The sequence below is a fragment of the Oribacterium sp. WCC10 genome (assembly GCF_900113415.1).
In the GTDB taxonomy this organism is placed as follows: Bacteria; Bacillota; Clostridia; order Lachnospirales; family Lachnospiraceae; genus Oribacterium.
This window is the reverse complement of the sequence record NZ_FOPH01000006.1, coordinates 57,672-173,014: the sequence shown is the minus strand read 5'-3', so window position 1 is coordinate 173,014 and position 115,343 is coordinate 57,672. Positions and strand designations below refer to the sequence as shown.

General features: G+C 40.2%; 111 protein-coding genes and 1 pseudogene (1 of these 112 only partly in view). 10 read left to right on the top strand and 102 right to left on the bottom strand.

Annotated features, from left to right (window positions below):
• The 6 genes from BM294_RS06600 to BM294_RS06575 all read right to left on the bottom strand — a co-directional run.
• Positions 1 to 11 carry the start of an ABC transporter permease gene (locus tag BM294_RS06600; RefSeq protein WP_242944449.1) on the bottom strand. 778 nt of this gene lie to the left of the window's left edge, so 11 of the gene's 789 nt are visible here — the first part of the coding sequence; its start codon is at positions 9 to 11; its stop codon lies off the left edge, out of view.
• A 182-nt stretch (positions 12 to 193) separates the two neighbouring features.
• On the bottom strand, positions 194 to 1,321 hold the full coding sequence (locus BM294_RS06595; RefSeq protein ID WP_091205921.1) for an ABC transporter substrate-binding protein: 1,128 nt from the start codon (positions 1,319 to 1,321) through the stop codon (positions 194 to 196).
• A gap of 385 nt (positions 1,322 to 1,706) precedes the next feature.
• Complete coding sequence (locus BM294_RS06590; protein WP_175494570.1) at positions 1,707 to 3,362, bottom strand: ATP-binding protein; 1,656 nt, start codon at positions 3,360 to 3,362, stop codon at positions 1,707 to 1,709.
• Between the two features lie 514 nt (positions 3,363 to 3,876).
• Positions 3,877 to 4,506: a formate/nitrite transporter family protein gene (locus BM294_RS06585; RefSeq protein ID WP_091205915.1), complete on the bottom strand. Its 630-nt coding sequence runs from the start codon at positions 4,504 to 4,506 to the stop codon at positions 3,877 to 3,879.
• 870 nt (positions 4,507 to 5,376) lie between these two features.
• Entirely contained in the window at positions 5,377 to 7,272 is a 1,896-nt protein-coding gene (locus BM294_RS06580) for a beta-glucoside-specific PTS transporter subunit IIABC (RefSeq protein ID WP_091205913.1), read from the bottom strand.
• A gap of 243 nt (positions 7,273 to 7,515) precedes the next feature.
• Positions 7,516 to 8,961 carry a 6-phospho-beta-glucosidase gene (locus BM294_RS06575; protein ID WP_091205911.1) on the bottom strand — a complete coding sequence of 482 codons (1,446 nt, stop codon included), beginning with the start codon at positions 8,959 to 8,961 and terminating at the stop codon, positions 7,516 to 7,518.
• Between the two features lie 428 nt (positions 8,962 to 9,389).
• On the opposite strand from BM294_RS06575, the gene BM294_RS06570 reads away from it, so the two are divergent.
• Positions 9,390 to 10,412, top strand: coding sequence for a LacI family DNA-binding transcriptional regulator (locus tag BM294_RS06570; RefSeq protein ID WP_091205909.1), 1,023 nt, complete (start codon positions 9,390 to 9,392; stop codon positions 10,410 to 10,412).
• Between the two features lie 176 nt (positions 10,413 to 10,588).
• Here the strand turns inward: BM294_RS06570 and BM294_RS06565 are convergent, their stop codons facing one another.
• The 10 genes from BM294_RS06565 to BM294_RS06520 form a co-directional block, all read right to left on the bottom strand.
• Positions 10,589 to 10,918: an alpha-L-rhamnosidase-related protein gene (locus BM294_RS06565; protein WP_330389824.1), complete on the bottom strand. Its 330-nt coding sequence runs from the start codon at positions 10,916 to 10,918 to the stop codon at positions 10,589 to 10,591.
• A 19-nt stretch (positions 10,919 to 10,937) separates the two neighbouring features.
• A complete protein-coding gene (locus tag BM294_RS06560) occupies positions 10,938 to 11,369 on the bottom strand; it encodes an MFS transporter (protein ID WP_091205906.1) in 432 nt (143 codons plus the stop codon).
• Positions 11,370 to 11,527: 158 nt separating this feature from the next.
• A complete protein-coding gene (locus BM294_RS06555) occupies positions 11,528 to 12,526 on the bottom strand; it encodes a helix-turn-helix transcriptional regulator (RefSeq protein WP_091205905.1) in 999 nt (332 codons plus the stop codon).
• Positions 12,527 to 12,656: 130 nt separating this feature from the next.
• Positions 12,657 to 13,403: a hypothetical protein gene (locus BM294_RS06550; RefSeq protein ID WP_091205903.1), complete on the bottom strand. Its 747-nt coding sequence runs from the start codon at positions 13,401 to 13,403 to the stop codon at positions 12,657 to 12,659.
• An 84-nt stretch (positions 13,404 to 13,487) separates the two neighbouring features.
• A complete protein-coding gene (locus tag BM294_RS06545; protein ID WP_091205901.1) occupies positions 13,488 to 14,960 on the bottom strand; it encodes a sensor histidine kinase in 1,473 nt (490 codons plus the stop codon).
• Positions 14,953 to 15,675, bottom strand: a complete 723-nt coding sequence (locus BM294_RS06540; protein ID WP_091205898.1) for a LytR/AlgR family response regulator transcription factor — start codon at positions 15,673 to 15,675, stop codon at positions 14,953 to 14,955. Before BM294_RS06540 ends, BM294_RS06545 begins: the two co-directional genes overlap by 8 nt.
• Positions 15,676 to 15,849: 174 nt before the next feature.
• Positions 15,850 to 16,503, bottom strand: a complete 654-nt coding sequence (locus BM294_RS06535; protein ID WP_139225858.1) for a hypothetical protein — start codon at positions 16,501 to 16,503, stop codon at positions 15,850 to 15,852.
• Positions 16,504 to 16,792: 289 nt separating this feature from the next.
• Positions 16,793 to 17,026, bottom strand: coding sequence for a hypothetical protein (locus tag BM294_RS06530; RefSeq protein WP_044996485.1), 234 nt, complete (start codon positions 17,024 to 17,026; stop codon positions 16,793 to 16,795).
• Positions 17,027 to 17,134: 108 nt separating this feature from the next.
• Positions 17,135 to 18,112, bottom strand: a complete 978-nt coding sequence (locus BM294_RS06525; protein WP_091205892.1) for an AAA family ATPase — start codon at positions 18,110 to 18,112, stop codon at positions 17,135 to 17,137.
• A gap of 135 nt (positions 18,113 to 18,247) precedes the next feature.
• Complete coding sequence (locus BM294_RS06520; RefSeq protein ID WP_091205890.1) at positions 18,248 to 18,484, bottom strand: hypothetical protein; 237 nt, start codon at positions 18,482 to 18,484, stop codon at positions 18,248 to 18,250.
• 156 nt (positions 18,485 to 18,640) lie between these two features.
• Here BM294_RS06520 and BM294_RS06515 point away from each other — a divergent pair, with 156 nt between their 5' ends.
• A complete protein-coding gene (locus BM294_RS06515) occupies positions 18,641 to 19,171 on the top strand; it encodes a helix-turn-helix domain-containing protein (RefSeq protein ID WP_049932680.1) in 531 nt (176 codons plus the stop codon).
• Between the two features lie 220 nt (positions 19,172 to 19,391).
• Positions 19,392 to 20,276, top strand: a complete 885-nt coding sequence (locus BM294_RS06510; RefSeq protein ID WP_242944447.1) for a tyrosine-type recombinase/integrase — start codon at positions 19,392 to 19,394, stop codon at positions 20,274 to 20,276.
• A gap of 157 nt (positions 20,277 to 20,433) precedes the next feature.
• On the opposite strand, the gene rpsI is transcribed toward BM294_RS06510, so the two are convergent.
• The 61 genes from rpsI to BM294_RS06205 form a co-directional block, all read right to left on the bottom strand.
• The gene (gene rpsI / locus BM294_RS06505) at positions 20,434 to 20,826 is read right to left on the bottom strand and encodes a 30S ribosomal protein S9 (protein ID WP_091205887.1); all 393 of its coding nucleotides are present in this window, start codon (positions 20,824 to 20,826) and stop codon (positions 20,434 to 20,436) included.
• Between the two features lie 14 nt (positions 20,827 to 20,840).
• Positions 20,841 to 21,269 (bottom strand): 50S ribosomal protein L13, encoded by a 429-nt coding sequence (gene rplM / locus BM294_RS06500; protein ID WP_091205885.1) that lies wholly within the window; start codon positions 21,267 to 21,269, stop codon positions 20,841 to 20,843.
• A 364-nt stretch (positions 21,270 to 21,633) separates the two neighbouring features.
• Positions 21,634 to 22,290: an HAD family hydrolase gene (locus BM294_RS06495; protein ID WP_091205882.1), complete on the bottom strand. Its 657-nt coding sequence runs from the start codon at positions 22,288 to 22,290 to the stop codon at positions 21,634 to 21,636.
• Positions 22,291 to 22,328: 38 nt separating this feature from the next.
• Positions 22,329 to 23,198, bottom strand: coding sequence for a tRNA pseudouridine(38-40) synthase TruA (truA, locus tag BM294_RS06490; protein WP_091205879.1), 870 nt, complete (start codon positions 23,196 to 23,198; stop codon positions 22,329 to 22,331).
• Positions 23,199 to 23,489: 291 nt separating this feature from the next.
• Positions 23,490 to 24,296 (bottom strand): energy-coupling factor transporter transmembrane component T family protein, encoded by an 807-nt coding sequence (locus tag BM294_RS06485; protein WP_091205877.1) that lies wholly within the window; start codon positions 24,294 to 24,296, stop codon positions 23,490 to 23,492.
• Positions 24,296 to 26,320: an energy-coupling factor transporter ATPase gene (locus BM294_RS06480; protein ID WP_091205875.1), complete on the bottom strand. Its 2,025-nt coding sequence runs from the start codon at positions 26,318 to 26,320 to the stop codon at positions 24,296 to 24,298. The genes BM294_RS06485 and BM294_RS06480 overlap by 1 nt, the downstream gene beginning before the upstream one ends.
• A 219-nt stretch (positions 26,321 to 26,539) precedes the next feature.
• A complete protein-coding gene (locus BM294_RS06475) occupies positions 26,540 to 27,913 on the bottom strand; it encodes a PspC-like choline-binding domain-containing protein (RefSeq protein ID WP_175494568.1) in 1,374 nt (457 codons plus the stop codon).
• A 295-nt stretch (positions 27,914 to 28,208) separates the two neighbouring features.
• Positions 28,209 to 28,745 carry a bL17 family ribosomal protein gene (locus BM294_RS06470; protein WP_091205871.1) on the bottom strand — a complete coding sequence of 179 codons (537 nt, stop codon included), beginning with the start codon at positions 28,743 to 28,745 and terminating at the stop codon, positions 28,209 to 28,211.
• 90 nt (positions 28,746 to 28,835) lie between these two features.
• Positions 28,836 to 29,789 carry a DNA-directed RNA polymerase subunit alpha gene (locus BM294_RS06465; protein ID WP_091205870.1) on the bottom strand — a complete coding sequence of 318 codons (954 nt, stop codon included), beginning with the start codon at positions 29,787 to 29,789 and terminating at the stop codon, positions 28,836 to 28,838.
• Positions 29,790 to 29,815: 26 nt separating this feature from the next.
• A complete protein-coding gene (gene rpsD / locus BM294_RS06460) occupies positions 29,816 to 30,409 on the bottom strand; it encodes a 30S ribosomal protein S4 (RefSeq protein WP_091205868.1) in 594 nt (197 codons plus the stop codon).
• A 144-nt stretch (positions 30,410 to 30,553) separates the two neighbouring features.
• Positions 30,554 to 30,943, bottom strand: coding sequence for a 30S ribosomal protein S11 (gene rpsK / locus BM294_RS06455; protein ID WP_036607960.1), 390 nt, complete (start codon positions 30,941 to 30,943; stop codon positions 30,554 to 30,556).
• 132 nt (positions 30,944 to 31,075) lie between these two features.
• Positions 31,076 to 31,444, bottom strand: a complete 369-nt coding sequence (gene rpsM / locus BM294_RS06450; RefSeq protein WP_091205866.1) for a 30S ribosomal protein S13 — start codon at positions 31,442 to 31,444, stop codon at positions 31,076 to 31,078.
• Positions 31,445 to 31,465: 21 nt separating this feature from the next.
• Positions 31,466 to 31,579, bottom strand: a complete 114-nt coding sequence (gene rpmJ, locus BM294_RS06445) for a 50S ribosomal protein L36 (protein ID WP_003022746.1) — start codon at positions 31,577 to 31,579, stop codon at positions 31,466 to 31,468.
• A 110-nt stretch (positions 31,580 to 31,689) separates the two neighbouring features.
• Positions 31,690 to 31,908 (bottom strand): translation initiation factor IF-1, encoded by a 219-nt coding sequence (infA, locus tag BM294_RS06440; RefSeq protein WP_007157657.1) that lies wholly within the window; start codon positions 31,906 to 31,908, stop codon positions 31,690 to 31,692.
• Between the two features lie 39 nt (positions 31,909 to 31,947).
• Complete coding sequence (map, locus tag BM294_RS06435; protein ID WP_091205865.1) at positions 31,948 to 32,700, bottom strand: type I methionyl aminopeptidase; 753 nt, start codon at positions 32,698 to 32,700, stop codon at positions 31,948 to 31,950.
• 98 nt (positions 32,701 to 32,798) lie between these two features.
• Positions 32,799 to 33,446: an adenylate kinase gene (locus BM294_RS06430; protein WP_091205863.1), complete on the bottom strand. Its 648-nt coding sequence runs from the start codon at positions 33,444 to 33,446 to the stop codon at positions 32,799 to 32,801.
• A gap of 80 nt (positions 33,447 to 33,526) precedes the next feature.
• Positions 33,527 to 34,867 carry a preprotein translocase subunit SecY gene (gene secY / locus BM294_RS06425; protein WP_091205862.1) on the bottom strand — a complete coding sequence of 447 codons (1,341 nt, stop codon included), beginning with the start codon at positions 34,865 to 34,867 and terminating at the stop codon, positions 33,527 to 33,529.
• On the bottom strand, positions 34,867 to 35,310 hold the full coding sequence (gene rplO, locus BM294_RS06420; protein ID WP_091205860.1) for a 50S ribosomal protein L15: 444 nt from the start codon (positions 35,308 to 35,310) through the stop codon (positions 34,867 to 34,869). Before rplO ends, secY begins: the two co-directional genes overlap by 1 nt.
• An 11-nt stretch (positions 35,311 to 35,321) precedes the next feature.
• Positions 35,322 to 35,504, bottom strand: coding sequence for a 50S ribosomal protein L30 (gene rpmD / locus BM294_RS06415; RefSeq protein WP_091205858.1), 183 nt, complete (start codon positions 35,502 to 35,504; stop codon positions 35,322 to 35,324).
• Between the two features lie 17 nt (positions 35,505 to 35,521).
• On the bottom strand, positions 35,522 to 36,031 hold the full coding sequence (rpsE, locus tag BM294_RS06410) for a 30S ribosomal protein S5 (RefSeq protein WP_091205857.1): 510 nt from the start codon (positions 36,029 to 36,031) through the stop codon (positions 35,522 to 35,524).
• Between the two features lie 21 nt (positions 36,032 to 36,052).
• Entirely contained in the window at positions 36,053 to 36,415 is a 363-nt protein-coding gene (rplR, locus tag BM294_RS06405; protein WP_091205855.1) for a 50S ribosomal protein L18, read from the bottom strand.
• A gap of 16 nt (positions 36,416 to 36,431) precedes the next feature.
• Entirely contained in the window at positions 36,432 to 36,974 is a 543-nt protein-coding gene (gene rplF / locus BM294_RS06400; RefSeq protein ID WP_091205854.1) for a 50S ribosomal protein L6, read from the bottom strand.
• A gap of 97 nt (positions 36,975 to 37,071) precedes the next feature.
• A complete protein-coding gene (gene rpsH, locus BM294_RS06395) occupies positions 37,072 to 37,473 on the bottom strand; it encodes a 30S ribosomal protein S8 (protein ID WP_036607934.1) in 402 nt (133 codons plus the stop codon).
• A gap of 344 nt (positions 37,474 to 37,817) precedes the next feature.
• Entirely contained in the window at positions 37,818 to 38,003 is a 186-nt protein-coding gene (locus BM294_RS06390; RefSeq protein ID WP_029199691.1) for a type Z 30S ribosomal protein S14, read from the bottom strand.
• A 12-nt stretch (positions 38,004 to 38,015) separates the two neighbouring features.
• Positions 38,016 to 38,555, bottom strand: coding sequence for a 50S ribosomal protein L5 (rplE, locus tag BM294_RS06385; protein WP_036607932.1), 540 nt, complete (start codon positions 38,553 to 38,555; stop codon positions 38,016 to 38,018).
• A gap of 20 nt (positions 38,556 to 38,575) precedes the next feature.
• The gene (gene rplX, locus BM294_RS06380) at positions 38,576 to 38,881 is read right to left on the bottom strand and encodes a 50S ribosomal protein L24 (protein WP_091205852.1); all 306 of its coding nucleotides are present in this window, start codon (positions 38,879 to 38,881) and stop codon (positions 38,576 to 38,578) included.
• 12 nt (positions 38,882 to 38,893) lie between these two features.
• Positions 38,894 to 39,262, bottom strand: coding sequence for a 50S ribosomal protein L14 (rplN, locus tag BM294_RS06375; RefSeq protein ID WP_044996662.1), 369 nt, complete (start codon positions 39,260 to 39,262; stop codon positions 38,894 to 38,896).
• Positions 39,263 to 39,287: 25 nt separating this feature from the next.
• Positions 39,288 to 39,542, bottom strand: a complete 255-nt coding sequence (gene rpsQ / locus BM294_RS06370; RefSeq protein ID WP_029199695.1) for a 30S ribosomal protein S17 — start codon at positions 39,540 to 39,542, stop codon at positions 39,288 to 39,290.
• 17 nt (positions 39,543 to 39,559) lie between these two features.
• Entirely contained in the window at positions 39,560 to 39,763 is a 204-nt protein-coding gene (gene rpmC, locus BM294_RS06365; protein ID WP_029199696.1) for a 50S ribosomal protein L29, read from the bottom strand.
• Entirely contained in the window at positions 39,763 to 40,191 is a 429-nt protein-coding gene (gene rplP, locus BM294_RS06360; RefSeq protein WP_036607922.1) for a 50S ribosomal protein L16, read from the bottom strand. Before rplP ends, rpmC begins: the two co-directional genes overlap by 1 nt.
• A gap of 2 nt (positions 40,192 to 40,193) precedes the next feature.
• Positions 40,194 to 40,856, bottom strand: a complete 663-nt coding sequence (rpsC, locus tag BM294_RS06355; RefSeq protein WP_091205851.1) for a 30S ribosomal protein S3 — start codon at positions 40,854 to 40,856, stop codon at positions 40,194 to 40,196.
• A gap of 14 nt (positions 40,857 to 40,870) precedes the next feature.
• A complete protein-coding gene (gene rplV, locus BM294_RS06350; RefSeq protein ID WP_036607917.1) occupies positions 40,871 to 41,260 on the bottom strand; it encodes a 50S ribosomal protein L22 in 390 nt (129 codons plus the stop codon).
• Between the two features lie 35 nt (positions 41,261 to 41,295).
• A complete protein-coding gene (rpsS, locus tag BM294_RS06345) occupies positions 41,296 to 41,568 on the bottom strand; it encodes a 30S ribosomal protein S19 (protein WP_091205849.1) in 273 nt (90 codons plus the stop codon).
• 19 nt (positions 41,569 to 41,587) lie between these two features.
• Positions 41,588 to 42,433: a 50S ribosomal protein L2 gene (gene rplB / locus BM294_RS06340; RefSeq protein WP_091205847.1), complete on the bottom strand. Its 846-nt coding sequence runs from the start codon at positions 42,431 to 42,433 to the stop codon at positions 41,588 to 41,590.
• Between the two features lie 80 nt (positions 42,434 to 42,513).
• Positions 42,514 to 42,813 (bottom strand): 50S ribosomal protein L23, encoded by a 300-nt coding sequence (gene rplW / locus BM294_RS06335; RefSeq protein WP_091205846.1) that lies wholly within the window; start codon positions 42,811 to 42,813, stop codon positions 42,514 to 42,516.
• On the bottom strand, positions 42,813 to 43,433 hold the full coding sequence (gene rplD, locus BM294_RS06330) for a 50S ribosomal protein L4 (RefSeq protein WP_091205844.1): 621 nt from the start codon (positions 43,431 to 43,433) through the stop codon (positions 42,813 to 42,815). Before rplD ends, rplW begins: the two co-directional genes overlap by 1 nt.
• A gap of 25 nt (positions 43,434 to 43,458) precedes the next feature.
• A complete protein-coding gene (gene rplC / locus BM294_RS06325) occupies positions 43,459 to 44,088 on the bottom strand; it encodes a 50S ribosomal protein L3 (RefSeq protein WP_036607906.1) in 630 nt (209 codons plus the stop codon).
• 52 nt (positions 44,089 to 44,140) lie between these two features.
• Positions 44,141 to 44,458 carry a 30S ribosomal protein S10 gene (gene rpsJ / locus BM294_RS06320; protein WP_029199705.1) on the bottom strand — a complete coding sequence of 106 codons (318 nt, stop codon included), beginning with the start codon at positions 44,456 to 44,458 and terminating at the stop codon, positions 44,141 to 44,143.
• Positions 44,459 to 45,126: 668 nt separating this feature from the next.
• Positions 45,127 to 46,380 (bottom strand): PspC-like choline-binding domain-containing protein, encoded by a 1,254-nt coding sequence (locus BM294_RS06315; RefSeq protein WP_091205842.1) that lies wholly within the window; start codon positions 46,378 to 46,380, stop codon positions 45,127 to 45,129.
• A gap of 197 nt (positions 46,381 to 46,577) precedes the next feature.
• Complete coding sequence (locus tag BM294_RS06310) at positions 46,578 to 47,579, bottom strand: class I SAM-dependent methyltransferase (RefSeq protein ID WP_091205840.1); 1,002 nt, start codon at positions 47,577 to 47,579, stop codon at positions 46,578 to 46,580.
• A 3-nt stretch (positions 47,580 to 47,582) separates the two neighbouring features.
• A complete protein-coding gene (locus BM294_RS06305; RefSeq protein ID WP_175494566.1) occupies positions 47,583 to 48,776 on the bottom strand; it encodes an acyltransferase family protein in 1,194 nt (397 codons plus the stop codon).
• 113 nt (positions 48,777 to 48,889) lie between these two features.
• Positions 48,890 to 50,107, bottom strand: a complete 1,218-nt coding sequence (locus BM294_RS06300) for a ribose-phosphate pyrophosphokinase (protein WP_091205837.1) — start codon at positions 50,105 to 50,107, stop codon at positions 48,890 to 48,892.
• Positions 50,108 to 50,265: 158 nt separating this feature from the next.
• The gene (locus BM294_RS06295) at positions 50,266 to 51,234 is read right to left on the bottom strand and encodes an ATP-binding protein (protein ID WP_091205835.1); all 969 of its coding nucleotides are present in this window, start codon (positions 51,232 to 51,234) and stop codon (positions 50,266 to 50,268) included.
• Positions 51,221 to 51,991 (bottom strand): DnaD domain-containing protein, encoded by a 771-nt coding sequence (locus BM294_RS06290; RefSeq protein ID WP_175494564.1) that lies wholly within the window; start codon positions 51,989 to 51,991, stop codon positions 51,221 to 51,223. Before BM294_RS06290 ends, BM294_RS06295 begins: the two co-directional genes overlap by 14 nt.
• Positions 51,992 to 52,647: 656 nt before the next feature.
• Positions 52,648 to 54,048, bottom strand: a complete 1,401-nt coding sequence (murC, locus tag BM294_RS06285; protein WP_091205831.1) for a UDP-N-acetylmuramate--L-alanine ligase — start codon at positions 54,046 to 54,048, stop codon at positions 52,648 to 52,650.
• 206 nt (positions 54,049 to 54,254) lie between these two features.
• Positions 54,255 to 55,394, bottom strand: coding sequence for a TRAP transporter substrate-binding protein (locus BM294_RS06280; protein ID WP_091205830.1), 1,140 nt, complete (start codon positions 55,392 to 55,394; stop codon positions 54,255 to 54,257).
• Positions 55,395 to 55,595: 201 nt separating this feature from the next.
• A complete protein-coding gene (locus BM294_RS06275) occupies positions 55,596 to 58,289 on the bottom strand; it encodes a translation factor GTPase family protein (RefSeq protein ID WP_175494562.1) in 2,694 nt (897 codons plus the stop codon).
• Positions 58,290 to 58,405: 116 nt separating this feature from the next.
• On the bottom strand, positions 58,406 to 58,912 hold the full coding sequence (locus tag BM294_RS06270; protein WP_091205827.1) for a shikimate kinase: 507 nt from the start codon (positions 58,910 to 58,912) through the stop codon (positions 58,406 to 58,408).
• Positions 58,913 to 58,944: 32 nt separating this feature from the next.
• Entirely contained in the window at positions 58,945 to 60,657 is a 1,713-nt protein-coding gene (locus BM294_RS06265; protein ID WP_091205825.1) for a putative manganese-dependent inorganic diphosphatase, read from the bottom strand.
• 518 nt (positions 60,658 to 61,175) lie between these two features.
• Positions 61,176 to 62,726, bottom strand: coding sequence for a ribonuclease Y (gene rny, locus BM294_RS06260; protein ID WP_175494560.1), 1,551 nt, complete (start codon positions 62,724 to 62,726; stop codon positions 61,176 to 61,178).
• A gap of 251 nt (positions 62,727 to 62,977) precedes the next feature.
• Complete coding sequence (locus BM294_RS06255) at positions 62,978 to 63,430, bottom strand: MarR family winged helix-turn-helix transcriptional regulator (protein WP_091205824.1); 453 nt, start codon at positions 63,428 to 63,430, stop codon at positions 62,978 to 62,980.
• A gap of 121 nt (positions 63,431 to 63,551) precedes the next feature.
• On the bottom strand, positions 63,552 to 64,106 hold the full coding sequence (locus BM294_RS06250) for a glutathione peroxidase (RefSeq protein ID WP_091205822.1): 555 nt from the start codon (positions 64,104 to 64,106) through the stop codon (positions 63,552 to 63,554).
• 15 nt (positions 64,107 to 64,121) lie between these two features.
• On the bottom strand, positions 64,122 to 65,033 hold the full coding sequence (locus BM294_RS06245; protein WP_091205821.1) for an NAD(P)/FAD-dependent oxidoreductase: 912 nt from the start codon (positions 65,031 to 65,033) through the stop codon (positions 64,122 to 64,124).
• A gap of 203 nt (positions 65,034 to 65,236) precedes the next feature.
• Complete coding sequence (locus tag BM294_RS06240; RefSeq protein WP_175494557.1) at positions 65,237 to 65,911, bottom strand: TMEM164 family acyltransferase; 675 nt, start codon at positions 65,909 to 65,911, stop codon at positions 65,237 to 65,239.
• Positions 65,912 to 65,930: 19 nt separating this feature from the next.
• Positions 65,931 to 66,491, bottom strand: coding sequence for a regulatory protein RecX (locus tag BM294_RS06235; protein WP_175494555.1), 561 nt, complete (start codon positions 66,489 to 66,491; stop codon positions 65,931 to 65,933).
• Between the two features lie 135 nt (positions 66,492 to 66,626).
• Complete coding sequence (gene recA / locus BM294_RS06230) at positions 66,627 to 67,709, bottom strand: recombinase RecA (RefSeq protein ID WP_091205816.1); 1,083 nt, start codon at positions 67,707 to 67,709, stop codon at positions 66,627 to 66,629.
• Between the two features lie 252 nt (positions 67,710 to 67,961).
• Positions 67,962 to 69,287, bottom strand: a complete 1,326-nt coding sequence (locus tag BM294_RS06225) for a TolC family protein (protein WP_091205814.1) — start codon at positions 69,285 to 69,287, stop codon at positions 67,962 to 67,964.
• 113 nt (positions 69,288 to 69,400) lie between these two features.
• Entirely contained in the window at positions 69,401 to 70,585 is a 1,185-nt protein-coding gene (locus tag BM294_RS06220) for a TolC family protein (protein ID WP_091205813.1), read from the bottom strand.
• A gap of 202 nt (positions 70,586 to 70,787) precedes the next feature.
• Positions 70,788 to 73,994: an efflux RND transporter permease subunit gene (locus BM294_RS06215; RefSeq protein ID WP_091205811.1), complete on the bottom strand. Its 3,207-nt coding sequence runs from the start codon at positions 73,992 to 73,994 to the stop codon at positions 70,788 to 70,790.
• A gap of 20 nt (positions 73,995 to 74,014) precedes the next feature.
• Positions 74,015 to 75,136 (bottom strand): efflux RND transporter periplasmic adaptor subunit, encoded by a 1,122-nt coding sequence (locus BM294_RS06210; RefSeq protein ID WP_091205809.1) that lies wholly within the window; start codon positions 75,134 to 75,136, stop codon positions 74,015 to 74,017.
• A 154-nt stretch (positions 75,137 to 75,290) separates the two neighbouring features.
• Complete coding sequence (locus tag BM294_RS06205; RefSeq protein ID WP_091205808.1) at positions 75,291 to 75,959, bottom strand: TetR/AcrR family transcriptional regulator; 669 nt, start codon at positions 75,957 to 75,959, stop codon at positions 75,291 to 75,293.
• A gap of 454 nt (positions 75,960 to 76,413) precedes the next feature.
• Between BM294_RS06205 and ispE the strand changes: the two genes are divergently transcribed.
• Together ispE and BM294_RS06195 are read left to right on the top strand one after the other, a co-directional pair.
• Positions 76,414 to 77,292: a 4-(cytidine 5'-diphospho)-2-C-methyl-D-erythritol kinase gene (gene ispE / locus BM294_RS06200; protein ID WP_091205806.1), complete on the top strand. Its 879-nt coding sequence runs from the start codon at positions 76,414 to 76,416 to the stop codon at positions 77,290 to 77,292.
• Between the two features lie 125 nt (positions 77,293 to 77,417).
• Positions 77,418 to 78,131 (top strand): GntR family transcriptional regulator, encoded by a 714-nt coding sequence (locus BM294_RS06195; protein ID WP_091205804.1) that lies wholly within the window; start codon positions 77,418 to 77,420, stop codon positions 78,129 to 78,131.
• Between the two features lie 165 nt (positions 78,132 to 78,296).
• On the opposite strand, the gene BM294_RS06190 is transcribed toward BM294_RS06195, so the two are convergent.
• From BM294_RS06190 to BM294_RS06175, 4 genes are all read right to left on the bottom strand, one after another.
• Positions 78,297 to 80,438, bottom strand: a complete 2,142-nt coding sequence (locus BM294_RS06190) for an ATP-binding protein (RefSeq protein WP_091205803.1) — start codon at positions 80,436 to 80,438, stop codon at positions 78,297 to 78,299.
• Positions 80,439 to 80,457: 19 nt separating this feature from the next.
• Positions 80,458 to 81,660 (bottom strand): metallophosphoesterase family protein, encoded by a 1,203-nt coding sequence (locus BM294_RS06185; protein WP_091205801.1) that lies wholly within the window; start codon positions 81,658 to 81,660, stop codon positions 80,458 to 80,460.
• 189 nt (positions 81,661 to 81,849) lie between these two features.
• Positions 81,850 to 83,328 carry a low temperature requirement protein A gene (locus BM294_RS06180; protein ID WP_091205799.1) on the bottom strand — a complete coding sequence of 493 codons (1,479 nt, stop codon included), beginning with the start codon at positions 83,326 to 83,328 and terminating at the stop codon, positions 81,850 to 81,852.
• Between the two features lie 253 nt (positions 83,329 to 83,581).
• Positions 83,582 to 84,451, bottom strand: coding sequence for a phosphoribosylaminoimidazolesuccinocarboxamide synthase (locus BM294_RS06175; protein WP_091205797.1), 870 nt, complete (start codon positions 84,449 to 84,451; stop codon positions 83,582 to 83,584).
• 325 nt (positions 84,452 to 84,776) lie between these two features.
• On the opposite strand from BM294_RS06175, the gene BM294_RS06170 reads away from it, so the two are divergent.
• A complete protein-coding gene (locus BM294_RS06170) occupies positions 84,777 to 85,160 on the top strand; it encodes a CidA/LrgA family protein (protein WP_091205795.1) in 384 nt (127 codons plus the stop codon).
• Complete coding sequence (locus tag BM294_RS06165) at positions 85,157 to 85,855, top strand: LrgB family protein (RefSeq protein WP_091205794.1); 699 nt, start codon at positions 85,157 to 85,159, stop codon at positions 85,853 to 85,855. The genes BM294_RS06170 and BM294_RS06165 overlap by 4 nt, the downstream gene beginning before the upstream one ends.
• A gap of 167 nt (positions 85,856 to 86,022) precedes the next feature.
• Here BM294_RS06165 and BM294_RS06160 read toward each other — a convergent pair whose 3' ends face one another.
• The 3 genes from BM294_RS06160 to BM294_RS06150 form a co-directional block, all read right to left on the bottom strand.
• The gene (locus tag BM294_RS06160; protein WP_091205792.1) at positions 86,023 to 87,120 is read right to left on the bottom strand and encodes a sugar kinase; all 1,098 of its coding nucleotides are present in this window, start codon (positions 87,118 to 87,120) and stop codon (positions 86,023 to 86,025) included.
• A 197-nt stretch (positions 87,121 to 87,317) separates the two neighbouring features.
• A complete protein-coding gene (locus BM294_RS06155; protein ID WP_091205791.1) occupies positions 87,318 to 89,114 on the bottom strand; it encodes a methyl-accepting chemotaxis protein in 1,797 nt (598 codons plus the stop codon).
• A gap of 3 nt (positions 89,115 to 89,117) precedes the next feature.
• Positions 89,118 to 90,485, bottom strand: a complete 1,368-nt coding sequence (locus BM294_RS06150; protein ID WP_091205789.1) for an ABC transporter substrate-binding protein — start codon at positions 90,483 to 90,485, stop codon at positions 89,118 to 89,120.
• Positions 90,486 to 91,035: 550 nt separating this feature from the next.
• Between BM294_RS06150 and BM294_RS16815 the strand changes: the two are divergent.
• Both BM294_RS16815 and BM294_RS06145 read left to right on the top strand, forming a co-directional pair.
• Positions 91,036 to 91,239, top strand: a pseudogene (locus BM294_RS16815) (AraC family ligand binding domain-containing protein); the annotation flags it as partial.
• 78 nt (positions 91,240 to 91,317) lie between these two features.
• Positions 91,318 to 91,899: a helix-turn-helix transcriptional regulator gene (locus tag BM294_RS06145; protein WP_242944444.1), complete on the top strand. Its 582-nt coding sequence runs from the start codon at positions 91,318 to 91,320 to the stop codon at positions 91,897 to 91,899.
• A gap of 308 nt (positions 91,900 to 92,207) precedes the next feature.
• On the opposite strand, the gene BM294_RS06140 is transcribed toward BM294_RS06145, so the two are convergent.
• Both BM294_RS06140 and BM294_RS06135 read right to left on the bottom strand, forming a co-directional pair.
• Positions 92,208 to 92,975, bottom strand: coding sequence for a YesL family protein (locus tag BM294_RS06140; protein WP_091205786.1), 768 nt, complete (start codon positions 92,973 to 92,975; stop codon positions 92,208 to 92,210).
• 151 nt (positions 92,976 to 93,126) lie between these two features.
• Positions 93,127 to 94,764 carry a BCCT family transporter gene (locus BM294_RS06135; protein WP_175494553.1) on the bottom strand — a complete coding sequence of 546 codons (1,638 nt, stop codon included), beginning with the start codon at positions 94,762 to 94,764 and terminating at the stop codon, positions 93,127 to 93,129.
• A 202-nt stretch (positions 94,765 to 94,966) separates the two neighbouring features.
• Here BM294_RS06135 and BM294_RS06130 point away from each other — a divergent pair, with 202 nt between their 5' ends.
• Positions 94,967 to 95,584, top strand: a complete 618-nt coding sequence (locus BM294_RS06130; RefSeq protein ID WP_091205784.1) for a DUF6553 family protein — start codon at positions 94,967 to 94,969, stop codon at positions 95,582 to 95,584.
• On the opposite strand, the gene BM294_RS06125 is transcribed toward BM294_RS06130, so the two are convergent.
• The 16 genes from BM294_RS06125 to BM294_RS06050 form a co-directional block, all read right to left on the bottom strand.
• Positions 95,571 to 96,548, bottom strand: coding sequence for a sugar ABC transporter substrate-binding protein (locus BM294_RS06125; protein ID WP_091205782.1), 978 nt, complete (start codon positions 96,546 to 96,548; stop codon positions 95,571 to 95,573). The genes BM294_RS06130 and BM294_RS06125 overlap by 14 nt on opposite strands.
• Before the next feature lie 18 nt (positions 96,549 to 96,566).
• Positions 96,567 to 98,576 carry a cache domain-containing sensor histidine kinase gene (locus BM294_RS06120; protein ID WP_242944442.1) on the bottom strand — a complete coding sequence of 670 codons (2,010 nt, stop codon included), beginning with the start codon at positions 98,574 to 98,576 and terminating at the stop codon, positions 96,567 to 96,569.
• Positions 98,577 to 98,595: 19 nt separating this feature from the next.
• Positions 98,596 to 100,191, bottom strand: coding sequence for a response regulator (locus BM294_RS06115; RefSeq protein WP_091205992.1), 1,596 nt, complete (start codon positions 100,189 to 100,191; stop codon positions 98,596 to 98,598).
• Positions 100,192 to 100,240: 49 nt separating this feature from the next.
• Positions 100,241 to 100,624, bottom strand: a complete 384-nt coding sequence (locus BM294_RS06110; protein WP_091205780.1) for a hypothetical protein — start codon at positions 100,622 to 100,624, stop codon at positions 100,241 to 100,243.
• Between the two features lie 92 nt (positions 100,625 to 100,716).
• Positions 100,717 to 101,721 (bottom strand): ABC transporter permease subunit, encoded by a 1,005-nt coding sequence (locus BM294_RS06105; RefSeq protein ID WP_091205778.1) that lies wholly within the window; start codon positions 101,719 to 101,721, stop codon positions 100,717 to 100,719.
• Positions 101,722 to 101,752: 31 nt separating this feature from the next.
• Entirely contained in the window at positions 101,753 to 103,261 is a 1,509-nt protein-coding gene (locus BM294_RS06100) for a sugar ABC transporter ATP-binding protein (protein ID WP_091205777.1), read from the bottom strand.
• 106 nt (positions 103,262 to 103,367) lie between these two features.
• Positions 103,368 to 104,501 carry a galactose ABC transporter substrate-binding protein gene (locus BM294_RS06095; RefSeq protein ID WP_091205775.1) on the bottom strand — a complete coding sequence of 378 codons (1,134 nt, stop codon included), beginning with the start codon at positions 104,499 to 104,501 and terminating at the stop codon, positions 103,368 to 103,370.
• 333 nt (positions 104,502 to 104,834) lie between these two features.
• Positions 104,835 to 105,791, bottom strand: a complete 957-nt coding sequence (locus BM294_RS06090) for a glycosyltransferase family 2 protein (protein WP_091205773.1) — start codon at positions 105,789 to 105,791, stop codon at positions 104,835 to 104,837.
• Positions 105,792 to 105,913: 122 nt separating this feature from the next.
• On the bottom strand, positions 105,914 to 106,795 hold the full coding sequence (locus BM294_RS06085) for a LicD family protein (protein WP_091205771.1): 882 nt from the start codon (positions 106,793 to 106,795) through the stop codon (positions 105,914 to 105,916).
• Positions 106,796 to 106,799: 4 nt separating this feature from the next.
• Positions 106,800 to 108,143, bottom strand: a complete 1,344-nt coding sequence (gene rfbH / locus BM294_RS06080; RefSeq protein ID WP_442950775.1) for a lipopolysaccharide biosynthesis protein RfbH — start codon at positions 108,141 to 108,143, stop codon at positions 106,800 to 106,802.
• 24 nt (positions 108,144 to 108,167) lie between these two features.
• Positions 108,168 to 109,235, bottom strand: coding sequence for an acyltransferase family protein (locus BM294_RS06075; protein WP_091205768.1), 1,068 nt, complete (start codon positions 109,233 to 109,235; stop codon positions 108,168 to 108,170).
• 116 nt (positions 109,236 to 109,351) lie between these two features.
• Entirely contained in the window at positions 109,352 to 110,446 is a 1,095-nt protein-coding gene (gene rfbG / locus BM294_RS06070; RefSeq protein ID WP_091205766.1) for a CDP-glucose 4,6-dehydratase, read from the bottom strand.
• Between the two features lie 107 nt (positions 110,447 to 110,553).
• Entirely contained in the window at positions 110,554 to 111,327 is a 774-nt protein-coding gene (gene rfbF, locus BM294_RS06065) for a glucose-1-phosphate cytidylyltransferase (RefSeq protein ID WP_091205988.1), read from the bottom strand.
• 83 nt (positions 111,328 to 111,410) lie between these two features.
• Positions 111,411 to 112,892 (bottom strand): hypothetical protein, encoded by a 1,482-nt coding sequence (locus tag BM294_RS06060; protein WP_091205764.1) that lies wholly within the window; start codon positions 112,890 to 112,892, stop codon positions 111,411 to 111,413.
• Entirely contained in the window at positions 112,867 to 114,489 is a 1,623-nt protein-coding gene (locus tag BM294_RS06055) for a hypothetical protein (protein WP_091205763.1), read from the bottom strand. Before BM294_RS06055 ends, BM294_RS06060 begins: the two co-directional genes overlap by 26 nt.
• On the bottom strand, positions 114,467 to 115,276 hold the full coding sequence (locus BM294_RS06050) for a glycosyltransferase family protein (protein WP_139225857.1): 810 nt from the start codon (positions 115,274 to 115,276) through the stop codon (positions 114,467 to 114,469). Before BM294_RS06050 ends, BM294_RS06055 begins: the two co-directional genes overlap by 23 nt.
• Positions 115,277 to 115,343 lie beyond the last annotated feature (67 nt).

Sequence of the window (115,343 nt, the reverse complement as noted above, 5' to 3'; positions counted from 1 at the left end):
TTTTTCAACATACATTTTTATATTTCCTGCACCATTCTATCAAAAAAGTGCTCAAGTAAGAACCTTTAGTTCTTACTCGAGCACTTTTATGTGCTTTATTTCAAAGCACGTAAACATCTATAAGTTTCCTTTACTTGAAATTTGCAATCTCAAAGCTAAGGCAGTATAAAATCGACTATCTTAAAATACATCTTCATTTAGCAAAATAGAAGTCATCTCCCGGAAGTGTTCCGCCTACTGACTTCGGGTTCTGATCAAAGAGAACCTTGAGATAACCGGAAAGGCTGCTCTTCATATCTTCTCCGGTTACAGCAACGATATTGCACTGTGGGATAGCCTTTACAGCCACCGGAGCCTTTGGAAGGATACCATACTTTGCAACAAGTTCAGCTGTTGCCTCAACATCTGATACAGCCTTTTCTGTACTTGCCTTGTGATCCTCAATAAATGCCTCAACCTTGTCCTTATTGGCTTCAAGATAATCATTTCTTACTACAGTAACACCTGTAAGAAGCTTCGAATCACTTGTCACAGCTTCCCACTCATCAGTAAGAGAGAATGCCACCTTAAGCTCCTGATTCTGTGCCATAGCAACAGTCACGAAAGGCTGAGGCAGAACTGCGATCTGTGAAGGGTCATTCTGAAGTATTGCAGCTATCTCAGTTGCCTCTGACTTGAACTCTACGTTACAGTCTGTAACTTCATTCTTCTCAAGAAGATAGTTGAGGGCATACTCAGGCGTTGCCCCCTGTCCTGTCGAAAGAACAGTCCTTCCGGAGAGATCCTTTACGCTCTTAACACTGTCATCTGCTGTCACGCAGTAAAGAACTCCTAACGTATTGATATCCACAACACTAACACCCTGATTTGTTTTGTTATATGCGATAGCTGCAAGGTTAGCCGGAATCAGCGCCACATCAATGTCACCTGAAACCAGCTTTCCAAGTATCACGTCAGGCTGTGTCTGCATCTCAAAAAGATAACCGCTCTTGTCACCACTCTCTACTTCATTCATGAGATTAACGAGACCCATAGTTGTAGGTCCCTTGAGAGAGCCGATCTTCATAGCATTCTCAGAATCATCACCGATCACCTCTGTTTCTGCCTGTGTCTCAGCCTCTGAGGATTCAGCCGCAGCACTTGTCTCCTCCTGCGCTGCTGTTGTCTCTTCAGCCACTATTGTTTCAGGAGCAGTGGTTTCAGCTTCTGTAGCAGCTTCTGTTGTTGCTGTAGCCGGCCCCTCCTTACTTCCGCATCCGACAAGTACGCTTCCGGCAAGTACTGCTGCAAGAACAGCACTCATCAACTTATTCTTTTTCATAAAGTCCTCCTAATCCATGCAACATCATGTTTTCATAAACTGTTGGTGCCACATGTAGATATTATTAAGATCCATATAGAATCTTATTCATGCTTTCATTAATGATTCCTAATACGAAATACAAGTACAATGATCGCATGTTTTCATTTAAACTTCATTATATTCAGTGTAACTTCCATTCGCAAGGCAAATAAACACAGGATCCGGATATGTTCGTACAAACATTCCAAAATCCTGTGTTTACTTTTGTAATGACCCTATATAAGTATCCCCTTCTTTATTGAACCTGATATCTGTCTATAAGAACCCCTTCTTCAATAGAGACATCCCCATCAGGTATAAATCATGCATTTTAGCAAAGCCTCAATGCATGCCCCATTTAAAATCAGAACTCCCTTTCCTCCTTGAGCGCTTCTATCGCATTGAGGTGCAGAATTCCGGTATGTTCCTGCTGCTTAGAATCAAGCGTAAGCATATACTTCGGATAGTTATCGCGAATACTGTCAAGTGCTGCATACTCAACCTGTTCTCTATACGGATCCGCGGTAGACAGCGCAAACTTTATATATCTGAAGTTTGTAAGTACTGTTTCACGTTCCTGAGAAGCCTCAACCTCAACGTTCTCTTCTATCGCATTATCAAAGATTTCATCTGCTACTTCTATAGTATCAACCGTAACTGTCGTTTCAACAGCAGTCCGGCTTTCAAGTCCTTCTGCCGCTTCAGTATTCTCAACCTCTTCGCGGGATTCAGTTTCGTCCTTTTTCTTCATTCTGGCATTGAGGTATTTTGCAAGCATATCAGACATAGCCTTTGATTTCTCCGCCGCCCTATCTGTCTTTTCCTCTTTCTTTGGAGGAATATTGATAGAGTTATGGGCAACAGCCTGTGCAACCACTTTATTGTCCTTTGCACTCTTTGTACTCCTCGACTTCTTTTCAGCAGTTCTTACGTCTGAATCCGGTTTTTCTTCGAGATCAACGCCAAGCTGATCGGCATCTATAATATCCGAAAGAACAAAATCACATTCACGCTTACCCACACGTCCTACAGCAACATTATACTCACGACTCTTCAGATACATATAGATGATATTCTTCATGATGAGACTGTAGTCTATCTTAGAATCTGTTTTCTTTGCAAAATAGAATCCCAGATCAGTAAGATAATATCTCTGCTCACCCTGAAGTTCCTTCTCGGTCTTGATATCGAAACGGTTACAACGATATACAAGTTTTGCCTTCTCAAGAAGTTCAAGATATCTCTCCAGCGTCTCTCGTTTCACAGGAATCCTTACATAATTTCTAAAGTAATCCGTAAGGCGTGTCATACTAATGCTTTCGCCGAAGGTATCTATGATATACTCCTGAACCTGTTTGAAATACACAACATGACGGATCTTTTCCATCTTTGCGATATCCTTCTTGAAGATCTCATCCAGTACAGACAGTACATACTTCTGCTTTTCTTGAGCGTTGTCGCACTGCAGTACCTTTGGAAGTCCGCCGTCATAAACATAACGAACAAACTCCAGCAAAGGATTCTCCTCCTTCTTCATGCTCATGAAATCCTTCATACCTTCATATTCCGCATATGACAATGGGAATATCTCAAAAACCTTGTAATGATCTTCAAATTTATCCTTGAAGGTATCACTCATGAGATATGAACTGGAGGCTGAAAGGAAAATAGAATACCTTCCTTCATTGTAAAGTGTCTCAATAAGTGTTTCAAAATCATCTATCATCTGTATCTCATCGATAAACAGATAAATAGTGCCTTCCTTTGACGGAACCATCTTTTCCTTGATGGCTATACGGAGTTTTTCAGCATTCTTGATGTTCTTGAACTCTTTTGTATCGAGATCAATATGGATCAGATTCACTGCAGCATTGCCCCTCCAGCGGAGCTCATTCATTATCATATCCATCATGCATGATTTGCCGCAGCCTCTGATACCGGTGAGAATCTTTATAAGCTCTTTATTCTGATAAAACTCACGTATTTTTTTCAGGTAATACTGTCTCTTGTAAAGTTTCATAGCTGTACTCCTCATCCTCCCTTGATTCATCAGCTGCTTTATGGGGTAATATTTTGCTGTTAATTTGAATTATAAACCTTCAAAGGTTACCCGTCTATATTTAGATTGCAACTTTTTAGTCTATTTTCATATATTTTTTATTTAACACGTTTTATTACTGTTAACTATTGCCTATATAGCAAAAGCCTAGGAATTTCGCGGAAAATTATGCCATATTTTTCCACCGTTTATATTGTATTTATTATCTATTTTAATCAACATCTAGTGGTCGCTATATGTATTAATATTCCCCTTTGTATTGCTATACGGTAAATCTTTTTAAAAACAGAGGATTTTTAAGTAAATTTAAAGAGGGTAAAAAGCAAATACTTTTTGCTTTTTCCCTCTTACTTTTTCATTTCTTTTTCTTTACTTTTTGTTTTCTTTGCTGTTTTTGTCAAATACTAATAACGTCAAAGGCGTAGTATACCAAAGTTCTTCTATATTAATATAGATCTGCTTCAGCATCCCTTCCCTATTCCTTCTTTTCGCTGATCCGGTCTCTCACAAACGGAACAAACACGCCGCCAACAGCATTTCCGAAAGTGATCACCAAAAGTCTCAACAATGCCTCAGTGCTCCACATTTCTGCAGCAGAGAAATAAAACATGTCTGCAACACAGTGTTCAAAGCCGCAAAGGATAAACACTATAACTCCGAAGAAAAGAGAAAGATACTTTCCAAGCTCATATGGAATATTCTTGTATCCGTCAACCGCAATGAATATAAGTATATTGCAAAAGATCCCCAATACAAAAAGACTGATATAACTATCATCAAGTTTGATTCCACACAGTGCCTGAGCCTTCCCGGAAATATTGCCTCCCGCTCTGGTCATAAGCATAAGTTTAGCTACAGCAAAGGTTCCGACCAGATTTCCGCCCCAGATAACAGGAATACTCAGATTATAGGTCTTATCATTCTGAAAAACATAGCAAACCTTACCTGTAAAAAGATGAAATCCCATTGAGCAGATAACAAACAGCCCCAAAGTAAAGAAAAACGAACCTGTCAGTTTGTCATCCACCGATAAAAAAACAACACCGCCTATTCCGATGCACAGTCCGGCAAGTATTGCCGATACAAAAGTTTTTAGATATTTCATAATACACTCCAATAGAAATAGTCAGACTGATATAACCCGGGCAGATAAAAATCAGCCAATAAAATAAACAGCTTCATACATAACCGCAATCATCAGACAATAAAAATCTCATTTACCGGATTAAGTCTTTAGCGCGCCTAGAGTAGCATATGACATTAATTCATGCCATATATTTAACAAAGTGTTTCTAAAAATGTTCATTATAGAAGTTTTTATCTCAACAGTATTCTTTTCGATAGTCATAACTTTTAGTCCGGTTACATCTCACCACATCTATGATGGCCACTCCCATAACCGCCCCTATGAACACATTTGCTGATTAACAGATATATTTTAGGTTTTATAGATTTTTTATAAACGGTGTTTAATAAGTTACAGTTTATTCACATTATGTTTATAATTATTTTATACTTTATTTCCGACTACAGCTATATGTATTTCCAAATTTATATTCTACTCTACATCCCTTTTTCCTTTATATTTCCTATGTATTTTAACATCTCTTTTTCATGTTATCTATTCATGCATTATTTAGTTTTTATTTCTTCACTTATACCCTTTTCATTTATTTCTTGCTTTAACAGGCATAATTTGTGATCAGAATAGTGTATTAATTCTTTCTTTATATAAAGCAATGACTTTCATCACGAATTTTAATTCCTTTATTCCAGTCCGGAGAACGCACTTAACACAATTCATTTTCATCTTTACTAATCTTTAAACATAAAAAACGGCAACCGTATGTTATTTTTCAATACGATCGCCGTTATGTCTTGATTTGTGAAGGATACTCTATACCAATTTATACCCGTTCATTTAAATGTTCTTTATTCGCCCGACGTTAATAATCTCTAAATTAACCCTCGAAAATCAGGCGCCAATCTTTTGACCCTTTGTTACATCTCCTGATGCTTCGAACGTTATTTCGTCTCCGTCTTCTGTCTCAGTAATTACTGTAAATGTCTGCATTGAGTAGCCGGCCTTCTTAACAGCTTCATCATCAACTTCTACTATTGGCTCTCCTGCTTTTACAGTCTCTCCCTGCTTCTTCAGAGTCTTAAATCCCTGACCCTTGAGTTCCACTGTATTGATTCCGATATGAACAAGGATTCCTCTTCCGTTATTGGTTCTGACAGCGAAGGCGTGTCCTGTCTCATATACCATCTCGAGTGTACCGTTTGCAGGGCTTACAATAATTCCGTTTACAGGATCCACTCCAATGGTCTTTCCCATTGTTTCCTCCTTGAACATATCGTCAAGTATTTCATCCTTTGAGAGAATCTTGCCATCTGCCACGGAAACGATATCTTTATCTCCGCACTTTGCAGTTATTACCTCTGTATTTGTTTCAGTTGTAACCCCAGCGCCGGTCTCTTCAGCATCGAGTTTACCCTGTTTAGCATATATTCCAAAAAGGACAAATGTCGCAATAAATGATACAACTATCGCAACTCCGGTTCCGATACATGCATTAACAAAGTTTGTCATGCCTTCACCACCGATATAACCCGGAAGCACCAGAAGTCCCGGTGAGCCTGCAGCATAACGACCTGTTTTCATGATACCCATGTAAAGTCCGCCTGTAAAACCACCGATCATCGCACCGATCAAAGGATAAACAAACTTAAGATTTATACCGTAAAGCACAGGCTCTGTGATACCGAGCACACCTGTCAGACCTGCAGAAGCCGCAAGTTCCTTTGTCTGCTTGTTCTTAGAGCGAACCGCAACCGCAAAGCCTGCTGCACCCTGTGCTACATTTGATGCAAGCATTCCCGGACCTACGACTGTATCAAAACCTGCTGTTGCAAGATTATTAACTCCAATAGGAATAAGTCCATAGTGTGTACCTGTCATTACAAGAAGTGGTGAAAGTGTTCCTACAAGTGTAGGTACAGCCCAGCTTGCAGTTGAATCAAGCCACTTGAAGAATGCTGCAAGGATATTTCCAACCCATGTTCCTATAGGTCCGAGAACAGCAAGAGTCACGATACCGGATACAACCAGCGAAACCATAGGAACCGAGAAGAACTTGATAGCCTTGGGTGATACCTTGTTCATGTATTTCTCAACATAAGACATGAACCAGACTCCAAGAATGATAGGAATAACAGATGAGCTGTAGCTTGCCAATGTAATAGGAATTCCAAACATCGCAATACCTGTTCCGGCAGCCTTTGCCTCAGTCACCATGGTGATAAAAGACGGATAGATAAGGATGCCGCCCAAAGCCATGGCGATAAACTGGTTACACTTAAATCTCTTGGCCGCACTGGATGCAAGAAGCACCGGAAGAAAATAGAATGGTGCATCTGCAAAAGCGCTAAGCAGTGAATATGTCTGTGTTGTCTTATCTAGTAAATTCAATGTAACAAGAAGTGCCATAACAGCCTTGATAAGACCGCCTGCAGTAATTGGCGGGATAATAGGCTGGAATATACTTGCTATAAATTCAAGAAGTGCGCTCAACTTATTCTGCTCTTTCTTTGGCTCATCATCCGGAACCTGTGCCATAGCCTCAAAACCGCCAAGGTCAACAACCTCCTGATATACCTGTGCAACATCAGGTCCGATAACAACCTGATACTGTCCCCCGGCATTGATAACAGAAAGAACACCAGATGTCTTCTTAAGTACATCTGTCTTTGCCTTCGCCTCATCCTTTAAGCGAAAGCGGAGCCTTGTTGCACAGTGTACAACCTGATTAACATTTTCCTTGCCGCCGATATTCTCAATGATCGTAGCGGCGAGATCTCTGTAGTTCATATATATCTCCCCTTTTGTATTATTGTCCGTATTGATAACGGCTTGATTTTTATATATCTTTTATTTCATTGTATGCCGATAATCTCGAGGTCTCTATCGGTTTCAATTTTTACCGGCTTTATGTCTGATTATTTCTTTAACCGTCAAATCTCTCTACCCCATCAACCAGCCCAAAGATCCTTAGATCCTGATCGATCATTTCCTTCCGTTAGAATCTATTAAGCTTTTAAAGGAGTTCATTTTTCACGAAAGATCGGTTCCGTTTGACTCGATTACTTTTTTATACCAGTAAAAGCTGTCTTTACGGTATCTCTTGAGCGTTCCGTTTCCATCATTATCCTTATCAACATAAATCATTCCGTAACGCTTCTTCATCTCTCCCGTAGATGCCGACACAATGTCTATACACCCCCATGAAGTATAACCAAGAACCGGAATTCCGTCTTCATTGACAGCATCTCTCATTGCCTCAATATGCTGACGCATATAGTCGATTCTGTATGGATCGTGTACAGTCCCGTCATCTTCAAGCTTATCTGTTGCTCCAAGTCCGTTTTCAACAATGAACAGTGGCTTCTGATAACGGTCATAAAGTGTATTTATGGTCACTCTGAGGCCCAAAGGATCGATCTGCCAGCCCCACTCGGTACTTTTAAGGTATGGATTGACTACAGCTTTGAATACCGCATTTCCGGGTCTTTGATGTTTCTCGAACACCTCAGGATCAGCTGTTGTACATCTGGATGCATAATAGCTAAAGGATATATAGTCTACTGTTCCCTCACGAAGAACTTCCCGGTCCTCCTCATGCCAGTCAATTTTTACCCCGGCTTTTTCCATTCTTTTCCATGCCCATACAGGATATGCGCCTCTTGCCTGGACATCGATAAAGAAATAATTATCTCTGTCCTTTTCAAGGCCATCCCAAATATCCTCAGGATTCGGCGAATAGGGGTAAAACTGTCCTGCAGCAAGCATACATCCTATCCTGGAATCGGGTATTATTTCATGTGCAAGCTTCACTGCTCTGGCACTAGCCAGGAGTTCATGATGTGCAGCATTGTACATTACATTCTGTCTGTCTTCTCCCTCGTTAAATACGATTCCGGCACCCATGAAGGACATATGGAGAAGCATATTTATCTCATTAAATGTAATCCAGTATTTAACAAGGTCTTTGTATCTTCTGAAGATAGCATCACAGTATTTGACGTAGGCATCTATCATTCTTCTGTCGCGCCATCCGCCGTACTTTTCTATAAGAGCTATCGGAGTGTCGAAATGGTCAATAGTTACCAAAGGTTCTATACTGTATTTTTTGCAGAGTTTAAATATTTCCTCATAAAATGCGAGTCCCGCCTCGTTTGGCGTATCATCATCTCCATTCGGAAGTATCCTGGTCCAGGCAATGGACATCCTATAACACTTGAAACCCATCTCCGCAAAAAGTCGGATATCCTCCTCATAATGATGATACATATCAATGGCCTCATGTGCAGGATAACTAAATCCTTCCTCACAGGAAAGCATCTTACGTTCTCCCCTTGCCACCTTCATTCTTTCCGGTCCGAAAGGAACCACATCCACGCTGGACAGGCCTCTCCCGTCAAGATCAAAACCGCCTTCACACTGATTGGCTGCGGTCGCGCCTCCCCAGAGAAATCCCTCAGGGAACCCTTTAACTGTCATACTTATTTCTTCCCTTCATTCTGTTGTTTCACACAATACCCCATTACCCCCGACAGAACACCCGTAATATCTCGTATATTTCATTTCTGTTTTCACCAACAGGGTAATGTTCACTCTTGCTTTTTCAAAAATTCAGCATTTTCAAAGCAAAGCTCTTATGTGATAATGCCGTTCCGATCAAATGATATGTAACGTTACATATCGTATTTGTTTTGTTACATTGGAATTCTAATGTTTCATTTGTATATTATCAATAATTAATTTGCATATATTATCGATTTCGTTATTTATTACAATTTAATATTTACATTTTATGCAGTATAACTATGTAACGTTACATATTATATGTTATGATATAAACGAATCAGTCAGGTTTATTTGAAACACAAATATTCATCTTTAAATCAATTTATTTCGGGATTATATAAATGAGTAAAAAGAAATCTATATCCGTAAAATACATATCAGAAAAGTGCGGCGTATCAACAGCAACTATTTCGAGAGTTCTGAACGGAGATTCCAGAGTATCCTCAGTAACAAGAGAGAAAGTTTTGGAGGCCTTCAGAAAATACAACTACAAACTGCCCGAGAAAAACTCATCCTCTGCCAGAAAAAAAATCGGCGTCATAACAACCGTAAGCAATCAGGACTACTTCGCAAGCCTTCTGCATGAAATAATCGATCATATGGCCGATTTTGACTATAGTGTCATTTCTTACAGTATGGGAAGAGGCCGTTTCAGTCTAAGAGACGCCCTTATGACACTTTATGATTCCAATGTTTCCGGCATCATAATCATTAGCGGCGATTACATTTCCGTGAAAGATATGCTGAAGCCATCCATTCCTCATGTATGGATAGACTGTAATGATGCTCCGCCGGCAACAAATGACATATGCACAGTTCAAAGTGATCAGTATGTTTCAGGTTGTCTCGCGGCAAGAGCTCTTATAAGTCAAAACTGCAAGCACCCCATCATGATCATGGGTACCAGAAACAGTATAAGGAAAGAAGAACGAAAAAAAGGCTTCTTTGATGAGTTTTTAAAGGCCGGTATAGTACTTACCGATAAGAACATTATTGAAATAGAAACAAGTAAGGACGGTTTCACCGATAGCAGAGAGGCAATCAGGTATCATATTGCGAAGGGCACTGAGTTTGACAGTGTATTTGCCATAAGTGATTGGCGCGCGCTTGGTGCCTACACCGGTGCCATAAGTATGGGAAAGCGCATTCCAGAAGATATATGTATCATAGGCTTTGATGGTATTTCACTTGCCTGCAAGAGCGTTAATATCACAAGCGTCCAGCAAAATACCCGGAGGCTCGCACAGTGTTCCTGTGAACAGCTCATGCATCTTATAAATGGCGAGGAAGTTCCGGAAAAACACATTATGATTCCAACAGATATCCTTCCGGGGCAGACTTTGCTCCAGTCTAATCAGTTATAACCTAAACTCAAATATCTATTCAGAGAAACGCTGATTAAAGCTTTTTTCCGGCCGAATCTTCGATGTGTAGCATCTATTTCCTTTGAAAAGCCGTGCCCCCGGCTCCAGAGGCTCCAAGTATGCACCGGTTAATCAGTGTTTCATTGGTTCAATAGCTGCTTTGCGTATATTGTTTTTCAGGTTAGTACTATATTTTTTGCATAATGATTCAGGCTGTTCATTCCTGATTCATCAAAACTTCCATCCGGTTTTACAGAATTCCATCTCTCCCATATTGTGGTTGCCCCTAATTTTACAGAATATAGCCAGGAAGGAAAATCATCATTTAACAGAAGAACGCCGGCAAGATCATGGAATCCGTTATCGGATAAAGCATGACATATATACGGAGTACCTACAAAACCCGTGGTCAGATGATCCCCGTGCCTTTTAATGTTTTCTTTCAGCAAACGTGCGATCTTCTCTCTGTGCTCTTCCTTTGCAAGATCAAAATGTAGGGCAAGCACCAGTCCAGTCTGTGTTTCGCTAACCAGTCTTCCATGAATTGTACGCAGTGTTTACAACCGTACCGAAAACAGCATTAGCAAGATTGTACATAACAAAGATGTAAATGTACTTAACCATGTCGCTTGCACCCGAGGGTACAAAAAATATCCCTATAACCGAAAGAATATATGGCACAGCGCCTCTCAAAAGCCACACCCTTGCCTTACCTTCTTTAGAATGTGTGCGGTCAACAACACACCCCATAAATATATCGGTTACACCATCAAATACTCTTGAAATCAGCATAATTGTTGCAATCATGCCCGCATTTATATGGAGTATATCTTTATAGTAGTACATCATGTACATACTGATGATAGCCAAGACGATACAGTTACCGATATTTCCACATGTATAGCTTAGTCTTTCGGGAACGCTGATTTTCGCATCAACAGACAAATCCCTTTTCATTAAACTCTTCTCCTCCAAGTAATAGTACAAAACAATCCACCTTTCTCCCTTAACTACAGGTCTGTTTTATTGTCCCGGAACTTGATAGGACTAATATAAAAGATTATCAAAGGAGAAAAAATGTATTATATTGCGCTATTGGTACACAATGTTGCAGCTTAAGGATTAACGATGTTCCTTTCTGTACTCTTTGGGGGTCTTTTCGAACCTTTTTTGAAAAGGTGGTAAAAGTAATTTGAGTTTTCTATACCTACTATACAGCCAATTTTGTTAACAGGTATATCTGTAGTTTCAAGAATCTCTTTTGCCTTTTTGATACGATAAGTCTTCGTTGAGACCTGATTGGCAACTATAACTCCTCCGCCGGTATCAGTAGCAAGGGCAGTTCCTGATTCGTCACCTGTAACTATAGCCGTCACATCGGAAGGATGCTCCTCAAAGACGCCCTCCATCTTATCATCGTCATTTCGCTGCATCGTAGCGATATCTCCGGGTCTCTCCGTGGCCACAAGAGTATCAAGGTCAACATTGATGACACCTTCATCACTTACGATGTTTGTTCCGTCAGTATTGATATAAATCTGACCTCCACAGGAAGCATACGGTCCATGACCGCCTGAGCAACAGGAGAAAATGTTTCCGCCATTTATATCGATAACTCCGTTAGCCGCAGCGTAAATGGAGTTAACTCTGCCAAGTATCTCGGGCTGATTCAGGATCAGTCTCGCGGCACCAAAAAGATACCTGTTAGTTGTCGCAGTCTTATTGTCGCCTCCATCTACGTGTATAGATGATCCAAGTCCAAAGAAATTGCCGGCTTCGCTTGGTCCCTTGCTTGAAGTATTATCCACAGACACAAAGTTATCGAGCGTAACATCTCCACCATCCTGAACAAATATGGAAGCTGTGTTAATACTTTCGTTTTCTACTATACTTTCCTTTACTTCAGAAATATTGATTTCCTTATACAAATAGGTACAATACAGTGTAACTAGGCCCTGAGCAGGACCGGAATCCACATTTTCACAATAGTTATACACCCTTATGTAATCATAGTCCTCACCATAAACGAGGCCCTTTGATTTATAAACACCATTGATAACTTCTGCCTTTGAATAGTATTCAGGCTCGTCAGTTTTCTGCGATGAGTAGACCATCTTGTATAACTTTCCGTTTGAGGAATTGAGGGATGAATACTATGGCTACTATTAGAAAAAAATAGATGTATACTTGAATGGAGTCGGTACCGTTTTACCGACTCCATTTACATTTTATAAAGTAATATTTTTACATCAAGGTATTCATCATCATTATAGCTTGTTCTTCCGGTGTGGGTTCACGGTCAGGAAGGGATGCCATCTTCTGTTTTGCCTCCGAAAGAAGTGCTTTCACCTTTTCCACTTCTCTTTCGTCGCAGGCATTTTCTTCAAGTCCTGCTTCCACCTCCTGAAGATCCTGTTCCAGCAAGGCGATGATTGCCTGCATGTCACCTCTGGTAGCAGCTGCTGCAATCTGTCTCCTTCGCTTTTGTTCGTTGACAGCCACAGATTTACTGGTGGATTCCGTTGTGACTTCTCCATCATCGTCAATTTTTATCTTCATGCTTTGGAAACCTACTTCTCCCTGTTTTTCTTCTAGAGCTTCATCTGCTGCCTTTAAATTTTCGAAAAGAGACTGGCGTTTGCCCGGATCCGTGAGACAATCTCTCAGGTATTTTGATGAGATTTCCGCCATGCCCTGTTTTACAATGTTGAAGTTCTCATAAAGGTATTTTGAAAGATCATCAACTGTATCAAATGACAGATTGGATTTTGTATCCTCCACTGCCTGTTTTTCCTTTAAGGCTGTCCTACCCTGTTCGGAAATCTCCAGGGTATCTTTTTGGTTTAGCAACACTTCAACTACTGACTCTCCGGCTCTGTCTCCCATCTCTGTGTCTCGTCTGATTCCGGAGTTCTTTCCTCGTTTTATTATCTTTGGATTTACATTATTGCCGACATATTTTCCATATGTATCATTAATCTCTACTGCCATTTCAAACCTCCTTCATCTAATCTTTACTTCGGAGGTCAGAAACCAGATATAATGCAATTGCAGTGAACACCACTATTCTTGCAGTCAATTCCTTGTGCACTTATTATTCATCATAACTGTCAAACAAAACATCTGTCTTTCTCCTTTATTATAAATCTCAATGTCTACATCCCCCATATATTTTCTTGCGCATTTTTGAATATTCGACATCCCAATCCCATGCAAATGCTTATCCGTTTTACTCGTCACAGGAAGCCTGGTGTCCTTGTCAAAAGTTACCTGCCCGTCAAATACATTTTCAATCTCAATAAAATACAAGGTTCCTTTCATATAGGACTTAAGAGTGATTTCTCTTGCACCTTCCACCTTTCGACAAGCTTCAAAGGCATTGTCTAAAGCATTATCCAAAATGACAGCAATATCATAAATATCTATGTATCCGTAGCCCGACGCAACAAAATCTTCCTCTATGCGCCCGGACCCTGGTGCAACAAACTCCGACTCAAAGGAAATCCCACTCCTCTTCGCTTCCTGCATCCGTTGATAAATAATGATGTCCGTGATGGGATTCCCGCTCTTTGATGAAAAATCCAGTTTATTTACTGCATTCTCCAACCCGCAGAGGTATCCGTCTATCTCCGACCTATCATTTCCGGTGTTCTTAACATACTGCATGATATTGTTCAGGTGATTCCTCATATCATGCTTCAGTCCCCGCAGGTCAGAATATATATTTTCAACATCTTCGATTTCCCTGTGAAGCTGCTCCATCTGTTTTTCAAGGATGGCCTGCTTTCGTCTCTCTTCATTACGTTCAATAAGATATTGAAACAGCATCATGGCGGCAATGATGGAGCCAAGGAGCAATACGCAAATGACTATGATCCATATGAGAACCTCCGGAACCTTGTCATAAATCAGCAGGGATAATCTTTCGTTGATTTTCAATATGATCACACGCAAAGTCATGGACACCCCAAGGCCGGTAATGCAGGGGAGTATCAAAAATATGCTTTCCCCTGGGCTTGGCTCGTAGCCTTTGTGGATATATTTTCCACTGAGGACTTTGAGATATGTAAACATTAGCCCCACATATATGGCTACGGATGCTAAGCTTTGAGCGAAAAGATAGATATTGAGAAACATATCTGCTTTTTCCACGGTTAGGTTTTCGGGTTCAAGAACGAGGCTTTCAAACATGCCCCAAGTTGCTTGGGAGATTAGGTAATAGCCGACACTTCCGATGTTTCTGATCAACTCTTTTCCGGCGGTAAAGCTTATGGCGGCGAATGTCTGCCTTTTGAAATCCCGTTCAAAAAACAAAAGCTCAAGAAGGTACAGCAATGTAAGGTCCAACAATGTACGAAATGCAACGGTTTGCGTGTCCATCACTTTATATAGTACAGCTTCCACTGAAAGGTAAATGGTTGTCCAGAGAATGTGTATTAGCTTTATGGAGTGTTTCGGTTTTAGAAACGCAGCTACGTATATCCCACTGAAAATTGCATCTGATACATATATCGGCAGTGTCAATGTAATAGTCAAAAGGTCAAACATTCACGATACCTCCGTTTTTGGCGTAGTGAAGAAACGCTTTGACGAAATCCGTATACTTCTTTTCGGCAATGATAATGCTGTCGCCGTTTAGTACCCGAATGCTGTTCACGGAATAAGCCGCCACCTTTTCGAAATTCACAAGATAGCACCTATGGCACCTAAAGAAAGTATCCCCCAATTCATTTTCAAGATCGCACATTCTGGCATAGGTTTCTGCGAGTCCACTGTCTGTATGGAAAACCACCTTCCTGTCATTGCTTTCGATATACTGAATCTCGGAAAACAGGATTTTTTTCCTATTATCCCCGTCTTTAATGATCACATATTTATTTCTTTGTTCGTCAGAAGACCGAACCTCTTTAAGCGCCCGTTGAAACACATCTGAAAACTTGCTTTCCTTAATCGGCTTCACAAGATAATGAAAAGCATTTACATCAAAAGCTTCTTCCATATACTCTCTGTAGGCGGTCACAAATATGAGTATGCTTCGCTTCCCGGTCTCTCCCTGCTCCTCACGAATGCGCCTTGCAAGCTCCATCCCGGATATTTCTCCCATTTCGATATCAAGGAAATATATATCGAAAAAATCTGTGCAAGAAAGAAGATCCTCACTTCCCTTAAAGCAACTGATATTTGCATCTTTACATTGCTTCTTTATCAGATCTGTCAATTGGCTATTAATATTAATATCATCATCGCATAAAGCTATATTCATTTCCGGATTCCTTTCATCATTGAATGAACTATTATTATATAGCCATAATATGTTCTACTTTTCATTATAATGTAGCGAACGACGTCGTTTTTGCAGTGAAATAGTAATCTCTGTCTTATTAAAAAAACGGAAGCGTGCCACGCTCCCGTCAATAACGATAAAGATTGATATTATTCAGTCTCTATTCATCCCCTTATTCTTTACCGGAACCGGTCTGATCCGACTCTCTTCCGCAACTTGCTTCTTATAGTTTGCCAGCTGTCCAAGAACACTTTTTCTAACATTTCCCTCTATTTCCGGACGCTTATGTCTATCCCACCAGTCTCTGAACTTTTTCCAGGCTTCTGATACTATTTTCCCAAGCATCGTTTTAGGTTCCTTTAAGAAAGCATATCTCATAAATCCCTTCTGTGCCTCAGTTTCAACAAGCTTGTTAATGGTTTCTTCTGCCTTAACATCAAATTCTTCAAGTTTTTCCTCATTTACCTGGACCTTTGTTTCTATTTCCTCAAGTTCCTCCAGATGCCGAACCTGTTCTTCAAGTATCGGAACCATCTTTCTCTGCAGATCCATCGACTTGTCATGCCAAAATTCTTCATCTCCCAGCTGAATTATTATCTCCGCTGCCACATCGTTCTTCCCACTTTCCGACACATATTTTAGGTAATCCTGTATCTTACGGTCTGATCTTTTACCCTCATTGTACTTAACCAATGCTTCATCAAATTCTTCATGATACTTTTTCTTCACATCCTCAAGGATATTATCACTTCCCCTTATTACAACGATATTATCTTTGCAATAATCTTCGCTTTTAAATTGTCTCATATTATGTTTACTAGCAGTACTAACCTTTTTTATAGTGTTCAATGCATGCTTTTTATTTGACAGATGTAACGAATACGATATCATCCAAACTCCTTTCCATCTTGATTCATATGCATATAGAATGGCTCTATCCGCCTCGCAGAGCCCCCGGATAATGATACGTAGTGTCATTATCCATAGAGGGTTATCGATTATGTTCGCGGAGTTCCGCTCCGCATAATCGATAAGCATTTTTGCCGGATTATCAACAAGCGTGTTTCACACGCTCGTACTATCTCTGTAAGCAGAATCACCATCTGTAATCCTGATGCATCCCGATCATATCCAAATACTCCTTGCGAGATTTCTCCCTTTCTGCTTCCGTTGGTGCCGTTTTCGACTTACTGTAAGTATCATGTCTTTCCATGCTATGCAGTTTGTCTTTTAATCCCTTTCTGATATCTTCATCAAATCTTTCTATCCCAAATAAATGATATTTCAGAATCATCAGAAACAGTTCTCTTGAAATAAGTACATTCTTCATTTCATATCCTTTCCTTCAAGTCCGCAACAATGCAGAGTATTTACAACTTTGCAACCTTGCACTGTTTAAGTCCGCAATCCCTTACAACCTGCATTGTTGCATTCTTCCTTAATGTCTATAGTTATCCAAATTCCAATACCAGACGTTATTTTGCTTACTGGCTTTTATATCAAGTTCCTTTTTTGCATTTTCCATAGTTCTCTTTGATATGCCTTCTTCTTTGGCATGTTCCATTATTTCACTACTCGGAACCAAACTTCGTGTTTCAGCCATTTTTCTTAATATCTCTTTCGCCTTCTCCTGCTTATTCGCCCTTGTCATAACTCCCCCAAGCACTTCATCCGCTGTTATTTCGTAATCACCAATCCAGGTGAAACCTTCCTCTGATAGTTCAAATGCTTTTGAATTGCCAAATGCTGCCAGATTATTCTTTATTTGAACCATTGCTCTCAAGTTAGGTTCCCCTTCAATTCTTCCAACAAGAAGTACACTTCGTGCTACAGCGTAGAAGTCTATTGATCCCATTCCCCGGTAAGCCGCTTTATTTCCGGATGCCTTATTCATATGACCGATAAGGACAATTGCGCATTTATATTTTTCAGCTAAAGCTCCGAGTCGTTTAGTCATATCTCTGGCCTCATTGGCCCGGTTCATATCCATTCCACCACCAAGATATGCCTGTATCGGATCCAATATCAGTAGCTTTGCTTTTGTCTGTATCAACGCTTCTTCTATTCTCGAATCCGCCATGGAAAGCGATTTATCACTCTCATCTATTACACTTATACGTGTACAATCTGCCCCTGCCGACTCCAAACGGGGTTTTACCGTGTCTGCAAGTCCATCCTCAGCAGTCTGATATATGATATTGATCGGATCACCGCCGATCATATGATCATCAAAGGTTTCACCCTTTGAGAGTTTAGCTGCAATATTCAAAACCATCGTTGTCTTACCATCTCCAGGATCTCCCTGAATTATGGTCAGCTTTCCGAATGGTATAAACGGATACCACAGCCATGAAACTTCTTCTGCTTCAATGGATGACATTTGAATCAGTTTCAATTCAGTCTTTAATTCTTCCATTTTTACCCTCCTTACATTCTTTATCTGTTGTGTAAAGCCGGAGGTCTTGTTATACTCTTAATGAATTTGATAAAGGCTCCGGCTTTTACTTGTAGACTTATCTGGTGCGAACAGGTAAGTCTATTTTTTTTGCCATTAAACTGCTTCCGGACAAAAGTATCCGATTTCTTCCCATACCCTTTTATCAGGACAGTAATAACTGTATTCGGTGGAATTTTCCGATTTAAAGGCAACCCCAAATTTCAGATATCCTTTCTGAATCCCAACCCTTACAAATTGCCTGTCCTTATGCATTGCATCTGCAATCTCCGCAATGGATACGTTTCTTCCTGTAAAATGTGGAATCTCCTGATAGTTTTGTGCTTCTGTCATATATTTCTCCCTTTTTTGATTTACGAACTATTTGTTCGCATTTTGATGATATGCCCTTTTGTTTCATATATCAGCACGTTTACGACGTTTTGATTCGTATAACGTCTTTGCAATTCGCACAGCTTCATGTTACAATTCAGTTACGAGGTGAATATCATGAAAGAAAAAACAGATTTAGGAATAAAAATAAGAGACGCAAGAAAAGCTGCAGGCATGAATCAGACTGAACTTGCTGACAGACTTGGCAAGACAATGCGCACTGTTCAAAAATATGAAAGCGGAGAAATAGAGCCATCTTTCGCTATGCTCAATGAAATCGCTAAAGTTTTGAATGTTTCTCCATCACATCTTATCGGATATCAGAAACAGGAAATACATCTCGAAACATTATCCGATGTGCTTTATGTAATTAACGAACTAAATAAGAAAGCTGGTATACATTTCGATGTTACTGTTAAGAAACCTGATAATGATGGGGAATGGAGTTGTACCCTTAAATTTGACGGAAACAACAAAGATGCGGAATTAAACCAGGATCTTTGCCTGTTTCTTGAGAGATATTCTGATGAAATAGAAAATCTTGATAACACAGCACATTCTAAGGCGCAATTCGATCACTGGTTTGAGACTGAGCTCTCATATTATTCAAACATCACGTTAAAAGATAAAAGCGTTGATGAAGGTTAAGTCCTTTTATCATAAATATCCTGGGTAAATAAAACATAGGAGGTTTGAAAATTTGAAATCACCAAACGGATATGGAAGTGTTTTTAAAATGTCTGGTAAACGAAGAAAACCCTACATGGTATGAATTACCGATGGATGGGAATTTGATCCTGTAAAGGAAAAGCAGGTACAAAAGTACATTATTGTGGGCTATGCCAGCACACGTGCTGAAGGTCAGCAAATGTTGGCGGATTATCACCAGAACCCATTTGATACTAAACTTGCAAAGCTGACTTTTCAGGATGTATATGAATATTGGTCCAAAAGTAAATTCCCCACGATATCCAAGTCCAATATTCATGGCTATGAAGCGTCCTATAACGTATGCGGAACGCTATACAAAAAGCCTTTTAGGGACATAAAGCTTGCCGACCTGCAATATGTGATAGATTCTTGCAACAAGAATTTTCCTACACTAAAGAAAATAAAAACCTTGTTCAATCAGCTTTACAAATATGCCATGCAGAATGACATATGCATCAAGGATTACTCAACTTATGTGGATGTCCTAAAACACAGTGACAAAAATCCGGACAAACGTGATCACAATAAGTTTACAAGAAGTGAAGTGGATAAACTTTGGACTATGAAGGATGACCCATTCATCCAAATTGTTTTAATGCTTATCTATAACGCTTGCAGAATAACGGAATTTCTGGATCTAAAGAAAGAGAATGTGAATCTTGAAGAACAGTACTTCGATGTAGTTGCCAGCAAAACCAAAAGCGGCATAAGAAGAGTTCCGATAGCAGACAAAGTATTGCCCTTCTACAAGTCCTGGTACGAAAGTTCCGATTGTGAATACCTTCTTCATACACCGGATAACGAACACTTTGCTTACTGGAACTACCACACAACATATTGGAATGCCTTAATGGAAAATATTGGCTTAGATCATAATCCACACGATACCAGACATACCTGCATCTCTATGTTAGCAGAAGCACATGTGGATCCGACTATGATAAAAAGCATAGTTGGTCATTCCGGAGCCATGTCTCTCACCGAAAAGGTGTACACACACCTTGATGTAAAAGCCCTATTGGAAGCGATAAATCAGATTTGAAGCAAATACGAATTTTGCTTCTTACCTGCTTATTACTTGCTTATTACCGTCTAAAATTTCTTGATTTTCATACCATCCCACAGCGTTTCTGAGTAAAGAAAAACCCCAGAAACACGAGATTTCTGAGGTTTGTGAATTCTTTTCGATTCTCCAAAGATTATCTCTTTGAGAACTGAGGAGCACGACGTGCGGACTTGAGACCGTACTTCTTTCTCTCCTTCATTCTTGGGTCTCTTGTAAGAAGTCCAGCCTTCTTAAGAGTTGGTCTGTACTCAAGATCCATCTCGCAAAGAGCTCTTGAGATACCGTGACGGATAGCACCAGCCTGACCTGTAGTACCACCACCGCGCACGTTTACAAGAATATCAAGCTTGCCAACGTTCTGTGTAAGAACGAGTGGCTGATTAACGATAAGCTTCAGTGTATCAAGACCGAAGTACTCGTCAAGGCTTCTCTTGTTGATTGTGATCTTACCTGTACCAGGCATAATGTAAACTCTTGCAACAGAAGACTTTCTTCTACCTGTTCCATAATTTCTGTTTGTAGCCATTTTGATATCCTCCCTTAGAATGTAAGCTCAACAGGCTTCTGTGCCTGGTGCTTGTGATCTGCGCCAGCGTATACGAAAAGCTTCTTATACATCTGTCTGCCTAATGGTCCGTGAGGAAGCATACCCTTAACAGCATACTCGATAACCTTCTCAGGCTTCTTAGCCTTGAGATCACGAAGAGTTGTCTCACGCATTGAACCAACATATCTTGAATGTGTGCGATAAATCTTCTGATCAAGCTTCTTACCTGTAACAGCGATCTTCTCAGCATTAACGATGATTACGTAATCTCCGCAATCAAGGAATGGTGTGTAAGTTGGCTTGTTCTTTCCACGAAGAACCTTAGCAACTTCTGATGCAAGACGACCAAGTGTCTTACCCTCTGCGTCTACTACATACCACTTTCTGTCAATAGTAGAAGCTGTAGCTACGTATGATTTCATAACAACCTCCTGTTATAAGGCTACTTACTCTGGTCTCTGTCCAAAACAGAACTTCTGCCTGTTGTCCAAAATACTCCAAAACGGAAGACTTCAACAACCTTTGGAACAACTGTTAAACAGCTATTCAAACGCAAGTGGTCCACTCTGAGACTGATTTCAGTATTTAATGTAGCCCGGGCCCGTATCTATGACCCTGCTGTAAATAGTTACCTGTTTAATACAAACTACACTAGCCCTTTATATCAAACAGCGAAAGCTATTATATTTTGATTTCCCAGTCCTGTCAATACAGGAAATCATGATTTTATTATGAAAATGCCCTTATATATTCAAATAAAGGAAACTTTAACGAATAGATAAACGCTCATTTACCTTCTATAATATTTATTATATCTGATAGTTTCTCGGGTTCTTCATCCATGAGATTTCTCACACCATCCAACGGACTCATATCTTTAATGCCGAAAACTCTACATCCGGCCTCATATCCGGCTCTTATTCCATTAAGAGAATCCTCTACAACTATACATTCCTCCGGTTTCAGTCCCAACATATCAGCGCAATGAATGAATATATCCGGAGCAGGCTTGCCATTCTTTATCATATCTCCGGAGCAGATATAGTCAAACTTTTCAGTATAGCCGGTTTTGTCCATGTACATCATAACCCTGTTTTTTACAGAAGATGACCCTAACGCCACTTTGTACCCTTTTTCATGAATCCATTCAAACAACTCGTCTAGACCTTCCTTCTTTGGCACCGGATTCATCTCGAAGTACTCCAATATATATTTTTCTCTGATAGCACGTTCTTCAAGATAATCATAATCAGGATTACATTCTCGAAATAACACCCCTATATTTTCTAAAGATGCTCCTCTCATGCTGTCTATCATTTCATCCGTCATGGTGAAACCACGTTCTTTTGCAGCCACTTTCCAAAAATGATGATATACTCTTTCTGTATCAAACATAGTTCCGTCCATATCAAATATAAAGCCCTTTATATAATCGTACTTCATACTTCTGACCTCCACTTGACAACTTAAAATATGATCCTTTAATTTTCAGGATATATCAATTCCATAAGACACAGCCCCTTTGCAGGAACTGTAGGACCCGCCTTCGTCCTGTCTCTTTCCTCCATGATGGTAACAATATCTTCCGGATTAAGCTTTCCATTCCCTACCTGAAGCAATGTTCCAACTATAATTCGTATCATATGATACAGGAATCCGTTACCACTGATACGAATACAGATTTCAGTTGAGTTATGATGTTTATCCCCTGACTTATCGTTTCCACTACCGGCTTCACCCTCTAATCTGTCAGAAATACGATTATATACAGTGTTTTCACAGAGTACTTCTACACTGTAAATCTCCCTGACAGCATCCCCACCATGCTCAAAAACCTGACTGTCCGGATTTACAAAGCTTCTAAAATCATGTTCTCCCACAAGATAATCTGCAGCTTTCTGCATTTTCATGATATCTAACGTATAGGAATAGTTATATGAGTAGAGTCTTTCGATAGGAGAAGGTATCCTGGAATTATCAATTCTATACTCATAAGTCTTTTTATGCGGTACAAATCTCGGATTAAAATCTAAAGATACGTCTTCTGCCTTCGTAACCCTTATGTCTTCCGGAAGAAAACTATTGATGGCAAACGGAAAGTTTTCCGGCGGAATAGTCGATTCAGTGTCAAACACAGCAACATTACCCTTAGCATGTACTCCACTATCAGTTCTACTAGCACCTATGATCTGTACATCTTCATCCTTTAACAGTTTCTTTATGGCAAGCGTAAGCATTCCCTGTATAGTAGGCACATTTCCTTCAGGCATCTCTTTTGTTGGATTCTGTATCTGCCACCCCTTGTAATTGCTGCCGTCATATGCAATTGTAAGTTTTATACGTCGCTTCACTTTCCAATTCTCCTATATATCCATTTAATCATACACTTTACATAATGCACGACCATAAGATTAACAGATAATTTCATGTTCACTTTCGATTTATGATACTAAACTACAGTCTGAAATTTAAACCCTTATCGCCACCGCATCAGGGATGAATAATATAAAGCATATCCGTTAACCATTAAGTCCTAACTATTAAGCCATTTATCAATATATGATAAGCCCCTCTTTGAAATACTTCAATGAGGGGCTTTCACTTTATCCGTCTTATTGCATTTTTACGTTCCTATAATCTTATTATTTAAGAGGGATAAATCTCGACGCTACACACGCCGAAAAATAAAGAAACATTAAAATATAGGCAATTCTGTCTCTCCCCTCATATTTTAACGGCTTCATCTTTGTCCTTCCCTCTCCTCCATGGTAGCATCGCGCCTCCATGGCCATAGCGAGATCGTTAGCTCTTCTGAAAGCACTTATAAAAAGTGGAACAAGAATAGGAACCATAGCTTTGGCTCTCTCTATGATATTACCATTCTCGAAGTCTGCACCTCTTGCCTGCTGAGCCTTCATTATCTTGTCCGTCTCCTCAACAAGTATCGGAATAAATCTAAGAGCAATAGACATCATCATCGATATCTCATGTACCGGAATGCCTATCTTCTTGAATATTCCTAATCCTTTCTCCATACCATCTGTAAGCTGGTTAGGCGTGGTCGTAAGTGTCATAAGAGATGAGCCAAGAACAAGTAGCACAAGCCTGAGTCCCATTTTAAGTGCTATCTCAAGACCTTCCCTTGTTATTGTCAGAATCCAAAGCTTTACAATCGGCTCTCCCGGGGTGAGAAAAAGGTTAAAGCTGACAGAGATTAATAACAATATAACAATGCTCTTAAGGCCTTTCGTCATAAACTTGAAAGGTACATTGCTTAGTTTTATAAGTACCGCCAGCACGATAGCAGCCACACCATACATGATCCAACTATTAACAACAAATAGTGCTACCAGAAACACAAGTGTACCAAGCAATTTAACTCTGGGATCAAGTCTATGTATAACGGAATCAACCGGATAATACTGTCCAAGTGTAATCTCTCTAAACATCAGTTTACCCCCTTTCCGGAAGCTAAACTTTTATTTTTCTTATTTTCACTATTGTATCTTTTCCATAGGTCCACTATACAATCCGCCATCTCTTTAACCGTATCAGGTCTGTCCTCAAAGCGAATGCCCACATCCTTTAGTTCATGGATAAGATATGTCATCTGTGGTGCACCGAGTCCCATCTCTTCAAGTTCCTTATATCTCTTGAATATCTCCTCTGGTGTTCCTGTCATTTTCAATTCACCATGGTCAAGTACTACAACCTGGTCTGTATACCTTGCAACATCATCCATTGAATGAGATACAAGTATAATAGTCATCCCAACCTTGTCGTGAAGCTGTCTAATCTGCTTAAACAAATCATCTCGTCCCGCCGGATCAAGACCTGCTGTTGGCTCATCCAGTATGAGTACTTCCGGGTGCATAGCCAGCACACCTGCGATAGCAACTCTTCTCTTCTGTCCTCCACTGAGTTCAAAAGGAGATTTTTTCCATAATTTTTCACTGAGCCCTACCATTTTAAGCGCCTCTTCAGCTCTTTTTCGCGCTTCCTCCTCAGACAACCCCTGGTTTTTGGGACCAAACATAACATCTGTTATAACATCAATCTCAAACAGCTGATACTCCGGATACTGAAATACCAATCCTACCTTGAATCTAAGCTGCTTCATGTCGAAGCCTTCTGTATAAATGCTCACAAATTTTGAAGCATCACCGTTATGAAGAGGCTTCTCTCTGTAAACTGAAGTATTATTTGAACTATTCACACCCTCATAACAGCTGTTCTCAGGATTCATTTCCATACTGGACGTCAACTCGGATATAAGCTTGCCTCCGTTATAACCCGATTTATCAGGCTTTACAGGCTTGCCGCCCTTACTTCTGATAAGTTCTGCATTATCCTTGAAATTAACCTCTATGACACCATCTGTAGCCTTTAAAAGTCCATTCAAATGCTGTGTCAATGTAGACTTACCTGAGCCTGTGTGGCCAATAAACCCAACTATGGAACCTCTCTGAACATCAAAAGAAACATCCTTAAGAGCATAACTTTCCATAGCTGTTCCTTTTTGATATACATGACTGAGATTTCGTACCCTGATAACAGGATCCGTAATATCCATGTGAACCGGTTTCTTCTTTACAAAATCAGGCATAAAGTCCACCTGTTTTGGAAGACAATTCTGTAAACATTCAACGAGTTCTTTTCGTGTAAGAATCGCTTCCTTCACCGGTAAACCGGCATTCCTAAGCATCCACGCTAATTCAGTAACTTCCGGAACATCCATTCTGATATCCTTAAGTTCTTTGACATTCTTAAAGACTTCTACGGGCGTTCCATCCATGACAACATTTCCCTGATCCATAACAATGATACGATCAGCATCAACTGTTTCTTCCATATAATGTGTTATAAGGATAATGGTCACGCCTTCTGTCTTATTCAATTCTCTTACAGTCTTTATAACCTCAGCGCGACCGCTGGGATCAAGCATAGCTGTAGGCTCATCTAAAACTATAGTTTTAGGAATCATAGCCATAGTTCCGGCGATGGCAACCCTCTGCTTTTGTCCTCCGCTAAGCCTGTTTGGAGACTTCATACGATATGCTTCCATACCTACGGCTCGAAGTGCTTTGTCTACCCTCTCCCAGATTTCCGCAGTTGGTACACCTATATTTTCAGGTCCGAATCCCACGTCCTCTTCAACTACTGATGCTATAATCTGATTGTCCGGGTTTTGGAATACCATACCGGTTTCTTTTCTTATATCCCAAAGATCCTTTTCATTTTTAGTATCCTTGGAGCTTACAAGCATTACCCCTTCAGAGGGAAGATTAAGACCATTTATCAATTTGGCTAATGTAGACTTTCCTGAACCGTTATGACCCAGCACACAAACAAAAGTGCCCTCTTCGATGGAAATATTCACATCATTAAGTGCCCTGGTCTTTTCGATAATCTTATCATTCTCGTCTGTTCGGATGTAATCATATGCAAGATGCAATGCTTCGATGATTTTCAATTTTTTCTCCCGAATCTAATATGACTTAATATATTAATACTATAAACTTTTCCTTGTATCAGTAAGTTTCTTAACTTACTTGAAAATTCAAATAAAAACAAATCTTCATTGTATTATTGCTGATAACCCTGTTTATTATAGCGTTTATCAGCGAGATTAAGTATATTAGATATATAAATAAAAAACAAGGGCAGGCCCTAATGGTCTGCCCTTAATACATCAATGAACCCAATGACCGTCCCCGGCAATGGTGTAACCTCCGAGTACCGTGGTTGATTTTGCCATATGGCCATAATTTTCACCGGTTTCAGTTGTCTTTGGATAAAAATAGTAATACTGATCTATACCGTTCTGATCTCTTATGATAATCCATCCTGTTCTCATTCTTCCATCTGCATCAAAGAAATAACTTTTTTCCCCGATATTTACAACCGTTCCTCTGTACATTAGTCCATAATACTCTCCCGGTTCAGGATTCATGTAATACCAAGTATTATTTACAAGTACCCAACCTGTTTTCATAGCTCCACTATTAGATAGGTAATAAGTTGTGTTTTCATTCTTATTATAAAACCCTGTAATCATCTTTCCATCCGAATCAAATCTGTAATATGCATTTTTCCATATTATCCAATCATCCTTTACCAGATTTCCCGAACTGGTTTTAAAATACCAGTAGTTTCCTTCCTTATACCAGTTACCTGTTGTACTAGAGCTATTACCATTACCGGCCTCATTATTCTCATGTCCCGGCATGACTGTAGTCTGCCCTGTCGAAGCATTATAAACCGTATATGAAGTGCCGGAATTATAATCATAAGTGTTTGAAGCAATTGTTGTTTCGCTGGTATTATATCCCAGTAAAGATGAACTTCCGGTACTGTTTAATATATATTTCGAATCCGAATATTGTCCTGTTCCGTCAGAAACGAGATCATCTGAAACATTTAAGTAAACAGATTGAAGCTCGCTTGATTCCTTTCCTACCCCTATCTGTTCGGATGTATAAGGAATTGAAGATACTGCAAAGTAATATGCTCCTCCTTTTGTCATGTATGGATACAAATTGAGAGCAGTCTGATCTGTTGTGATATTCGCAAGTTTAACCCCGTCTCTATATAGACATACTTTATAGTATCCCGATGTATTTGTCGGTGCCGTCCACGATGCAAGTCCCAGTGTAGACGCACTCCATGCAGCAGAAGTAGGAGCTTCATAGACTCCCTTCAATCCCTTAAGTGAAATCACTACTCTCAATGCATAGTTGCCTTCCAGTCTGGCTGAAACAAAATCTCCTCCGGTAACATGAACGTTCGTACTGTCATAGCTACCACTGAAATAATAGTACGTATAATTGTCATTTGATCGTTCCTTTTCCAAGGCATTTAAGTATATCTCTATGTTACGCTTACTGCCAATTTTATAATTCTCATCTCCAATCCAGGAAATACTGTTAATTTCATACTGTTTACTGTCAGGAACTGTAAAATCACTTTCTGATATAGTTGGCAAGCCGCTTTCAGTTCCATCAGATTGATAGTTCCTTAAATAGTCAGATACTGTTATACGTACAGAGTTAATTCTTACATTCATATCACCGGCTATACATTGAAAAGCCGAGAATATGACTAAATTAATAAAACATACTATAATTTTTATAATATTCAATCTGTTATATCTGATTAGCATTCCCTACTACCTCATAAGTATAATTATAACTTCATCACTAGTATACCATATTGCAAGTTCTAATCTTTTAAGTTTATATGACATGTTATCAATTGTGTCTGATAATGAATCATTTTAATTGAGATCCCATAAATATAAAAAAAGAGAACCATCCTAAGATGATTCTCTTTGATCTCATACGCTTTCGCGTGTAGATTAATTATACGAGCTCAAGAAGAACTTCCATTGCAGCGTCGCCCTTTCTAAGACCGACCTTAACAATACGAGTATAACCACCGTTACGTGTAGCATACTTTGCACCGTACTCATCGAAAAGCTTTGCAGCAAGATCAACCTTCTTGGTATTTCTCTTCTGTCCAGCCTTTGCTGTAGGAACTTCTGTTACAGGATAAAGGTATGCAAGAATCTGACGACGAGCAGCAAGTCTTGAAGGCTTATCCTTCTTGATTGTCTTCTCTACTTCATCATAAACTGTAACCTTCTTACCATCAACAACATCCTTAACACGCTTGCCGTCAGCATCCTTACGAGCAACCTTAGCCTTTACAGTTACTTCCTCAAAGTTATCCTTCTCCTTAACTGCAAGTGCAATAAGCTTCTCAACCTGCTTACGAACTTCCTTAGCGCGTGCCTCAGTTGTGAAAATTCTACCGTTATGGATAAGAGATGTTGTAAGAGCACGAAGCATAGCCTGTCTCTGTCTTGACTCTCTACCTAACTTTCTGTATTTTGCCATTTCTATAATCCTCCACCGTGCTTTTTAGTCTTACCGGTAAATACATCTTAGCGTCTGTGGCCTTTCACAGTTTTCATACAATCGAATAAATCACTCTTCTCTAATTGTAAGGCTAAGATTTAATTCCTTAAGTTTTGCTAAAACTTCCTCAAGAGATTTACGACCAAGATTTCTAACCTTCATCATATCTTCAGGAGTTTTTGCACAAAGCTCCTGAACAGTATTTATACCTGCTCTCTTAAGGCAGTTATAAGAACGAACTGATAACTCAAGTTCGTCTATATTCATCTCGAGTACTTTCTCTTTTTCATCATCTGGCTTCTCAACCATGACTTCAGCATTTTGAGCATTCTGTGAAAGCTCAACGAAAAATGATAAGTGCCCTGAAAGGAACTTTGCTGCATCAGATACAGCATCGTCCGGACTCATTGTACCGTTTGTAAATACATCAATAGTAAGCTTATCGTAGTCAGTCATATTACCGACACGAGTATTGCTTATTGACATATTTACACGTTCAACAGGTGTATATATAGCATCAACATCAATTACTCCTGTAGGGAGATCGGATGTCTTTGTTCTATCTGCACCAACGTAGCCTCTGCCCGAAGTAACTGTTATTTCCATCTCAAAATTCGCAGTACCATCTACAGTAGCAATCTTTTGATCCGGATTGAGTATTTCTATATCTTCAGTAAGCTGAATATCAGATGCAGTAACTACACCTTCTCCATCAAAATTAAGATACAGAATCTTCGGGTCATCGGAGGACGATGTGTTCTTAATTTCAAGACTCTTGAGGTTCATAATAACCTCAGTCAGGGAATCCTTAACGCCTGGGATAGAATCTCCATCCTTATCAGCACCCTGGATTTTCACCTGAGATACCGCAGTACCAGGTAATGCAGAAAGCATGATACGTTTCAGAGCATTGCCAAGAGTTGTTCCATAACCTCTCTCGAGAGGTTCACAAACAAATCTGCCGTACTTCTTATCATCTGAAATCTCAACAATCTCAATGTTTGGTTTCTCAAAATCGAACATGCAATGCCTCCTTTATTGCAGGCTAATTATTTTGAATACAACTCGACGATAAGCATCTCGTTAACCGGAACGTCGATTTCCTCTCTTGAAGGAAGCTGCTTTACAGTAGCCTTTAAATTCTCCTGATCTGCATCAAGCCAAGCTGGTGTCAAACGACCATTTGTCACCTCAAGGATATCCTTAAATCTCTGAAGAGACTTCTTGTTCTCCTTAACTGCAACAACATCGCCTGCTGATACAAGATATGAAGGAATGTTTACAACCTTGCCATTTACAGTAATGAGTCTGTGACCAACAATCTGACGTGCCTCACGACGAGTACGTGCAAGACCCATTCTGAAAATTACGTTATCAAGACGAGACTCAAGAAGGATCATGAGGTTTGTACCTGTCTGGCCCTTCATCTTGTTAGCCTTTGCATAATAATTTCTGAAAGGCTTCTCAAGTACGCCATAGATGAACTTAGCCTTCTGCTTCTCACGAAGCTGAGTGCCATACTCTGACATCTTACGACGCTGATTTCTAAGCTGTCTGTTTGACTTCTTGTCAATTCCTAAAAATACAGGGTCAAGTCCAAGTGACCTGCATCTTTTAAGTACGGGAGTTTTATCAACTGCCATAATTCTTTCTCCTTATTAATATCATGAATATTTACGTGATACGTCCTTTACATCCATAGACTTCTTCGGACAGATCTGCCGCTATTTTATACATACTGCGGCCTATGTCTTTTAAGTATTTTGCTATAAGCTAATCAAAAAAGATTATACTCTTCTGCGCTTTGGTGGACGGCATCCGTTGTGTGGAACAGGAGTCACATCCTTAATAGATGTTACCTCAAGACCATTTGCCTGAAGGGCACGAATAGCTGCCTCACGTCCAGATCCTGGTCCCTTAACACTAACATCCACATACTTTAAGCCGTGTACTAAAGCTGCCTTAACAGCAGTTTCAGCAGCCATCTGAGCTGCATATGGAGTAGATTTTCTTGAACCTTTGAATCCAAGACCACCGGCACTTGCCCATGAAAGAGCGTTACCCTCTGCATCTGTCAGTGTAACAATAGTGTTGTTGAAAGATGCCTGAATATGTGCCTGTCCGCGTTCAACGTTTTTCTTTACGCGCTTCTTTGTTATTCTCTTACCTGAAGCCATATTAAAACTAACCTACTTTCCTTTAACTGTCTTCCTGTATTTAAAACATGAAGATCACAATAGTTACTTCTGATTTTATAAATCAGATTGATCATTTCAGATCATGACTTTTCACCTACAAGATTCAGCTAATTACTTCTTCTTGTTAGCTACTGTCTTACGTGGTCCCTTACGTGTTCTAGCATTAGTCTTAGTCTTCTGACCTCTAACCGGAAGACCTCTTCTGTGACGGATTCCACGGAAGCAGCCAATCTCCTGAAGTCTCTTGATATCAAGAGCAACTGATCTTCTGAGATCACCCTCTACTACCTGGTTCTCAGCAATATAGTTTGCGAGTACCTTTACTTCTTCGTCAGTGAGATCCTTAACACGTGTATCAGGGTTAACGCCTGTTGCCTTGAGAATCTTATCAGCTGAAGACTGTCCGATACCATAAATATAAGTCAGACCAATCTCGATACGCTTCTCTCTAGGTAAATCGACACCTGCAATACGAGCCATTTTTGTTTCCTCCTGTTAAAATTAACCTTGTCTCTGCTTGTGCTTAGGGTTTTCGCAGATAATTCTGATAGAGCCTTTACGCTTAATGACTTTGCATTTCTCGCAGATAGGCTTTACTGATGATCTTACCTTCATAGTAATTCCCCTTTCTAATAACGAATTCGAACAAAGTTGCCGTATTATTCTAACAAAAGCATCTTTACTTGTAAAGACTTTTTTTCAATTGTCAGAATCCTTTTACAGCTTTATTTGTCTCTCCAGATGATTCTGCCTTTTGAAAGGTCATATGGCGAAAGTTCAATTGTCACCTTGTCACCTGGAAGAATTCTAATGTAATTCATACGAAGCTTTCCGGAAATATGTGCAAGTACCTGATGGCCATTTTCAAGTTCAACCTGAAACATTGCATTCGGAAGTTTTTCAATTACTTTACCAGTAATCTCAATTACATCTGATTTTGACATTCAGTTCTCCTCTTCATTATTTAATCAGTTTCTTCTTATTTATTTAATCAGAGTCAGGATTTCCGGTCCGTTATCTGTAATAAGAATTGTATTTTCATAGTGGCATGATAAGCTACCGTCATCCGGTATTACGGACCATCCGTTAGCCCCTGTGTGTACCTCAGGTGAACCCAATGTAATCATTGGCTCTACCGCAAGAACCATGCCCGCACATAATTTCGGTCCCTTCCTATGCAAATCATAGTTAGGCACCTCTGGATCCATGTGTATCTCGCTGCCAATTCCATGCCCGCAATAATCTGTGATTACACCACAGCCCTGAGATTCAACATAGTTACCGATTGTGGCGCAAATATCATTAAGATGATTTCCTACCACAGCCTGCTCAGCACCTTTCCAGAATGCATCATAACAGACTTTAATGATTTTCTTTGCATCATCGGAAATATCACCCACAGCCCATGTTCTGGTTGCGTCAGCATTATAGCCATGATAGCTTGTACAAGTATCAATGGAAACTATGTCACCATCTTTTAATATACGATGACGATCAGGTATTCCATGAATAACTTCCTCATTAACAGATATACAGCAGCAACCCGGAAAATCATAAAGACCCTTCATACTTGGGAAGCCGCCTAACTTTCGCATAGTCTTCTCTGCGAACTCATCCAACTCTCCGGTACTTATGCCCGGTGCAATCTTTTCGCCCACTCTGTTATGCATTTCCGCAAGAATTTTTCCTGCTTCCCGCATCAACTCGATTTCTCGTTTTGATTTAATTTCTATCATTATATAACTTCTTTCCGACTCAAAACTTAGAAAACACAGAAGACGGGTCAATCTTCACTGACCTGAAGTAAAGGCCCGACTTCCAATACATATTACATTTATTTGTTTTCAAGAATCGCAACTACATCATCAAAAACTTCCTGAAGTTCTTTTGTACCATCAACCTCGCGAAGTACATCGGCATTCTTATAATAAGAAATAAGTGGTTCAGTCTGTTTATGATAAACATTAAGACGATCCTGAACCGTTTCGGGCTTATCATCAGAACGAATGATCAACTCACTACCACACTTATCGCATATATTCTCCACTTTTGGAGCTGCATAAACAATATGATATGTTGCACCACACTTAGGACATGCTCTTCTTCCTGACATACGCTTCACAATAGCCTCGTCCGGAACCTCAATATCCATAGCGTAATCTATCTTCTCACCCTGATCAGCCAGTGCCTTTGTAAGACTTTCTGCCTGTGGAATAGTACGTGGGAAACCGTCAAGTACGTATCCGTTCTTGCAGTCATCCTCAGAGATTCTGTCGAGAAGCATGCCAATTGTAACTTCATCAGGAACAAGCTCACCCTTATCCATATAAGACTTAGCCTTCATTCCCAGCTCGGTTCCGCCCTTTATGTTTGCTCTAAAGATATCACCGGTTGAGATGTGCGGGATACCATATTTATCTGCAATCTTTATTGCCTGTGTACCTTTACCGGCACCAGGTGCCCCCAACATTACAATCTTCATTTAAGGCCTCCAAATAATGTTTAATGTATTAAACACTTATAGCCTCCCCGGAGTCTTGTCCAGAGGAGGCTTAGTGCTTATCAGTCGTTTAAAAATCCCTTGTAATTTCTTACTACCATCTGTGACTCTATTGCCTTCAATGTCTCAAGTACAACACCAATTATGATAATCAGTGATGTTCCTGCAAAAGAAATTCTTCCAACGTTGAATACTCCGGAAACAAAGATAGGAATAATTGCAACGATAGCAAGACCTGAAGCACCGATAAAGATAATATATGTAAGAATACTATCGAGATAATCGCTGGTTGGTTTTCCTGGACGAATGCCCGGGATAAAACCGCCCTGCTTTTTCATATTATTTGCAATTTCTAACGGATTAAAAGAAATGGATGTATAGAAATATGCAAAGAAGTACAGCAGTAGAATGTATACGATAAGACCGATACTATAAATCGGAGCATCTGGATTACACCATGACCCAGAATTCAAACCACGTAAGATCTGTCCCAAAACTGTACCATAATCAACTTTAAGAACTTGTCCAATTACAACTGGCATTGTCATAAGTGAACTAGCAAAAATAACCGGCATAACACTCGCTGTATTAACCTTAAGAGGAATCGACGAAGACTGTCCTCCAACCAAGCCTCTACCCTGTACTCTACGACTGTACTGCACCGGTATCTTGCGTTCTGCGTCAGTCAAAACGACTGTAAATGCAACAAGTGCGATAAGACATGCAGCTATGATGATAGCAGCAACTACCATTGTTGCAACATTTCTTCCCTGTATGAATCTGACATACAGTGTCTGAAAATCATTTGGAACTGATGAAAGAATATTGAAAAGAAGCACCAGTGATATTCCATTACCGATGCCTTTATCAGTTATCTGTTCACCAATCCACATGAGAAGTGCAGAACCTGTTGTCATTGTAATAACTGCAATCGCAACATCTGCAATCTTTCTCACTGTGCTCGCATCAGCGTAACCGATGAGAAGCCCCTGTCCACCAAAACCAACAGCCATTGCCGATGATTCAATCAGTGCAAGACCTATAGTCACATATCTGGTGTACTCTGTAAGCTTCTTTCTTCCCTCTTCGCCATCCTTCTGCAGCTCTTCAAGCGCTGGAATTGCAACTGTAAGGAGCTGAATGATGATGGATGAGGTGATATACGGTGTGATTGACAATGCGAAGACTGACAGCTGCTCGAAAGAGCCGCCAGTCATCGTATTAAACCAACCAAATGCATCATTATTAGCCATGCTGTTGAACAGCTGGGCAAAATACTCTGAGTTCACACCCGGAATAGGAAGATTCGATCCAAACCTAATTACCACGAGCATCAGGAAAACGAAAATAAGTCTTTTTCTTAAATCCTTTACCTTAAATGCATTCAGTATCGATTTGAACATTAGATTACCTCACATGTTCCGCCTAAAGCTTCGATCTTTTCCTTTGCTGATGCAGAAAAAGCTGTAACCTTAACATTGAGCTTCTTTGTAAGATCACCGTTTCCAAGAATCTTAACACCATCGTTAAGCTTCTTAATGATGCCCTTTGAAAGAAGAGTTTCAAAAGTTACTTCCTCACCATCATTGTACTTATCTTCAAGAACAGAAAGGTTGATACCTGTGATAACCTTAGTATTGATGTTCGTAAATCCTCTCTTAGGAATACGTCTGAACAAAGGCATCTGACCACCTTCGAAACCAGGTCTTGGTGCTCCAGATCTTGCCTTCTGGCCCTTATGGCCCTTACCAGCAGTCTTGCCGTTTCCTGAACCATGACCACGGCCACGTCTGAAGTTCTTTGACTGCTTAGCGCCGTCAGCCGGCTTTAAATTAGCTAACTCCATTGTATGCCTCCTTAGATTTCTTCAACTTTTACAAGATGGTTAACTCTCTGAATCATACCTCTTGTAGCGCCATTGTCCTGAAGCTCAACAGTCTGACGAATCTTCTTGAGACCAAGAGCCTGAACGGTTGCTCTCTGCTTAGGGATAGCACCGATTGGAGACTTTACAAGTGTAATCTTTAACTTATCTGCCATTGCTTTACCCTCCCTAATTAACCTGTAATCTCAGCTACAGTCTTGCCACGAAGTGCAGCAAACTCCTCTGGAGTCTTCATTGCTGTAAGACCCTCAATTGTAGCGAGTACTACGTTTGTCTTATTATTTGAACCTAAAGACTTTGTACGAATGTTTCTGATACCAGCAAGCTCAAGAACGGAACGAGCAGGACCACCAGCAATTATACCAGTTCCTTCAGGTGCCTTCTTAAGAAGAACTGTTGAACTTCCGAACTTACCAACATAATCATGTGGCACTGACTTCTCGTCTGTTACAGGAACAGTTACGATAGCCTTGCAAGCAGCCTCACGTGCCTTACGGATAGCCTCAGGAACCTCAACTGCTTTACCAATACCACAACCTACATGACCATTGCCATCACCAACTACTACGAGAGCAGAGAATCTCATGGTACGACCACCCTTTACGGTCTTCGCAACACGCTTGATGGCTACGACATTGTCGTTTAATTCTAACTGATTTACATCAATTCTTTCACGCTTCATCTTGCTTGTTTCTCCTCTCGATTAGAATTCAAGGCCAGCTTCTCTAGCAGCATCTGCAAGAGCCTGAACCTTACCGTGATAAAGGAAACCACCTCTGTCAAATACAACAGCCTTAATTCCCTTAGCCATAGCCTTCTCAGCAATGGCCTTACCAACGTACTGAGCAGCCTCGATGTTGTTTGTGATCTCTAACTTTGCATCCTTATCAAGTGTAGAAGCAGCACAAAGTGTATTGCCTGCCACATCATCGATAATCTGTGCATACATATGCTTGTCAGATCTAAACACTGAAAGACGTGGTCTCTCTGGAGTACCAGATAAACGGTTTCTAAGTCTTACGTGCTTCTTCTGGCGAAGTTCAGCTTTATTTCTCTTACTTACCATTTCACTTTCCTCCTAATTACTTCTTACCTGTCTTACCAACCTTACGTCTGATAGTCTCATCAGCATACTTGATACCCTTGCCCTTATATGGCTCCGGTCCTCTCTTGCTGCGGATCTCAGCTGCGTACTGACCAACTTTCTCCTTGTCAATACCCTTAACGAAGATTGTGTTAGAACCCTCAAGAACAGTCTCAACGCCCTCAGGATCTTCCATTGTTACAGGATGTGAGTAGCCAAGTGTAAGTGTAAGTGTCTTACCCTGCTTTGCAGCTCTGTAACCAACACCATTGATCTCAAGCTTCTTCTCAAATCCGTTTGAAACACCATCTACCATGTTCTGGAGAAGTGCTCTTGTAAGTCCGTGAAGGGACTTCTCTTTCTTATTATCATTAGGTCTTGTAACAACAACTTCTCCGTCCTTCTGCTCAAGAGTAAGCTCTGATGCAAAAGTCTTTTCAAGAGTTCCCTTAGGTCCCTTAACAGTTACGAGGTTGTTGTCCTTGATCTCAACAGTAACGCCTGCTGGGATGACTACCGGTAATTTTCCGATACGTGACATACTATGTCTCCTCTCTTAAATTCTCTGTTTTTCAACAGTTTTCAGAATTAACAGTTACAATTTTGGAATCGAGTCCGTTTCGCAAAGTAATGATCAATTACCAAACGAATGCAAGAACTTCTCCGCCAACGCCCTTTGCTCTTGCTTCACGATCAGTCATTACACCCTGATTAGTTGAAACAATAGCGATACCAAGACCGCCAAGTACAGAAGGCATGTTCTCCTTGCCGGCATATACACGAAGACCTGGCTTAGAAATCTTACGGATGCCGCTGATGATCTTCTCGTTCTTAGTTGCACCATACTTAAGTGTTACTTTGATGTCCTTGAACTTTCCGCCATCAACAAGCTCATACTTTGCGATGTAACCCTCATTAACAAGGATGTCAGCTATAGCTACTTTCATCTTTGATGATGGGATGGTCACTGTGTCATGCTTTGCAGTATTTGCGTTACGAATTCTTGTAAGCATATCTGCGATTGGATCACTCATACTCATTTTTACGGATATCCTTTCTCAAATAGTGTAAAAATAAATTTGTTACAAATCCGAATTATTTTCGGACAAAGCAAATGCCACGTCTCCAGGTTGTTCTCACTCAACCAGTCCACCGACTCAATCATGAATCTGTGCTTAGTTGAATGGTGCAGCATCAACTACTGCACTTCCTGTGGCGCAACATTTACATTATAACCATTTTATTCCGGCTTTCAACCCGGTCTGGCGTATCTTTTATAAATATTTTTGTATTTATTTGAATACAATCCAGAAATTATCACCTTTGACAACATTTTGGATTAAATCCAAAACATTGCCATCGGCTCTTAATTGAAGTTAAGGACTTACCAAGAAGCCTTCTTAACTCCTGGAATCTCACCCTTATAAGCTAACTCGCGGAAGCAGATACGGCAAATGCCATACTTCTTGAGTACACTGTGTGGTCTTCCGCAGATCTTGCATCTTGTGTAAGCTCTTGTAGAGAACTTAGGTGCTTTCTGCTGCTTTAACTTCATTGATAACTTAGCCATATTTCCCTCCGATTACTTTGCGAACGGCATGTTGAAAAGTCTGAGAAGTTCTCTTGCCTCTTCGTCAGTCTTAGCTGTTGTTACGAAGATAACATCCATACCTCTAACCTTGTCAACCTTATCGAACTCGATCTCAGGGAAAATGAGCTGCTCCTTGAGTCCAAGTGCATAGTTTCCTCTGCCATCAAATGCATTAGGATTTACGCCTCTGAAGTCTCTTACTCGAGGAAGCGCAAGATTGATAAGTCTGTCAGCAAACTCATACATCTTTTCTCCACGAAGAGTAACCTTACAGCCGATAGCCTGGCCCTCTCTGATCTTGAAGTTTGCCACTGACTTCTTTGCCTTAGTTGTTACAGCGTGCTGTCCTGTGATAATCTCAAGATCACGAACTGCGCTGTCGAGAACCTTGGAATTTTCCTTAGCTTCTCCTACTCCCATGTTGATAACGATCTTATCAAGCTTAGGAATCTCGTTTACATTCTTGTAACCGAACTTCTTAACCATAGCATCCTTAATCTCGCTATTGTAAAGATCCTTTAATCTAGCCATTTTAAAATTCCTCCTTTCTCTTAGTCGATAACCTTACCAGTTTTCTTTGCAACTCTAACCTTCTTGCCGTCTCTGATCTCAAAGCCAACACGTGTAGGCTGTCCATCAACTACGAGCATAACATTAGAAGCATCAATTGCTGCTTCCTTATGAAGGATGCCACCCTGAGGGTTAGTCTGAGATGGCTTCTGGTGCTTGGTTACCATATTGCAGCCTTCAACGACTACTTTATTGGTTGCCGGGTCAAAAGAAAGTACCTTGCCCTGCTTGCCATTGTCCTTACCGGCAATGATCTGTACCATATCGTCTTTCTTAATTCTACGCATCTGGTAACCTCCTTACAGTACTTCCGGAGCGAGTGAAACGATCTTCATGTAACCATGATCACGAAGCTCTCTTGCTACCGGTCCAAAAATACGAGTTCCCTTTGGTGTTCCATCATCCTTGAGAATAACAGCTGCATTCTCATCGAACTTGATGTAGCTACCATCTTTACGACGAATATCGTCTACTGTTCTAACTACAACAGCCTTTACAACATCGCCCTTCTTTACCTGTCCGCCAGGGATTGCATCCTTAACAGATGCCACGATTGTATCTCCGACTGCAGCATATCTTCTGGTTGAGCCACCCATAACGCGGATGCAAAGAAGCTCTTTTGCACCTGTGTTATCAGCAACTCTAAGTCTTGTTTCCTGCTGAATCATATAATGCTCCTTCCTTGCCTCTTAATTATTTAGCCTTCTCAATGATCTCTGTCAGTCTCCATCTCTTGGTCTTTGACAGCGGTCTTGTAGCCATAACCTTAACAGTATCGCCTACACCAGCCTCGTTGTTCTCGTCATGAGCATAGATCTTAACTGTTCTCTTAACGATCTTACCGATTACCGGATGCTTAACGTGATCTTCGATAGCGATAACGATGGTCTTGTCCATCTTTGCACTAACGACCTTACCGGTACGTGTCTTTCTAAGATTTCTCTCCATTGTTGTGCTCTCCTTTCTCACGCTTTAGCTTTCTCTGTGATAACTGTCTGAATACGCGCGATGTTCTTACGAACCTCTGTTATTCTAGCTGTATTATCAAGCTGATTTGTTGCGTTCTGGAATCTCAGGTTAAAGAGTTCCTTCTTGGCTGAAACAAGGTCAGCATTAAGCTGCTCTGTTGACTTTGCCTTTAACTCATCTAAGTAGGTTTTCTTCTTCATTAGTTATCACCGCCTTCCAGATCGGCCTTGGAAACGATCTTGCAATTGCAAGGAAGCTTGTGTGATGCAAGTCTAAGTGCCTCTCTTGCGATCTCCTCAGGTACTCCAGCAATCTCGAACATTACTCTACCTGGCTTAACAACTGCTACCCAATATTCTACAGCGCCCTTTCCGGATCCCATTCTGACTCCAAGTGGCTTAGCTGTAATTGGCTTATCAGGGAAGATCTTAATCCAAACCTGACCGCCACGCTTAATGTATCTTGTAAGAGCTACTCTGGCTGCCTCAATCTGGTTTGATCTAATCCAGCAAGGCTCAGTTGCGACAATACCAAACTCACCATAAGAAATCTTGTTTCCTCTGGTTGCTTTGCCCTTCATGTTTCCACGAATCTGCTTACGATACTTCGTTCTCTTTGGCATTAACATAATTACTTATCGCTCCCTTCCTTGTTTTTCTTGGCAGGAAGAACCTCTCCCTTGTATACCCAGACCTTAACGCCGAGCTTACCATATGTTGTATCAGCCTCTGCGAAGCCGTAATCAATGTCTGCTCTTAAAGTCTGAAGAGGAATAGTACCCTCAGAATAGAACTCACGTCTAGCAATATCTGCACCGCCAAGACGTCCTGAAACTGATGCCTTGATACCAAGAACGCCAGACTTCATTGTTCTCTGCATTGCCTGCTTCATTGCTCTTCTGAAAGATACACGGTTCTCAAGTGACAGTGCGATATTCTCTGCAACAAGCTGAGCATCACGATCCGGTCTCTTGATTTCCTTAATATCGATATTAACGTTCTTAGAAGTAAACTTCTGAACTTCTTTTCTTACCTTCTCGATCTCTGCGCCGCCCTTACCGATTACAAAACCAGGCTTTGCTGTAAAGATTACTACACGAAGCTTATCGTTAGCAGCTCTCTCGATCTCGATCTTTGAAACGCCTGCAGAATAAAGTCTCTTCTTCAGGAATTTTCTAATATTGTAGTCCTCAACAAGTGTATCGCCAAAGTTCTTCTTGTCAGCATACCACTTGGAATCCCAATCTTTAATAACGCCGACTCTAATGCCGTGCGGATTGACTTTCTGTCCCATTTATATGCCTCCTTTTACTTTCTCTCGTCTAAAACTACAGTAATATGTGAGTTTCTCTTCAAAATTCTATAAGCTCTGCCCTGTGCTCTTGGATGAATTCTCTTCATTGTAGGAGCAGCACCTGCATAGCACTCAGCAACATAAAGATTGTCTCTGTTCATGTTGTTGTTGTTCTCTGCGTTTGCAGCAGCAGACTCAAGAAGCTTCTTTACTAATGTAGAAGCATATCTAGGGTTGTATGAAACAATACCGAGTGCCTCGTCAAGATTCTTGCCTCTGATAGCATCAAGAACGAAGCATGCCTTCTGAACTGATACTCTTGCATATGAAAGAGTAGCTGAAGGTCTCTTTACAGTATTTGCATTTCTCTCTCTCTTAATCTGAGATCTATGACCTTTTGACATTTTTTAAATGTCCTCCTTTCAAATATGCGCGAGTATTAAGCTCTCTTCTCGTTACCGCTGTGGCCGTGGAAAGTTCTTGTTACTACGAACTCACCAAGCTTGTGGCCAACCATGTCCTCTGTAACATATACAGGAACGTGCTTTCTTCCATCGTGAACCGCAATCGTGTGACCAACAAAAGATGGGAAGATTGTGGAACGGCGAGACCAAGTCTTGATAACAGTCTTGCTTCCGGAAGCGTTCATTGCATCTACAGCCTTCTTAAGTGAAGCATCGATGAATGGTCCTTTTTTAATTGAACGTGCCATATTTTTCTCTCCTCCTCAATTATTTGATGGCTCTACCATCACGTCTTCTGATAATAAGCTTGTTTGAAGCCTTCTTCTTGTTACGTGTCTTAAGGCCAAGTGCTGGCTTACCCCAAGGAGTGCAAGGTCCTGATCTACCGATAGGTGCTCTTCCTTCTCCACCGCCGTGTGGGTGATCGTTAGGGTTCATAACAGAACCACGAACTGTTGGACGCCATCCCATGTGTCTCTTTCTACCAGCCTTACCAATGTTGATAAGGTTGTGATCACCGTTACCTACAACGCCGATTGTTGCACGGCACTCGATAGGAACCATTCTCATCTCACCTGAAGGAAGACGAAGTGTTGCATACTTACCTTCCTTAGCCATAAGCTGAGCTGCGTTTCCTGCCGAACGAACCATACGTGCGCCCTTACCAGGAAGGAGCTCGATAGCATGTACGTTTGTACCTACAGGAATCTTTGAAAGAGGAAGACAGTTACCTACTCTTGCCTCTGCCTCAGGACCACTCATTACCTTCATGCCGTCTGTAAGACCGTTAGGAGCAAGAATGTATGCCTTTGCACCATCAGCATAAGCAATGAGAGCGATATTGGCTGTTCTGTTAGGATCATACTCGATTCCAATTACAGTTGCAGGAATTCCATCCTTTGTATTTCTCTTGAAATCGATGATTCTATATTTCTGTCTGTTTCCGCCACCCTGGTGACGAACAGTAATTTTACCCTGATTGTTTCTACCAGCGTTCTCCTTTACTGTTGAAAGAAGTGACTTCTCAGGAGTCTTCTTTGTAATCTCAGAAAAGTCAGAGCCGGTCATGTTTCTTCTCGAAGGTGTATAAGGTTTATATGTCTTAATACCCATGACTTTATTTCTCCTTTTAAGTTGTCACGTATAATAGAGAATTTTTCACGTGACTTTTTATGTATCGTCGTCTTTAAGAATTAAAGGCTCTTGAAAATCTCAATTTCCTTTGACTCTTCTGTAAGAGTAACGATAGCCTTCTTTGTCTTGGCTGTCTTACCAAAGTGAAGACCTCTTCTCTTGGTCTTTCCCTGCTGGTTCATTGTGTTCACAGCCTTTACCTTTGTTCCCTCGAACATCTTCTCAACGGCTTCTTTAACCTGAGACTTTGTTGCTTCAGGATTTACAAGGAATGTATACTTCTTGGATGCCATCTCGCCCATTGACTTCTCAGTGATAACCGGACGAAGAATAACGTCATAATACTTAATGTCTGCCATTATGCGTATACCTCCTGAATCTTCTCAACAGCTGCCTTTGTAGCAACTACTGTCTGGTACTTAAGAACGTCATAAACATTAAGTTCATTAACGCCAGCTGTCTTTACATCAACGATGTTTCTTGCTGAAAGTACTGTGTTCTTATCTGCTGAATCAAGAAGAACGAATGCCTTGTTTACCTTAAGAGCATCGAGCATTGCCTTGAAGTTCTTTGTCTTTATCTCATCAAACTTGATATCGTCGACAACGATAAGCTTGTTCTCAAGAACGGCATTGGAAAGTGCAGACTTAAGAGCTGCTCTCTTCTCCTTCTTGTTCATTGTTGTTGTATAATCACGTGGAGTTGGTGCGAATACTACTCCGCCGCCCTTCCACTGCGGTGCTCTGATTGAGCCCTGTCTTGCATGTCCTGTTCCCTTCTGTCTCCAAGGCTTTCTTCCGCCTCCTGAAACTTCAGAACGAGTTAATGCTTTCTGAGTGCCCTGACGCTTATTAGCAAGCTGAGCAACAACTGCGAGGTGAAGAAGGTGCTCGTTAACCTCAACTCCGAAAACGGAATCATTGAGATCCATCTTGCCAACTTCCTTACCCTGCATATCAAATACTGATACGTTAGCCATCTATATGTTCCTCCTTTCTTTCGTCTCAGGCCTTTACTGCTTCTTTAACAGTAATAAGAGCCTTCTTAGGTCCCGGTACAGCTCCCTTGATAAGAAGCAGGTTATTCTCAACATCAACCTTAACGATTGTAAGGTTCTGAGTTGTTACCTTAACTGCACCCATGTGAGAAGGCATTCCCTTACCAGGAAGTACTCTTGAAGGTGTAGCTGATGTACCGTTAGAACCCTGATGACGGTGGAACTTGGAACCGTGACCCATAGGTCCTCTGTGCTGACCATACTTTCTGATAGCTGACTCGAATCCCTTACCCTTTGAAATAGCGGTAACGTCTACCTTGTCACCCTCAGCGAAGATGTCTGCCTTAATCTCATCCTTAACATTGTAGTTCTCAGCATCCTCGAGTCTAAGCTCCTTAACAAATCTCTTGCAAGGAACGCCAGCCTTATCGAACTGACCCTTCTGTGGCTTGTTAACAAGCTTCTCTCTCTTATCCTGGAAACCAACCTGGATTGCTGCGTAACCGTCATTCTCAACTGTCTTAACCTGTGTAACTACACATGGGCCAGCCTGAAGTACAGTTACTGGAATAAGCACGCCATCTGCATCCCAGATCTGTGTCATTCCTACTTTTGTCGCTAAAATAGCTTTCTTCATTGTTTCTCCTTTCTACAGCGGAGTCCGATGACTCAGACTCATTCTAGAATCATTACTTGTTCTTCATCTTGATATCAACGTATACGCCTGCTGGCATCTCGAGTCTCTGAAGAGCATCCATTGTCTTCTGATTAGGACTGATAACGTCGATAAGTCTCTTGTGAGTTCTCTGCTCGAACTGCTCACGAGAATCCTTGTACTTATGTACAGCACGAAGGATTGTAACAACTTCCTTCTTTGTTGGAAGAGGTACTGGTCCGGAAACCTGTGAACCTGTCTTTTTGCAGTTCTCCACAATCTTTGCGGCTGATTCGTCCACAAGTGTGTGGTCGTAAGCCTTGAGTGTGATTCTCATTACTTGACTTGCCATAAAAAAAGTCGCCTCCTATCGGTAATTTGACGATAAGTCGGTGACTGTACATTAACTGCATACCAACACACGTGAGATGAGTGTTGTGTCTGCATCAAAATCCATTTGCTGTGTAATGGATTAAATTGTAGTACAGTGACCTGCCGTCAGTTTCTAAACTAGACATTCGCTCCATGAAGTTCTCTTACATGACTTATACTTGGTTGCCGTATCAGTTCTCAGGCGGAACCATCCGGTTCACTGGATCCTTTCGGATAATATCTGTACGGATCTTGGCTTTCGTCCATGTAAGCAATCTTCATTTCATCGCTATCATGTCACAGCGAATAATAAGATAACACAGCCTTTTCTTTATTTCAAGCGCTAATTTCGAAAAAATGTATAAAATAACATGCACTTCCACATAGCCGTGCGTATCTTTGTTAATGCACCGCACAACGGTTTAAACACCCCGCCGTGCGTGTCATACTATATCATTTTACTTTTGATTTTGCAATACCCATTTTTATTTTCCATTCGACAAACAATACCTTTATGTCCCTTTATGCTTATCCGTCCGAAATATATCATCATATGTCTAATCACGTTGTTCCACACACAGTATATTAATTATATGTTCTATATAAGAGAAAAGAGCCCGGCATAATACCGGACTCTCATAATCTATATCAATCAATTTCATCTATATCAGGAGATGTAGGTGTAAGTGTTTCAAAATTCCCGCTGATATTCTCTTTAAGCGTTCCATCCGAATTGGTAGAAACTTTGTTACCATCAGCATCCTTGAGACTTGTTTTACTCTTCTGAACAGATCCGCTTGTGGATATGACATAATCCTTGCCATTCACATTACATACCATATACTTGCAATCAGAATCAGCGCACTGGAGTTTACCATTATAATAGAGATAACCGTCCTTGACTCCTGTATATCCTCTTCCGTTAGACTGTGCATAGAAAGTAATACGATCTCCATCAGCTTCGGTCATAGTAAACTTTCCTGTCTTGGCCGAACACTCTGTTTTCTTAGATCCACAATAGTAGTAATATGACTCCGTCTCGCCTTCTGCACTACCCTTCTGCATCCCGTATACCGGATTGCCTTTCTCATTAAACAGGTACTTCTTTGAATTTATAGACTGTACAAGATATGATCCGCTTGTACCAGCTGCCACATACCCGTTGTTTTTGAAATAAAAGTATTCAACATCTCCTGTTGCAAGACTATCATCATATGTGCCCGAACTTGAAGAGCTCATAGGACCCACTACCGTGTACCATGTTCCGGCCACTTGCTGTCCTTCCTTGAAGCCATTTCCTGTCTTCTCTGCAAAATACATATAACCTGCTATCTCAGGCGATGCATCCGTCACTTTAGCCCAGCCGAGCTGCATTACACCATTTTCGTCAAAGCCGTATTTAACACCGTTAATAGTCTTTACTGCTATATTCTCGCCATCTGCATAATACTTCTGTGCATTACCCGGATTGAAATAAAACCACGCATATGAACCTGTTGTATAGTGGCTGTTATCAGAATAATAGTAGCTCATTTCATCGGGTATGGCTATATACTTCCAACCGGTTGCTGCCGCTCCGTAATTTGGGTCACAATAATACTTGTAATCATCAATCCAGCCAGTCTGCATAACGCCGTTGCCATCGAAATAATACTTATACCCGTTCACCGTCTGCCAACCATCTCTGCGCAATGTTCCGTCCTGTGTTGCATAATACCATATAACCTGGCCATTGCTGTTTGCCTTAATCCATGAGTTGGTCACAACGCTCCCACTGTCCTGAACATATACCTGCTCACCGCTTGCGTTGGTTGTCCAGCCTGCCGCCATAACATCAACAGCCGATATTGCTGCAAGCGCTCCTGCAACAAGCAAAAGCTTTGCAAGTTTCTCTCTTAACATATATAACACCCTCCCGATCATCCCCGCCGGGATCATCAATTATAGCCTATTAGACTTAACTTTAATTCTAGTTCTTACTTTATGTAATAATAATAGCTTTCAGAGGGGGTAATTTCAATTTCTATTCCATTAACAATCATCATGAAATAATTACGATTATCTTACACATATACGCTTTTAAGAGTATGTGTGTAATGTCAGTTCTTCGTCCATCTACCGGAACAACCGCAAGGCAGAACTAGTCCGGTTTCTGTTACAGGAAGCCCAACCTCTTCTGAATAAATATTCCCTCCGAGCTTTTCTTTTATAAGAACCCCAAGCATATAGCTCATAACTGCAGGCTGAAGTCCGGTTGTATACGAATTAATAAGGAAGAAAATACTATCTCTAGTAAGAAGTTCAGACGAAAGTTTTATAAGCTGATATACGGCATCTTCTATCTTCCAGATCTCTCCCTTGGGGCCTCTTCCATATGATGGTGGATCCATAATGATTGCATCATACTTATTTCCACGACGTATCTCTCTTTCAACAAACTTCATACAGTCATCCACCAGCCACCTGATAGGCGCCTGAGCAAGCCCAGATGCTTCAGCATTTTCCTTAGCCCACTGCACCATGCCCTTCGAAGCATCAACATGTGTGACGTGCGCACCCGCAGCAGCAGCCGCTAGTGTGGCCCCTCCCGTATACGCAAATAAATTGAGTACCTTGACAGGCTCTTCTATACCGTTCTTCTTTCTTCTGTCAACTTCACCCACTATAATGTCCGAGAACCAATCCCAATTTGCCGCCTGTTCAGGAAACAAACCTGTATGCTTAAACGCAAAGGGTTTAAGATGGAACGTTAATGTCCTCTGTTTTTCAGGAATACCTGCAAGATTTGCATAAACAGGTTCAACCGGTCGATATGTTTCCTTTGAATAATCCGCAAGATTTGATCTGCCTTTACCGGTTCCACCCAGTACATATGATATTTTCCACTGCTTCGGTAAATCAAAAAACTCCCATTCTCCACCGCCTCTATCAGAACGATGGTAATGCCCGTTCAGTTTTTTCCAATTTGGATTCTTAAAAGATGTCTGCCATATAACCTGGGGATCAGGCCTACGCAAAACATACTTCCCCCACCTCTCAAGCTTATCGCCCGAACTTGTATCTATCACTTCATAATCTTTCCAATGATCTGCTATAAACATTTGTCATCTTCCTCCACTGAGTATCTTCCATAATATAGAAACATGGCTTTTTAGCGCAACGCTCACCTCATATGCCACAAGCACACATATCGCCGGCAACAAAACATAAATCCCCAATCTTATTCCACGTTCAACGGTGCCATGATAGCCAATGTTCATGTACTCTAACATAAATCCTGTAAACCTGACAATAGGATAGTGTATCGCATACAAAAAGAAACCATTCTTCATAAATGCTGCAGCATTTAGTTTAGTCGACGAAATAATACACCACACTCCCATGCACAGAAGCAATCGTCTAAAAACATTAACCAAAAGCTGTCCCCCTACAGATAACACCCCCACCAAAATCTCTTTAGGATATTTCCTGATACAAGCCCCCAAAAATCCGGAAATATCTCCTCCGACATACCAGTATGCCCACACCCCCATGGCATGATGATTCACCGGCGCTATCACAAAATTCTGCATGCCTACGGTAGTTATGATCTGCGATATCCATGCAGCAAAGAGCAATGCCAGTCCTAAAATCATTTTTCTTTTAGAAGACGATTCAAAGAAATTACGGTGCCACTTCGCCAATGCTGCCCCTGCGAAATAATACAGAATAGCATCTTCATTTATGCAGGGAATATTTATCCCTCTTATCACAAGATATGAATATATTATAACCGATGCTATTGCAATCGTTCTGTTTTTAAGCAGTATATATATCATTGGAGCACATATAGTAAGAAGTATGAGCTGGTATAGATACCAAAATACCGGATTGAACTTGTACCGTATAATCGCATCAATCATATTCTGCTGCCCAAGAGATGTTTTACCCATAACCAAATATATAATATAGTACAAAAAATTCCATGCAACAAAAGGAAGCAAAAGAGAGACTATTCGCTCTTTCCATTTTCTCACTATACTTTCAAGTTTGCTCAGATTGCGAAAAAACAGATATCCTGACATCATAAAAAAGCCCGGTACCGCTGACTGCCCCAATGAATTAGAAAAAAAATTCTCTATATGCGCTTCTACACCGGTTAGTCCGGAAAGATTTATGGAATTATAATCTGAGGATTGTATCATCATGAGCAGAATAGAATTATCATCCGCAAAGTTCACAGAATGAACCAGAATAACCAAAATGCTCAATATAAATGTGTATACATACACTTTGTTTGAAAATCTGCTCTTTTCCAAGTTCATCCTCCTGCCGGTAATCAATAAAGGACTGTCCTTTTGGGACAGCCCTTTATCTTAACAAGCCATAACAAATATCCATTAAACTCTTCGTATGGCTTAATATATATGTTTTATTCAAAAGACAGTTCCATCTGCTTATTTACGCCTGAACGATGTTCCTTATATGCAGCGACCTTCTGATTGATTCTTGTAGATGTGTCAAGGATAGGAGAAATTGACATATCATGATTAAGGTTATCAATGAGGAGTGCGATATACTTGGACATATCTACGCTTCTGTACCAAGGCTTTGTGAGAAGCTCCGGCTGCTGATAAATAAGGTTTGTTGTATATACTCCGTTTAAAGTTCCGCTTGCATAAGCCTGATCGAACTTATTGAATCCGGATGTAAAAAGGCCAAAAGTACAACATGCAAATACTCTCTTTGCCTTGCGCTCCTTCAATTCCTTAGCTGTATCTATCAATGATTCACCGGAGGAGATCATATCATCAATGATAAATACATCCTTACCTTCAACGTCACTTCCAAGGAACTCATGAGCAACTATAGGATTTCTTCCGTTTACTACCTGAGCATAGTCACGGCGTTTGTAGAACATACCCATATCTATTCCTAAAACGTTGGCATAATAGATAGCTCTGCCCATTCCACCTTCATCAGGCGAAATGATCATCATATGATCCTTATCGATATCAAGGTCATCAATACTGTTGAGTATTGCTTTTATGAACTGGTATGAACATGAGATATTATCAAAGCTGTCTCTCGGGATAGCATTCATAACTCTAGGATCATGTGCATCAAAAGTGATAAAGTTCTCAACACCCATCTCATGAAGTTCCTGAAGCATGATAGCACAGTCAAGAGACTCACGGCCAGTACGCTTATGCTGGCGAGACTCATACATGAAAGGCATGATAACATTGATGCGCTTTGCCTTGCCTGTTGTGGCAGCAATCACTCTCTTCAGATCTGAATAGTGATCATCGGGTGACATGTGGTTGATCTGTCCGAAAAGGCTGTATGTCTGAGCATAGTTCATAACATCAACCATAAGGTAAAGGTCAACTCCACGCACGGTTTCCAAAATGTTAGCCTTTGCTTCACCTGATCCAAAACGTGAAACTTTTGACTTAACGATATAGCTATCCTTCTGATAACCGTTAAATGCAATAGTTTCCTTATGCTCGCTCTCACGCTGTGCACGCCACTTTGATAAGTATTCATCCACTCTCTGTCCAAGCGGCATAATTGAATCAAGCGGCATAAGAGCAAGTGGTCCAACCGGAATACGTTCAATAAACTCTGAAGTTCTGGAATCTGACATTTCTTTTTCTCCTCCTTAAGAACTGTCCTAAAACAAATACTGCAAAAACATGTAAACAGTAATCTGTAAACATCTTAATTATAAACAGTCATATATGGCGTCAAACTCCTTTTCCGCCCCATGACCACTAGATAAATTACTTCATCGTTTGTAAGCTGTCAATACAGTCTTTGATCATTGCCATACAGCGGAATGATGGAATAATCAGAAATAATACGTGAACAAACACGCTCTGAGTACAAATCTCTAATCATATTTAAACTAAGATTGGTAGAAATGATCACAGATTTATGGAAAACCATGCGTTGATTTAGTACATAAAACAGTTTTGATGTTGTATAGCTATTATTTAATTCTGTACCTAAATCATCTATAACCAGAAGGTCACAATCCAATATCGCATCCTGTATCTCCTGCTGCTCTTCATCATCGTTTCTCATGGCTTTGGAAAAGCTTTCAAATAGATCTGTACTTGTAAGATATATAACAGAATGGTAGTTATCCATAAGTGCCTTAGCAATGCAGTTCATCAGAAAAGTCTTTCCTGTACCTGTACTTCCGGTAAACATAATATTGCCGTGATATTTATCAAAATCCCTGATCCACTGCTGAAGGAACTCATAATTCTCTTTCATATAGTCTCTGTTAGTTCTGCCATCAGCAAGTATGGGCTTCACACCATCATATCTGTTTATATCGAAGTGATCAAAATTCTGATCCTTTACTATCTTATCTATATTGGACTGCTGATAAAGATACTTCATCTGCATCTCTATAAAGCAATGGCACTTTTTTCCGTTGATAAATCCGGTATCTCGACAATGGGGACAGGAATATCTGAGTTCAAGAAAATCTTCCGGAAGCCCATTCTCAATCAAAATCTCTTTTTTTCGCTTTTGAACTTCTTCTATAACAGACTTTAGTGCAGACAGTTTATCCTTCTGTCCCTCCCGCATAAGACGAAAAGTCTTTAACGACTCTGAACGCACAAAGTCTTCCAGAGTTTTCAACTCCGGAAGCTTCTGATATGCCATCCTGCGTCTATCCTCAAGCTGTCTGTTATCTTCTCTCTGACGCTCGTCGTAAACGCGCATTATTTGATTAAACTGTGCATTAGTTAGTGACATTATTCATCCTGTTCAGTACACGTGTATTTACAATACTATCGTAATCCACTTCTCTCTGTTCAAAATTTATAAATCTGTTTGGCTTTGCAACAGGCTTCGACACCTTCGGAGTAGCCTTTTTTGCAGCCTTCTCTTCAAATGACTTAACAAGTTCTCTTGCCTGTGAAAGTGACACAACGCCCTGCTCATGCCAATTTATAGCAACAGCCTGCATATACTTATAAGTAGTTTTCTTGATACTTGCGCAATACTCAAGAAGATACTCTATAACATCTGCCGACATATTAAGATCTTTATACATATACTTAAGAACTTCAATCTGCCTGATGCTTGGAAGAGTCGGAAGTATATGCTTTGCCACAAAAAGAATACCCTTAAACTCTTCATCATCCTGTACATCGTCAACCGTTCCCTCTAAATGCGCAATCTTTTCATCTGCTTTGGTAAACTCAGCTTCAAATGAAGCATTTGTATCTGCAGGTTTTTCTTCGGCCTCATCTTTATCGACAGACACCCCTGCTGCACTCTTAAATACGCCAAGTTTTTCCCAATATCTGACAGCTCTCTCTATATCATTATCTGTGAGATTGAGTGAATCTGCAGCATTTCCTACAGAAAAACGCTCACCTTTGTGTCTCAGCATATATAAATAGACTTTTATATAGTCTCCATTTGCAGTTCCAAGATACTTATCAAGGAAATCATCCGATATACACGTAGCATGAACCGCAAGATTATCAACAATATTTGTGCCCATCTCATAAACCCCCAAAAACGCATGAAGCAACAATGTCTGCCTTGCAAACAGACATAGCTTCCTTCGGTGCATAGATATTAACACACTAAATTTGGGGCTTCAATAAGCCCAGTCCACAACTTTATCCACCATATTTGTCCACATTGGTGTGGATAATGTGCACTACTAAAATGTCAAGTGGAGTCCAAAATTATTTTAATTTGTTTACAACCTAATTACAATAATCAAAATACGCAAAATCCGATGTCAACACCTGCAATAAATTGTATTTTTAAAATACACATCAGGGTTATCCACATTTTGGCGGTGGATTTCCTTTGCTTTCTGTGGAATAGAATTTATTTTTATTTTCACAAAACACTTATAGTGGTACGTATACACCCAATATTTCTTTGTTTTTTACTCCCAATCCCAAAATTTCATTATTTTTAACCATTATTGCACAAAAAAGATCAAATGTGGAATTCTTTATTATTCTTATAGGTTTATAAATTTCCGCTTATACCGCATACTTTTAGGAAATTATTTTTGTTGTTTTTAACGGTTTTTATAATCGTATTGATAATCATCTTATTCATATCTAATAGTTCACACTGTTCTTATTTAGAATATATTACAATAAAAAAAGAAACGGCTAACACCGTTTCTTTCAATAATCACTCTTCCACTACTGCTCCCGGAAGTTTCAAAAGATCTTCTCCTACCTCATATATATTTCCGGCTCCCATGGTGATAAGGACATCTCCTTCTTTCACATGACTTATAAGAAAATCTTCAATTGCATCAAACTCAGGGATGTAGTACACATTGGTATTCTGTTCAAGCATATGTTTTCTAAGATCATCTGAACTTATTCCGATGGTATTTTTTTCTCTTGCCGCATATATATCAGCAAGTACTATCTCATCAGCCTGACTTAGCGCTCCGGCAAAATCGTCAAGAAGCGCTGCTGTACGGCTATATGTATGTGGCTGAAAAGCAATCCATAATTTTCTGTGCGGATACTTCTTGGCTGCCTCAATAGTTGCCGCAATCTCCTGGGGATGATGAGCATAATCATCAATTATGGTAAATCCGTTAACTGTTCCTTTTTTTTGGAAACGACGGTCGGTTCCTGTAAATTTCCTTAGCCCCTCAAGAATCGCATCCATATCTATACCAAGTTCACGACATACTGCAATTGCCGCCATAGAGTTATAAATATTATGTTCTCCTGTAACTCCCAAAGTCACCCTCGTAACTTCTTTGCCTTTATAGAACAAGGTATATGTAGGATGTGCAAGCTTATCGTAACTGATAAAGTTGGCAGTATAGTCTGCGCTCTTATCATGTCCAAAGGTTACACATCTGCACTTTAATCCTTCAGTGAAATACTCACAATGCTTGATATCACTGTTGATAACCAATAGTCCGTCTGTAGGAAGCTTCTCCGCAAAAAGTCTGAAACTATGACGTATATCGTCTATATCCTTAAAGAAATCCAAATGATCGGCCTCAACATTGAGAATAACCTCTATGGTAGGGAAAAAGGATAAAAAGGAATTTGTATATTCACAAGCCTCAACCACAAAAGTATCCTCACCACCTACACGTATATTGCCACCTATATCCTTTAACATACCACCTACAGATACTGTAGGATCTTCCTGAGCTGCAAGAAGAATTTCAGTGATCATCGAAGTGGTAGTAGTCTTTCCATGTGTTCCGGAAACATTGATGGCCTGCTTATAGTTTCTCATGATTTCACCGAGAAGCTGTGCTCTCGTAAGCATGGGTATCTCAGCCTTTTGAGCAGCAGCAAATTCCGGATTGTCCGGATGTATGGCAGCTGTATAGACCACAACATCTATATCATTTGTGATATTCTCAGCCTTCTGTGGATAATTAACGATAGCCCCTTCACTTATAAGTTTCTTTGTAAGTTCCGACTCCTTGCTGTCAGAACCGGAAATAACAAAATGTCTCGAGAGAAGTATCTCTGCAAGACCACTCATTGAAATGCCACCGATACCTATAAAATGCACATGAACAGGCTGGTCAAATTTTATCTGATACATCTATATACCTTCTTACTATTATCATGTTTAAGAGTAGCTTGATTGAGCTGTAACATAATCTGCTTCCGCTCTCATAATTCTCAGATTATATCATCGTGAAATGCATAACGCAAGGGAGGCTGTCTCCGTCATACCCGTAAAGACCGTACCACTATATCATCTTAAGTCACAAAATACCCCCATTAAAACCTTTGAACACTTTTTCATTATGTAAGTGCCCTTATCTCTGCATATACATCCGCAAGATTGCCCTTAGAATTATCCTCTGCTATAGCACGACAAGCATCCTGCCATGGAGCCATATCACCAATATCTATAACATTACAGCCACGTGCCTTAAGTTTCTCAAGTGTATCATTCTCTGTCTCTGCAGCAATAGAATGACAGTAATCAGAAGCTATCTTTGAAGCCTCCTCTATAACAGCTCTCTGATTATCTGTAAGTTTATTTTTCCACGAGTCTTCTGATATAACAACTTCTATAGCCCCTAGTGTATGACTGTCGAGTGTCAGATTTGGAGCCACCTCATCAAATCTGTTTGATGCATAATTCACTATCGGCTGTTCCGCACCATCTATAGTGTTTTTCTGAAGCGAAGCATGCAGTTCTGTCACGGAAACTGTTGCTGCTGTTGCTCCAAGAGACTCTACCATCTTAACCATGATAGGATCATTTGATACTCTGATTTTCAAACCTTTAAAATCTTCAACCGATAAAACAGGCTTGTCCTTTACTGTGAAGAAATGTCTGAACCCCTCCTCACCGTAGAAGAGCCCTTTAACACCGATTCCTGACTCCTCCGACTCATTGAGAATCTCCGTACCAATATCGCTGTTAACAAATTTCCAATAGTGCTCTCTAGATTCAAATGTATACGGAAGTGAAAGAAGAACTGACTTCTTTGCTCCGTAAATCGTGAGTACAAACGTCGAAATACGTGAGATATCAATACCACGTCCATCAAGCATAGCATCAACCACTTCTGTTTCACTGCCAAATATGCCCGATCCTTTAAGATCAATTGTGATGGAGCCTCCTGATATTTCTTCAACAGCTTCGACAAACTTCCTGTCCATCTTTCCACATATTGTATCATTCAAAGGGTTCACTTCAGCCATAACCAGAACCACCTTAGGATCCTTTGAAGCTGCCTCATTAACTATGTATTCATCCTCTTCTGCCAATGTATCATGAGCAGTCTCCGTTTCCTCTGATACCATTGTTGTCTCAGCCACCATTGTTTCTTCTGTTTTTGTTTCCACGACCTTTAAAGAATCACCGCATGACGCTAAAGAAACCGAAATCAATGTCGCCGCTAGAATTCCTCCCGGGATTTTATTCTTCATACTAAATCACTCCAGTTAGTGCTTTCTATACTTTTCAGCACATATTATACCCTATTGAAACCATTGACCAGTCATGCAAATCCAACCAATGATTATTCATCTTTTACACCCGGCAAAAACGAGAAACCATTAATTCTTTATATACAGGCAAATCTGAAAGTTGAGTCATTCCTCAATAACCTAAATGAGAATATGATTTCATCAGTTTACATCTTTTGGAAGTTCAAGCCTTGTACCTATACTCCCCGACATGGCAAGTGTATCAAGATGTTCTTTTCTCACTGCATTCACCACACGTTCTACCTCTTCCTTAAGATTCGTAGCACTCAGAATGACCGCTCCTGCACCCCATGTTATAACTTGTACCACCTTATCTGAAGTCGCAACAGTTACCGAATACTGTTTTTTTAGTTCATGCGTCTCCTCTTCGATATATTCATCCGCTGTCATGGCTTCCTTTGTATAAACAACATAGATATTGTGATATTTAAGCTGTTCCACCTGATGTCCCTGTACTCTGTACGCATCAAACACCACAATAACCGTTTTTCCCGTGTAGCCTGCATAATTAGACATTATATCCAGCAGCCTGCCTCTCGCAGCATCTATATTGGAAGATGCAAGATCGTTAAGATCATCCCATGCAAATATGATATTGTATCCGTCTACAAGAAGATATTCCTGCTTCCTCTCAAGAGTTTTAACTCTTCTTCTGTTCTCTGCTTTATTTACTTCCTTCTCTTTTGCTCTAATGGTTCTCGCACTTGCCAGATTAACTTCCTTGGCACGATTTTTTATTGGGCCAAATGTACGAATGAAAATATCCTCAAGTTCCTGATCAGCAATGTAATGACCGCTGTTTTTGTATTTAGAGTCATTCTTTCCGGAACCTGCACTTCTTTCAAGCCTCGCCACATCAGCTTCAAAATCTCTTTTTTCTACATCTCCGTCAAAATCAAGAGGCGATTCAACATGCATGTAACTTTCAACCTGATCAAACGGAACTATAAAACCTGAACCGTGAGCACAAAATACAGATGATGAAGGATTGAGAATATCTTCATCAGGATCATAACCGGAATTCACAATGACCTCCTCAGCGTCATGGCATCGGTCATAGCCGTTAAACCTAAGGAACAAATGGCCTCTTCCCCTGGTATATACCATAACTTCTTTGTGATAGTCCCTCATTGCCGTTACTGCCGCAGTCCCTTTTATCACAGATACTTCATCCTTTATCTCTGGAGGATCAAAATTTGCATTCATATTAGACAGGTCTGTCATTGCCCTTCCCACATATTCCTGAGGAATCTCCAAAGTAAATGCATAGTATGGCTCAAGAAGAACATTTATTGCCTTTCTGAGTCCTTGTCTGACCGCACGATAGGTAGCCTCTCTAAAATCTCCGCCCTCTGTATGCTTAAGATGTGCTCTCCCGGCAACAAGAGTAAATCGGATATCAGTTATAGGGCTTCCGGTAAGAACTCCTACATGTTCCTTTTCACGAAGATGTGTAAGTACAAGTCTCTGCCAGTTAATTTGAAGCTCATCCGTAGGACAGTCTGCTCTAAACTGAAGACCGGATCCCCGTGGTAACGGTTCCATCAATAAATGCACTTCAGCATAATGCCTCAAAGGTTCAAAGTGCCCCACCCCCGAAACCGCTTCATCGATGGTTTCGAGATACAGTATTTTGCTCTCTCCAAACTCAATGTCAACGTCAAAACGTTCCTTCACTAACTTCTTAAGAATCTCCGTCTGAACCTCTCCCATAAGATGAACATGAATTTCTTTGAGCTTACTGTCCCAGTTTATATGGAGTTCAGGATATTCATCCGATAGTGGTTCCAGTTTTCTGTAAAGCTCCAGTTGATCCATATCCTTTGATATCACATTATAGTCAAGCACCGGTTTTAGAGACGGATCTTTCCCTTTAGGTTCACATCCTACAGAATCTCCTGTCTTTAATCCCGATATTCCAAGTACAGCACATACAGTACCCGCTTCGGCTACATCTGTATTCACATACTTTGCACCACTGTATATCCTTATCTCAGATATTTTCTCTCCCGGAACCAGTTCAGTTCTGACCTTAAGTTCTCCTCCTGTTATCTTCATATAAGTCAGACGTCTGTCAGCATCATCCTTTGATATTTTGAATACCTTTGCGCCAAATGCATCAGGATAAAGTGGTATTTCTGTAAATGTATATATTCCGTCAAGAAACTCTTTGATTCCAAAGTTCTTAAGTGCAGAACCAAAGTATACAGGGAAAAGCTTTCTGTCCCATATCATGTCACGAACATCCTTAGGGTCAAGCACTCCACGTTCAAGATACCTATCCATGACACGTTCATCACACATGGCAATATTTTCCTTCAGGCTGTCAGACATTGAATACACTCCGGCTTCTGTAAAATCTACTACAGCATTTCCAAAATGTTTTTCCAACTCCCTTAGCAGTCTTTCTTTGTCCGTTCCAGGCTGATCCATCTTGTTCACAAAGATAAACGCAGGAACTCCGTACCTTGCAAGAAGTCTCCACAACGTCTCTGTATGCCCCTGAACTCCGTCTGCTCCATTCACTACAAGGATTGCATAATCCAATACCGACAGAGTCTTCTCCATTTCAGCCGAAAAATCCACATGTCCCGGTGTATCAAGCATTGATATTGAGACATCCTTTAGTATAAATGTTGCCATCTTTGAAAAAATGGTGATGCCACGTTCCTTTTCCATATGGTTTGTATCAAGATAGGCGCTACCATTATCAACGCGTCCCAAAGATCGTATTTTTCCCGATTCATAAAGGATACACTCGGATAATGTTGTTTTTCCCGCATCAACATGCGCCAGTATACCGATAACAAGACGCTTATTTAGTTTTTCCTCCAAAAGTCTACCCTCCGTTTCATAAAAAAAGCGACACTTACCACGTTCTACCCTCAATGAGGAATAGTTTTACGATAGTAAGCATCGCCAGATATTTCAACTATTATTTACAAAATACTTCAATTATAATTTTGTTCCGAGATCCAGCAGCACAACTCATTAACTATGTCAGCTGCTGTTTTGCCGTTTTCATCTATGGTGATATCAGCATACTTCTCATACAAAACGGTTCGCTCATCATAGAGATCCTTCAATGAATATCCTTCCGGTATGGCAACTCCCCGATCTACAACATTACCAATGCGTTTTGCCATCTCTTCGAAGGAAATCTTGAGATAAACCACTTTTCCGATCTGCTTCAAATGATCCATAGCCCAATCTTCATAGCATATAGAGCCTCCTGGAGCAATAATGGAATTAACAGTCTCAAGGTCTGCTGCTATATCTCCTTCTATCTTCAAAAAACCATCATTACCGTTTTCGACAATCAACTCCTTAAGAAGTTTTCCGGTTTTTTCCTGGATAAGTATATCTATGTCAACAAAGCTCATACCAAGTCGCTTTGCCAGCATAACTCCGATAGTTGATTTACCGCTGGCCGGCATGCCTGTCATTGTAAGGTTCATCGGATCCTGATCTCCTCTCAAGATTTATGTCATCACATCTGCTCAGCAAAAAGTGTAAGTGGCGGAACAAGCTGCTTCTTTCTTGATACCACGCCCGGAAGTATAACTGACCAACAGTCCTCTGTATTTCCGTCCTTTGCTTCCCTTCTGACAGGTTCTACGCCAAAGGCATTGGCAATAAGCTTCCCTGCCCCCTGACCGACTGCAAGAAGATCTGTACTTCTGTCAAGAATATTGGTTAGCATGATGAAGCTCATGTCAATTCCCTCAACCTTGAGTGCATTGTTCGCAAAATCCTCAAGCCCGTCCTTGAACTCTTCAAGCTCATCCTTGTTAAGACTTGTTACCTGACTTACACCAAACTCAACCTTTCCCGCACTGAAATGCTTGAAGTCCTGATAGAAAATTTCCTTTACAGTCTTACCCTTAAGATTGGAGCCGGCCGAAAACATCGAGAATGCATACTTCTCTATATCAACACCTGCAATTTCTGCCAGTTCTCTTCCTGTTTTCTCATCAAGAGGAGTACATGTCGGTGATCGGAAAAGGAGTGTATCGGAAATGATCGCAGACATAAGAAGTCCTGCAGTCTGGGTATCGATTTCGATATTGTTCTCCTTATACATCTGAGTGATGATGGTTGAACAGCAACCAAGCGGCTGATTTCGGAAATAAACCGGAGACATAGTCTGTACAGTTGCAATCTTATGGTGGTCTATGATCTCAAGGATATCAGCCGCCTCAATACCCTCAACAGCCTGCCCGGGTTCATTATGATCCACAAGTATAACCTGCTTGCCATGATTACCAAGGAGATTTCTACGAGATACCATTCCAAGATATGCTCCATCCTTGGCCATTATAGGAAAGTCACGATGTCTCTTGGACGCCATGATATCTCTCATATCATCAACGAAGTCATCCTCTGTAAACGTGATAAGCCCATCTGTAGTCATAAAATAGCTGATAGGCATGGACTGGTTTATAAGTCTTGCCGCTGTATACGCATCATAGCTTGTAACCATGATAATCATGCCATTTGCTTCCGCAAGACTCTTGATGGTCGGTGAAACATTTGCACCTTCGCAAATGATGATACAGTCAGCTCCGTTATCCATGGCAGAAAGCTGGCTCTCAGCTCTGTTTCCAAGGATAACTATATCGTGTTTCTCTATATAATAAGACATCATCTCCGGATTGGCTGCAGCGATAAGCACCTTACCGTCTGTACAGCAACGGCTCATGTCACCTGTCACAACCGTAGCTTCCAGAGTCTCCTGAATGTTGGCAAACTTGGTGTGTGCCTTGGAAATAATATGTGAATCATAAACATTGAAATATGACTTTGCAATATCGCCAATGGTTATGACACCTTCAAGGGTATTGTGAGCTGTAACTACAGGAAGCGTAACGAAGCTTCCCTCATTCATAAGCGTCCATGCCTTCTTAAGTGACATGTCTCTGTCCACTCCAGGTGTCTTGCGATACTCAATATCACTCACCTGTGTCTTCACCGTTGTTATGAGTCTTGGCTCTTTTACTTTGAAGTAATCGAGAACAAATGCTGTTTCTCTTGAAATCTCACCGGCACGACAAGGAACATATCTCTCTGAATCAGTAATTTTGTTTTTTAATCTTGCATATGCAATTGCTGCACATATGGAGTCCGAATCAGGATTTCTGTGACCTGTAACCAACACCTCTCGTTCAGTATTATGTGAAATCTTATTTTTTTCTTTTGCCATACAACCTCCGATCAAATTGCGAAATATGATTCGCATGTTTACAGGGACCTGACAATATAAGTATCAGAAATCAATACAATGCTCTGTTGCCTCTTTTGACACTTAAATCGTTCAATACAAATTAAAATATTTAATTTTTGTTCATAAATTATTCACAATTCGATACTATCATTAATATCATAGCAAATATGAACAAACGCTTCGACTGTTTCTTCTAATTTGTGGTTATTTTTCCCAATATAAAATTTTTCATAATTGCCCCGGTTTGGCGAGAGCCAACCGGGGTCTCCTCATTTTTGTTTACATTTGTTAGATAGTTTTTACCAAACCAACGCCAAAAAGGCAATGGTTTACTTTCAACTTGTTTGATTGTATCTAACATTAGCCAATTATAAAATCCGATAATTTCTTTTTCCGCTTATCCTGTTGTATTCCTCAAGTAATTCTATTCAAATATATCCTGATCTGTTAATACAAAAATGGTCTGTACGCCAGAATGGCGTGCAGACCATTTTAAATCACTTTGCGTAGTCAACTGCTCTTGACTCACGAATGATATTTACCTTTATTACTCCAGGATACTGCATCTGATCCTGAATCTGCTTTGCCATATCATGTGCCATGATAGTCATATCATCATCTGATACCTGATCTGGAACAACCATGATACGAACCTCTCTACCGGCCTGAACCGCGAAGGACTTTTCAACACCCTTGTATGAGTTTGTAATATCCTCAAGTTCCTTAAGACGATTTGTATAAGTCTCAAGCGACTTACGTCTTGCGCCCGGTCTTGCTGCTGAAATCGCATCTGCTGCAGCTACGATACAAGCCACAAGTGATGTTGGCTCTGTACCACCGTGGTGCGAAGCAACCGTGTTAACAACTACTTCAGGCTCATGATACTTCTTGCAAAGCTCAACGCCAAGCTGAACATGTGTACCCTCCACATCATGATCTATAGCTTTACCTATGTCATGAAGCAGACCGGCTCTCTTGGCCATACGAACATCAAGTCCAAGTTCTTCTGCAAGGAGTCCAGAAATCTGTGCCACCTCAACAGAATGTCTGAGAGCATTCTGTCCATAAGATGTTCTGAACTTCATACGACCAAGAAGCTTTACAAGTTCCGGATTGAGACCATGTACACCAACTTCAAGTACTGCTGCCTCTCCCTCCTCACGGATAGTCTCATCGACTTCCTTCTGAGCCTTTTCAACAACTTCCTCTATCCTTGCTGGATGAATACGGCCGTCAACTATAAGCTTCTCAAGAGCTATTCTTGCAACTTCTCTTCTTACAGGATCAAATCCTGAAAGGACTACCGCCTCCGGTGTATCATCAACTATAAGCTCTACTCCGGTAAGCTGCTCAAGTGTACGTATGTTACGACCCTCTCTTCCGATGATACGTCCTTTCATCTCATCGTTAGGAAGCTGTACTACAGATACTGTAGACTCAGTAACCTGATCAGCTGCACATCTCTGTATCGCATCCACGATATAGTTTCGTGCATTCTTCTCTGCATCTTCCTTCGCCTGATTATCAAGCTCACGAATCATCATGGCGTAATCATGCTTTGTATCTTCCTCAAGAGACTTGAGAAGTTCTGCTTTTGCCTGATCTCTTGTGAGACCTGACACTCTCTCAAGCTCTGTCACCTTCTGATTATGAAGTTCCTCAACTTCTACTTCTCTCTTGTTTATCTTATCCTGACGCTTCTGGAGTTCCTGCTCCTTCTGCTCGAGATTGGCAGCCTTCTTTTCAGAAGCCTCGTCTCTCTTCAACATCCTGTGTTCGAGATCTGATACCTCTTTACGACGGTCTTTGATTTCCTTATCCAAGTCATTTTTTGCTTTTAATGCCTCTTCCTTTGTCTCCAGAAGAGCTTCACGTTTCTTGTTCTCAGCTGTTCTTATAGCATCATCTATGATTTCTCTGGACTTCTGTTCAGCAGACCCAACTACCTTCTCATAATCAGACTTTGCTTTATTTTGACCGGCAAGAAACATAGCTATGCCCAAAACAGCAGCCGCTGCTATAAGAGCTGTAATTACAAATGGGGACACTTTGTGTACCTCCTTCACTATTTTGTTGTTAATGTACAAACAGATATGTGAAAAAGCTAAAACTCATGTTACCTGTCTTAACCCTGTCCAATTCTATTTATATATAAAGTTATATTGTCATCAATATAATCTTAACTTAACCATTACATTTTATATAAAATAACAGTCACTGTCAATAAAAAGGGGCGGTCCCGAAAGACTGTAAAAGTCAGAAAAAAAGCCGCTAAATCAAGGATTTAGCGACTTGAAATCTACTTTTGTTTCATTGACTCTTCTACACAGTCAAGAGTCTTGTATAACAGGCGATACAGGGTCGAAGCCTCTTCTTTAGTAAGCTTTATACAGCTTCCCATCTCCTCAGGAACCTGAACCGCATCCTCTCTCAGCATCTCGCCCTTTGGGGTTATACTCACATCCAATGCGCGCTCATCCTCATGAGACCGTTCTCTTTTTATAAGTCCCTTCGTTTCAAGACGTTTAAGAAGCGGCGTAAGTGTACCGGAGTCAAGATAAAGATTCTCTCCCAGTTCCTTAACATTCACTCTCTTCTTATCCCACATAACCATCATAACTATGTACTGAGTATATGTGAGATCCAATCTGTCTAAAAAAGGTTTATACCTCCGCACTACTTCTTTTGCACATGCATAAAGCGGAAAACATAATTGATTTTCGATTTTTAATGACTCATACTTATCTGCCATTCCAATCATCCTGTTCTATACCTATATTTTTACACGACACAGTGTAAATATCTTAAATCGCCGATATAGTATCACAACCGATTGATACATGCAATTATATTTCACAAAATAGAATAGTTGTTTACCTTTTTTTAATAACTGATGCTACCTTTTCTTCTACAAGAGCCATATCCATAGTGGGTTCAAATCTATCAATGACCTGTCCGTCTCTGTCAATAAGAAATTTTGTAAAATTCCACTTAATATCTGAGGTAGACTCATAATCAGGATGTTCCTTAGCCACAAAACCCTTCATAAACTCAGCAGTCTTCCCCTCTCCGAACCCCTTGAAGCCCTGTGCATCCTTAAGGTATCTGAATAGTTCTGTCTCCTTCTCACCATTTACATCAATTTTTGCATACATAGGGAAATTAACCCCAAAACGGCTTGAACAGAATTTGGCTATTTCCTGCTCTGTTCCCGGTGCCTGATGCCCGAACTGGTCGCACGGAAAATCAAGAATCACAAGCCCTTCATCCTTATACTTCTCATACATAGACTGAAGCTGCTCATAATGTGGTGTAAAACCACACTCTGTTGCTGTATTCACAATAAGAAGAACCTTTCCCTTGTACTCAGAAAGTGTTGTTTCATTTCTATCCTTATCTAAAACCTTAATATCAAAAATATTTGTCATGATCTTCTCCTTTAATCACAATGAATCAATATATCCGCAGGCAGCAAGTGCAGCCACCGCTCCGTCAGATGCCGCTGTAGTAAGTTGTCTTACTGACTTTGTCCGGCAGTCTCCTGCTGTGTAAATACCATCAGTTCCTGTTTTAAGATCTTCTCCGGCCTCTATATAGCCCTTTTCGTCAAGCTTCACCAGATTTTCAAATGAAGAATTGTCAGGCGCCTGCCCAATGGCAACGAACAGCCCGGATACCTCAATGTTCTTAACATCATTGCTGTTTTTATCCGTAACTTCTATAGCCGTAAGCCCCATATCATCGGAAATCAGTTTTGTTATGTTACTGTTCAAAATGAATTCAACATTGTCTTTTGCTTTAAGGCGTTCCACTTCTTTCTGATCCGCTCTGAACTTATCCCTGCGATGAACCACATAAACCTTTGCACAGTAGTTAGAAAGGAACTGTGCATCCTCTATAGCGGTATTTCCTCCACCACTTACAGCAACAACCCTGTTTCGATAAAACATTCCGTCACAAGTAGCACAGTAGGAAATGCCTTTACCGACAAGTTCCTTCTCATCCGGAAGTCCGAGGGAACGATTTCTGGCTCCGGTTGCAAGAATAACAGCCTTAGCCCTGTACTCTCTCTGAGATGTTTTAATAACCTTCTCAGATCCATCTGTCTCTATACCGACAACTTTCTCGAACTTTATCTCGGCCCCCAGGTCTTTGGCCTGATTGTAAAGACCGGTTGCAAAATCAAATCCCGAAATATGTGCTATACCCGGATAGTTTTCGATATCCGGTGTATTTATAATTTGGCCACCATATGCTGATGCTTCCAGCACAAGTACCGACTTTCCTGCTCTAACCGTATATATGGCAGCTGACAGTCCGGCTGTGCCGGCTCCGACAATTATTATATCATACATAAAAAATCCTCCTTCCTTTACAACGCCGTCGCCCCGACAAATCCATGGAGAAAGAGCGTATAATCAACGTCTTTATATCACCGGACACAAAGCCTACATAGGGAGAAACCTGTTAATATCCCGGATATTAGTGTCCTTGTTAATTAAATCTAACTTACATTTTGATTGTACACAATCCATTTTAGATTGTCAACAATTTATTTTCATCTTGTTTCATTATTCACCCTCGCTTCAAAAAATGCATCTAGGACAAAATGAACTACAAATGCTCCGGCACACACTGATATAAGATAAACTATAATTCCCAACGGTCTGCCTATCACGGAATCGATATCATCAAAAATCATCTGAGAACTGTTATGATAGGGAGAAATATAGAACATATCACAATCACCAAAATTGTGGAAAATGACATTTATAACCTCTGCAATGACTGACAGAATCATAAAAAGCGGAAGTGTACTTGCAAATCCTGAATTTCCCTTAAGCGATATATGTTTAAACGAAATATATATCGACAACAATAGCATAAGCACATGCCATATAAATCCGTGGGCCGTCAATAACGGAAATCCCTGGTGAATAAGACCGTCATGCACTATGAGTGCCATAATTCCGCCAAGAAATCCATAATCCCGTATGAAAGTGAGTATCGCAGCTCTAAATCTTTTCGTACACTTAATCTCTTTCAAAGCCATATACAGGAGGCAAAGATACATAGGCATAGAGCAAAGCTGAAACGGAAAATACCATATCTCATACCTTCCTCCAAACTCGACCTTCCAAATCATAATCTGTTTCCAGATCTCCATCATCAGAAACACAACTCCAAATGTAACAATTACCCTGTCTGTATTGCTTTTATATTTCGAAATCATATTCATCCGTTAAACCTGTTCAATCGTAGTCTTCATCTATGGATAATGCCTTGGAAACAAGCCTATAAGAAAAACCTTTCCTCATAAGTGATGCATACAGTTTTCTTTTCTCATCCGGAGAAAGACATGACGTATCTTTATATTTCTTTCTTATTGCTGCTTTGACAGCTTTCATCTCCATATCTCCGGACAATTCCTCATTCTCCTTGAAAGAAGATATGGCCGCCTTAATGCATCTCTTTTCAACTCCTCTTTGATAAAGTTTCTGTTCTATCTCCCGCAAAGATTTTGTACCGGAATACTGCTTTATGAGTTGTTGAGCGAACCGAAGGTCATTGATATAGTCATATTTCTTCAGGAAATCAATAGCCTCATCAATTATATCTTCGTCATACTTTCCCGACTTGACGAGTTTTTCTCTGATCCTTGATTCTGTTTTAGCGGATTGCTCAAGAAGATACAGGCACCTCTCTTTACACCGGTTAAGAAGTTTGTCATGCTCCGTCATCTTACCAGGATCCATATTGTACTTAGATACTTCCTGTGGGTAATCCTTCAATAAATCATCCAGTGTTTTCAACTCAATACTCCTTTTATCGTAATATTTTGCCATCCTACTATTTAAATAGCGCATATTTCAGTCTGATTGTCCACTCTATACAGTTAAGAATAGCCGGATCATCCCTACTCGGGATGTCCGGCATCTATTTATATCTTAGTTTTCAGTTTCTTCTGAAGAATCAGCTTCAGTCTCCTCAAAATCATCCTTAGGAAGTCCGTACTTCTCTCGAACCTTGCCTTCAACCTCTGCCATGATCTTAGGATTTGCCTTCAGGAACTCCTTTGCATTCTCACGACCCTGACCTATCTTTTCACCGTTATACGCAAACCATGCGCCGGACTTATCAATAATGTTCTCATTGACCGCAAGATCAAGCACATCACCTGATTTGGATATACCTTCTCCAAACATAATATCGAACTCACACTGTTTGAAAGGGGGAGCGATCTTATTCTTGACAACCTTAACTCTTACACGGTTACCTGAAGCATCTCCATTCTGCTTCAACGTCTCAACTCGACGTATATCAAGTCTCACAGATGCATAGAACTTAAGTGCGCGTCCACCTGTTGTAGTTTCAGGGCTTCCAAACATAACACCTACCTTCTCACGAAGCTGGTTGATGAAGATGAGTATACAGTTTGACTTCGCTATGATAGCTGTAAGCTTACGAAGAGCCTGTGACATGAGTCTTGCCTGAAGTCCTACATGAGAATCCCCCATCTCTCCATCTATCTCGGCCTTTGGCACAAGAGCTGCAACAGAGTCGATAACAAGTATATCCATAGCACCTGAACGCACCATAGTCTCAGCAATCTCAAGAGCCTGTTCTCCCGAATCCGGCTGAGAGATATAGAGATCATCGATATCAACTCCGATATCCTGAGCATACTTAGGGTCAAGTGCATGCTCGGCATCGATAAATCCTGCTATGCCTCCACGCTTCTGAACCTCTGCAACTGCATGTAATGCAAGTGTTGTCTTACCTGAAGACTCAGGTCCGTATATCTCAATGATTCTTCCCTTTGGAAATCCGCCTGCTCCAAGAGCAATATCCAAAGAGAGTGAGCCTGTAGGTATGGTCTCTATGTTGAAGCTTGCTGCTGAATCTCCCAGCTTCATAACCGAACCCTTACCAAAGTTTTTTTCTATCTGTGTCAAGGCAACATCCAGTGCCTTTAATTTCTCTTCATGATCCTGGTTCATATTAACCGGGGCTTTACTGGTCTTAGCCATGTGTGTCCTCCATAAAACATACGTTTTGCGATATTTTGTATTTTAAGCTCAAATTGAACTGCTGTCAAGGAGTATAACACAAGGGTAAATGCATTAATATACTCTAAAAAACGACTAGGTCCGTACCGAAGCTATCTCCGATACGGACCTTATAAGTGATTGCTTCATGACACTTCAAAAAAGAACATCGATCAAAGATATGATCTGTTTCGTACGAATCAATCAACACATATTCGGTGGTTCTTCACCGCCTTAGACATATCCCTTTAAAGCAGCCTGATAGTTTAAAACTGCAGATGATGCATTGATGGCCGAAATATTGGCCTGTGCCTCTGATGCTATATACTGGGTAACAGCTCCGGCATATTGAGAATTTCCGACAAGTCCGGCAGCATAACTTCGCTCAGCCGCATCCTTCTGCCTTGCCGCAACCATATAACCTGCAAGAGCCGCATCGTATTCACTCCCTGCCTGAAGTGCAGTATTGTAAAGCGAATTCATGGTGATATTAAGATTCTCTTTTGTCGAATTTCTCTTTATATCCGCCTCTGAATAACCGGTTATATCCGGCTTTTTCATAGCAGCTGCAGATCCATAACTCACATTGTACATTCGTGCCGTTTCAATATCGGCATTCAAATCCCTGGAAGCAATATATGTTGCATCATACTGAGGCATTACGCCTATGGAAACATTGGCAACCTCGGATATATCCCATCCAAGTAACAATGCCATATTCTCCTTTATACTGCGAAGAGATTCATTGTTGCCTGAAAGGTTTAGTTCCGCCTCTCTGAGACTGATTTCTGCAGATCTGACATCAGCAGCCGTTGCGGATCCCACAGCCTGCTGCCTTAATACCGCATCGTACATGGTCCTGTACATATCCACCTGCTTCTGATACATCCTGTTAAGTTCCAAAAGACTTTGATATCCCAGAAACGCTGAATTCATACCGCTTATCATGGAAACTTTGGTGGCATGCATGTTCTTTTTAATGGAACTTACAAGTTTTGTCAGCGACCCCTGAGCTGTCGCTTTCTGTACGCTCATTGTTGTTTTCGTGACATTCCCCGTTTCATCTGTTGAAACAATGCCATAATTATCTGTTCCGCTGGCACTTATCATACTGTTGTACAGTTTTATCATAGCATCATACTCAGCCTTCTTTGCGGCATCTGTCTCTTCATTTCTTTTTTCTCTGAGATCCGTTATCTCCGCATTCATGTCACCTATTGAATCGCTGATAGAATCTATAATCTGATTCATATTGACTGCATAGTTATCTATCGCCGCTGTCTGCTGCCTGGCGATGACACTTCTGTATTCCACAAGATCCGGAATTTCATCATAATCAATCACATTATCCTGAAGTCTTGCCCATGTCTCATCATCCATACCATTAGGTCTTCCCTGTGAATCCACTCCCGTGAGACCGGTTTCAGACGAAAAAGGATCTGTAACATTAATCACAACTCTTGTTCCAGGCTTCTTTGTTGTTTCTGCCATCACTGTTCCTGATGCCAATGTTCCAAGCATGGAAGCAGTGAGAACACATGCTATAATTCTTTTCTTCATATAATCTCATATCCTATTATCTCATTTCGATATCGGATTTTCCTTTCCGGATTACCTGATCTGTTTGTTACCTTTGTTTCTGTAAACACAAACGTTCTTTTTCAAACCCTTCATCATGATGATGAACCACTGCCCGCAAGACCGTCTCTGTAGGAACAATAAGTAAAGTAAGCGGCCTGAACTGCATACTTCTTGAGTTCAGTATTGATCTTGGCAGACTCATAATTATATTGAGCAGTCTCAAGATCTCTCAGACTTGCAGCACCGGATGCATAACTTCTTGTGGTCTTATCAAGCGTCTGCTGAAGATTTGTTTCATTCAGCTGCTGTTTCTCATAAGCATTCAACGCAGTTATCAAAGCATTGTACTTAGCCGTCATATCCGACTTCACCTGATTTTTATCAGTTCCGAGAGTGATGGATGAACTGCTTATAGTTCCGTCAGACTCTGCCAAAGAAAGCTTCCTTTCATCTATCTTCAGTGTATAGCTTTTCTCCATGGCCTGAGCTATATCATTTTCAAGATTAATCATGGTTATCATATCATTGCTGACTTCCGGAACATCGCATATCACAGGCTCAGCATTATAAGTCCAACCAAGATTTACCAGCACCGTCTGCTTTGTCTTTGTATGATCCGCCACAGAAGTCTGTAGTGCAGCTTCTGCATCTTTCAACGCTTTCTCCGCAGTCATGACATCAAGTTCAGTCGCAGAACCAACCTGCTTTTTTCTCATTGTCTGCTCAAGGAGATTCTGATTCTGTTTGATGGTTAGTTCGTTAAGCTTTGCATTAAGATCTGAAGTATATATTCCGATTATCTGCTGCTTTATAGCTTCTGCTGTTGTCACCTCTGTTTTCTTATATCCAAGCGTAACAATCTGCCTGTCAGAATTCTGTATGACGGTATCCACGCTTGCAAGAGACTGCTTTCTGGCAAGTTCTGCCGATGCGTCCCCGGCATCACTTATACCCAAAGCGTTGTCATATACACTTTCAATATTGCTGATAACTGCATCATAATCAAGATCATATGTTCCTGTATCATTATTATCTCTGTAGTTTATCCATATTGCGGATACAGTAGGATTGTACTCATGAACTAAATCTCTTATCTCATCCCATTCAAGGTTGTTATCGCGCAATCTTGCCCACTCCTCTGCCGTTCTTTCTCTTTCATAGGAAGTCTGTCTCGGAGCATAGTCAATTGTTGCTCGCTCTGCTGCAACTGCTGCAAATGACTCTATAATCATCACTCCCACCATGACCATAGCCAGTTTTTTTTCACTAAGTATCATTAATAACCCTCCCGTTAAAACTGTTTTATTGGCTCACATGAAGCATCTTAGTCAGTAAATGTTTACTCTATGTTAAATAAACAAAAATATCCCGAAAAAATACTTTTTTCCGGGATATCTCATTCAAACACTGCCTACCTGATCAAATTATCCAAAACACATGGTGAGTAAGTATCAAAAGTAAGTAGTATATTTATAATCATCAGTCCGGAAATCCATCAGAGAAATCTCCATCATCCAGTGGAGACTCCTCATCTCCTGAAGGATCATCATCAGGTGTTCCATACCTTTCCCATTCTTCTGCAGCTTTCTTCTGATAGTACTCGGAAGGTTTCTTTCCTTCCATATATCCAGGTCCCGGAACATCCTTATCCACGTTCTTTTTATTTTTATCCATCACTGTATAGTAAACAGGAAGAACTAGGAGAGCAAGAATGGTAGATGCCGTAAGACCGCCCACATCTACTATGGCGAGTCCCTTCATCATCTCACCATTATCTCCGATACCTATCGCCATAGGAATCATCGACAGAACAGTTGTAAGAGTAGTCATAAGGATAGGTCTCAGTCTCGTAGCACCGGCTTCTATAAGGGCACGCCTTCTTGGCATCGCCATCCTGTACTGGTTAACAGTATCAACATATAGGATACCGTTATTAACAACCGTACCGATAAGCATCATAAATCCAAGAAGCGAAACCATTGAAATAGATGAATCGGAAAGCCACAAAAGTGCGAATGAACCTATCAAAGCAAGTGGAAGTGTGGTCATAACCATGAAAGAGAATCTCATGGACTCAAACTGTGCCGCCATTACTACCCAGATAAGGAATACCGCGATAACAAGAGCTCCACCAAAGGATGAAAACTCTTCACTCTGTGACTGATCAGATGAATTAACACCCATTGTTACACCATTAGTAAGATATTTTGAAATAACTTCCTGATTGATACGCATTCTGGACATCTGATCCGCATTGGTCGTATATTCCGCCTTGATAGTTACGTTGTACTTCTTGTCAACTCTGTTAATTGATGCCGGTGAATCCTCAAATACAACATCACTTATGTCTTTAAGCTGTACCTGGGCACCTGTCGGTGTTGTAAGGAAGATATCCTTTATCTTTTCTACATTATCATACTCATCCTTAGGATACTCCACTGTAACATCCGTATTCTGTCCATCTATCTGCATTGTCATGGCCTTCTTACCGGATATCATATTATAAAGCTGATTTCCTACACCTGAAGGCGTCAGACCCTCTGCATTTGCTTTTATCGGATCCACATGAATTTTGATAAGGGGGGCTGCATTCTCAAGTGAAGAATGTACCGCAGTAACATCATTTCTTGTCTGAAGTTCTTCAACTATCTGTTTTGATGCCTCCTTCAGACTATTGTAGTTTGAAGACTGCAAAATTGCCTCGTAATTATCTTTGGAAGTTGACATACTTGACATGGAGTTATTGGCTTTAACGGAAATGACTGCATCAGGTGTTCCGTCAAAAATCTTACGATAGTAAGTAGCCTTATCCTTTGTCTTCATGCTCCTGTTTTTAATAAGCTCAACTGTAACCGTAGAACTGCTTCCGTAATACATTGACTGTATACTGGAGCCACCTGAAGATACTCTGTAACTCTTTGTATCAGGATCCTTTGAAACCACATCCTCTATTTTAAGAAGTATTTTATTTATCTCCTCTATTTTAAGACCGGATCTCGTTTCCGCAGTGATGGTTATCTTACCGTCATCAGTCGCCGGCATCATCTCTACCTTGATATATTTCAAGAAGCCGAGAGAAGCAACAAACAGCCCGATAGAAACAGCGAGAACAAGAACTCTGTGATTAAGAAGCTTATCAATGATACCTCTGTAAACAACCTGCATTCTTTGAATGGCAGAATGAGCAGGAGCATGAGAATTCTCTGAAGGCTTATATATAACAAAACAAAGCGGAACTATGGATATTGCCGAAATAAGAGAAGACAGCATACAGAACACAATGGTAAATCCAAGTGGTGCGAAAAACTGTCCCATAAGTCCCTTCATGAATCCAAGCGGCAGGAAAACTACACAGGTGGTTAAGGTTGAACCCAAAACAGACTCACCAACTGTTTTTACAGAATCCAGCGCTGCAGTCTGTCTTGTTTTTAATCCGGCAGTTGTATATTTGTCCATGGATCTGAAGCAGGCTTCAAGTACAACTATGGAGTTATCAACCATCATACCTACACCAAGAACAAGTGAGGACATGGTTACCATATTAAGTGAGTATCCCATAGCCCACATAGCTACAAGCGCTGTAAGTATGGAAATAGGGATAGAAGTACCAACAATAAGGGAAGCCTTCATATCTCCGAAAAACAGTATTATGACAATCATGGAAATAACGATAGCCATAATCATAGTCTCGAATACAGAAGTCAATGAGTTTAGTATGCTGACTGAGTCATCATCAATAATATGAATCTTAAGATTCTCATCTCTCGCTTCAAGCTCGGCTATGAGCTTTTTAGCCTGATTGGACATATTAACTGCCGACTCACTCTGTTTCTTTGTAAGATCAAGCATGATAGTATCCTGACCGTTATATCTTCCTATCGCCTCCTGATCTTTGAGACTTAGATTTATCTTTGCAATATCACTTAAGTAAACAGTATTTCCGTTTCCAGTTGTTATGGGAATATTTCCAAGAGAGCTGACGTCGTCATAATCATTTCCGGTACTTACTGAAAGCTTCTGCTTACCAACATTAGTCGTACCTGCAGGAAGTGCAAAATCAGCCCCTGCTACAGTTGATGCTACAGTTGACATACTAAGGCCATACTGTTTTAGCTTTTCAGGTATAAGTTCTATGCTTACATACTGCTTCTGTCCGCCGGAAAGAGATACACTTGCCACAGTGCCAAGGCTTTCAAACTCAGGGGAAATATCATTTTCAACATAGTTGTACATATTATCCTGTGCTGAATTTTCTATAGAAAGGCTAAGGGATGGCTGTTCACTAACATTCATGGTAAGGACATTCGGATCATTTACACCATCCGGAAATTTCGTCTTTACTGCATCAATCTTCTTTTTCAGCTCATCGTAAGCCTTATCCATATCTGTACCATACTCATACTGAACCATGGTAAATCCATAGTTTTCAGAAGATTTGGACGTAACTTTTTTTACATCCGAAAGTACAGAAACCCCCTCTTCAATAGGTGTTGAAATAATTTCATCCACATCCTCAGGAGATGCTCCATTGTAGGTTGTGGTTATGATGATCATCGGAACATCTATATTGGACATAAGTTCCATCTTCTGACTTAAAAGGGACATTACTCCAAAAAATATGAGACTGATAACCGCCAGGAATGTGGTAACCGGTCTTCTGATGACAAATTCGGTTATAAAATGCATTATGCTGCTCCTTCCTGATATCAGTTAGCTGCTATATTTCCATTTTCGTCTATGATACGAACACTTGCTCCGTCATAAATATCATTTGTCCAGCTTGAAACTATCTTGTCTTCTTTCGTAATTCCATCTATAACCTGATATTCCGAATCATTGGTTATTCCCAATGTAATAAAAACTCTTTTTGCTATTCCGTTCTCATATACATATACGTAAGGATTTCCACTTGAATAATATACGTAATCTGACGGAATAATCATGGCATCTTTAGCGGTAGCCGAGATAAGTTCAACCTTTGCTGCAACGCCATCTGCAAGTGCATCAGCATTTTTAAGTTCAGCCTCCACAGCGAAAAGACCGGTAGATGAATCAATAAGCCTGCTTAAATCAGAAATAGTTCCTTCATAAGTTGTGCTGTTTTTCTCTACTGTGACTTTCTGTCCCAAGGAAAGATTATTAAGTATATCTTCAGTTACGTTGAATTTAACTTTTCTCTGTCCTGATCCTGTTATGACACAAAGCTCGGATGATTGTGATACTGTCCCGTTCAGTGTCATATTCTGATTTTGAACGGTTCCGTCTGAAGGTGCTGTTACAGTCGAGTACTCTACCTGTGTATCATACTGAAGCTTAGCTGAATTCAACTGGGCTCTTGCAGCTGCAGCCTGTGACTGTGCGGCATTTGCTGAATTCAGTGTTTGAGTATATGTCTGAGGCGCCACATCCCCTGCCTGATAAAGGGGAGTCATACGATTGAGTGCATCTGTTGCAGTATTCGCCTGATCCTGTGCGGCACGTAAAGACGCACTGGCAGAATCATAAGTTGCCTTCGCTGAATCTATCGCTTTCTGATTATCTATCCTGGCAATAGGATCTCCCTGCTTAACCTGATCTCCATTCTGCACATATATTTCAATAATCTCACCGGAAGTCTTGGGCATCACATGATATGTATCAGATGGCTGTATCTTGCCCATCAGAGCTGTTTCACGTTCTATAGTCCCTGTGGCAGCTGTAGCCAATGTGACTGCCGGAAGCTCTTTCATTTGCATTTCTTCCTTAGGTTTCATCAATCTTGCTGTAACAGCTGCACCTATAACTGCAACTATAACAACTGCTATAATAACCTTACCTATTTTTTTCATATCCTTCTCCTATCCTTTTCGGAAACATATTCTTTATTCCGTATCTCATATTTGTTTTCGGCAAAGAATTCCGATTTTTAACACCATACAAAAATTAATTCTTAGCTAAATGGAACAATACCGGATTATGCAGATATCAACACCGGCAAAGCTATCACTTTGACACAGCACCCTTACAACTTCTGTTCATCCTCGGATCTGCTCCGCCTCTAAGAACATCCAACTGGGTATTAAAATCGTTCAATATCTTTTCTGTATTCTGATTTGGATAAATTATGAGATTTAAAATCGCGATACCTGAAAGCATATGTGCTGACCTAACAATCGCTTCAAACCTTTCACTACTGCCTCTGTAGTCCAAAAAGCTGAGATTCAGATTCTCCATCAGCCAGGCAAGTTCTTCCTTGTCTCTTGTCTTATCATGCTCCATGCACTTCTCTGTTCCCACCCAGTCAACGATTCTTCTCATCATCCCCGTATTAGTAATAATGTTTATGCGCTGCTGTATAGAACCTTCTTTCAGATATCCTGCGACTTTACGTGTCCACTCTGTGACAGCCTTCCAAAAATCACCATCATTTTCCAGAACGAGTTCTCTAAGAAATTTTTTATTCATTTCATCCTGTTCATCGAAGATATATCTAAGCAGATCATTCTTGTCCTCAAAATAGGTATAAAAGCTGCCTCTTGATATACCCGCATTTTTAATAATCTGATTTATTGATGCTTCTTCAAATGATACTCTGGCAAATTCCTCTTTGGCTGCATCAAGAATACGTTTCTTCTTTTCTTCAGAAAGCTTTTCAAATCTCTTAGTTGCCAATTTTCCCTCCAATCAACAAAACCCCTTCAAATGACCGAGAATCATTTACATACCCCTCATAAACTCCCACACTTCAATCTATAAACCACTAAGTCTATGAAAACCAAGGTGACAATCTGTCATTTTGTGTCAACAGTATAGTGACAACCTGTCATTATGTCAATATACCTTATAATTTTTATAAAGTTTTCATACTTTTAATTCATGTATGTTTATCTAATGAGAGATATTAATTTGTTAAATTGCAATACAATTTAATGCCTCCATAATAATTTTTTTATATTTATTGTATTATTATTAGTACATTATTCCTTGCTTAAAACGGATAGATGCATTACAATAGCGAAGTATTGTATACAAAGAACGATTTTTTATTTGAAATTAGGCATTTGCTCCATTCTCATCTATTAAATTGTAGTAGTTTATACAACATATAGGGGGAGTAAGTTATTTTATGGACAGCATTAAACTGCAGGCATACGGCAAGATAAATCTGTCTCTTGACGTTTTGAGACAGCGTGAAGACGGTTACCATGATGTAAGGATGATCATGCAGACTGTTAAACTTCACGACAATATAGATATGCAGAAAACCGGCGAACCCGGTATCAGACTTACCACAAATCTTTCATTTTTACCGGTAAATGAGAACAATCTCATGTATCGTGCAGCTAAAATGCTCATTGACGAGTTTGGTATCAAAGAGGGCGTTTCCATGCAACTGAAGAAGGTGATTCCTGTTTCAGCAGGTATGGCAGGCGGATCTACAGATGCTGCTTCTGTTCTTTACGGTATGAACAAGCTTTTTGATCTGGGTTTATCTGTTAATGAGCTTAAGCTTCGTGGTGTAAAGCTCGGTGCAGACATTCCTTTCTGTCTTATGAGGGGAACTGCTCTGTCTGAGGGAATCGGAGAGGTTCTCACACCTCTTACGAAACTACCGATATGCCCAATAGTTTTAGCTAAGCCTGCAATATCCGTTTCCACGAAGTTTGTATATCAGAATCTTCATGTGAATGTTCTTCCCGAATCTTCTCATCCGGATGTTGACGCCGTGATAACTGCATTAAAAAAGCAGGACGTAAGAGCGGTCGCCGAAAACATGGGCAACATTTTGGAAACAGTCACATGTAGAAATTATCCGGAGATTGAGTCTATTAAATCCAAGATGAAAGAGCTTGGTGCCATCAACTCTCTTATGTCAGGTTCCGGGCCTACTGTCTTCGGTATATTTGCGGATCCGGAAACAGCAAAGAATTGTTATCAGTCATTACGCTATGGCAAAGACAAGAATCTTTGTAAGCAGGTTTATCTGACTGAGCCATGGCACTAACATGGTCTACGGTTGACACTTTTCGTGTTGATCGAAGTTCAAGTATAGAGTAGTCAACATATTTTATAGAAGTGAGTAGAAAGACATTTGAAACTCAAATCATTTTCATGACGGAGGACAAAAATTTGATGAGCGAATTTACAGTAAATATGAACGAATATCTTCCATTAAGAGATCTCGTTTTTAATACTCTCAGGCAGGCAATTCTCAAGGGTGAGTTGAAGCCGGGCGAGCGTCTTATGGAGATACAGTTAGCCGAGAAGCTCGGAGTTTCACGTACTCCTATCCGTGAGGCAATAAGAAAGCTTGAACTCGAAGGACTTGTTATCATGATTCCAAGACGCGGTGCAGAAGTTGCAAAGATTTCTCACAAGAGCCTTCAGGACGTTCTTGAAGTTCGTGGCGCTTTGGAAGAACTTGCCACTGATCTTGCATGTCAGCGCATCAATGATGAAGAGCTTAAAGAACTCACAGAAGCCGAAGATCATTTCAAGAAGGTTGTTGAGAATAACGGTTCCGAGATGGAAATCGCTGAAGCCGACGAAGCTTATCATGATATCATCTACAAGGCCACCCGTAATGACAAGCTTATTCAGATGATAAACAATCTCCGCGAACAGATGTATCGCTACCGTCTTGAGTATATCAAGGATGAAGCTCAGAGAGGCACTCTTATCAGCGAACACGAGAACATCCTTCAGGCCATAAAGATTCGCGATATCATTCGTGCAAAGACCCTTATGAAGGAGCACATAGACAATCAGGAGCTCACCGTTTCACAGAATCTGGAAGGTGAATCTGCAGAGGCCGCAGCTAAAAACTCCGCAAAGCGCAGATAATTCTTTAAGTTGAGTTGCCTTTTCGATAATTTCCTGATAATTGAGTTGATTTTCCTTATTATTTTCCGAAAGTTGAGTCGATTTTTTCACCTGCTTATCGAAAGTTGAGTCGATTTTTATTACTTAAAAAGAGTTGAACCGGATACTTCCGATTCAACTCTTTTTCTATTTCCTGCTCTCATGACAGGTAAAATATATAACCTGATGATATTTTGATATTTCATCGAGAAACTTCATTGCTCCGTCAACCTTTACTTCATCCAGATTGACAAACGGGTCATCCAGTACAATAAAAGGCTTTTCTTCACCGTACATAGCATCTATAAATGCCATCCTTCTGGCAAGTTCCACCAGATTCTTAAATCCTTCCGACAAAAGCTGAGTACTATGAGCCTGCCCTTCAGCCATAAACCCTATATTAAAGTTTGCATCCATTCGGTATGGTATATCCTGCAATCCGGATGTATTTATAAATATACGATAATACTTCTCAAATGCAGACATAAGCGGCGTCATATATACCTTGGAAAAATTCTCATGGGCTTTTTCCAGATGATCTCTCACAAGAATCATAAGATTATGCCTCTGCTCAAGTTCATTTAGCTCATCAAGGCCCGCCTCATAGCTTCTTTCCTTCTCATACAGTACCTGAAGCTTTTCTTCCACAGCATTCATATGAGCTTTAAGACTGTGTATGTATTCGTTTTTCTCATTATAAACAGCACTATACTCCTTAAGACTTCTGCTCATAGCCTCGAAAGACTCTTCTTCTACAGAAGTCTCTCTGATATTCATCAGTTTTTCTACATCATGACAGCCTTCAAAATCAGCTTTAGCCTTTCTCTTTGCAGCAAGTTCTCCGGCAAAATCTCTTATATCACATAATCTGGCATACCTAAGCACATCATTCCTCAGGCCTCCAAAAGCTTCAAAATCCATATTTCTTACATCAGAAAAATCCACCCTTGGATAAAATTCATGTAAATACGAAGCTATATCTCTGCTCAGGTGATCTATTTCATCAGATACTTCATTGATTCCCGGAGATTTTCTCACGTTTGCACCGGAACGGGAATCTAAACTACCTGATATTCCAACAGTAAGAATTAATGCTACTACCAGGCCTGCCACTGCCACCATCAAACCTACCGTAGTACTCTTATCTGAAATAACCAGCCATCCGCCAAAAGCAAGTGCGGCAACGACAATGATCAAAGATGTTAATCTGATAACTGCACCTGAACCATCACTCCCTTTCGTCCTTCTGCCTGTATATCCGTTTTCTTTCATAAGACCAAGCTTTTCCCGGAGAAACTGTAGCTTCGCGATTCGCTTTTCCAATATATTTAAGTCTTTTTCATCCGGGATTCCGCATCTGAACCTGTCGTCAAGTTCCCTAAGTCCTCGATTAATCTTTTCGAGCCTCATATCCTGAGTCATATCCTGATACAGGGAGCCAAAGTATCTTTTCTCAGCTTCCAGCAATCTGTGCTCACATCCTGATATCTCCTGTATTAGGTTGTCATAATTTATCTTATCGTTAATGACATCCTGATACTGACTTCTGGCCACAAGTCTTCCGTTTAATCCCTCAATGGTTTTCTTAAGTTTTCTAAGTTCATCTCCCTCTTCGTGAAGCTTTCCTGCGCTCTGAGTAAGCTCCTGCTCCATAAGTTCCTTATCCTTAAGCTCCGTTTTTAATATCTCAAGCTCCATTCGTTTCTTAAAAATACTTCCGGTTCTTCTGTGAGGAGATATTGCATTGATTTCATCTTTCAATCCTTCCAAAACCGTTTCATAGCGGTTCATATCATCCCTGTCCTCTGAAACATTTCCGATCTTGGCGTTGATTTCTGATGTAATCCCTGTCTCAAGTTCCATCTGCCCTATAAAAACAGTTTTCTTAAAGGATCTCTCATCTATTTTTAAAATTTCTTCACCAATATTCTCGCTGTAATCATGGGATTCCAGATTAGTTTCAGCATCATATAGTCTAAAAATATCCTGGCCTTTCCTTTCTCCAAAAGTCCGGACTATTCTATACTTTTTGGATGACGCCTCCTCTTCAAAAACAAGTTCACCCCCGAAAGATCCCCCCTGCCAGGGTCTGTACTTCTTACGATCATTCTCTTCATCCTGAGTTTTTCGATCACCTGAAAGACCGTAAAACATCACTCGTATGAAAGATGCCAATGTAGACTTCCCGTAGCCATTCTCGCGGAGAAATACATTAAGCCCCTCATCGAAGTCGATGGTGAAATCATGTAATTTTCCAAAATTTTCAATTTTTGCACTAATTAATCTCATCTTATATAAAAATCTTTCGTTATCCTATCTTTTCTCCAAGCAAAAGACGTATACCCGCATCAATAACTTCCGGCTTTATATCCTCCTGAAGCTGCATATCATCTCTTACAGCACGAATGAACTCACCCTTGAGAGATTTATCATTTTCATAATCCCTATAATCAATTCTGCGGCGTGTCTCATCCTCTATCCTTATATAGTAAAACATAGGTCTTAACTGTGAACGTATAAAATCTGCACTTTTCTCAGTTTCAATCATTAGTTCACCTTTAAGAACAAGCTTAACCATATCATCAGGCCGCAAACGTCCGCTGCCGGCATTATCAAGAATCTCCTTCAAAAACCCTTGATCTATATTTTCAAGTTCTGCTCCCGACGCCGGTGTTCCACTGAGAACTGCAAGCTCTGCTTTTGCCCTTTCAACCATATCTACGGAATTTTCCAGGCCGGTCACATCTACAGGAACTGTCCATAAATGTCTTTTGCTTATATCTATAAGCTGCCTCTTAACCTTATGGGTATCCTCATCTATATCGAGCATCACAAATCCATGACGGGCACATTCATCAAAACCTCGCCCCTCAAGGCAGCCCGGATAACACCATATACCTCTTCCATCCAGCTGGCCATCCATATATCTGTGTACATGCCCTAAAGCCATATAATCAACATTACGACCGGCATAGTCAGGCAGATGTATCTCCTCCGCATCCTCAGACTCACCTCTGGACATCACCACCTGACCATGAAGCATTACAATATTGTAATCCTCTTCTCTCAGATTCAGAGTTCTTGCCGCCCAGTTATCAGGAAGCTTTGCTCCTCCAAAACTGTTTGTAAGTTCTCTACCGGAGATGACTATATTCCCGGAAAGTCGATACATACGCCAGGAATCATTGAAAGTATACAGATTCTCCGGAAGAAGCTCTGCCCTGTTCAAAAAAGAATCCGTATCATGATTTCCTTTTAGATAAAAAAAGACCATTTCAGGATGTCTCTTTATACTTGCAATCACCGCATTGGCTGTAGTGCTGCTGACCGCGGCCGTATCAAACATATCACCGGATATCAGAATGGCCGACACTTCATGCTTTGAAGCATATTCAAGCAACCTAAGCCAGGTTCCAAGAAGTTCCTGTCTTCTTTCTGCTGCTTTTTTCTCATCTAAATTGGCGTTCAATCTGCTGTCAAGATGCAGATCCGCACAATGAACTATCTTCATATATAATACCTTTAATATTTCAAACAAATGTACGATGATATATTAGCATTTAAGCTGACTCTGCTCAACTGATTTATTATCACAAAAATGCTCCCGAACCTTAACTGTCCGGAAGCATTAATTTTTTACATATAGATTTTTTTAGATAAATGCGAATTCAAACTCTATCACATTATGATATTTTCTGAATCACTCGATATATCCTCCGACCTTCATTTCCTTCAGTCGTACATTGTGCCTGTGGAGGAACATGAAGAATACAATATATACAAAAGATACTGTTATCAATGATCCGATAAGCTGATTATGTCCCGCAAGAAGCATAAGAACTGTGTAACCAATCATTAGTATAACTATCTTGACCATAGACTTATAATCCATCTTGACCTGCTCCTTTGCATACCTCTCCGTCATGATCAGACAAATATAATATATAAACATGGTTATGACCATCCATATGGTCTTGGGAAAAATCGGAACCATGGGTCTGGCCAAAAGTTCAAGAGCTATAGTTGTAGAATTGATAGCCAATATCATGATTACATGAATAATAAGATACCCGAGCCCCGAAGTCTTCTTATGATGATCAAGGACATTATCATAGAAGAAACCATAGCTAAGGAACATTCCTATAACTACAAGGAAGGAAATAATGTTAAATGCGATATGACTATCCTCTGTAAAGTATCCCGCGATTCCTATGATCATTTCGCCGAATGTCAGAATCACAAGCAGCAGATTTCTTTCTGCAAAGTGAGGAAAATCACATGGTCTCCGCGCATAGGAAGAATGCTCTTTCATCTTTCCTACATATCCTACAATAAGAGCAACCGGAGAAATGACTATACCGGTAAAATGATGAGCCGGTATAGATGCAGCTATGATTACAAACTCAAAGGTAAGGATGACCACATTATTTCTTAATATGTCTTTATCTATATCATCAAGTTTTGGAGCAAAACGAAGCTTATCCCAGCTTCTGTATGCCAGATTGGCCATTATAAGCGCCCATGCCGTATGATATCTTACGTAGTGATCCAGCCAGTGTATATTGGAACCGCTTGCCATATAGTATAAAAGATACATATTAGCAAAAATGCTTATATAGTCTCTCAGTGCTTTACGGCCATATCTGTTAAAAAACATCGTGGTAAACATCCACACCTGCATGACTACCGCAGTCAGAAATACAAACGTAAGTATTGATTGCCACGCAGGGAAGCTATCCTCGTATCCGTGGAATAGAGCATTGATAGTTCTCAGACTGTATACAAAGATCAGATCATAAAACAGTTCTATGTACTCTACCTTTTTCTCCACCTGACCTTTTGGACGCGGGCTTTCTTGATTTACGCGAGACCATATACGATATAGAAGCGATCCCTCAGCTTCCCTGACAGGTGTTCCCTGCTCTATCTGTGATTCTCCTGCTGCCTCATCTACAATTTTGTTGAAATACTCTCTCTTCCTATGTTCTTCCTCATCTATATCTGCTCCATGAGTACGAACATGAATCTCCATCTTTTCAAGTATCTTTGGCTTGATGACGTAATCACCTTTATCCATTCGGCTTCCATCGGAATCCATTCCTGGAATGTCAACATCCTCCGTATACTCATCATCTTTAAAATCCTTACCCTTTAAATCGATATCATCCTTTAAACTCATTGTATCTCTCCCTTTGAAATCATCCCCTTACTTGGCATTTGGCATAATAAACACTAACACAAATAACGAATCATTAAATTATCACACGCACTAACTATATTTACACAAATTTTACCACACTAAAAAAGAGCGGCACAAGATATCTCATGTACCGCTCTTTGTATTTATTTCAATACTTATAAGTGCTCCGATATACGCTATAAGACAGATTCAGAACAAAGGATTTAGAAAGTACATAAAGCATTTCCAAAACTTACAGCGTCTCACCCGTAAGCATTGTATACGCTTCTTTGTAGAGATCAACTGTCTTTTCGACTATATCCTGTGGAAGGGTGGCATTGTTATCAGGATTTGCCTTTAACCAGTTACGTACAAACTGCTTATCGAAAGATGACTGACCCTGACCTTCTTTATACTGGTCAAGTCTCCAGAATCTTGAACTGTCCGGAGTAAGTACCTCATCAGCAAGTACTACTTCACCATTCTCGTCAAGGCCAAACTCAAACTTTGTGTCTGCAATGATGATACCCTTTGAAAGAGCATAATCAGCACATTTTTTATACACAGCAAGTGTCGCATCCTTTATCTTTGTAGCGATCTCCTCGCCCTTACCCGGGAATGCTTTCTCAAGAACTTCGATTGACTGTTCAAAATTGATGTTCTCATCATGATCACCAAGATCTGCCTTTGTGGAAGGTGTGTAAAGAGGCTCAGGAAGCTTCTGACATTCAACAAGTCCCTCCGGGAGCTTCAAACCACAGATAGTACCATCCTTTTTGTAGTTCTCCCATCCGGATCCTGTGATGTATCCACGTACGATACACTCAATAGGAATCATCTCAAGCTTCTTGCAAAGTGTTGCTCTGCCGTCAAATTCAGGCTTTTGGAAAAATTCCGGCATTTCTTTGTTATCAACGGAAATTAAATCGTTTGGAATCACATCCTTTGTGAGATCGAACCAGAACTTTGACATCTGAGTGAGAACTCTTCCCTTATCAGTAATCTGGTTATGAAGAATTACATCAAATGCTGAAATTCTGTCGGTAGCTACCATGATAAGCTTATCCCCCAGATCATAAATCTCACGTACTTTACCTTCCTTGACCGGTTTAAAATCTGCCATCTTTACCCTCCATATTCAATTAAGGACACTCTTGTCCGAAGTGTATTACCGAAGTTTAGTATAATTCATTTGAGTTAAATCACAAGTCCAATTATGCATACAAATTTTCGCGACTTTATTATTTTATTAGTTGTAAATGCTTATATTTCATACATTTTTTTAATCTTATACATTATCTTGAAAACCTGCACTAATTTATGAAAATTTCATCCTTTTTTTTACCAATTACTGCACTTGCTTTCTATTATCAACTTGGTTATGCTTCATCTGTTTATTCTTGTATACACAATGAATAAAATACCATCTTTAAGAAAGCGTGCTAAAAATGAAATATGTAAAAGAGATTGTATGGATAATTGCATTCACTTTTATAGGCGAAGCACTCAATAAGCTCCTGCCGCTACCTGTTCCTGCCGGAGTATACGGACTCATTCTACTCCTTATAAGTCTGATTCTTGGAATCGTAAAACTTCAGGATGTGGAGTCAACCGGTAATTTTCTGCTTGATACCATGACCATGATGTTCATTCCTGCTGCTGTAGGTATCATGAGCGCTATGGACATCCTTCTTCCTGTACTTATTCCGTACATCCTTATGATTGTAATTTCCACTGTGGTTGTTATGGTATCAACCGGACTTGTAGCTTCATTTATTCTTAAACATTCTAAATCTCGTACGGCAGATAAAACCAAGGAGGCGGCTGTATGAAAGAAGCAATTATAAATTCAAACTATTTCGGTCTTATACTGAGTATATCTCTTTTCGTTTTGGCACTAAGGATAAAGACAAGATTCAAACTTGCCCTACTAAATCCACTATTAGTATCAACTCTTTTATGTATCGCTGTTCTTGTTATATTCAGAATCCCTTACGATACCTATAAAGAAAGTGCCAACCTTCTGAATTATCTTCTGACACCAGCTACCGTTTGTCTTGCCATCCCTATGTACAAGCAGCTCAAGCTTCTCAGGGATAATCTTGTTGCAGTTATAGCTGCTATCACTTCCGGCACTGTCTGCTCTCTCATGAGCATCTTCATTATGGGACGTATATTCAGACTCAGCTCTCAGCATATTGTGACTCTCCTTCCGAAATCTATCACAACAGCCATTGGTATGGGTGTATCCGAAGAGGCCGGCGGCATAGTCACTCTTACAGTTGCAGGCATCATCATTACCGGAATTCTCGGCAACATGATTGCTGAATCTATATTTAAGATATTTCATATTGATCATCCGATCGCAAAAGGTCTTGCTCTCGGAACTTCAGCTCATGCTGTAGGCACCGCAAAGGCTCTTGAACTCGGTGAAGTTGAGGGTGCTATGAGTTCTCTCAGTATCTGTGTAGCAGGTATACTTACTGTTATACTGGTACCGATCGTTACTTCAACATTTATAGGATGATATATATACCCTATAACGGAAGTGCATTCTGTTATAGGGTATAGTCAGGAAAGTTTTTATTATCACATAGCAGACACCGTAAACTCTACTTTTTTATTAAAACAAAGAAGAGACAGGCTTTCGCCTGTCTCTTCTTTGTCTGTGAAATATTTGAATAGAGTTGAATATTATCTCTGAACACGTGCTCCGGCACCACCCATAACAGCTTCAACTTCCTTCTTTGTAGCCATTGTGGTATCACCCGGTGTTGTCATAGCAAGAGCGCCATGAGCTGCGCCATAGTTTACTGCCTTCTCTGCATCACCTGTTGTCATAAGACCATAGATAAGACCTGATGCAAATGAATCTCCGCCGCCTACACGATCCATAATCTCAAGACCCTTGTAATCTGCAGCCTTATAAATCTCGCCATTTGCCCAGCAAAGAGCAGACCAGTCATTAACTGTAGCGGTATGTACTGTACGAAGTGTTGTTGCAACAGCCTTGAAGTTAGGATATGTCTTAACAGCTTCATTGATCATTTTCTTGTATCCGTCAACATTGAGCTCCTTAAGAGACTCATCCTGTCCATCGATCTTGAATCCAAGGCAAGCTGTGAAGTCTTCCTCGTTTCCGATCATAACATCAACATACTTTGCAATTTCCTTGTTTACTTCCTGAGCCTTAGCCTGTCCACCGATAGCTGACCACATTGAAGGACGATAGTTAAGATCATAAGAAACCATAGTTCCATACTTCTTTGCTGTCTTGATAGCTGCGATAACAGTCTCTGAAGCCTGCTCTGAAAGAGCTGCATAGATTCCGCCTGTATGGAGCCAACGCACACCAAGCTCACCAAAGATATAATCAAAATCGAAATCCTCCGGCTTAGCCTTTGAGATAGCTGTGTTTGCTCTGTCTGAGCATCCCTTTGCTCCACGGATTCCGAAACCTCTCTCAGTAAAATTTAGTCCGTTTCTGCAGATTCTTCCGATTCCGTCTGTATCCATCCACTTTACAAGTGATGTATCAACACCACCCTGCATCATGAAGTCCTCTACAAGGTGACCTACCTCATTATCTGCAAGAGCTGTGATAACCGCAGTCTTAAGTCCGAAGCACTTACGAAGGCCACGAATAACATTGTACTCTCCGCCGCCTTCCCATGCGCGGAATGATCTTGCTGTTCTGATTCTGCCCTCGCCCGGATCAAGACGAAGCATAACCTCTCCTAAAGAAGCTGCATCAAATGCACATTCATTTGCCGGTCTTAAATTTAAGTCCATATCTTCCTCCATTTTAAAACTGCCTGCACTCGCAAAGCAGAAATCATCTAAACTTCACCTACTCATTGACGTACCCTAAATCAATTATGTAAGCGTTTTCATAACGAGTAAAAGTATAGCACAAGACATCTCTTTTCTTCAAGATATCTTGTGCCATTTTTTGAGGATTTTACATAAAGCTTTTATGTATACAATGTTCAGACTTGTACAAATTTATCTGTCGCATCACTAAGCTTACCGGTTACTTCTACATTTTTGTCCATAGCTTCCGATATTCCGCCCATTTCTCCGACAATTTCCATGGTGTTCTCTGCTGACAGTCTGATTGCCTGAGAACTTTCCGATACAGAGTTTGTTATTGATGATACAGAATTTGCCATATCAGACATTATGAAGTTCAGATGATCTGCCTTTTCTTTAAATGAGGTAAGTATAGTATGCATAGTATCCGCAGTGTTTTCATACTTATCTCCGGTTTCAACAAAGGAATCATAGTCATCCATGATATCCGTATTGATGAAATCAAGAACCTTACGGGCATTATCAGCCAGCTCTCCTACTGCATTTGTAACATCCTTACTTATCTTCTGAATGTTGTTGGCAGTCTGCTTTGAACTGTCTGCCAATGTACTAACCTCTGCTGCAACTACGGCAAAACCTTTTCCTGCCTGCCCGGCACGTGCTGCTTCTATGGAAGCATTAACCGCAAGAAGATTGGTCTTCTCGGCAATATCAAGAATGTTCTTTGTAAGTGTATCTATTTCCCTTACCTTCTTTGAATCCTCAAGAGACTTTGCAAGAACTTCACTCAGCTCATTCATCCTGTCACTCATGCCCTGCTTACGTTCTGTTACATGCTGCTTGATCTCATCTGCCTCACTCTTGATACCCGCCGCTGTACCACAGCCATCTGTAGCTTCAGTGTTTATCTCATCAGTGGATGTCTTGACATCTATAACCTGTCCGTTAATGGAATTAACCATTTCTGCCACAGATTGCATACTTGCACTCAGCTGTTCCATGGCTGCTGATGTACTCTGAACATTACCGTTTGAAGTATTAAGTTTCTTTGTGACGATCTCTGTTGAAGAATTGAGAACATTCACGCCACTCTTAACCTCTCTCATGATAAGCTGCAGAGTTTCTATAAAGTGATTGATTCCGTTTATGATATATACAAGCTCCGATGCACTTCTCGTATAGATTCTTGCTGTAAGATCTCCTTCTCTGTTTTCAATCTTTCCGATGATATCCATAACCTCTTTCGATATCTTCTTTATCTTTCTGACAATTCCGAAATAATTAATCAGGTAGTTAAATATAATAAGCAGTACAAACAATCCTGTTCCACGAATTGCAGCCTCAATTCCTTCAATGAGCATACTCTGCATTTCTATATTACTTCTGTCAGCCTCTGCAGCTACAGCTTCATCTATGATTTTACATGAGTGGAAAATGGCTACTTTCTGGATCTCTGCTCTGTTAAACAATATTTCATATGCCGTTTCCCTGTCGCCCGAATCAATGGATTCTATTGCCTCATCTATCAGATCATTCAATCTGCCATACTGATTTTTAACCTCATCCAGCGTATTTATAGCATCTTTCGCTGTTTCTGCATCAAGTTGACTCTTGAGTTTTGTAATGTCTCCCGAGATAGTCTCTCTTGTTGTCCTGATTTCAGGAAGCAAAGCTACTCTCGTCTCATCAGCCGTTGCGGATACATAACCAATAGCCTGATCATAAAGTGACATAACATCTGATTTGAGATTAGCCTCATCTGTGCTGAGAGATAAAACATACTGCGACATCGTCCTGCTGTTTACGGTCTGCTGCTGCATCTGATTTATTAGCATTCTCATTACAAATATGAAGGCTATCAGCATGATGATATTGATAACACTTATCTGAAAAATGATAGTACAGAAAAACAGTGGTCTTTTTCTTACCTTGAGTTTTCTTGCGTTCAACTCGAGTTCAGTACTTTCGTTCATGATTTACCCCTCCTTTCCTCTTTCATAATAGTCTTTAATGGCTACCCCTATAGCAGTTGTGAAGCCATCAGCATCCATCTGTCCTGCTGCATATCTGTTAAACTCTCTTCCCAGGGCATTGGCGGCTATTCCCTCCTTCATATCCATCCAGTGCCAATTGGAGGTCTTTCCTGCCGCTATATAATCAGAAAGTACCTTTGCAAACGGATCACTGGCAACATATCTGCATGAAGTAAAAGGACTTACAAACCCAGCTTCTTCAACCAGTATCTTTTGTCCGGAATCCTCTGCACACCATTCGAGAAATGCCTTGGAAGCTTCTACATTCCCCTCCTTCATAACTGCCCACCAGGATGGTGGATTGGCAAGGATAGTATCTATGCCCTCATCAAATACATATGGCATCATGCCTATTTCAAAGTTTCCTGCCGAAGCATACTCTGCTGCATCATCTCCTGTTAGTACGGCACCAATCCATGATCCCTGAGTCACAAATGCATACCTGCCGGATGCAAAGTTCTTAACCTGATCTTCATAGGTTCCCGTAAGCACAAGATCCGGATCACTGTACTGCTGAAGAAGCCCTACAAAAGCCGCAAACTTTAGCATTCTGTCATGATCAACTGCATGCTCATTATTGATCATATCAATATAGGTAGTATCAGCTCTGTCCAGACCTGCATCAATATAATTTCCAAAAATATGATTTCCGGTTGACCAGCTAAGGTTTTGATCCTCTGCACAATAACCTACAACAGCCGTAAGTCCGAGAGATCCCTTCTGCTGTTCTAGTTTTTCAAACGCTTTTCTCACAAGCTCCGGACTGGTAAGGGTTGATGCATCAATACCTGCACGTTTTAATATATCAGCGTTATATACGAGGCCTATCGCCTCTGTAGCATACGGAAATCCTATTACTCCATAAGTCGGATCTGTTAATGCTGATTTAGTGTCCTTAGTCCAATCCTGATCACTCATATCTGCAAGAAGTCCTCCCCAGTTTGCAAAACTGGAGGATTCGCATACAAATATGTCCGGCATCTTATCAGAGAGGTAATAAGCCTTAAGAGTAGCCTGTACATCAACTCCGGATTGAGCAGATTCAACCTCTACTGTAACCCCGGTTTCAGCCTTATACTTTTCTGCAAGCTGTCGGATCTGAGCTTCTACTTCAGCTTTACCGTTAAACAGCTTTATTGTTGTATTTGTATTTGCATTTGCATTATCTGTTATATTTTCCGTATCAGCCCTCCGAAGCTCTGCCATATTCACTCCAAACACTTTTTCGGTAAGCTCATCTTTCTTATCGCAGGCAGTAAGCGTTGCTACAATGCTTAAGCACAAGACAATACCACACAAAGACTTTTTCATTTTACCCCGCTCCTTGATATCGGATTTTTTAAACTGCTGTATTCATTATCTGACAATGATGTGAATGCTTACGTGTTTACTGATGTAAGGAATCACTGAATTCAATATCACCCCTGATAATTCGGCAGATTATGGCCTTACATCCTATCATTATTTTCGGAGAGTTTAATTATTTTTATAAGTTGTTTATTAAATATATCGGATAGTTTTATTGATTTACCAAACAAAAAAAGCATCCTGAAAGGATGCTGTAGTATCAAATATAGAACTTGTATTCCAGGATTGCGGGAGGCCCGATTTGAGTGAGGGGTAATCGGGTCTCAATCCTGATAGTATAGAGTATAGAATAGTTAGACTTTTTGAAGTCCTATATTAGGATAATTCAAATTTGAGTTTGATTCTATATATTTTTTGTTGTAAAAAAATAAAAGTACGGATTTTTTAACTTCACTACTGCTTATTTATCATTTTATGATAATATTTTAGTTAACCACATATTTACCTCTTTATATTTTATGAAAACAATAAAAAATTATTATTAGGAGTTTTTATGCCAATCATAGGTTATTCCATAAACAGAATTTTTGTTGACACCAAAACCAGATCTTCTGATTACAAAATGACTGAACCTCACGTTCATAATCACTTTGAACTCTTCTATCTCAGTAAGGGAAGTTGCACTTTCTTTATGAATCCTCATTTTTATAATCTGGTACCCGGCAGCATCATCATTATACCACCCAACACGCCACACTCTATTCATTATACATCCAAGCAGCAATCTGTAAGAACCAGTATTTTATTTAGAGATGAGGATATTGACTGCCCGAAAATGAAATTCATATATGAGAAGTTTGTATCAGATCGAAAGAAACGATATATAATGCAGATTCCTCCCATGTATCAGATACATGTTGAGCAGCTTATACGTAATATGGAGGCTGAGCAGCGTTTAAACGAAGATAAGATCAGCCCGGCCATGCTTTCTCTTTGCCTGATACAGCTTATTGTAATCGTCAATAGATTTTCTACCGGAATCAACAGTGATCTTATGGATGATCTTCATACAACTAACCGTCAGGTAAACCTTGCTGCCACTTTCATCAACAAGAATTATAATCAGCGAATCTCACTTAATGATATAGCTGAAGTCAGCGGATTCAGTCCTAACTATCTCTCTAGAAAGTTCAAAGAAGATACCGGAATGGGCGTCCATGAATATCTTACCTTCATAAGACTGAATAAAGCAGCCATTGAACTGGCACACACAGATCACACCATTACCGAAGTGGCTCTAAACAATGGTTTCAGCGATTCGAACTATTTTAAGGATGCATTCCATAAAGCATACGGAATGTCTCCCAGAGATTACAGGAAAAAGGATAGTCCGGCAGAATCCCACTCGATATTCTAATTAAAAATGTCTTTCTCCCATAGAACAAATCAGGGAAACGCCTTAATCAGCGTTTCCCTAAAAAAGCCCCATAAAAGGGAGGAGGGCAGGTGACCAATGGTCCCTGCCCGAGTATTATGAAAAAAATCTTATTAACTATTGATAACTTCTTTGTTATCATGCTTATACTATAAAAGTCAACGGTGAACAAACTATGTTTTCATTTTGAACAAATTGTAAACATTTATGAACGCCATGTGAACAAGCAAGTATCCATTTTGACCGGATTCTTTCAATCGTTTGATTATCCTTTATTCCACTTAAGTCGATTAGTCATTTTCAGAACGCTTCAAATTCTCTAAAGCTGTCTCTGTTTCCCTGGAAACATCTGTCTTTAAGCTTCCGTCTATATTGACATCCTGAAGTATCGGCTTTATTTCATGCACTTTTCTTTCATCCTCCTTAGGCATATACTTCTCAAATATATGCTCAAGCATGGTTGAATTGATCCATGCAAGAAGCGGATAACCCATAAGAAGTACGAAAGCAGTTATCCAACCGGCGTAAAAAAGGCAAATGTAGGCAAAAACAATAACAATCACATCACTTATGAGCATTGCGAAAGTTGAGCCAAGATAACGGACCGACATATATACCGCATTTTTAACAGTATTCTTAACTGTGTTATCAAATCTGCTGAGAACAGGCCAGACATAAAGAAACAGGAATAACCAAAGCACCATAATTGCTATAGTTAATGCCTGTAGTATGATCCTCATGGCACCGGCCTCAGCCATAACATGTCCAAAGAAATTAAAATCAAAAACAAGAACACAAGCTGCGATAAGCATAGGAATCCAAATGACGGTAGCCTGTTTAAAGTTAAGTCTGAAAGACTTAAAAAACATCTTTATATCTCCATAGTCCTCATTTCTGACTATCTTTAATGTGCAATAGTACAATGCTGTAGTTGAGGCTCCTATGGTAAACACCGGGAGTGAACAGACAATCCACAACACATTAAGCATAATCATGTCCCCTAGTCTGCCCACAAAACGCCATATCGGATTGTCATAATTAAAAAAGCCCTGAAGCATAAATTATATCCTCCTCTAAAAAAACACAATGTATTCTCTATTTTGCCTGAAGCCTCGGAATACGCCATGTATAATTTATATTAATTCCTATACATTCTTTATAAAAAAGCTCATGCTGCCAAAAGCAGCATGAGCATTCTATCATAAATCATCATTTATCTCCATACATGTACTCCCAATTATCGATGATTTCTTCTATTTTTTCATCTGACATTTCATCATCTTCATCACCCTTGTCTTCTGATGTTATCCCTGGTATCTCTTCCTTTCCTTCAAGAAATATACCGGCATCCTTTATGAAAGATGCCGTGATAAGCACGATAACAAGACCTATAGGAAAAGCTGCGATGATGCTTACAGACTGTATATTAGCCATTGAGCTTTCAGAAAAAACAAGAGCTATAGGAAGCATGATAAGAAGTATTGACCAAAATGCCTTCATCATACTTCCGGGTTCTTCAGATTCCTTAATGTCCTTATAGCTGTACTGGGCAGCTACAAGTGTAATGGAATCAAAGGAAGTGGCATAAAACGCTATCATCGCTATAATGAGTGCAATCATAACAAGCGTTGAACATGGAAGCTGTCTCACTATCTCTATAATGGTTGTATAGAGATCACCGCTTTTTTCATAAAGAGAAACTATATCAAGTTTTCCCGAAATCTGAAGCCCAAGTCCGTAGTTTCCAAGTACTATAAAGCTCACAAATGTACTGCCAAGTCCAAATACATATCCCCCCAATATGGTCTGACGAACAGTTCTTCCTCTTGAAATACTTCCTATGAAGAATGGTGCAGCCACACACCATACCATCCAATAAGCCCAGTAAAAAATAGTCCAGTTTTGGGCAAATCCTGTCGTTCTTGCAGGATCACTGTAAGTCGACAGAACTATAAAATTCTGGGCAAGTCTTCCAACCGCAGAAAAACCACATTCGATTATAAATCTGCATTGTCCTCCAAAAAGCAGAACATACATAAGAAGTCCATAAAAAAGATAAGTACATATATTGGCAAGAATAGAAACACCTATCATTCCTTTCATGACTGAATATGTATATATAAGGCAGGTTGTCACAAGTATAAATATAGTTATGGCTCTTTCTGATAAATCAAAACCTGTAAGTGACTTAATGGCCTGACTCAGGAGCGGTGTCGCCACAGAAAATGTTGTCGCCGTTCCTGCAAGAAGTGCAAAAACTGCCAGAAGATCAATAAGCCTTCCCGGAAGTCGGTCTGTATATTTTCCAAGTATCGGTCTGCATGCTTCAGAGTATTTCTGACGCTTGCGCTTTCTGACATGAAGCATAAACCCGAAAGCGACTGCAAGAACAAGATAAAATCCCCATGGGATCGGCCCCCAATGGAACAATGTGAAGGTGCTTGACCAGTCCATCAGATTGCCCATCTCCGCAGTATGCGGATCCTCCCAATAGAGTAACCACTCACAGAGGGAATAAAATAAAATGTCTGCCGCAAGTCCGCATGTAAACATCATTGATCCCCAGACAAAGAAACTATACTTAGGCTTTTCATCCTGCTCTCCGAGAACTATATTGCCATATCTTGAACAGGCTATATACACAGATACTATAGCAGTGCCAAGTCCTATCATAAGATAGTAAGAACCAAAGCTATCACCAAGATAGCTTCTAATGTTATTCAAAACGACATTGGAATGCTCCGGAAAAATAAAAAATAAAATGCACAGAAGTACAATAAGCATAAAAGGAACCAGAGTACTGACCCAATCAATTCTGTTGTGATATTCACCTGCTTTTTTGTTCATTTTCCTCTCCTTATTTTTGATTTTGAACATAATAACATTGCTCTTTCTTTTCGTCAATACTGATTTGCATAAAGCTTTTATTACAGTATTTTGTTGTGATAGAATATACGCATTATGCAAAACATGGATATTTCTAAATAAACACTGATCAAACCTTTGTGTCTCTTTAATATTCCTGTTTTCATTCATAAGGAGCTTCATCATGATTTTACGTAACGAACATAAAGATACTATGTATTATGAAGAGAACTGGCCTCTTCATTACTATGAAATAGAAGATATTGATTTCAGAGAAGAAATCCTCAAAAAGAAACTTGCCGAAGATTGTGACAATCAGCGCAGACTCGACATCCTGTTAAAGAGATATCCGAAGTTATCCTCCGGTCAGAAACGGAAGGATAACTTTATAGCAGCCTGGATGAATCTTTTTATTACCGGTCGTCTCGGCATCAATTTTCTCAACAAAAATCGTATAAAAAAAGAGGTCACAAGCTATCTGCAGGACCTCTGTATTCTTGATTTTCCTATAGATGATCTTCTCAAGGAAGAGTGGAGACAATTTGCAATATTCTGGATAACCACATGCATCAATGACAAGACATATGATTCCACTATATTCGGTCTTATCCGTCTTAATGATAAAGCTTTGGCTATGAAGATTGCCTCGGATATAATTGAGATAACCTGTTCCATCCCCTCAAGATTCAATTATGAAGCTGATTGCAAACCTCTGTACGATGTTATGAAATCAGCCTATATAGATATGATAGAAGATGGTGAAAAGTATTGGACTGAAGCAGCTTCTGTTACTTTACGATAGGAAACAGTATCTGCTCATTATCCTCTCCAAACAGATTCTCACGATGAACTACATTATAATCTATCTCTTTACTCACAAGTTGAGATGTTCTGTTTTGAAGTTTTATAGCCAGATCAGACATACTTTGATATCCCATACTGAACTCGTTTGGAAGAATCATTGAATCTATCTTTCCGGAATCGATGTAGTAAACAAGCTTTTCACTGCATCCCGAACCATAAAACTTTACATTTCCATCATTTTCTCCCGAAAGACGGTCTACTGCAGTTTCCAGGCTGTTATTATCAAGTCCGATAACTATATCTGCAGGTTCATTGGCAAAAGCCTTATCAAGTTCTTCCCTGGTATAGCGTGTCTCCGCTACTGTCCATACTATATCCGGTTTCATCTTTTTTGTTGAATCGATGAAACCTTCAAGTCTTTGCTGCATACCAAGCTGATTCTGATTTCCGGAAATGATGCCAATCTTTATATCTGAAAGCTTTTCTCCGTAATCTATCACAAGCTCATTTCCAACAGCCCTGCCTATAGCATAGTTATCAGGCGCAACTGTCGCATGATTTCCGCTTACATCCGCATCTGCAATAACATCCGTAACCACAAACTGAATCGGCACTCTTGCACCGATTGATGCTACCAGATCATCCACGCCGTCGCTTAGGCAGAATTCTGCGATAATACCGTCTGCTCCTCGACTTATCTCTTCATTGATAATCTCTGCTTCTGTATATATATTGTCCAAATACTCCGTATGTACGTAATTAAGCTCTATATTGTTATCATTTGCCGCCTGTTCAAGTCCTGCCTTAAACGGCACCCATCTTCCTGAATTCGAGTCGCTGACTATCACAGAAACCTTATAGATCTCAGGACCGGTTCCCTTTATAAGCATAACAACGCAGAATAGAATAACCACAATTGTTGCCACCACTACAGGAAGCAATATCTCACTGTCTTCATTCATGATCTGTCACCATTAGTATTACCTTTTCTTGTTACTCAATGTTCTGTAATGCCCGCTTTCGAGAAGTTTCTGATTATCTTCATTAAACAGTATAGCCGGTATGTGAATCGTTATTCTAGTTCCTTCATCCGGTTCTGATTCTGCAAACAATCCATACTGTTCACCAAATCTGAGCCTTATTCTGTTATGAACATTTACGAGTCCAACCCCCGAGCCATGTTTAGGAACTACATTTTTTGTATCATTATCCTCATTAAGAAGATTTTCACACACTTCAGGGGGCATACCATAGCCGTTATCCATAACTTCTATATAAATATCTCCTTCGGAAATTCCACTTTCATCTCTGAGAGCTGAATCATCATGCTTAACAGTTCCAATAGAAACCTCTGTATCATTCCCACTGTTATACGGTTCATACCAGGCATGGATCCTTATCTCTCCCCCATCATCCGGATCCATATCTCCTACTCCATAATATATGGCATTTTCAAGGATAGGCTGGATAATGAGTTTAATAGTGGCATATTTTTTCACTTCTTCATCCACATCAAAAACCACACCAAATCCGTTTTTATATCTTACTTTCTGTATATTCATGTAGTTTTCAGCATGTCTAATCTCCTGCTCTATCGTAATGATATTTTTACCTCTGCTGAGACTTATGCGGAAAAGACTTGCAAGTTGAGTGACCATAAAAACTGCATCTTTATTATGTCCACCCTCTATCATCCACACTATAGAATCAAGTGTGTTATAAAGAAAATGAGGATTTATCTGGGATTGGAGTGCATCCATCTCAGATTTTCTTTTTTCTTCCTGCTTTATGACAATATCATCCATAAGTTGGTTGATACGTTCGATGGAATGTCTAAGTGTTCGTCCCAGGTGCTCAACCTCCTGAGTTCCGCCAACATATATATCTTCCGGATACATATCTCCGTTTTCCATATTCTTAATTGAATTGTTCAGAAGATTAAGCGGTCTTGATATCCTGCTCGAGATTATCCTGTTTATGAAGATCATGATGAGAAGAGCACTTGCCACAAGAAGAATGACAACAAAACGAAGATTGCTTATGTCGATACTATATGCACTGTCCGGAAGCACAGCTATAAGCTTCCATCCGGTATAGGAAATACTTTTAACTATAACCTGTCTTTTCTCTCCACGAAACACCTCTTCATGCATTCCGTCCGAATAGTGAGCTTCATTTATGTTATTCTCATTCATTATTTCATAGTTTATCTGCATCTGCTTCGGATGGTAAATAATGTTACCACTGGTATTTGTGAGATAAACATACTGACCTGTACTGTCCTGATTGATTCGTTCCATCATCTCCTTGATAGTTGAGTAATTCATATCAACCAAAAGTACGCCTTTTGTCAATTCATTATTTTCTATCAGATCCACTGCCCTGCTCAGGGATACTACCCAACTGTAACCATAACCGGGATCAAGAAACAGATTTTCAACATGTGGAGTGGAGAAATGAAGATCCTCATCCTTGGACAGTGCCGTATTGAACCACTGCTGAGATGGAACATAAAGATTACTTTTGACCTCGGCTATAGGAGAGGCTGACACAAGACTACCATCCTGCTTGAAGAGCGAGAAGCTGACAAGATTGTCTTTATGTGCCTTATATATAAGCTTCATCTCATTATCTATGGAATCTTTGGATATATCAGAGCTTTTTATGACATCATAGTACATGGCATCCGATATGCGCCGCATGCTTTCAAGATAATCCTCAAGATTTACCACTGACTGCTCCATAAGCTGTTCCGTGGCTTCTATAGAACTGGTTCTCATACGACGGGCAAAAAGAGTATATAAAACCACTCCCAAAAGCAGAAGAAGCGTAAAGGAAACTATAGTAAAAGTCATAAGAATGGTACCCTGAATGTTGCGAGGCATATACCTTTTCAGAGTTTTCTTCGCCTTTATAAGACAAAGTTCTGCCAATCTTTCCCTTTCAATAGCTTCCTTTTCATCCACAGGAGCACCTGGCGCTTTATTCAATTGTTTTTCAGAAACATATTCATCCATTTTGCTGTGTTTTGTACCTTGAAGGTGAAACTCCGAATTTCTTTTTAAATACGTAGCTGAAATAATTTGGATCACTGTAACCGACAGCCTCAGCTATCACATAGGTCTTTTCATTGTCTTCGAGAAGCATTCGTACTGCCTTTTCCATACGTATATCAGTGAGATAATTTATGAAAGTCTTACCTGTTTCCTTTTTAAACACTGTAGAGAAGTAAGCAGAGCTTATTACAAGATAAGAACATATACTCTCTACCGTAAGATCCTTATTGCCATAGTTCTCACGCACATAATCTATCGCCTTTGAAACAAATCCTTTAGTAGTATCTGTACGATTGGCACGAAGTACCTCTCTTATTTCATGAGTAGTCTTCTTAAACCATCCGGTAAGCTCAAAAAGCTCAAGGTGCTGAACCTTATCATAAGGATCCGCATCCTTATCAAAGATACTGGAGGCATCTATATGATTACTCTTCATAAAACGATATATCTCTGTCACCAGATCCATAACAAAAAATCTGTAATCCTGAATTGACGGGTTGACCGGTGCTTCTTCCGCCATATATTTATCAATTTCTGCATCCAGATTTTCCTCAGAATCCATCTTAATAGCTTTAAATACAGCATAAAGCTTCTCATCGGTACTTTCAGTCTTTATACTATCTGAATTCTTGTTGCCCTCAGGCGCGATCTCTGCGATATTGATTGCCTGACCTCGTCCATAGATCACTCTATATGAAATGGCTTCTCTGGCACCACTATATGATTTGGGAAGTCCCATAATATTGGATACAGGTTTTCCCACACCGGCAGTTATGGTAGCCTTGGATATATGTTTACTGAGTCTGCATAAAACCTGACACTCATCAGTAAGTTCACGAACATCACTCTCAGACTTCATCTGTACTATGATTACAACATTTCCAAGGTAAGAGAAAAACTTGGCTTCCCACTTCTCCCTCATGTGCTCTTCCCACAATTTCCTTACAGACATCGTTATAAGCAGTGGATTGATTCCCTCGGGAGCAAGTGAAGTGCTGTTATGAAGAAGCACAACATCATAAAACGGACCATCCAGACTTACCTGATAGTCCATCATATCTCTTGATAATGTCTCCTCATCTTCTCTTCCCTCTATGAGAGCAGTGTAGAAATTCTCCTGTAATATAGGAAGACTCTCCTGATAATACTTCTTAAGCATATTTATGTTCTGTTTCTCATTAAACTCTTTATCAAGGGATGTTTTTATACGTTTAAAGACTTCACTAAGTTCTGTCGAATCTATGGGCTTCAGTATATACTCTTCCGCCTCAAGCCTTATGGCTTCCTTGGCATATTCAAATTCATCAAATCCGGAAAAGATGATTATTTTTATGGTCGGATACTGCTGCTTCAGTCTTCTGGCGAGTTCAAGACCATCCATATATGGCATCTTGATATCTGTCATCACCACATCGGGCTGACTTTCCTCAGCCATTTCCAATGCCTCAAGGCCGTTATGAGCATATCCCTGCACCGAGAATCCAAGAGACTCCCAGTCTATCTTGTTGATTATAACCTGGATGACATTCTCTTCATCATCCACCAGCATAACCGAATAGTTTTTTGACTCACTGTTTCTCACTTCTTACCTCTTTAAATCAACCGTGATTCTTATTACCGTACTTCTCTTCGATCTTTTTAAATCTGTAAAATACGACACCGATAGAAAGGCATATAAACAGAAGTCCCATAAGTCCGTCATACTGAGATACTATCTCCATAGCAAGAACACAAGCTGCGAAACACAGTACAAGTATACCCATTTCTTTTGAATATGGCTCGATATTCTCTTCCTTAAGCTTTCCCCATTCCTTAGGTCTTATTGCATCCACATCTTTGAATACCAGAAGCTTTACTGCATAATATATGATCATAACTCCCAGTACTATCTGTATTCCATGCTGCGCAAAGAATGCAGTAACCGCACTCTGATTCTTTGTCATAAGAACAAGCTGAAAAAAACTGCTATTTAAACTGTTCATTGATTATTACCTCTTTATTTTATCTCTTATAAAAAAAGGTCTGTGGCAAAAACCACAGACCTCATTATAATCCATTGATTTATTTCACTCAATTACTTCTTCTGTACGTACTTTCTGATATCGAGAGAAATAGCTACGAAGATAACGATACCGATGGCAATGTACTGAGAGTTTGCATCTACACCAAGGAACTGGAGAGCAACCTTCAGAAGCTCAAGTACTGCAACACCGATGATAGCTGATGAAACCTTACCACGTCCACCTGTTACAGATACACCACCAAGTGCACAGGCAGCAATACCTTCCATCTCGTATGAAAGACCGGTATTGATAGAAGCACCGCCAGCCTTTGCTCCAAGCATGAAACCGGCCATTGCAAAGAATGCTGAAGCCTTAGCATAGATAAGTATCATTGTAAGCTTTACAGGTACACCTGCAACCTCTGCTGCCTGTGGGTTACCACCGATAGCATACATATACTTTCCATGGCGTGTCATGTTATATATGAACCATGTGATTCCTGCCATTGCAATGGCCATCCAAATGAGCCAGCTGAGTCCAAGGAATCTTCCTGTTGAGAAAGCGGTATATCCTGTAATATATCCACCAAGAGGTGTAGCTCCTGTGTAGATAAGACCAAGTCCATAGATGATTTCCATCATAGCAAGTGTTGAAATGAATGGTGGAACATGAAGAAACGCGATGAACCATCCTGTGACAGCACCAAAGCATCCGCAGATAAGCATTGCTATAATAAGTACAACAAAAGGATTGAGAGGTGTGATGCTTGCCATGAATCCTTCCTGGAAGAAACGTCCGCCGTATTCCTGTTTCTGAAGGAGTGTACCTGCAATACAGGCACCAAAACCTACCATACGTCCACCGGAAAGATCGCATCCGCCGGTGATAACTGCGCCTGAGATACCAAGAGCGATAACAAGTCTGTAGGACATGTTAGCAAGAAGGTTCAGGAAGTTGTTTGGTGTCAAAAAGTTCTTTGTTGTAAGTCCTGTATAGATTACGAGAATGAACATTACGATGATAACACCGTTATTGATAAGAAAATCTGTGATTTTCTGTTTCTGTGTCTTTTGCATTTTTCTTTCCCCTTAATTATCAATTGCCTGATCAGAACTTTGTTGCAAAGGTCATAACCTTTTCCTGAGTCATGTCTTCTGCATGATCTATCTGACCTGTGATCTTACCGTTACACATTACATATACACGATCCGCCATACCAAGAAGCTCCGGCATTTCAGAAGATATCATGATGATTGCCTTGCCCTGCTTTGCCAGATTCTCCATAATCTCATATATCTCATGCTTTGCACCGATATCAATACCTCTTGTCGGTTCATCCATGATGAGGATATCAGGATCATTTGCCAGCCACCTTGATACTATAACCTTCTGCTGATTACCACCGGAAAGATTTCCGATATGCTGATTCATGCTCGGTGTTTTGATGGAAAGCTGCTGGATGCTATCATCAACAATCTTGTTTATAGTTGGATGATCAAGAACAAATCCACCCTTCAGATGCTTATTATAGATGGAAATACCAACATTATCCTTTATTGAAAGGCATCCGAAGATACCATTTCCACGACGATCCTCGGTTATCATACCGATTCCGGCATCCATCGCATCCTTCGGCTTTGAGATTTTTACTTCTTTACCGTGAATCTTTATGGTACCTTCTGAAAGATTTCTTATTCCGAAGATACCTTCCATAAGCTCTGTTCTCTGTGCTCCAACCAGACCTCCGAATCCGAGGATCTCACCCTTACGGATGTTAAATGAACATTTCTGGAAGGACTTGGCGTGAATTGAGCTGACATTCTCTACTTCAAGAACCACTTCTCCGATTTCATGATCATGTTCAGGATAAATCTGAGTGAGTTCACGACCAACCATCTTTGCGATGATCTGCTCAGTTGTAAGCTCTGCCGCAGGCCATGTACCTACATAAGTTCCGTCACGCATTACCTGAATATCATCTGCGATTCTCTTTATCTCATCCATCTTGTGAGAGATATAGATCATAGAAACACCACGGTCACGGAGCTGATTCATTACCTTGAAAAGGAAGTCAACTTCATTATCGGAAAGTGATGATGTAGGCTCATCAAAGATGATGACTTTTGCTTCTCTTGATACAGCCTTCGCAATCTCAACAAGCTGCATCTGGCCGATGGAAAGTGATCCGAGCAATGCTTTAGGATTGTAATCAAGTCCCAGCTCCTTCAGCCATTTTTCTGTCTCTGCAAACATAGTGCTGTGATCGATCATCTGTAACGGACCGAACTTCTTAACAGGGAAACGGCCCAGATACATGTTCTCACCTATGCTTCTTGCAGGAATAGGCTGAAGTTCCTGGTGCACCATGGCAATTCCTCTTTTGGCTGCCTCATCAGGGTTATCGATCTCAACTTTCTCACCATCCAGATATATTTCTCCCTCATCCATGTGATAGATGCCGAAGAGACACTTCATCAGTGTGGACTTACCGGCACCATTTTCTCCCATGAGTGCGAGAACTGTACCTGGACGAACAGCAAGATTGACTTTATCCAGCGCTTTTACACCCGGGAATGACTTAGATACCCCTCTAAGTTCAAGTTTATATTCCGCCATTTTATCCTCCAGTAGATATACTCTTTAAAAAACAGGGGTACAGGTGCGATTTCGCACCCGCACTCCTGCATTATGTACTAAATCAATTTGTTACATACTTGACTGATTAGCCGAGAGATGCAAGGATGTCATCTACGTTATCTGTTGTTACCTTAACGTAATCGCAGCCGATGTAGTGATCATTGCCTTCGCCTGTGATGTACTTAACAGCTGCATCTGCTGCTGAATGTGACTGAGAAATGTGATCGTTGAATACAGTACCTGTCTGCTTTCCTGACTTAACGTTCTCGCAAGCCTCCTGAAGAGCATCTACGCCAAGAAGATATACATCTGTTCCAACTGTCTCGCCGGCTGCCTCGATAGCCTGAAGAGCACCAAGAGCCATAGCGTCGTTGTTGCAGAATACTACTTCGATATCCTTACCATGCTGAGCGAGTGCATTAGCAACAAGTGACTGTGCCTGTGCCTGATCCCAGTTACCAACCTGATCATCAAGTTCCTCAACCTCAATGCCTGCATCCTTGAGAGCCTTTATTGAGAACTCTGTTCTGTACTGTGCATCAACGTTCTCAGGATCTCCCTCGATCATGATGTAAGAAACCTTGCCGTCACCGTTGATATCACCCTTATTCTCAAGATCAGCAACGATCTCACCCTGCATTGTACCAGACTGACGAGCATCACATCCTACATATGTTACGTTCATGTTGTTGTCTGCCCATCTCTGCTCTTCCTGTGCATCCGGCTCTCTGTTGATATAAACGAGAGGAATATTAGCCGCTGTAACCATATCTGTGATTGTAGCTGCTGATGAAGAGTTAACAGGGTTTACGATAAGAACATCTACGTTATCTGTAATGAAGTTCTGAATCTGGTTTGTCTGTGTAGCCTGATCGTTAGCACCATCTACGATAGTGATGTTGTCCTTTGAGAATCCAAGAGAAACGAGGTAAGACTCAAGCTCATTTCTGAAAAGTGTCATAAAGTTATCAGAGAACTGATAGATACATACACCAACCTTCTTGTCAGCAAGGTCTGTTGAACCTGCCTCTGCTGCAGCCTGTGTAGCTGCCTCTGCTGCGGCTGTTGTCTCTGTCTTTGCAGCCTCTGTTGCTGCTGCCTCTGTTGCGGCTGCTTCTGTTGCTGCAGCTGTTGTAGCTGCTGTGTTTGATGAGCCACATCCTGCGAGCATTGATACTGCCATTGCTGAAACTGTGAGTAAGCTAAGTGCTTTCTTCATAATAATCCAATCCTCCTATGATTGTACTTGTTTTTACGGGACCGCCCCGTCATTTACTGTTTAAATTATATCCATGGAAGATATTAGAAAGAATAGATTATTCTTCTTTGAATCTAGAAAATCCTTTTATTTTATTGTTGATAATTTTCATGTTTCTCACTTTAATGTTCTTGTTTTAGTGCATATTATACATACTTCATTTTATTTTCCAGTAATTACCGCTTTATTTTATGCCTGAACATAAGAAAAAGGATGCCCAATGCGATGTTCACGCATTAGCATCCTGAAATAATTCGTTTTTCTTTGATATTATTCTTAATTAATTTAAGGATATTATTCTCCATATTCGGAGTTTATATCAATGTTTTCCATATCCTCTATGATATACAGAGGTCGGTCTTTAAGTTCCTCGAACAGAACTGCTATATACTCACCTATGATTCCCACCACTATGAACAGTACTCCAAACATAAAGCAAAGAAGTACAACTATAGTAGCATATCCTGAAGGAGCTTTATCATGTGTGCATAAAGTATATATAAGAAGAATCAATCCCAAAAAACCACTGCTCAAACCAGCAAAGATACCAAGCTTCAATGGTACATTTGAAAAACACATAATAGTATTCATTGCAAATGTAAACAGCTTCTTTATTGAATAATGACTGCTCCCTGCCACTCTCGGAGCTGCCTCATACTCTATAGTTGTTTTCCTGAAACCGACATTCTGTACATATCCGCGAAGAAATCTGACTTTCTCACGATAATTCTTTTTTAGTACATTCTGCACAACTCGTGTGATAGCAAAAAAGTCGGAAGCATTGGGCTCCAGATATATATCTGATACCTTATTTATGAACCAATAAAATCCTCCTGAAGTTATCTTCTTTATGATGCCCGCAGTTTCATTTTTGGTTCTGACCATGGATATAACATTGAATCCGGATTCAAATGCATCAACTATCTTCTCCAAATGCTCAGGTGGATGTTGAAGATCCGCATCCATAAACACAATTCCATCCCCCGAAGCATAATCTAGTCCTGCTATCATTGCGGCTTCATGTCCAAAATTCCTTGAAAAGCTTATAAGCTTTACATGCTCCGGGTCATCTTGCGATAAACCTTTCAGAATATCTCCTGTCATATCCTGTGAGCCGTCGTTTACAAAAACAAACTCATAGTTCCATCCTTTTTCTCTGAGTCTTTCTCCATATCCCTTTGTCACACTGTAAAACTCATTGAGCCCAGCCTCTTCATTATAAGCTGAAACAACGATACTCAGCAGTTTCATATTATCTCCCAAATGATGTTTTTTCTTCTCCGTCTGTAAAACTGAAATATCAATAGTCAATCATTTAACCCTGATATATAACTAAGGAAACACTGATTATATCAGCATTTCCTTAAATCCAGTCAAAGGATTTCAAGCTCACGACCGCTGTGTGAAGGCACTCTCTTTTCCACAGGAGGAAGCTTCATATAATCACCGTAAAGCATTTTAAGAACCTTGTCCCATTCCTTTGGCCCTGTGAACTTTTCCCCCTCAAATTCAAAATGTATCGGTTCTTCCCATGAATCTTCTACCGTACAATACTGATAATCAGGCTGATAATTTGAAAAAAAAGACTTTCCGTTTGTTACTTCCTTATTTCTGCCATAAAGTTCTGTATATTTTCCGGCGATTTTATCCTGCCATCTGAAAATCGTCTTCATCGGTATCATCTTACCGATTCCCACTAAAACCGCTACTTCAAATTTTACCAGTCCCTTGTACTTTGACCAGTCAAGTTTCCTTCTATGCGCCATGCCAAAGCCAAATAAAATCTGTTGCATAAGTTTCACGATTTTTCCTTTGGTTTTACCGGCAGGCAGTCTGTCAATGATAAAGAGGTCAACCCACAGATGATTCAGTTTGCCCTCGTAAAACTCCATATCTTTGTCATCCTCAGAATGTCTTCTTGAATCAAGATACAGCACTCGAGGAACGAAATCATAGAAAGCCTCTCCGTTTCTGTACTCATAAGGCATTACAAGCTCCATGTTTTTCGGTAGTTCAAGATTCGCTATAGCTTTGAACCTTTCAAATTCCTCACGTCTGAAGCATATATCAATATCATCATCCCATGGGATAAATCCATGATGCCTTACAGCTCCCAGAAGTGTTCCTGAATCTATGAGATATGTGATATTGTGCTTTTCACATATATCACGTATAGCCCTCAATATCTCGAGATTTGCTTTATGAACCTTTTCAAGATCGAACTTCCAACCCTGTTCGTTTTCTATATTATTCATCTTTTTACTTTATTGCCTCAAGCAGAACCTTTGCCATATATGTAAGTTTCTCATCAGTCATACCAGGATACAGGCCCACCCAGAAAGTATCTCTCATAATTCTGTCTGTATTTTCAAGACTGCCCACAACTCTGTAGCCTTCCCCGGTCTTTCTCATTTCATCAAAACATGGATGCTTAATGAGATTGCCTGCAAAAAGCATTCTGGTCTGTACTCCGTGCTCCTCCACGTACCTTACAACATGTTCTCTGTCTACGCCTTCCCTACAGGTCATAAGGAATCCAAACCAGCTTGGATCTGAATTCAGCTCAGCTTCTGGAAGAATAAGCTTATCCTCTGCACCTCCCTTTATCAAAAGTTCCTTAAGGAAAGTAAAGTTGTGCTTACGCCTCTCCACAAATGCAGGAAATTTCTCAAGCTGTGCCACTCCGACAGCTGCCTGCATATCTGTTGCTTTGAGATTGTAACCAAAGTGTGAGTATACATACTTATGATCATAGCCTTTTGGAAGTTCACCGTACTGTCCGTCGAATCTATGTCCGCAGGTATTGTCTTTTCCCGATGCACACCAGCAGTCTCTTCCCCAGTCTCTAAAACTTCTCATGATACGATGAAGTAATGGATTATTAGTATAGCATGCGCCACCCTCACCCATTGTCATATGATGCGGAGGATAGAAACTTGAAGTTCCTATATCGCCTATTGTACCTGTAAGTTTTGTCTCTCCATCAATTGTGTATGTTGAGCCTAGCGCATCACAGTTATCCTCTATAAGCCAGAGCTCGTGCCTGTCGCAAAACTCCTTTACTGCCTTGAGATTAAATGGATTTCCCAAAGTATGAGCGATCATTACTGCCTTGGTCTTTTGGCTGTATGCCTCTTCAAGCATACTTACGTCTATATCACAGGTCGGTAATGTTACATCAACAAAAACAGGCACCGCACCATACTGAATGATAGGATTTACTGTTGTTGGAAATCCTGCCGCAACAGTGATGACTTCGTCACCTCTTTGTATCTGTCTCTCCTTGAGAAGCGGGCTTGTAAGTGTGCTGAAAGCAAGAAGATTGGCACTTGAACCCGAATTTACCAGGCTTACGTACTTAACTCCGAGATACTCTCCAAAGTCTTTTTCAAACTTATCTGTAAATCTTCCGGAAGTAAGCCAGAATTCCAATGCACTGTCCACAAGATTTACCATCTCCTTATCATCATAAACACGACTTGCATATGGTATCCGATCACCTTCCTCAAAAGGCTTAACCGGAACCTTATATTTTTTTGCATATTCAGAAACAAGATTCAGTATTTCCTGTCTTGCCTGCTGCTCAGTTTTCTCCATAATTATCTCTTTCTTATTATTATAAAAATATCACAAAATTTTCTTTGCTAACTTAGCCACGGGCCTCTCTACCATTCTCTCAAGAACAACCGCCAGTAAAAGACTAATCACCAGTGCGATAAGACTTTTTCTCAGCTGATCATCTATGAAAAGACCTGACTGTTGTATCACTATATAGTGTACAAGATATAAAGAATAACTTATTTTACCAAAAAAAGGAAGAACTCTGCTCTTTTCAATTATTCTCTTCACATATTTGGAACGATCAAGTGAAAAAAGAAAAGCCATCCATAAAAAGCTGATATAAAGATACTTATCTGACAGATACCTGTTTACAGGGATACCAAAAAGAATATATCTTACTGCCGGTACCATAATGATAAACACTGCAAGGATTCCCAGCACCACAACATCATATGCTGCAGAAACTTTTACTTTACTGCCTATCAGATAATTAATCAGTCCTCCATACATCAGTACAGGCAGATACCATCCGAGTTCAATGCTGTTCTCCGGGCAATTCCTGTAAAAGAACACCACAGAAAATACCAAAGCCACTGTAATAAGCATTGTCCCTCTCCAAGAGTCTCCGGGCAGTTTCATCAACAGAAATCCTATAAAGGGAGCTACAAAATAAAACTTCATTTCCACCGGAAGTGTCCAAAAATGCCCTGTTCCCTTGATAAGCAGAAAGTTTCTGACCGCATCGGGAACGTCTATATAACCCGTAAAAACACTGACTACAAGAACTGCTAAAAATGCAGGATATATGCGAACTATCCTTTTCAGATAAAATCTAAATGTCGAAAGCCAAAAACATTTTCCATTACAGGATTCATTTCGCTTAAATGAATCCTTATCTTCTGTCAAATATCTGTGCCTTTGCCGGATACCATTATTATCCAATGAAAGATACGGTCTTAATGTAAACAAACCTGTAAGCAGAAATAAAAGCCATACTCCTATCTTTCCACATCCGGAAACCGAATCATGAAATTCAGGAACCGCCTGTATGATATGAACTGTCAGGACTATAAGTATGGCAAAACCTCTCACAGCATCCAGCCATATCTCACGTTCACCCTGTTTTTTTTCCATAAACTATCTCCTGAAGACCGGGAACATCAGCCCATTTTGAATATCGTTTCGCGATGGACCATGCTACGTTCCATGTTTTCATAGAAAACCTGCCACAATTCCGTAACATCGGTCCATCAACATGAAAGAAACTCAGAAATCTGCTTTTCTGTGTACTCCAACATGTTCTCATTATCATGCCATGCATGGTACCACTTCACTGTCTGGTCTACAGCCTCATCTACATGCCATACAGGACTCCATCCAAACACTCTCTTTAGCTTGCCTGTATCTAGTTTCAGAAATGATGCTTCATGCGGAGCATCTGCCTCCGCCTCCGTATGCCAGCCTGCTCCTTCTCCCCAGGATGAAACAAACTTGTCCGCTAGATCACCCGTTGTGATGGCATCTACTTCATCCGGCCCCACATTGTAGTAATCCGCCTTCGATTCATCCATAGCCTGCTGCATAGCGATAAGAAGATAAACATATAGCGGCTCAAGTACATGCTGATATGGTCTTGTACTATAAGGATTCCTGACATGAATAGTCTTTCCTTCTATTGTATCTCTTACACAGTCAGGAATGATACGGTCCTTTGCAAAATCACCTCCACCGATAACATTACCGGCTCTCGCAGTCGAGATTCTCGTCACTTCTCCATCTGCCACATTAAAAAATGACTTCTTATAGCTATGAGTTACAAGCTCCGAACATGATTTCGAATTGCTGTAGGGATCATATCCGTCAAGTTTCTCATCCTCTATAAATGCGTGGCCTTCCTCATCATTGTTCTCATAAACTTTATCGGTTGTAACATTGAGTAATGTTTTTATCTTTTCATCATGTGTTGAATTATATTTTCTTGCACACTCAAGTACATTAACTGTTCCCATCACATTGATTTCATAGGTTTCCCGTGGAAATACATATGAAGTTCTGACTATGGGCTGAGCCGCAAGATGGAAAACCACTTCAGGTCTTGCTTTATCAAAGAAGGTCTGGAGTTTCTCATAATTTCTTATATCACCGATCTCAGAATAAATAAGAGCATCAAGTCCCAGAATATCATATAGAGAGGGTTCTGTCGGAGCCTCAAGTGAATATCCGTACACTTCAGCCCCAAGCATATGAAGCATAAGTGACATCCAACTCCCCTTAAATCCGGTATGTCCTGTTAAAAGCACTCTCTTTCCGCTATAAAATTTTTTAAGCTCAGTTAATTTAGACATCTTTTCTTCCTTTTTATGCTTTGTTACAGAATCTGATGCTATGAGTAATAGCTTCACAAGTCATCATATATGCACCTGATTTGTACACTTTACTGTTATCGCATTCATCAGCTCCAACGTTTCCATGGAGCACGATTTTCTTCCCACAGTGTTTCAAGCAGTTTCTTCTCACGCTGGGTATCCATGCATTGCCAGAAATACGGATGGTAGAAGCTCATCAGCTGTCCATCTGCTGCGAGTTTGTGCATAGGTTCCTGTTCCAAAACGCATTTATCACCGGAGAGATAATCAAACACTTCGGGATTAAAGATCATGAATCCACCATTAATGATCGCGCCGTCTTCATCCTCCTTTTCTCTGAAGGATCTTATATGATTACCGGCATCTATATCCAGGACTCCCTTTTGCTGTGCAAGAGAAACTGTTGTAATGGTTGCTATCTTTCCATGTGATTTGTGAAAATTCACCAACGCCGATATATCAACATTGGAAACACCGTCTCCATAAGTCAGCATAAACGGCTCATCTCCTACATACTTCTGAACTCTCTTGATACGTCCTCCAGTCATGGTATTCAATCCCGTATCAACAATAGTCACCTTCCATGGTTCGTTCATGTTGTTGTGAACTTCCATCTGATTATTGGAAAGATCAAATGTTACATCCGAATTGTGAAGGAAGTAATTGGCAAAAAACTCCTTTATAACATACTGCTTATATCCGGCAAGTATGACGAAATCATTGAAGCCATAACTTGAATAATACTTCATGATATGCCAGAGGATAGGCATCTCACCTATCTCTATCATTGGCTTTGGCTTCAAATGAGATTCCTCTGAAATTCTTGTTCCAAAACCACCTGCTAAAATTAATACTTTCATATATTCATCCTTCTTTACAAAGACATCTTGCTTTTTATACTCCAAACACATAGATAAGGTAATACTGTCTTCTTATACCTTTATCAATGTCTTTCACTGAAAATATTGAGTCTGTTATCTCTAAGTATAGAAAATGCCTCTCTTACCTTACCGGCACCATGATTATACTCAAAAATATGATTTAGTTCATCATCTGTATAATTATCTGTATTTAATGCTGCATTCTCCATACTTTCAAAATATATTTTTCTGAATGGAGCATTATTTATTTCTCTTAAATCCGTAGCTAAACTTCCTGTCATACAGGCTATAAAAATCGTAAATGCTGTCACTGCCGGAAGAATATTCATCAACACCAACTTTGAACCATCCTCCCTATATGTAGTAGTTCTCTTTTCTCCTTTTTTACGCCTATAATGTTTATCTATATATTCTTTTGATACCTTTCCGTAAATTATGAGAATACCAAGTACCCCCGGCAGATATTGCAGGGAATATCTGCTCTGCCATGCATACGTCTCAACAAGGTAAAGATATCTTGATAAAAACACCAGAAGATGACTAAGAAGACCACTTACTACTAGGAGAAGAGGGAATACTGTACGAAGATATATACCTTTTTGGAAATAAAGGAATATGGCATATACATACAAAAGAACCATCAATGCTCCTACAGCATAGATCACTTTATATCCAATGGCTCCGCTGCTTAGCATAGTCTCCCATCCTGATCCGTCAAGTAATTCGGAAGCAAAACCATTAAGCATGAAATGTAAAGTGAATCCAGCTTCCTTTGTAACCACATCTATGACAGATCTCTGCTCACTTATATTATGTTCATACACCGCTGTACTGTTACTCCAAAGGAACAGTAGTATTGGTATAACTGTTGTTATGGCATAAAAAAGCATTTGCTTTCTATCCACATTTCTGTTTTTTATAAACACAGTGTATAACGCTGCAGCTATAAGCGCCGCACAGAACTGAACTATATAAGGGCCTGCCAAAAGAAGTGCTGTATATGGTATAAGAAAGAGTTTCAGCACATCATATGTTCTTTTGGTTCCTGTAAAAACTCTCTCAAATACAAGATAGTTATAGAAGAACAGCCCATAGCTTAAAAAATGTGGGTAGCCGGAACCGTTTATTAGAAGTTCCCATTTATTCAGGCTGAATCCTGTAATTATAATAGCTAAAAAAGCCGGAACTCCCACAGACTCTCTCTTCAAATAAAGGCTCATCATAAGCATCATCAGGAATACTCCCAAAAGTCCCAGCATTCTGTCAAAATCCACAGAGTACGCAAAAAGCTTAACATTGAGCCATCTGATCGGATAGGTAACCGGAATGCGAGTGAGTATATCCGAAACCAGAAAACTATCCTTCGATAATGTATCCGGTATATAGCTGTTTATAAGTCTTATATAATCCGAATAAACTATATCCCTTGTTGCAGACTTTATATACCAGAAAAGAAAGGCGGTTCCCACAAAGGGTGCCGCCCATACCGCTAAATGTCCGAGCTTTTGTATATCATTTTTACTGTTCCATTTGTTTAATGGCATCCCAATCTGCCTTTCCGAATACTTGATCTGTTATATCTAAATATCTTTTTGTATCTGTACTTTCAAGAAGAACCACCGAATTATCGTAGCTCGCTTCCTTCGGAAGCTCTGATATGTCATTTATGAAATGAACCTCTGACCCCTGTCCGGTTTTCTCAGGATCAAATGGCTTATAGAAGTATTCTCCATAGAAATCAGTCATTCCATAACGATTGTAGAAGATATATGTCTGACGTACACCAAGAAAGTTTTGATATTTTCCAATGGTCTCATCAGCCAGTGAATTGACTCTTGAAATATCCGTCATAAAGAAAATGTTGTTGAAGTTGCTTCTGTAAAGCTGTTCAACAGGAGTCATGACAATGCAGTACGCAATAAACATTATTGCAAATACTTCTTTAGCCTTAAATTCCCTGGACTTCTTTCGGGATTTTCCGCTTATTCTTTCTTCACATCTACCCGAACTTCTTCCATACATAAAGCAAAGATACAGAAGTGCCGCAGTATAGCTCACATAAACCCATCTTATCTCGAGCCTTACAGTGATGGAACTGCATCCTATGCACATGGCAATAAATGTAATAAACAAGAGATTAAGTGATACCCACTCCGGATCAATAGCCTTCCTGAAGGATTCTCTTATGAATACAGCTATCATGAGTATAAGAATCACCCAACTAAAATACACTGACAGCTTTAACCAAAGTGGAGTGTCAAGCCAGTTTATACCATCAAGATATGCTTCTCCAACATTTACTCCAAATATGTACTGAACCTGCTGTATCGAATATCCGAGTGCCTGTATAAGATCAAATGTATCTGATACATCTGTCCCTGCTGTTCCGGCAGGCATGGCCTGTCCTGCTATAAACATTCGAACACCGAAAAAAAACACGAGTTCAAGTATTGGAACAAATGCCTTTGTCATATATCTCATGCTACTGTCGAATCTTCCTACTATCAGCCTTCTGCCTATAAGTACTAGATAGAAAAGCGGGAATAAGGCTATATATCTTTCGTGAGTGAATATCACAAGAAAATAAGTGATACATCCTGCAAAATACCAAAAGCTGTTTCTTCTTTCTATGAATCTGTACAGCATCCAAAGAACAATTATGGCCAGAAGAAGTGCCATCGATTCCAGCAGTCCGAGCACCTGTCCTATCTGATAAGCAGCAAAATGTGACCCAAGATACATTCCGGCCGTTAGGAATGATATAAGTGAAGCTTGAATAGCTCCCCGTCCATTCTTTTCAAAGGCTTTGGTTAAATCCATTGAAAAAAAGTAGATCACAAAGGAAATGAAGATATTTACAAAAACATTGAAAGTTGAGTAATAGTTTACATGTCTCCCGACTATCATGAACTCCAGATAGCTTAGTGCCCAGTAAAATGGTCTGAAATTACCCTTTGTTTTGAGCGGAAATGTAAACTCCCAAAAGTTGTCCTCTCCGTAAAAGGACCAAAGATACAGGTCATCTCCGTAGAGTCCTCTGATCTGAATATTCCTGTTCACGAAAAATCCAATCAAAATAAGTGCAAAAAGTGCAGGAAGCACCATTTGCACTTTATCTTTAGTTATCTTTTTTATTGTCATAAGCTCCATAAGCTTTTTTGTAGAAATGCATGAGCAAAGCTGTAACAAAGCCAGAATGCATCTGCCTGAACACTTCTCTCTCTTCCTTTTCTCTGTTATTGTTCTCTATGTTTCTCATGGTTTCAGCACCCTGATGAACACGATAGGCCATAAGAGGTTTCTCAATACATATAAACCTTCCGGGTTCTTTGGCCAGTCTTATTAGCGTTGCCCAATCTATCACAAACTTATAGGAGTTTCTGAAAAGAGGCGCAGTACATAAATTCGTGTTATAGGTACAGGTTGGGCATCCTATAGCGTTCCCGTATTTAAGCGCTGACAGTTTTACATTTGCCCTGTCTGCCACCTTATGATTTTTAAGCCTTAATCTCAGTAATCTCTTTACTTTTTCTGAGCTTCCATCGATAGTATTCCCCGATGCATCAATGGTATCATAACGACAGCAGAAAACAGACATATCCGGAAATACACTGTATGCATTAAGCAAGGCCTTTGTATAATCAGGAAAATACAGATCATCCTGATGAGCAATGGTTACAAGTGTAGCCAGCTTACTGCCTTCTTCATAAGCAAAGTTCCAGTCTTCCTGAAGTCCGTGCCTACCATTTCTGACATACACCGGATACCCGAATCTCGCACTGCAGGCTGTTATGAATTTATTGGGGGTGGAGGTACATATGATAACTTTGCTGTCTATACTCTGCGCCTTAAGTGAATTCAACAGATACGGGAGATACTCTGATTCACCATATGCTGCAACTGCAAAGCAATGTTTATACTTTTTCAAATCAACCCCTCCTTCAACACACATAATACCATGTATGTTCTTCCATAAAGCAATATATCCGGATTTC

Bases quoted from the DNA above. Each gene is read 5' to 3' on its own strand.
- BM294_RS06595 (WP_091205921.1), bottom strand. From the start codon at position 1,321: ATGAAAAAGAATAAGTTGATGAGTGCTGTTCTTGCAGCAGTACTTGCC.
- BM294_RS06590 (WP_175494570.1), bottom strand. From the start codon at position 3,362: ATGAAACTTTACAAGAGACAGTATTACCTGAAAAAAATACGTGAGTTT.
- BM294_RS06585 (WP_091205915.1), bottom strand. From the start codon at position 4,506: ATGAAATATCTAAAAACTTTTGTATCGGCAATACTTGCCGGACTGTGC.
- BM294_RS06580 (WP_091205913.1), bottom strand. From the start codon at position 7,272: ATGAACTACAGAGATCTCGCCGCTACGATCATTGAGAATATCGGCGGC.
- BM294_RS06575 (WP_091205911.1), bottom strand. From the start codon at position 8,961: ATGACAGTTAAAGGGTTCCCTGAGGGATTTCTCTGGGGAGGCGCGACC.
- BM294_RS06570 (WP_091205909.1), top strand. From the start codon at position 9,390: ATGAGTAAAAAGAAATCTATATCCGTAAAATACATATCAGAAAAGTGC.
- BM294_RS06560 (WP_091205906.1), bottom strand. From the start codon at position 11,369: ATGAAAAGGGATTTGTCTGTTGATGCGAAAATCAGCGTTCCCGAAAGA.
- BM294_RS06555 (WP_091205905.1), bottom strand. From the start codon at position 12,526: ATGGTCTACTCATCGCAGAAAACTGACGAGCCTGAATACTATTCAAAG.
- BM294_RS06550 (WP_091205903.1), bottom strand. From the start codon at position 13,403: ATGGCAGTAGAGATTAATGATACATATGGAAAATATGTCGGCAATAAT.
- BM294_RS06545 (WP_091205901.1), bottom strand. From the start codon at position 14,960: ATGTTTGACCTTTTGACTATTACATTGACACTGCCGATATATGTATCA.
- BM294_RS06540 (WP_091205898.1), bottom strand. From the start codon at position 15,675: ATGAATATAGCTTTATGCGATGATGATATTAATATTAATAGCCAATTG.
- BM294_RS06535 (WP_139225858.1), bottom strand. From the start codon at position 16,503: ATGAGACAATTTAAAAGCGAAGATTATTGCAAAGATAATATCGTTGTA.
- BM294_RS06530 (WP_044996485.1), bottom strand. From the start codon at position 17,026: ATGAAGAATGTACTTATTTCAAGAGAACTGTTTCTGATGATTCTGAAA.
- BM294_RS06525 (WP_091205892.1), bottom strand. From the start codon at position 18,112: ATGGAAGAATTAAAGACTGAATTGAAACTGATTCAAATGTCATCCATT.
- BM294_RS06520 (WP_091205890.1), bottom strand. From the start codon at position 18,484: ATGACAGAAGCACAAAACTATCAGGAGATTCCACATTTTACAGGAAGA.
- BM294_RS06515 (WP_049932680.1), top strand. From the start codon at position 18,641: ATGAAAGAAAAAACAGATTTAGGAATAAAAATAAGAGACGCAAGAAAA.
- BM294_RS06510 (WP_242944447.1), top strand. From the start codon at position 19,392: ATGTTGGCGGATTATCACCAGAACCCATTTGATACTAAACTTGCAAAG.
- rpsI (WP_091205887.1), bottom strand. From the start codon at position 20,826: ATGGCTACAAACAGAAATTATGGAACAGGTAGAAGAAAGTCTTCTGTT.
- rplM (WP_091205885.1), bottom strand. From the start codon at position 21,269: ATGAAATCATACGTAGCTACAGCTTCTACTATTGACAGAAAGTGGTAT.
- BM294_RS06495 (WP_091205882.1), bottom strand. From the start codon at position 22,290: ATGAAGTACGATTATATAAAGGGCTTTATATTTGATATGGACGGAACT.
- BM294_RS06485 (WP_091205877.1), bottom strand. From the start codon at position 24,296: ATGTTTAGAGAGATTACACTTGGACAGTATTATCCGGTTGATTCCGTT.
- BM294_RS06475 (WP_175494568.1), bottom strand. From the start codon at position 27,913: ATGAATGTAAGAATTAACTCTGTACGTATAACAGTATCTGACTATTTA.
- BM294_RS06470 (WP_091205871.1), bottom strand. From the start codon at position 28,745: ATGGCAAAATACAGAAAGTTAGGTAGAGAGTCAAGACAGAGACAGGCT.
- BM294_RS06465 (WP_091205870.1), bottom strand. From the start codon at position 29,789: ATGTTCGATTTTGAGAAACCAAACATTGAGATTGTTGAGATTTCAGAT.
- rpsD (WP_091205868.1), bottom strand. From the start codon at position 30,409: ATGGCAGTTGATAAAACTCCCGTACTTAAAAGATGCAGGTCACTTGGA.
- rpsK (WP_036607960.1), bottom strand. From the start codon at position 30,943: ATGGCTTCAGGTAAGAGAATAACAAAGAAGCGCGTAAAGAAAAACGTT.
- rpsM (WP_091205866.1), bottom strand. From the start codon at position 31,444: ATGGCTCGTATTGCAGGTGTCGATTTACCTAGAGAGAAGCGTATCGAG.
- rpmJ (WP_003022746.1), bottom strand. From the start codon at position 31,579: ATGAAGGTAAGATCATCAGTAAAGCCTATCTGCGAGAAATGCAAAGTC.
- infA (WP_007157657.1), bottom strand. From the start codon at position 31,908: ATGTCAAAATCAGATGTAATTGAGATTACTGGTAAAGTAATTGAAAAA.
- map (WP_091205865.1), bottom strand. From the start codon at position 32,700: ATGATAGAAATTAAATCAAAACGAGAAATCGAGTTGATGCGGGAAGCA.
- BM294_RS06430 (WP_091205863.1), bottom strand. From the start codon at position 33,446: ATGAAGATTGTAATGTTGGGGGCACCTGGTGCCGGTAAAGGTACACAG.
- secY (WP_091205862.1), bottom strand. From the start codon at position 34,867: ATGTTCAAATCGATACTGAATGCATTTAAGGTAAAGGATTTAAGAAAA.
- rplO (WP_091205860.1), bottom strand. From the start codon at position 35,310: ATGGAGTTAGCTAATTTAAAGCCGGCTGACGGCGCTAAGCAGTCAAAG.
- rpmD (WP_091205858.1), bottom strand. From the start codon at position 35,504: ATGGCAGATAAGTTAAAGATTACACTTGTAAAGTCTCCAATCGGTGCT.
- rpsE (WP_091205857.1), bottom strand. From the start codon at position 36,031: ATGAAGCGTGAAAGAATTGATGTAAATCAGTTAGAATTAAACGACAAT.
- rplR (WP_091205855.1), bottom strand. From the start codon at position 36,415: ATGGTAAGTAAGAGAAATAAAGCTGAACTTCGCCAGAAGAAGCACGTA.
- rplF (WP_091205854.1), bottom strand. From the start codon at position 36,974: ATGTCACGTATCGGAAAATTACCGGTAGTCATCCCAGCAGGCGTTACT.
- rpsH (WP_036607934.1), bottom strand. From the start codon at position 37,473: ATGAGTATGAGTGATCCAATCGCAGATATGCTTACAAGAATTCGTAAC.
- BM294_RS06390 (WP_029199691.1), bottom strand. From the start codon at position 38,003: ATGGCTAAGTTATCAATGAAGTTAAAGCAGCAGAAAGCACCTAAGTTC.
- rplE (WP_036607932.1), bottom strand. From the start codon at position 38,555: ATGGCTAGATTAAAGGATCTTTACAATAGCGAGATTAAGGATGCTATG.
- rplX (WP_091205852.1), bottom strand. From the start codon at position 38,881: ATGCGTAGAATTAAGAAAGACGATATGGTACAGATCATTGCCGGTAAG.
- rplN (WP_044996662.1), bottom strand. From the start codon at position 39,262: ATGATTCAGCAGGAAACAAGACTTAGAGTTGCTGATAACACAGGTGCA.
- rpsQ (WP_029199695.1), bottom strand. From the start codon at position 39,542: ATGGAGAGAAATCTTAGAAAGACACGTACCGGTAAGGTCGTTAGTGCA.
- rpmC (WP_029199696.1), bottom strand. From the start codon at position 39,763: ATGAAGAAGAAAACCTACTTAGATGAGTTAAAGGCAAAGTCAACAGAG.
- rplP (WP_036607922.1), bottom strand. From the start codon at position 40,191: ATGTTAATGCCAAAGAGAACGAAGTATCGTAAGCAGATTCGTGGAAAC.
- rpsC (WP_091205851.1), bottom strand. From the start codon at position 40,856: ATGGGACAGAAAGTCAATCCGCACGGCATTAGAGTCGGCGTTATTAAA.
- rplV (WP_036607917.1), bottom strand. From the start codon at position 41,260: ATGTCAAAAGGTCATAGATCTCAGATTAAGAGAGAGAGAAATGCAAAT.
- rpsS (WP_091205849.1), bottom strand. From the start codon at position 41,568: ATGGCACGTTCAATTAAAAAAGGACCATTCATCGATGCTTCACTTAAG.
- rplB (WP_091205847.1), bottom strand. From the start codon at position 42,433: ATGGGTATTAAGACATATAAACCTTATACACCTTCGAGAAGAAACATG.
- rplW (WP_091205846.1), bottom strand. From the start codon at position 42,813: ATGGCAGACATTAAGTATTATGACGTTATTCTTCGTCCGGTTATCACT.
- rplD (WP_091205844.1), bottom strand. From the start codon at position 43,433: ATGGCTAACGTATCAGTATTTGATATGCAGGGTAAGGAAGTTGGCAAG.
- rplC (WP_036607906.1), bottom strand. From the start codon at position 44,088: ATGAAGAAAGCTATTTTAGCGACAAAAGTAGGAATGACACAGATCTGG.
- rpsJ (WP_029199705.1), bottom strand. From the start codon at position 44,458: ATGGCAAGTCAAGTAATGAGAATCACACTCAAGGCTTACGACCACACA.
- BM294_RS06315 (WP_091205842.1), bottom strand. From the start codon at position 46,380: ATGTTAAGAGAGAAACTTGCAAAGCTTTTGCTTGTTGCAGGAGCGCTT.
- BM294_RS06310 (WP_091205840.1), bottom strand. From the start codon at position 47,579: ATGTTTATAGCAGATCATTGGAAAGATTATGAAGTGATAGATACAAGT.
- BM294_RS06300 (WP_091205837.1), bottom strand. From the start codon at position 50,107: ATGTCAGATTCCAGAACTTCAGAGTTTATTGAACGTATTCCGGTTGGA.
- BM294_RS06295 (WP_091205835.1), bottom strand. From the start codon at position 51,234: ATGTCACTAACTAATGCACAGTTTAATCAAATAATGCGCGTTTACGAC.
- BM294_RS06290 (WP_175494564.1), bottom strand. From the start codon at position 51,991: ATGGGCACAAATATTGTTGATAATCTTGCGGTTCATGCTACGTGTATA.
- murC (WP_091205831.1), bottom strand. From the start codon at position 54,048: ATGTATCAGATAAAATTTGACCAGCCTGTTCATGTGCATTTTATAGGT.
- BM294_RS06280 (WP_091205830.1), bottom strand. From the start codon at position 55,394: ATGAAGAATAAAATCCCGGGAGGAATTCTAGCGGCGACATTGATTTCG.
- BM294_RS06270 (WP_091205827.1), bottom strand. From the start codon at position 58,912: ATGAACCTTACAATGACAGGCATGCCGGCCAGCGGTAAATCAACTATC.
- BM294_RS06265 (WP_091205825.1), bottom strand. From the start codon at position 60,657: ATGGCAAAAGAAAAAAATAAGATTTCACATAATACTGAACGAGAGGTG.
- BM294_RS06255 (WP_091205824.1), bottom strand. From the start codon at position 63,430: ATGGCAGATAAGTATGAGTCATTAAAAATCGAAAATCAATTATGTTTT.
- BM294_RS06250 (WP_091205822.1), bottom strand. From the start codon at position 64,106: ATGACAAATATTTTTGATATTAAGGTTTTAGATAAGGATAGAAATGAA.
- BM294_RS06245 (WP_091205821.1), bottom strand. From the start codon at position 65,033: ATGTATGATATAATAATTGTCGGAGCCGGCACAGCCGGACTGTCAGCT.
- BM294_RS06240 (WP_175494557.1), bottom strand. From the start codon at position 65,911: ATGATTTCGAAATATAAAAGCAATACAGACAGGGTAATTGTTACATTT.
- recA (WP_091205816.1), bottom strand. From the start codon at position 67,709: ATGGCTAAGACCAGTAAAGCCCCGGTTAATATGAACCAGGATCATGAA.
- BM294_RS06225 (WP_091205814.1), bottom strand. From the start codon at position 69,287: ATGAAGAAAAGAATTATAGCATGTGTTCTCACTGCTTCCATGCTTGGA.
- BM294_RS06220 (WP_091205813.1), bottom strand. From the start codon at position 70,585: ATGATACTTAGTGAAAAAAAACTGGCTATGGTCATGGTGGGAGTGATG.
- BM294_RS06215 (WP_091205811.1), bottom strand. From the start codon at position 73,994: ATGCATTTTATAACCGAATTTGTCATCAGAAGACCGGTTACCACATTC.
- BM294_RS06210 (WP_091205809.1), bottom strand. From the start codon at position 75,136: ATGAAAAAAATAGGTAAGGTTATTATAGCAGTTGTTATAGTTGCAGTT.
- ispE (WP_091205806.1), top strand. From the start codon at position 76,414: ATGGACAGCATTAAACTGCAGGCATACGGCAAGATAAATCTGTCTCTT.
- BM294_RS06190 (WP_091205803.1), bottom strand. From the start codon at position 80,438: ATGAGATTAATTAGTGCAAAAATTGAAAATTTTGGAAAATTACATGAT.
- BM294_RS06185 (WP_091205801.1), bottom strand. From the start codon at position 81,660: ATGAAGATAGTTCATTGTGCGGATCTGCATCTTGACAGCAGATTGAAC.
- BM294_RS06180 (WP_091205799.1), bottom strand. From the start codon at position 83,328: ATGAGTTTAAAGGATGATATCGATTTAAAGGGTAAGGATTTTAAAGAT.
- BM294_RS06175 (WP_091205797.1), bottom strand. From the start codon at position 84,451: ATGGCAGATTTTAAACCGGTCAAGGAAGGTAAAGTACGTGAGATTTAT.
- BM294_RS06170 (WP_091205795.1), top strand. From the start codon at position 84,777: ATGAAATATGTAAAAGAGATTGTATGGATAATTGCATTCACTTTTATA.
- BM294_RS06165 (WP_091205794.1), top strand. From the start codon at position 85,157: ATGAAAGAAGCAATTATAAATTCAAACTATTTCGGTCTTATACTGAGT.
- BM294_RS06160 (WP_091205792.1), bottom strand. From the start codon at position 87,120: ATGGACTTAAATTTAAGACCGGCAAATGAATGTGCATTTGATGCAGCT.
- BM294_RS06155 (WP_091205791.1), bottom strand. From the start codon at position 89,114: ATGAACGAAAGTACTGAACTCGAGTTGAACGCAAGAAAACTCAAGGTA.
- BM294_RS06150 (WP_091205789.1), bottom strand. From the start codon at position 90,485: ATGAAAAAGTCTTTGTGTGGTATTGTCTTGTGCTTAAGCATTGTAGCA.
- BM294_RS06145 (WP_242944444.1), top strand. From the start codon at position 91,318: ATGAAATTCATATATGAGAAGTTTGTATCAGATCGAAAGAAACGATAT.
- BM294_RS06140 (WP_091205786.1), bottom strand. From the start codon at position 92,975: ATGCTTCAGGGCTTTTTTAATTATGACAATCCGATATGGCGTTTTGTG.
- BM294_RS06135 (WP_175494553.1), bottom strand. From the start codon at position 94,764: ATGAACAAAAAAGCAGGTGAATATCACAACAGAATTGATTGGGTCAGT.
- BM294_RS06130 (WP_091205784.1), top strand. From the start codon at position 94,967: ATGATTTTACGTAACGAACATAAAGATACTATGTATTATGAAGAGAAC.
- BM294_RS06125 (WP_091205782.1), bottom strand. From the start codon at position 96,548: ATGAATGAAGACAGTGAGATATTGCTTCCTGTAGTGGTGGCAACAATT.
- BM294_RS06115 (WP_091205992.1), bottom strand. From the start codon at position 100,191: ATGCTGGTGGATGATGAAGAGAATGTCATCCAGGTTATAATCAACAAG.
- BM294_RS06110 (WP_091205780.1), bottom strand. From the start codon at position 100,624: ATGAACAGTTTAAATAGCAGTTTTTTTCAGCTTGTTCTTATGACAAAG.
- BM294_RS06105 (WP_091205778.1), bottom strand. From the start codon at position 101,721: ATGCAAAAGACACAGAAACAGAAAATCACAGATTTTCTTATCAATAAC.
- BM294_RS06100 (WP_091205777.1), bottom strand. From the start codon at position 103,261: ATGGCGGAATATAAACTTGAACTTAGAGGGGTATCTAAGTCATTCCCG.
- BM294_RS06095 (WP_091205775.1), bottom strand. From the start codon at position 104,501: ATGAAGAAAGCACTTAGCTTACTCACAGTTTCAGCAATGGCAGTATCA.
- BM294_RS06090 (WP_091205773.1), bottom strand. From the start codon at position 105,791: ATGAAACTGCTGAGTATCGTTGTTTCAGCTTATAATGAAGAGGCTGGG.
- BM294_RS06085 (WP_091205771.1), bottom strand. From the start codon at position 106,795: ATGAATAATATAGAAAACGAACAGGGTTGGAAGTTCGATCTTGAAAAG.
- BM294_RS06075 (WP_091205768.1), bottom strand. From the start codon at position 109,235: ATGGAAAAAAAACAGGGTGAACGTGAGATATGGCTGGATGCTGTGAGA.
- rfbG (WP_091205766.1), bottom strand. From the start codon at position 110,446: ATGTCTAAATTAACTGAGCTTAAAAAATTTTATAGCGGAAAGAGAGTG.
- rfbF (WP_091205988.1), bottom strand. From the start codon at position 111,327: ATGAAAGTATTAATTTTAGCAGGTGGTTTTGGAACAAGAATTTCAGAG.
- BM294_RS06060 (WP_091205764.1), bottom strand. From the start codon at position 112,892: ATGCCATTAAACAAATGGAACAGTAAAAATGATATACAAAAGCTCGGA.
- BM294_RS06055 (WP_091205763.1), bottom strand. From the start codon at position 114,489: ATGACAATAAAAAAGATAACTAAAGATAAAGTGCAAATGGTGCTTCCT.